Below are 115343 nucleotides of genomic sequence, written 5' to 3'. Positions count from 1 at the left end.
TGCTTGTCCGCGGTGGGGCGGGGGGTCGCCGTCGTTCCCGCGAGGGCGGTGGTGATGTCCAGGCGTTCGCCTGAGGCGATCATGGCCGCCGTCCAGCGGGCGACCTCCCTGCGGGTCATGCCGTTCAGGAGGATGGCCATGGCCAGGGCGGACATCTGTTCGTCGGCGACGGTGCCGGCGGTGTAGGCGGCGATGATCCAGTCGATCTGGGCGTCGGTGAGGGCGCGCTTGTCGCGCTTCGCGCGGATGATCGAGATGGCGTCCATCGCGTCTGCCTCCTGTTTGTCGTGTTTTTTGCGCAGTTCCCCGCGGCCCCTGGTGGGTGCGTCCTGCTCGTCGTCCGGCTGCGGGTTCGTCGTGGACTTCTGCGCAGTTCCCCGCGCCCCTGGGACCGGGTGTCCTGCCGGTGGTCCGGTGCCTGTCCGTCGTGGCTTGCTGCCTACCTCAGGTGGTCCGGGCCGAAGGCATCGGGGAGGAGTTCGCCGAGCGTGCTGAAGCCCTTGGGGGTCTCCAGGACGAGGGTCGGGCCGCCGAACTCGTAGAGGAGCTGGCGGCAGCGGCCGCACGGCATCAGGATCTCGCCGTCGCGGTCGACGCAGGTGAAGTGGGTGAGCGTGCCGCCGCCGGTGCGCAGCAGGTCGGAGACGAGGCCGCACTCGGCGCACAGCCCGAGCCCGTACGAGGCGTTCTCGACGTTGCAGCCGGAGACCGTGCGGCCGTCGTCCACCCGGGCCGCGGCGCCCACCGGGAAGCCCGAGTAGGGGGCGTAGGCCCGGGACATCGCGTCCCGGGCCACCGCGCGCAGGGCGGCCCAGTCGGCGTCGGCCGCGTACGGGGCGGAGCCGCCGGAGTCCGTGCCGTCGTCCGTCCGCCGCCCGCCGCCCTGCGTCACGTGCCCTGTCCCTTCCGGTAGCGCATGCCGTCGGCCCTGGGCATCCGCAGGCGCTGCGCGGAGAGCGACAGCACCAGCAGGGTGACGACGTACGGGGTGGCGCCGACGAAGTCGCCGGGCACCGTGTCCGTCAGCAGGTACCAGACCAGCACGAGTACCGCGACCACCGCGCTGGTCACGCCCTGCCACAGGGCCTTGCGATACAGCTTCCAGCCCGCGAGCAGCGCCAGCAACACGACGAGCAGGAGCAGCAGGGCGTGCACGGTCTCGCCACCGTTGCGCAGTTGGAGCGCGTCGGCGAAGCCGAACAGGCCCGCGCCCATGGCGAGCCCGCCGGGCCGCCAGTTGCCGAAGATCATCGCGGCGAGGCCGATGTAGCCGCGGCCCCCGGTCTGGCCCTCCAGGTAGATGTGCGAGGTGACCAGCGCGAGGAAGGCGCCGCCGAGCCCGGCGAGGCCGCCGGAGATCGCGACGGCGGCGTACTTGTACGAATAGACGTGCACGCCGAGGGACTCCGCGGCGACCGGGTTCTCGCCGCAGGACCGCAGCCGGAGCCCGAACGCGGTGCGCCACAGCAGCAGCCAGCTCCCGACGAACAGCAGCACCGCGATGACGGTGACCACGGAGAGGTCGGTGACCAGGCCGCCGAGGACGCCGGCGAGGTCGGAGACGAGGAACCAGTGGTGGTTCTGCAGCGACATCAGAGCGTCGGACAGGCCCGGCACCGTGATGTCGCCGAGCGATCCGGACGGCGGGGACTGCTTGGGGTTGCCGCCCTTGGCCGCGGCCTCGCCCGTCGCGAAGGAGAGCTTGGCGAGGTACTGGGTGGCGCCGAGCGCGAGGAGGTTGATCGCCACACCGGAGACGATGTGGTCGACGCCGAACGTGATGGTGGCGACGGCGTGCACCAGGCCGCCGAGCACCCCGAAGCCGATGCCGCAGAGCAGGCCGAGCCAGGGGTTGGTCTGCCAGCCGAGCCAGCCGGCGCCGAAGGACCCGAGGATCATCATGCCTTCGAGGCCGATGTTGACGATGCCGGCCCGTTCCGACCAGAGGCCGGCCAGGCCCGCGAGGCCGATCGGCACGGCGAGGCCGAGCGCGGCCCCTATCTGGCCCTCGGAGGTGAGCTGGTCGGAGCCGGTGACGATGCGCACCAGGGAGACCAGCACGAGCGCGGCGCCGACGACGAGGAGGACCCGGGAGAAGGTCCAGCGGGTGCCGCGCCGGCCCCCCGCCGCGGGTGCCGCGGCCGGCGGCGTCTCGGGCGCCGTGGTCTGGGTGGTCATCGCGCCACCTCCTGCTTCTCGGTGGGGACGGCGGTGGCGGCCTGGGCGGCGGCCAGCTCGGCGCCGACGCGCTGCTGCTGGCGGCGGAGCCCGTAGCGCCTGACGAGTTCGTAGGCGATGACCACGCAGAGCACGATGACGCCCTGGATGACGCCGAGGATCTCCTTGTCGTAGCCCTGGAACTCCAGGTGGTTCGTGGTGCGCTCCAGGAAGCCCCAGAGCAGCGCGCCGAGCGCGATGCCGACCGGGTGGTTGCGGCCCAGCAGCGCGATCGCGATGCCGGTGAAGCCGACGCCCGCGGGGAAGTCGGTGCTGAACTGGTGGCTGTCGTTGAGCAGCGTCGGCATGCCGATCAGGCCGGCCACCGCACCGGAGATGATCATGCTGATGGCGACCATCTTCTTCACGCTGACGCCACTCGCCGCGGCGGCCGTCTCGGAGCGGCCGACGGTGCGCAGGTCGAAGCCGAACCGGGTGCGGCCCAGCACGAACCAGTAGACGACGCCGACCAGCGCGGCGATCACGATGAAGCCCCACAGCTCGCCGGCCGGCCCGGTGTCGAAGCTGAAGAAGTACGAGGACGCGGGCAGCGGCTTGGTGGAGACGAGGGTGCCCGCCTGGTCGAGCTGGCCGAGTTGCTCGGGCTGGAGGAGGTAGGCGATGACGGCGGTGGCGATGGAGTTGAGCATGATCGTGGCGATCACCTCGCTGACGCCCCGGGTCACCTTGAGGACGCCGGCGATGGCCGCCCACAGCGCTCCGGTCGCCATCGCGCACAGGATGATCAGCGGCACGGCGACGATGCCCGGCAGGCTGAGCGCGCCGCCGAGCACGGCCGCGAAGAACGCGGCGAGCCGGTACTGCCCGTCCACGCCGATGTTGAACAGGTTCATCCGGAAGCCGACGGCCACCGCGACACCCGCGAGGTAGTACGTCGTTGCCTTGTTGAGGATGTAGACCTGGCTGTCGCTCGCGGTGCCGTAGGTCACCATGTCGTTGAACGCGGCGACCGGGTCCTTGCCGGTGGCGAGGATCACCAGGGTCGTGACGACGAGCGCGGCGACGATCGCCAGCACCGGCGCCGCGACGGCGAGGAACAGCCGCTCCCTGTCGATGCGTGAGGTCAGGTTCTTCATCGGCGGTCGTCCTCGGCGTCCTCGGTGGCGTCGGTGGCGGCGTCCGCGGGGGCCTCGGTGGCGGCGGGGTCCGCAGGGGCGTCGGTGGTCCCGGTGGCCGCCCGCGCCGCGGTCCCGGCGGCCTCGCCGGTCTGCTGGGCGGGCACGTCCGCGGCCGGCGCGGGGGCCTCGGCCGGGTGTTCCAGGTGCCCGGAGGCCGCGCCGGTCATCGCGGAGCCCAGTTCCTCGGGGGTGATGGTGGCCGGGTCGGCGTCGGCGACCAGCCTGCCCCGGTACATCACGCGCAGCGTGTCGGAGAGGCCGATCAGCTCGTCCAGGTCCGCGGAGATCAGCAGTACCGCGAGGCCCTCGCGGCGGGCCCTGCGGATCTGGTCCCAGATCTGCGCCTGGGCGCCGACGTCCACACCGCGGGTGGGGTGGGCGGCGATGAGCAGCTTGGGGCGGTGGCTCATCTCGCGGCCGACGATCAGCTTCTGCTGGTTGCCGCCGGACAGCGACGCGGCCGTCACCTCGATGCCGGGGGTGCGCACATCGTAGTCGGCGATGATCCGCTCGGTGTCGGCGCGGGCCGCCTTGGTGTCGATCAGTCCGCCGCGGGAGTTGGGCCGCTCGGTGACGTGGCCGAGGATCCGGTTCTCCCACAGCGGGGCCTCCAGCAGCAGGCCGTGCCGGTGGCGGTCCTCGGGGATGTAGCCGACGCCGCCCTCGCGGCGGCGCCGGGTCGGGGCGTGGGAGATGTCCCGCCCGTCGAGGGTGATGGTCCCGCTGTCGGGGTCGCGGATGCCCATCACGGCCTCGACCAGCTCGGACTGTCCGTTGCCCTCCACGCCCGCGATGCCGAGCACCTCGCCGTGGTGGATGGTGAACGAGATGTCGTCGAGGATGATCCGCTCGACGCCGTCCAGGTCGGTCTGCGTCAGCCGCAGCGACGCCACGTCGAGCATCGGGGTGTTTGTGACCGTGGACTCCTCGGTCTGCGGCGAGGGCAGCTCGCTGCCCACCATCAGCTCGGCGAGCTGCTTGGACGTGGTGGTCCTGGGATCCGCAGTGCCGACGGTGGTGCCGCGCCTGATGACGGTGATCTCGTCGGCGACGGAGAGCACCTCGCCCAGCTTGTGCGAGATGAAGATGACGGTGAGGCCCTCGGACTTCAGCTCGCGCAGGTTGTCGAAGAGCGCCTCCACCTCCTGCGGGACGAGCACGGCGGTCGGCTCGTCGAGGATCAGGGTGCGCGCGCCGCGGTAGAGGACCTTGAGGATCTCCACCCGCTGGCGGTCGGCGACGCCCAACTCCTCGACCAGCACGCCGGGCCGCACGCCGAGCCCGTAGGCGTCGGATATCTCGGTGATCCGGGCGCGGGCCCGGGCACCGATGCCGTGCAGCTTCTCCGCGCCGAGGACGACGTTCTCCAGGACGGTGAGGTTCTCGGCGAGCATGAAGTGCTGGTGCACCATGCCGATGCCGCGCGCGATGGCGTCAGCGGGGGTGTGGAACGAGGCCTGCTCGCCGTCGACCGTGATGGTGCCCTCGTCCGGCTTCTGCATGCCGTAGAGGATCTTCATCAGGGTGGACTTGCCGGCGCCGTTCTCCCCGCAGAGGGCGTGCACGGTGCCGCGGTGGACGGTGATGTCGATGTCCCGGTTGGCGACGACGCCCGGGAAGCGCTTGGTGATCCCGCGGAGTTCCACGGCGGGAGGGCTTGAGGCGTTGATGGCGCACTCTCCATCACAGGGGGCAGCAGGAGGGACGGCTCGTCCGGGCGGGGGCGGCGGGCTCTCGGCGGGCGGGCGTGCAGGCAGTGGCGTCGGCGACGCTAGCGCGCGGGGCGGGGGCGGATCACGGGGCGTTGGCACATTGTTATGGCCCGGCGCGGGGGCGTCGAGCGTCTCCCCGCGCCGGGCCAGGTGGGTGGGGCTCCCGGGCCCGGGGTCCCGGCCCCGGCGCGGTCGCCGGCGCCGGGCCGCCGCGGGCGGCCGGGAACCTGCCTCACGGGGTGGTCTTGACCTTGATGTCGCCGTCGACGATCTTCTTCTTGGCCGCGTCCAGCTTGGGCTGGATGTCCTTGATGAAGCCGCCGCTGGTGGCGAGCGAGACGCCGTCCTTGGCGAGCGAGTAGGTGCTGGTGCCGGTCTGCGGCTTGCCGTCGTGCACCGACTTGATCAGGTCGTAGACGCCGATGTCGACGTTCTTGACGACCGAGGTGAGGATCGAGCTCTTGTACTGGGCGAGACCCGGGATGTTGTACTGGTCGGAGTCCACGCCGATCGCCCAGGCGCCCTTGACGCCGTGCACGGCCTCGATCGCGCCGTTGCCGGAGCTGCCCGCCGCGGTGTAGATCACGTCGGCGCCCTTGTCGAGCATGCCCTGCGCGGCCTCCTTGCCCTTGTCGGGACTGCTGAAGCCGGAGGTGTCGGAGCCGTGGCTGAGGTACTGCCGCTCGACCTTGATCTTCGGGTCGGTGTCCTTGACACCCTGCACGAAGCCCGCCTCGAACTTCTTGATCAGCGGGACGTCGACACCGCCGATGAAGCCGACGTGGTCCTTCTTGGTCTTCAGCGCCGCGGCGACACCGGCCAGGTAGGAGCCCTGCTCCTCGGTGAAGACGATGCTGTTGACGTTCTTGGCGTCGACCACGGAGTCCACGATGCCGAACGTGGTCTTCGGGTACTCCTTCGCCACCTTGGTCATCGACGAGGCGTAGGCGTAGCCGACGCCGATGATCGGGTTGTAGCCTGCGTCGGCCATGTCCGTGAGGCGCTGCTCGCGGTCGGCCTCGGTGTCGGTGTCCTTGGCGGTCAGCTCCCTTATCTGCCCGCCGAACTCACTCTTCGCCTTCTCGCCGCCACGGGCCGCGGAGTCGTTGAAGGAGCGGTCACCACGGCCACCGACGTCGAAGGCGATGCCTATCTTCAGGCCACCCTTGCCGCCGGAGCCCTTGTCGGAACCGGACTCCTTCTCGGAGGACGTACTGCCACACGCGGTGGCGGAAACTGCGAGGGCTGCGGACGCGAGACACGCAGCGGCGATCTTGGCTACCCGGCGCAAGAAAGGCTCCTTCAACCTGACCTGAAGCGCCACTTCACGGCGCTGGTTTCCCGCCGCATCGTAACGCGCGTAGATGCCAGATAAGGCAGTCTTGCGAAGCCGTTACCGGATCGACGCGAACCCTGTCGGGAACGGTCGGCGAGTGGCCGGGGACCATCGGGTGAACTACCGCCGAGAAACAGCGAATTCCGGCCACCGGGGTGACGGGGACCGGAATCAGGGGATGCGGAGGGATGGCCGACGGGTGGCGGCGCCCTCGCGGCGGCGGGCGTTCGGCCGGCCACCGGGGAATCGTTCAGAGGCGACGACGAGACACGCTCAGGAACGCCGGGAAGCGTTCAGAAGCGGTCGGCGTCGAGCAGGGCGGCGGCCGTGAAGAGCTCCACACCGACGTCGATCGCGGACTCGTCGGCGTCGAAGTCGCCCTGGTGGAGGTCGCGCGAGAGGCGCTCACCGGGGGTGCGCACACCGAGCCTGGCCATGGCGCCCGGCACCTGCTCCAGGTACCAGGAGAAGTCCTCGCCGCCCAGGCTCTGCACGGTGTCCTCGACGGACCGGGTACCGCGCCGGGCGGCCATGGCGTCGTGCAGCAGTTCGGTGACGAGCGGGTCGTTGACGACGGGCGGCACCCCGCGGATGTAGTTGATCTCCGACTTGGCCCGGTAGAGGCCGGCGATCTCGTCGATCGCGGCGTGCACCAGATCGGGCGCCTGCCGCCAGGCGTCCAGGTCCAGGCAGCGGACGGTGCCGGACAGCTCGGCGTGCTGCGGCACCACGTTGCAGGCGTGGCCCGACTCGATGCGGCCCCAGGTGACGGCGAGCCCCGAGCGGGCGTCGACGCGGCGGGCGACCAGCATGGGGACGTCGGTGGCGACCCGGGCGGCGGCGGTGACCAGGTCGGTGGTCAGGTGCGGGCGTGCGGTGTGCCCGCCGGGGCCGTCGAGCGCGATCTCGAGACGGTCGCATGCGGACGTGATCGGCCCGTGCCGCAGCCCGATCCGGCCCGCGTCGACCTTGGGGTCGCAGTGCACGCCGATGATCCGGCCGACGCCCTCCAGCACCCCGGCGTCGATCGCGTCGGGAGCGCCGCCCGGCAGCACCTCCTCGGCCGGCTGGAAGATCAGCCGCACGGGCCGCGGCAGGGCGCCCTGCCGGTGCAGCTCGGCGAGGACGAGGCCGGCGCCCAGCACCACGGTGGTGTGCATGTCGTGGCCGCAGGCGTGCGCGCGGTCGGGCACCGTGGAGCGGTAGACGCAGCCGAGCTTGGTGTCCGGGATGGGCAGCGCGTCGATGTCGGCGCGCAGGGCCAGCATCGGCCGGGCGGGGCCGTCGCCCGGGGCGGCACCGATGTCGCAGACCAGGCCGGTGCCGGTGGCCAGCACACGGGGCTCCAGACCGGCGAGTTCCAGCCGGGCCTTGAGTGCGGCGGTGGTGCGGAACTCCTGGTTGCCCAGCTCGGGATGCATATGCAGATCGCGCCGAAACGCCACGAGCTCGGCGCGGAGTTCCCCGGACAGCGTGCCGGGCAGTGCGGCGCCGGGCAGCGGGCCCGGCGGGTCGGCTTCCCCAGGCAGATCGGCCGGAGACTCGGAGGACGTTAGCTGGTTCACCCTTTGAAGGGTAGGCCCCTTTGGGGATCCGCCACCTCTCGATCACCGTAATTTCGGCCATGCGGCCGCGAAGAATCGTCTCTGCCTTGCATGATCTGTCGAGGGCATGGGTATAAACACGATTTTTATCGCTCGGCGGCGGCCGACGGTCGCTCGGCGGCGGCCGACGGTCGCTCGGCGGCGGCCGACGGTCGCTCGGCGGCGGCCGACGGTCGCTCGGCGGCGGCCGACGGTCGCTCGGCGGTGGCTCGGCGGCTGGCTCGGCGGGCGAGGGTGCCCCGGGAGCGGCGCGGGGCTGTGTCCTAGGGGTGCCTCCCACGCCCTTGAGGCAGTGGGGGAGGCTCCGCCGCATGGCCGCGACCAGCCGCGGACCCGGCAGCGGACGGTGGGCCGGATGATGGTCCGCGGCCACACCGGGACGCGCCCGCCGAGACGTACCCGCCGCGGTCCGAGAACGCCATGGAACTGCGGGCCGGCGCGGCGTGGCTCATCCTGCGGGCCGGCGGCCCGGCTCACGGTGCGCGGCCGGCCCGGCCACCTGCCCGCCTTCGGCACCACCGGCCGGGTCCGGCTCGCCGGGTCCGGCTCGCCTTCCCGTCGCCCTGCCGGGGCACGGCGCGCCGCCCGGGGCGAGCGCGGGGCGGTGGGTGGCCGGTGCGGTGTTCGCCGCGCCCGCCGCGGCGTGGGTGATCATCGCCCAGGGGCGGTGAGGCCGGCGACCGGAGCGGCACGTCCGTTCCGCGGCGGCGGCTCTTCGGGGCGCGGAGCGTACCGTGCGCCGTGCTGATGCGGTGTCACGCCGTCCTACGCCACCTGCGGTTTGCGGCTTCATAACGGCCCGGGGAGGCCGTGGGGCCCGGGCCCCGGGTGCGGGATGATCCTAGGGTCCGCCCGGGGCTCCGCGCCGGGCGGGCACGGCCGGGCCGTACGGTACACAGCGTTCGTGCGGTGCTCGTTACGGTGCCCGGCCCGGGTACGTACGGGGTCAACGGGATCGTGGGGATGGAGAAGTCCGCATGGGGCAGGAAACGCAGGCGGAGCGCGAGGAGCCGGGGGCACGCGGAGCGTGCTCCGGCGGCGGGAAGCCGGATCCGTCGGCGACCCTGCACCTGACGGCACCGCCGCCCGGGCGCGCGCCCGACGGTCCCGACGCGGAGCGGCCCGCGGCCGTGCCGGTGCCGTCGGACGGCGAGGAGGCCGCGCCCGCGGAGGGTCCGGCCGCCGCCACGGACGCGGCGGCGCGGGACACACCGGGCGGTGCCGTGGGCGAGGGGAAGCCGGACGGTTCCGAGGGCGGGGCCTCCGCCGCGGTGCCTCCTCCGGGTGCCGAAGCGGTCCGCCCCGTAAGTGCGTTGAGCAGGCTGGAGGACGACCTCTTCCGGCAGCCCTCCCCCACCTCCGCAGACGAGCCCGGCGACGCGGGCGCGGCGGCACAGGCCCCCGAGCGCACGCCCGAAACGCCCGCCGACCCCGTGGACGCCGAGGGCGGCACTCCCGCCGAACCCGAGGCCGCCGGGCCCACCCGACCCGCACCGGCCACCGGAGAAGGCACGCCCGTCCAGCCCACACGGACCGCCGAGGGCGGCACTCCCGCCGAACCCGGGGACGACGCGCCCGCACCGACCCCGGCCGCGCCCGCGCCCGCGTCCACTCCCACACCCCCACCGGCCCCCGCCGCGCCCGCACCCGCGTCCACACCCACACCCCCACCGGCCCCCGCCGCGCCCGCACCCGCGTCCACACCCACACCCCCACCGGCCCCCGTCGCGCCCGCACCGGCCTCCGCCCCCCTACCGAGCCCGCCGCCCCCCGCGGCCGTACCGGCGGCGACCGGGTACGTCCCGGTCGCGCCCGCGCCGTACCAGGGGGCGCCGGCCCCCGTCGCGCACGGCACCGTGGCCGGTGCCGTGCGGACGCAGCGCGGGGCGACGCATGTCTCGCTGCCGACGCCGAACTCCGTGCCGACCGTCGACCCGCGGCTCGCCATCGCGCTGGGGCGACCGCAGCACGGTGACTCGGTGGCCCGGCGCACAGGGCGTTCGCTGCGCAGACTGGCGCAGACCGACATGGAGCGGACCGAGCAGGCCCGGCTCGCCGTGCAGCTCCAGTCGCCGGTGAGCAGCGGCCGGGTGATCGCTGTGACGTCCATCAGGGGCGGGGTCGGCAAGACCACGGTGGCCGCACTGCTGGGCCGGGCGTACAACCGCTACCGGCACGATCCGGTGCTGACCCTGGAGGCCGACGCGGCGCTCGGCACGCTCCCGGTGCGGATGGGGGCGGAGTCGGTGCGCTGGTCCGCCATGGACCTGGTGCACCTGATGTACCCGGGCATGCAGCTCACCGACCTGACTGGTTACCTGGTGCCGGTCACGGACGGTGGCTGGCTGCTGCCCGCGAGCCAGGGCCGGGTGGGCGCGCCGCTCGACGTGCCGACGTACGTCCGGGTCACCCAGGCCCTGCGGCGCTACTTCGCGGTGACGGTGGTGGACTGCGAGACGCTGCCGGGCGAGGTGGCCCGTACGGCGATGGACATCGCGCACGCCCGGGTGGTGGTCGCCCCGATGACGGCGGAGGGCGTGAACAGCACGCGGGTCGTGCTGGACTGGCTGGCCGCGCTGCCGCGGCCGGCCCTCGGCAGCACGGTCGTCGCGCTGACCGCGCACTCGCCCGACACCACGCTCGACGCGAAGGCCGCGATCGGCCATCTCAGGGAGATCGGCGTGCCCGTGTTCCCGGTCCCCTACGACCGGCACCTGGCCCAGGGCGGGCCCATTCGCGCGCCGATGCTGGCGGAGTCGACGCGGGACGCGGCGGTGCGGATGGGGGCGGAGGTCATGGTCCGGGCGGTGACGGTTCCGTAGGCCCCGGCTTCCCTCCCGGGGGCTCCGCGCCCCCGCTGTACGGGTCACATCGGACGGGATGCATCTGCCGGCCTCGTCGTGGCTGGTCGCGCCCACGCGGCGCCGCCCCGCGCCCCTCCAGGGCGCTGCCCTGAGCTCTCGTACCGGCCACCGGCCGGCGGGGCTGTGCCCCGAGAGGGGCGCGAGGCACGCGACCAGCCCCCACCGACCACTGGCCGGAAACGAGACCGCAAGAGGCAGCCACCTCCAGGGGCGCGAGGAACTGCGCGACCAGCGCCCACCGGCCAGTGGCCGGACACGAGACCGCAAGAGGCACCGCCCCTTCCGGGCGCCCCCGCGGAGGGGAAGGTCAGACGCGTGGTGGGGTCAGGCGGTTCGCGCGCTGGTGGGGGGACTCCTGGCCGGGAATGCCGTCCGCCCCCTGGCCGGGGAGGCCCCCCTGGCCGGGCAGGCCGTCGGAGGGGCCCGCCGGGGCACCTTCTCTGCTCTCCTGACCGGGCACCGTGGGCCGCACCGCGGGCCGCGAGGCCTCGGCGCCGCCCTGGCCCAGCCGCTGGACGCCGCGCGCCGTGTCCGTGACGCCCGCGAGGAACCCCTCGGCACGCGGCGAGGCATGGGCGGTGAGCCAGGCGGGGTCGATGTCGCAGACGGCGACCTGCACGCCGGTGCCGGTCAGGGCCAGCGGCAGCGTGTGCACCACCGTGGACGGGAAGCTCACGATCGTGCGGCCGACGGGGCCGCGGCGGGCGATGAGTTCCAGCGGCAGGTCGGGGCGGACGATCTGCAGGCCGGTCTCGGTGGCCAGCCGGTGCAGCTTGTCGGTGTCCTCACGGCGGTGCGCGAAGTAGCGTGTGGCGCCGTGTTCGCGGGCCAGGGCGCGCACGGCCTCAAGATAGCGTTCGAGGTCGACGACGCCCGTCTCGACCAGGGAGGTGCCGACCAGGTCGGCGCCCTCGCCGACACGGGGCGGCCCGAAGCGCGCACGGGTCCAGCCGAAGTCGTTGGCGGTGACCCGGACCCCGTCCGGAACGTCCTGGATGGGCATCGAGGAGAAGATCTCGACCGTGCGCCGGCGTCCCGGCGTGAGCCGCCGGCGTGCCGAGGCGGAGACCGGAGCGAAGACCAGGTCACGCGCCCCGGGACGGCCACCGCGCCGGTGCCAGCGCACCAGCCGCTCCCCGCGGGCGAGCTGCGCGACGAACTCCATGGTGGCCGTGCCGTCGTCCACGACGACCAGATCACGGGCGCGGGTGATGGTCAGCAGCAGCTGGACGTAGCGGGAGAAGGGGTCGCCGATGACGATCCGGCGCGCGGCGCGCAGCAGCGGCGCGAGCCCGCGCACGGTGGCGAGCGGTGCCGTGGTGGCGCCGCGTGCCTCCTCCCACCGGACGTGATGGCCCTCGTCGCGGGCCAGCTCCGTCATCCGGCGGAGCTGCCCGCGGGTCATCGGGTCGGTGGGAGAGAGGACGACGACGGTGATCCCGGAACCGGGTCCCCGGGCAGCGAGCAGCGCCCCGCCGCCCGGCGAGCTCCCGGACGCGCCCCCTGGCGGACGCGCGGACGCGCTCTCCGACGCCCGCGCGGACGCGTCTCCCGGCGCTCGCCCGGGCGCACGCTCCGACGCGCCCCCCGCCCCCGTCCCCGGACCGTCCCCGTCGCGCAGCGCACCGTCCCGCGCGTCATCCCGCGCGCCGTCCGGTGCGTGCCGGTGGGCCCACTCCAGGACGTTGAGGAGCTGGACGGGGCTCTCGACGAAGGCGAGCGTCGGGAGGGGGGCGGCCGAGGCCGCGGCGGCGCGGGACTGGGCGGGTTCGGGGCCCGCCGGCCCGGTGCGGGGCTCACCGCTGCGGGGCTGCCCGGTGTGGGGGCTCATGTCCGGTGTCCGGGTACCGTCGGCGGCCGGCGTCAGACGGCCGCGGGCTGGGGCTCGGCGGCCTCCCGCTCGGCGACGACGCCCGCGACGCGGCGGAGCTTCTTCATCGGGCCGAGCTCCGACTCGTACACCTTCTTGACGCCGTCGCCGAGCGAGGCCTCGATGGTGCGGATGTCGCGGACGAGGCGCTGGAGCCCCTGCGGTTCCACGGAGGCGGCCTGGTCGGAGCCCCACATGGCGCGGTCCAGGGTGATGTGGCGCTCCACGAAGGTGGCGCCGAGGGCGACCGCGGCGAGCGTGGTCTGCAGGCCGGTCTCGTGGCCCGAGTAGCCGATCGGGACGTTCGGGTACTCGGACTGCAGGGTGTTGATCACGCGCAGGTTCAGCTCCTCGGCCTTGGCCGGGTACGTGGACGTGGCGTGGCAGAGCAGGATGTTGTCGGAGCCCAGCACCTCCACCGCGTGCCGGATCTGGCGGGGCGTCGACATGCCGGTGGACAGGATGATCGTCCGGCCGGTGGCGCGCAGGGTGCGCAGCAGCTCGTCGTCGGTGAGGGAGGCGGAGGCCACCTTGTGGGCGGGCACGTCGAACTTCTCCAGGAAGGCGACGGCCTCGGTGTCCCACGGCGAGGCGAACCAGGCGATGCCCTTCTCCCTGCAGTGCTCGTCGATGGCGCGGTACTCGTCCTCGCCGAACTCGACGCGGTGCCGGTAGTCGATGTACGTCATCCGGCCCCAGGGGGTGTCGCGCTCGATGTCCCACTGGTCGCGGGGGGTGCAGATCTCCGGGGTGCGCTTCTGGAACTTGACGGCGTCGCAGCCGGCCTCCGCGGCGGCGTCGATCAGCTTGAAGGCGTTGTCGAGGTCGCCGTTGTGGTTGATCCCGATCTCGCCGGTGATGTACACGGGGTGGCCGGGGCCGGCGGTCTTCGAACCGAGGGTGCGCAGACGGGAGTTGCTCATGACAGGAGCTGTCCTTACTTGTCGAGGGAGTCGAGAGAAGGGCCGAGGATCCAGCTGGCGATCTCTCGGATCGCGCCGTCGCCACCGGCGTTGGTGGTGACCGCGCGTGCGGCGCCGCGGACGACGTCATGAGCGCTCGCGACCGCCACGGGCCAGCCGACGAGGCCGAAGCACGGGAGGTCGTTGACGTCGTTGCCCGCGTAGAGCACGCGCTCCGGCGCGATGCCCTGCTCCTCGCACCACTGTTTGAGTGCGAGGTCCTTTCGGTCGACGCCGTGCAGCACGGGGATCCTGAGCTTCCGTGCGCGGGCGGCGACGACCGGGTTCTCCTCCGTGGACAGGATCAGCATGTGCAGCCCCGACCTGCGCAGGGCGGCGATGCCGAGTCCGTCGCCGCGGTGCACGGAGACGAACTCCCGTCCTTCGGAGTCGATCAGCACCCTGTCGTCGGTCTGGGTGCCGTCGAAGTCGAGTACGACCGCGTCGATGTCGTCGCGGCTCGGCAGGTGCCGGGCCGGCGGGTCCGCCGGGCCGGGGACCGGGGCCCCGAGCGTGGGGGCGCCACTTGCCGTGGCGTCCGGGCGGGCGGCGTCCGCGGCGGCGGGGCGGCCGGCGTCGAAGAGCGAGGCGAGGGCGCGGGCGCGGGCCAGGTCGTGCGGGTCGTCGACCTCCAGGACCCGCGCCGGATCGGTCCGCACCAGCTCCGTGTGGCCGAAGAACCGGTGCTGGTGCTCGCGGAACGCCGCCGCGGCCATGCCGTAGACGGCGCCGGTCTCCAGCAGGTCCTGGGGACGGTCCTGGCGGCGCGGCCGGAACGACTTGTCGTGGTTGACGCCGTAGCCGCCGCGGGTGGTGGTGGAGTCGGCGACCGCGGCGGCCTTCAGGGCCGCCTTGCCGCTCACCGTCCCGGTGTGCTGGGCGCCGATGACCGGGTCGTCGGCGGCGTCGCGCCAGACGAAGCCGTGGAAGGGCGCGACGGTGAGCGCGGTGTCGGCGCCGTGCTCCGCGATCGCCGTGACCACCTGGTCGATGTCCTCGTGGACCAGGAACGGGCTGGTGCACTGCACGAGCAGCACCAGGTCCACCCGGGCGCCGTGCAGGGCCTCGTGGGCGTCCATGGCGTGCAGCACGGCGGCCTCGCTGGTGGCCGTGTCGCCCGCGATGGCGGCGGGCCGCAGCACGACCTCGGCGCCGGCCTCGCGGGCGGCGTCGGCGATCGCCCGGTCGTCCGTGGAGACGACGACATCGGTGACCAGCCGGGCGGCCCTGCACTCCCGCACGGCCCGCACCACCAGCGGTGCGCCGCCGACCGGGGCGAGGTTCTTGGCGGGCACGCCCTTGGAACCGCCGCGCGCGGGAATCACAGCAAGCACGCGCCGAACCGGCGCCGCGGTGCCCGCTTCCGGGTGGGGCATGAGGAACTCCTAGAGGGAACAGTGGGGGTGGAGAGGGCGACGGTGGGGGGCGCGGCACGACGCGTCGTGGACAGCACCGCCCATGGCGTGGGCGGCTCGGCGGCGGTCGCGGACTCCAAGACCGGTGGGAACGGCGCCGCACGGACGGAGCCCGTCCGGCGCTTGAGGACGAGCCCGCAGGGCGACACCCGGCCCACGGCCCGCCGCCGCACGCGGGGCCTGACGCCACACGAGCAGGGCGCGACAATCAAGCCCGTCCGGCGCTTGAGGACGAGCCCGCAGGGCGACACCCGGCCCACGGCCCGCCGCCGAGCGGACAACCGCATCCCGAAGCGGCACGGCGCCCCTCACAGCTCGCCCATCCGCCGGATGACGGGAGCCACCCGCTGCACCCCGTGCCGGTAGGCACCCCGCGCGGCGCGCCGCACCACCTGCCGCACCGGCCCGGGCGCCCGGTCCACACCGGGCGCCCCCGGCAGCGGACTGCCGTCAGGACCGAGGTGGTGCCGCGCGAGGATCCCGGGCAGGTACCCGGGCGCGGTGGCCCGGGTGTAGTAGGGCCGCAGCGGCGGCAACCCGTCCCCGGCCAGCAGCGAGGCGATCCGCTCACGCGCCGCGTCGAACGACTTCTCATACGCCCCGTCGGCCGCCACCCCCTGCCGCGCCAGCCAGACCGGATCGGGCTCGGGGAGGTCGCCGTCGTCGAGCCGGTCCCAGGAGGTGAGGCAGCCGGACCCGAGGAAGTGGTGGTTGCCGAGCTTCTCGCGGATCCCGAGGTCGGTGAGGACGGCGGTCGGGATCCGGCGGTGCAGGGACTCCAGCGCGGCCGTGGAGGAGACGGTGACGAGCAGGTCGGTGCGGTCGAGCACGTCGCCCATGTGGCCGTAGACGGTCCGGAAGTTGCCGGGCAGCGCCCCCGCGCGCTGGGCGAGCCGCTGGTAGGGCAGCTCCTCGATGTGGGTGGTGTGCTCGCCGGGCTTGCTGCGCAGCTTCAGCAGCACCTCGCGGTCGGGGTGCTGCCGGGCGTGCTGGAGGAGCCGGTCCAGCAGGTAGGTGCGCTCGGCGCGGGTCTCGGGCACCGAGGGCTGCGCGGCGAAGACGACGGTGTACGGGGTGTGCGGTGCCGTGTAGGGCGCGCCGCCGAGGAAGGGCAGCGCGGTCTCGACGACCGAGGAGTCGTCGGCGCCGACGCCCGCGTAGACGCCGCGGAACCGCTCCGCGTCCTGCCGGGAGTTGGCGAGCACCAGGTCGGCGCCGTGCCGCAGCAGCAGGCCGTCGGCCAGCTTCTCGTAGACCACGCCGACGTAGCCGGTGACGACCACCGGGCGGTGGGTGCGGCCCCGCCAGGCGCGCGCGAGGCCGTGCAGGAGGGCCCCCACGCCGCCGCCGACCAGCGCGAGGACGATCACGTCCGGCAGCTCGCCGGCGGCCCCGCCGGTCTCCGCCTCGCCTCCCGCGACCGCCCCGCCCATCGCGCGCAGGAATTCGACCGCGGTCACCTCGCGGAGCGAGTCCGCGGGTATGCCGACCTCCTGAAGCTGACGGGGCGTCGGGGTGGCACGGCCGCGCAGGAGGTAGCCGTCGAGGCGGGCGTCCGACACGATGCGGGAAGCGGTGAGCGCCCCCCACTTCCACCGGGTGTCGGAGTCCGCGAGCACGGCCACCCGGGGGGGCTTCGAGGTACTTGCTGGCACGTGAGCGACGCTAGGAAGGCATTCGTAGCCGCAGCCCAACCTGATGCCAACAAACGGTTAACAGCGCGTCGACGAATGGGTAATCGGCGCCGTGACGATATGGAAAACAGCTCGGTTCACCAGACCGCCACGTGCCGTTCACCTTCCATCTCACCGCGGGTCAAGACGAATGCCGGGGCGACACCTAACGTCACCCGCGTGGTTAAGCTCTCCGTCATTGTGCCGTTCTACAACGTGCAGCAATATGCGCCCGACACATTGAGAAGCCTGCGCGCGAACGCGCGCGACGACTTCGAGTTCATTTTCGTCGACGATTGTTCGAAGGACGGCACTCCGGACATTCTGGAAAGGGCCGCGCGGGACATCCCCGGCGCCAGACTCATCAGGCACGAGCAGAACGGCGGCCTGGCGACCGCGCGGAACACCGGCATCGACGCGGCAGGCGGCGAGTACCTGACCTTCCTGGACGGCGACGACTGGCTGGCGCCCGGCTACTACCCGCGGCTCCTCGCCGCCATCGAGACGCTGGGCTGCGACTTCGTGCGCACGGACCATGTCCAGTGCACGGCGCGGGCGCGCGCGGTGCACCGGGTCCCGCACGGCCGCCGCGGCGAGGTGATGCGCCCGCGCGACGCGATCCTGCCGGCGCACCGCTCCACCTCGGTCGACTACGCCTACGCCTGGGCGGGGATCTACCACCGGCGGCTGCTCGACAAGGGTGTGCTGCACTTCAGGGACGGGCTGCGCACGGCGGAGGACCGGCCGTGGATCTGGAAGCTGCACCGGGAGGCGGAGTCCTTCGCGGCGGTCAGCCTGCTGGGCGTCTTCTACCGGCGCGGCGTGGCGTCCTCCCTGACGCAGATCGGGGACACACGCCAGCTCGACTTCATCCGGGCGTTCGACCAGGTGATCCAGGAGACCGCCGAGGATCCCGACGCGGACAGCCTGCTGCCGAAGGCGGTGCGCACCTACTGCGCGATCATCTCCCACCATCTGGGTTCCATCGAAAGGTTCGAACCACCCGTGGCCCGCAAACTGAAGGCGATGAGCACGGCGGCGCTGAAGCGTATGCCGCAGCCGGTCCTGGAGGAGGCGCTCGACTCCATGGACATCGAGCGCGCCAGCCGGCTGCGGCGGCTGCGCCGGCGCCCGGTGCCGGCCGGGGAGGCCGCCGCGTGAGCACCACGGCCCTCCCGGGTGCGGCGCCGCGGGGCGCCCGCCGCCGTACCACCAGGATCTACTGCGCCTCCACGCTGTACGGCGCGGCGACCCTGGCCGCGGCCATCGACGCGGACTGCTTCACGGCGCCGGACCGCGCGATCCTGCTCGTCCTGAACAACGCGGCGACGCCCGAGACCACGCCCCCGCTCGACGAGATGGCGGGCTTCGAGCGGCTGCGGCACCGCTTCGACGACGTCCTGTCGTGGAACGAGACGATCTTCCCGTTCCACCCCGGCGGCTGGTCCCCGCGCCCGGACGACATCCCGCTGTGGGAGCGGTACCTGCGGCTCGCCTGGGGCCTCGGCGACGACGCGGTGGAGCTGGCCGTGGAGTCCATCCAGGTCAACCCGGCGCTGGCGATCACCCAGATCTTCACGGGCGCTCCCATCGACGTCTACGCCGACGGCCTGATGAGCTACGGGCCCACCCGGAACAAGCTGGACCCGCTGGTGGGCACCCGGGTGCGGCGGCTGCTCCACCTGGACCTGGTGCCGGGCCTCACGCCGCTGCTGCTGACCGAGTTCGACGTGCCGCCGCAGATCGTGCCCACCGAGGTCTTCGTGAAGGTGCTCGGCGAGCTGGGCGACGCGGCCGCCGCCGGCCTGCCCGAGCTGCGCGGGCCCGCGCTGCTGCTCGGCCAGTACCTGTCCGCGCTGGAGATCCTCACCGGCGAGGAGGAGGAGAACCTGCACGTGCGGATGGTGCGGGGCGCGGTCGGGCTGGGCCACAGGAAGATCGTCTTCAAGCCGCACCCGATGGCTCCGGCGCGCTGGTCGCGGCTGCTGGAGGAGGAGGCCGAGAAGCTGGGCGCCGAGCTGACCGTGCTCGACACCCCCGTCCTCGCCGAGGTGCTCTACCAGCGGATGCAGCCCGCGCTGGTCGTCGGCTGCTTCTCCACGGCGCTCTTCACCGCCGCCACCTTCTACGGCCTGCCGGTCGCCCGGCTCGGCACGGAGGTGCTGCTGGAACGCCTCACCCCGTACCAGAACAGCAACCGGGTGCCCGTCACGATCGTGGACGCGCTGCTGCCCGAGCTGACCGACCGGGCGATGGTGGAGGCCCAGCTCATCGACCCGGCCAAGCAGGAGCTGACCGGTCTGGTCACGGCGGTCGGCTTCGCCATGCAGCCGAAGATCTACCCGGACCGCCGCCAGGACGCCGAGGCGTATCTCTCCCGGCATCTGAACGCGCACACCTGGCGCTACTTCAAACGGCGCCGGCTCACCGCGCTGGCCCTGCCGGGCGCCGTACCCGCACAGCTCGCGTTCATCCCGCGCAATGCCCGGCTGCGCCGCGTGGTCCGCCAGGCGCGGGCGCTGCGGCGCTCGGCGCGGCGGTAGGGGCGGCGGCACGCAGGGCGCCAGGGTCGCCGGCCTGTCGCCGGCCTGTCGGCGGTGGGGAGGCGGCCGTGGGGGCGTGGCCGGGGCGTGGGGGCGTGGCCGTACGGCCGTGGGGGGCGGTCGTACGACCGTGGGGGCGGCGGTCGTGCGCCGTGGGCCGGCGGTCGTGCGCAGGTAGGCGTGCCGGGTGCGGCGGTAGCGCCTCCTCCGCGCGGTCGGCCCGGCGTTGGCGCGCCCAGTCCCTCGACGTGGCCGGGCCGGGCGCGGGAGGAGAACGTCGGGTGGGTGGCGCGGAGGAGGCGCGACGACTCCCGGATGGCGTTCGGGCAACGGTTCGGCAAACAGGGCCGGACCCCAGGTGAACTCATGGTGTCGGCCCGGCGAACCGCTTATTTTCGTACCGGTTCTCGGGTTGTGCGGGTTTTACGCTGGCCGCTCCGGGCGCGCGCCTGTGCGCCCCCGTAGTTGAGCGCACGCCCCGAAGGGACACCCGTGACGATCACTCCCGAGGACTCGCGCGGTCCCCTGGCCCCGGACACGCCGGACAGCCCCGGGACGCCCGCGGTACGGCCCCCGGACCGGCCCGGGGCCCGGCGCGTCACCCGCCTCGCCCTCCCTCCGGAGACCCGGGCCGCCATCCCGGGGCCGCGAAGGCCGGCGGAGCGCGGCGGCGGCCGGCTGCGCGCGCTGGACGGGCTGCGCCTGGTCGCCGCGCTGATGGTGGCCCTCTACCACTACGGCGGCCGGGACGGCGAGGTCACCAGCGCCTGGGGCGGCTCGCCGCGGCACCAGTTCCCGACGCTGCACGGCTGGTTCGCGTACGGCTGCCTCGGGGTGCAGATCTTCTTTGTGATCAGCGGCTTCGTGATCTGCATGAGCGGCTGGGGGCGGCCCCTGCGGTCGTTCTTCGCCTCCCGGGTCGCCCGGCTGATGCCCGCGTACTGGGTGGCGGTGGTGCTGGTGACGGCCGTCTTCGCGCTGCCGCCGGTGGTGTACGAGGCGGTGTCGCCGAGCGACGCCCTGGTGAACCTGACGCTGCTCCAGCAGCCGCTGGGCGCCGACCGGGTGCTGGGCGTGTGCTGGACGCTCTGGGTGGAGATCCGGTTCTACGCGCTCTTCGCGCTCTGCCTGGTGCTGCCGGGCGTCACCCGGCGCCGGGTGGTGCTGTTCTGCGCGGTGTGGACGATGGCCGCGGCGATCGCGCAGGCGGCGGACGAGCCCCTGCTCAACCTGGTGCTGATGCCCGAGTACGCCTCGTACTTCATCGGCGGCATGGGCCTGTACCTCCTGCACCGCAACCGCCGGGACGCCATGGCCTGGGGCATCGTGGTGGTGAGCTGGCTGACCGGCCAGCGCTACGCGGTGGCGGGCCTGTGGCACGCGCCCGACCCGCACTTCTTCTCGTACCGCTCGGCCTCGGTGATCATCCTGATCGTCACCCTCGGGTATGTGCTCGTCGGCGCCATCGCGCTGGGCGCCCTGAAGTGGGCCGACTGGCGCTGGCTGACCGTCGCCGGGGCGCTCACCTACCCGTTCTACCTGGTGCACGAGCACCTGGGCTGGGTCGCGATACGGGAACTGCACCGCGGCCTCGGCGTGCCGTCCTGGGCGACGTTCGCCCTCACCATCGCGGGCATGCTGCTGCTCGCCTGGCTCCTCAACCGCTACGTCGAGAAGCGGGCGACGCCGCTGCTGCGCCGGTCCCTCACGGCGCCCTCACCCCGGTAGGCGCTTTCCCGCGCACTGCGCGGCCGGCCACGACGCGCCCGCGGCGGGCCACCGGGCCCAGCCCCTTGCGGTCGTCTCCCCGGCCACCGGCCGGTTGGGGGGCTCGGGCCGTTCCCCGCGCCCCGCCCGCACCCCCCGGAGAACCGCGTTTCCCGCACCCCCCGGAGAACCGCGTTCCCCCCACCCCCGGAGAACCGGGGGAACCCGGCCACGGATTCCCGGCGCGAATTCCCGGAAGTGAATTCCCCGTGGCGCGGCAATGAACGATTTCTTCATCTGCGCGCCCCCGGACCGCCATCCCCCACCCGGCATAGTCGTCCGCGCCCGGGGAAGCCGCTGCCACAGCGGAAAGACCACCCGGCAAACCGGAGTCCATGAGCCACCGCGGTTGTCGTGGCCCCTTCTCCACTCGAACGGTCCACGCGGGACCGCGCATGCCTGATATGCCGACTCCATACTGAAAACTACCCTTGCCGTGGCCGCCCCCACCGGTCCGATCCGCATGGCCCCACCCATCCGCATCGTGAAGGTTCGCCCATGACAACAGCGCACGAGACCGCCCCCCTGCCCCGGGAACTCAGCGACGTCCGCGGCTGGTTCCCCGCCCTTGACCAAGTCCTCTTCGAGTGGCTGCTGACCCGGCAGGAGAGCCGGGGCCAGCGCGGCGACCTGCTGGAGCTGGGCGTGTTCATGGGCAAGAGCGCGATCTTCCTGGGCCGGCACCTGAAGGAGGGCGAGACCTTCACCGTCTGCGACCTCTTCGAGTCCGACGCGCCCGACCAGGCGAACGGCAACGAGATGAAGAAGTCGTACGCGACGCTCACCCGGGAGGCATTCGAGCGGAACTACCTCTCGTTCCACGACGCGCTGCCCACCGTCCTGCAGGGCCCCAGCACGCTGGCCGCCGGGCACGTGGCACCGGCCTCCTGCCGGTTCGTGCACATCGACGCCTCGCACCTGTACGAGCACGTGCACGGCGACATCGCCACCGCCCAGAAGGTGCTGGCGCCAGGCGGGGTGGTGGTCCTGGACGACTTCCGGTCGGAGCACACGCCCGGGGTGGCCGTCGCCACCTGGGAGGCGGTGCTCAACCGCGGGCTGCGGCCGATCTGCCTGAGCACCCAGAAGCTCTACGGGACCTGGGAGGACCCGGGGCCCATCCAGGACGAGCTGATCGCCATGGCCGAGGCCCGCGACGACTGCGGGGTGAGCCTCCAGGAGGCCGCCGGGCACCGCCTCGTCCGGCTCCGCTCACGGGGCATGCGCGCCCCCGACTTCCCGCACTCGCGGCACGGCGCGCCCGCCCCCGCCGCACCGCACACGCCCCCGGCGCCCGCGAGCCCGGGCGGCAGCCGGGGCCCCGGCGGCAAGGGCGCACGCACCTCCGCCGCCCGTATCGCCGCGGACGTCCTGCCGCCGGTCATCACACGCGCGGTGCGGCGCAGCAGGGCGCGCCGGCAGGGCCGCGCCTGACGGCTCACCCGGGGGCCGCGCCCGGCCGGGCCGCCCAGGGCGGACCCCGGCGGATCGCCCGGGTCGGCGCCCGGGTCGGCGCCCGGGATGCCCTCGGAGGGCGTCACAGCCCGGTCACCCGACGCCGTCCGGCGGGTGGCCGGACGCCGTGCCCGACCGGGCGCCTCCGAGGGCCTGACGGCCCACCTGACCCACCACGGCCCGCGGCCGGCTCCTTCGCAGGGTCCGCGCCCCTGAAGGACGGCCGGGGCCGCCCTCCAGGTAAGGGGCCACCCCGACAGGGGGCGCGGGGAACTGCGCGAGCGACCCACCACCCGCCGGCGGTCCGGAAACGGCAGAAACCGCCCCCGGGGACGGAGCCGTCAGAACACGTCCCGAGGGACGTATGCGCCCCACACGTCCCGGAGGGCGTTGCAGACCTCGCCGACGGTGGCCCGGGCGCGCAGCGCCTCCTTCATGGGGTACAGGACGTTGTCGGACTCCCCCTCCGCCGCCTTCCGCAAGGCGGACAGCGCCGCGTCCACCGCGGCGCCGTCCCGCTCCGCGCGCAGCCGGGCCAGCCGCTCCGCCTGCTGCCGCTCGATCGCCGGATCGACCCGCAGCGGCTCGTACGGCTCCTCCTCGTCGATGGTGAAGCGGTTGACCCCGACGACGACCCGCTCCCCCGCATCGGTCTCCTGGGCGATACGGTACGCGCTGCGCTCGATCTCGGCCTTCTGGAAGCCCTGCTCGATCGCGTTCACCGCCCCGCCGAGCTCCTCGACCCGCTCCATCAGGCCGACGATGGCGGCCTCCAGATCGTCCGTCATCCGCTCCATGACGTAGGAGCCCGCGAACGGGTCCACCGTCGCCGTCACATCGGTCTCGTGCGCCAGCACCTGCTGGGTGCGCAGCGCGAGCCGCGCGCTCTTGTCGGTGGGCAGCGCGATGGCCTCGTCGAACGAGTTGGTGTGCAGCGACTGCGTACCGCCCAGCACCGCGGCCAGGCCCTGCACGGCCACCCGCACCAGGTTCACCTCGGGCTGCTGGGCGGTCAGCTGGACCCCGGCGGTCTGGGTGTGGAAGCGCAGCATCTGCGACTTCGGGTTCCGCGCACCGAACTCCTCGCGCATCACCCGCGCCCAGATCCGCCGGGCCGCCCGGAACTTGGCGACCTCCTCGAGGATCGTGGTGCGCGCCACGAAGAAGAACGACAGCCGGGGCGCGAAGTCGTCGACGTCCATCCCGGCCGCGACGGCCGTGCGGACGTACTCGATGCCGTCCGCGAGGGTGAACGCGATCTCCTGCGCGGGCGTGGCCCCCGCCTCCGCCATGTGGTAGCCGGAGATCGAGATCATGTTCCAGCGGGGGATCTCCGCCTTGCAGTACTTGAAGATGTCCGCGACGAGCCGCAGCGACGGCTTCGGCGGGAAGATGTACGTGCCGCGGGCGATGTACTCCTTGAGGACGTCGTTCTGGATGGTGCCGGTCAGCTTCCCGGCCGGCACCCCCTGCTCCTCGGCCACCAGCTGGTACAGCAGCAGCAGGAGCGCCGCGGGCGCGTTGATCGTCATCGACGTGGAGACCTTGTCCAGCGGGATCCCGTCGAACAGCACCCGCATGTCGTCGATGGAGTCGACGGCCACGCCCACCTTGCCGACCTCGCCGTGCGCGAGGGGCGCGTCCGAGTCGTGGCCCATCTGCGTGGGCAGGTCGAACGCGACGGACAGCCCCGCGGTGCCGTGCTCGATGAGCTGGCGGTAGCGGGCGTTGGACTCCACCGCCGTGCCGAAGCCCGCGTACTGCCGCATGGTCCAGGGCCGGCCCGTGTACATGGTCGGGTACACGCCCCGGGTGAACGGGTACGCGCCCGGCTCGCCGAGCCGCTCGGCCGCGTCCCAGCCCCGCAGCGAGTCCGGCCCGTACACCGGCTCGATGGGCAGTCCGGATTCCGACTCGCGCGCCATGGTGGGGCCTCCCGCTGGAGCCGCCGGCGGGCCACCGGCCGGGCTCCACTAGTGGTGAACGATGGGTGGGGTCAGGCAGTGCCGGCGTCCGGCGACGCCGCCACTGGAGGACGGACAGTAAGGACGATGACCAAAGGCGGAATTGCGCCGATCTTGCGACGGACTGTAGCGGCCACCGAGCGGCCGGTGGAGGGCCACACGCTGGGACCTTCCTCACAGCATGCGTCCGGGTGCCCGGAACCGCGCGGTCCATGACGGGATCGTGACGGTCCACCGCCCACGGAACGCGGCCGGATTCGGGTTCACCACGGTGCGGGGCCGGGAAGCATCCTTCTCGGCAGCCGAGCAGAGCCCGGGGGGACTCATGCGCACACCCGTGCAGTCCGTGGCACGTCTCGCCGTCGCGGTCGCCGTGGTCACGGCACTGGCGGTGCTGAGCGGCTGCCGTCCGGTCCAGGTGACCGGCGCCGCGGGCAGCCCCGCGGCCCGGCCGCCGTCGCCGCCGTCCGCGCCCACCCCGGCCGCCCCCCGGGTGAGCCCCGCCCCGCGGCACACCACCGAGGCCCCCGCGCCGCACGCCCCGGCCACGCCCCGGCCGGTGCTGCTGATGGCCGAGGGCAGCGAGAGCGGGCAGGTGCGCGAACTCCAGGCGCGGCTGCGCACGCTGTCCTACTTCGGCCGTAACCCGACCGGCTACTACGGCACCGTCACCGCCGCGGCGGTCAGCGCCTTCCAGGGCGCCCACGGTCTGCCCCGTACCGGCGGCACCGACCGGACCACCTGGCAGCGGCTGGTGGCCCTGACCCACGCGCCGTCCCACGACGAGCTGTACCCGCCGACGACCCTGCCGGTCGGCAGGCCGGATCCGCGGTGTCTGACGGGGCGGGTGCTGTGCATCAGCAAGAAGAGCCGCAGCCTGTCCTGGATGATCGACGGCCGGACGCTCTCGTCGATGGACGTCCGCTTCGGGTCGGAGTACACCCCCACCCGCGAGGGCTCCTTCAAGGTCTTCTTCAAGTCCCGGCACCACGTCTCGACGATCTACCACACGCCCATGCCGTACGCGATGTTCTTCAGCGGCGGCCAGGCCGTCCACTACTCCGCGGACTTCGCCGCGCGGGGCTACAGCGGGGCGAGCCACGGGTGCGTCAATGTGCGCGACAAGAAGAAGATCGCCGCGTTGTTCGACGCGGTCAGAACCGGCGACAAGGTGATCGTCTACTGACGGCGTGCCCGGCACCGGGGTTCGTGCCCACGGCGATCAACCAGGTCCGCGAAAGCGGCGCCGGTTCAGGCGCAAAAGAGAGCGCGGGCGGGACCGGGGGAACGTGTCCCGCCCGCGCCTGGAGCACTGAGCCGCGGGTACGGGGGGAACCCCGGCTCGTGCAGCGCCGATGACCAGTCGGCTCGATTCTTACTGCGTCGCGGGCTTGGAAAACGTCACACCCACGGTCTCGTCAGGGGTGTGCGAGGGGTCGGGGGCGCTTCCGGACGCACTCGGGGAGGCGCTGGCAGCGTCGTCGCCTGGGCTGCCCGCGCCGCTCTTCGGGCCGCCGCCCGATCCGATGTGCTGGTCCCCGGTGTGGTCGCCGTCGTTGCCGACGCCGTTGTTTCCGCTGGTGCCGTGGGTGTCGCCGGTCTCGCCGCCGGAGCCGCCGGAGTGGTCGCCGTCGCCGCCCTGGTCGGCGAGGAGGCCCGCGCAGAAGTGTGCGACGCGCTCGGAGCCGTTGGCGGCCTCCTCCAGATCGTGCTGGCTCTTGTCGTCGAGTGGCTTGCCGCCGCGGTAGTCCTGGCAGGCACTCACCATCTTCGCCCACCAGTTTTCGGCCTTTTCCGGGTCGCTCTTCTTCTTGTCCCCGCCGTGCTGCTGCTTCCCGGTGCCCCGGCCGCCGGACCCGTCCCCCGGTGTGCCGGAGGACGCCTCACCGGTGCCGGGGCCCGAGGTGGCGCCGGGGGTCCGGGACGCGCCGCCTCCGGCGGCGTGCCCGGAAGGGGCCGAACCCTCGGGAGTGCTCTCCCCGGAGACGGAGACGGCGGGACCCGGCCGGGCCGTGCCGCCCACCGGGGACGGCAGGAGACCGGCGACGACGGCGGCACCGCCGAGCATGCAGCCCGCCAGGGTCGCGACGAGCCCGAACCGCAGGGGCCGCCAGCGGAAGCGATCAGCGCGCGTAGCGTCGCCGCGCGGCCCGGCGGCGCCGGCCGCGGCGCCGGCCAGCCGGACGGAGCCGAGCTCCGCCGGCGGGAGACCGCCGACCGCCCGCCGGCCGTCCGTGGCCTGGTGCGGAATCCGGGGGGTGTCCGCGCTCGTGGCCGCGCGCCGTGACGCTGTGTTGCGGGCCTGCCGGAAGGCGGCCAGCGCGGCGGCCTCGCCGGGCAGCCCATCGGCCGGGCCCGCGGCACCGGCGGCCGGCAGCGCACCGGGGGCGGGTCCGGTGGCGGCGCCGTCCGCGGCCAGCGCCCGCAGCGCGCTCAGCACCTGGACAAGCCGGGCCATTTCGGCGGCGCCCAGAGAGTCGGGACCTGCGCCGTCACGGAGGAGAGCATCGAGGGACACGCCGGAGAGAAGGCGCTCCGCGGTGGCCCGGTCAAGCCACTCTCCCGGGGTCCGGAGCTGGTCTCCTGTGTCCTCGGGGAAGACACGGCTCTCGTCGGCCATCACATGTCCTTCTGCGTCCGCGAGCGCGATTGCGTCACACCCGCAGAGGTCACCGTACGCGTTCGCGGCCGCTGGTGCGGAACGGAGTCGAGCTCACCCGGAACGCCCCGCCGGACACCCTCCGGCGCCATGTCCGGGCCGTCCCCCTCCGGTCCGAGCAGCTCGGCGAGGCGCTTCAGGCCGCGGTGCGCGGCGGTACGGACGGCGCCCGGACGCTTGCCGAGCGTCTCCGCGGCGGTCTTCGCGTCCAGGCCGACGACGACGCGCAGCACCACCGCCTCCGCCTGGTCCTGGGGCAGCTGGGCGATCAGCGCGAGGGTGCGGCTGGTGGCGAGGGACTCCATCGCCTCGCCCGCGGTGTCCGACGCGGACGGCTTCGCGGTCAGCTCCGACTCGTCACCGCCGACCGCCGGGCGCCTGCCCCGCATGCGTATGTGGTCCAGGGCGCGATTACGGGCTATCCGCGCCGTCCAGCCGCGGAACCTGTCCGCGTCCCCGCTGAACCTGTCCAGATCCCGCGCGATCTGCAACCACGCCTCCGACGCGACGTCCTCGGCCTCGGCGTCACCGACCAGTGTCCGCACATAGCCCAGCAGCCGCGGGTGCACCGTGCGGTACACGGCGCGGAACGCGTTCTCGTCCCCGCGCTGTGCCGCATCCACCGCGGCAGTCAACTCCGCGTCGTCCCCCAGCACTCCGGGTATGCCCTTCTTTGCGCCTGAGCCGGCGCCGCTCTCGCGCACCGGGTTGCTCGCCGTCTCGGTTACTCAATTGATGGTCGCGGTCGTGGTTGTTCTTCTTCTGCGCGTGAGCCGGCTCCGCTCTCGCGGGCCTGGCTGATCAACGTCGTGGTTACTCAATCGATGGTCGCGGTCGGTGGTCGTGTGCGGGGCGGACGTGTGCCCGTGGGTTGCGGGGCAGGCACCGGCCCGGGGGCCGGGGGCGTCGTCGGGTGGTGGGGGCTGCTGGTCTCGGGGCGGCTTTGGTCCCGGTCGCCGGGATCGTCCGTCCGGGTGGGAGGGAGGCTACGGCCTGAAACGTCCTCCCGTCCATGTTTGTACAACGTGCAACTAGCGGCTGTGAGGGTGGGGTGTGACACAAAGCGCCCTCCCGACGCTGAAGAAGATACGGGCCGCCGCGCGGCCCGTGCCGTGCGGCGGCCGGGGCCTCTCCTGTGGGGGGTGGCGGCCCCGGCCGTTCGCCACCGGCGGGCCCCACGCGATCAGGGGTCGGCGTGCGGGCCCGCCGCCAGGCGGCCACCCAGCACCGGCCGACGTGGCCAACCGCGTGACCAACCGGCCCGCCGCCTCACATGATCCTCCCCAGCCCGATGCGCCGAGCCGTCCCGGACGCCGGCCTGCTGGCCCATCGCGTCGAGGACGCCGCGGTGAGGGTGCCCCCGAATGATCGGCCGCTACAGCAGGGCATCGTCGGCGCAGTGCGGCGTCAAGGTAGGCCCGGGCCGGATACCGCCTGGGCGCCATCGGCCCGATGACCTTCGAGGGCCTCCGTCGCGGCTTGCCCAGCCGCGTGGAGGATCTGCTCCGACAGGGCAGTTCCCGTGGTGGCGCGGGCGAGCAGTATGCCGCCCACGAGGGTGGCCAGGGCCGCCAGGCCGGCGTCCCCGGGTGCGATCCACGCCGCCATCTCCTGGATGCCGTCGGCGTAGGTCTTCCTGTGCGCGGGCTGACGCGCGGTGTCGCCGACGAAGCCGGCCGCGGGGCAGCCGCTGCCGGGGTTGTCGCGGTGCTCGACGGAGAGGTAGGACTCGACCAGCGACCTCCGGGCCGTTTCGTGCCTGCCGGCGTCCTGGTCCAAGGACACCAGGTATCGGATGTTGTCGGCCAGGCCTTTGGCAATCGCCTCGTCGACGAGCGCGGATTTCGAGGCGAACTGCTTGTAGAAGCCGCCCTGGGTGAGACCGATCGACTGCATCACGTCGACGATGCCGACCTCGGCGACACCCTTCTCACGCATCAGGCGGGAGGCCGCCTCCACCACGCGCTCCCGGTTGGCCTTCGCTTCTGCTTGTGAGACACGGCCCATCTCTCACCCTTCGTAGCCTCGGCAATCACCTGACATGTCGCCATCCGCGGTGACGGCACCGGTTCCCCGCCCGGAGGGCGAACGATCGTAACCGGTTCCCCCACCCGGGAACTTCTCCTGACCGGTTCCGTCGGCCATCACGGCCGGGCTGCCGCGGCGGAGCGCGTAGGACGTTTCCGGCACGATCCGCGCCATGTCGCCGGTCCCCGAGTCCCGAGCCCGGGGACCGGGGCCCGGGGCGCTCCGCCCGTGACACCCCTGCACGCCGTCAACCCGCGCGTACGCCCTCGATGAACCGGCCGGCCGTATCGGTGCGCTCTTCCAAGGTGAGGGGGCTCTGCCCGAGGTCGATGAAGAGTTCGTGCACGCCCGCCTCGGCCGCCGCCCGGGCGTAGTCGATGTACTGCTCCAGCGTTCCGGCTTCGGGAATCCGCTCCGGCTCGACCTTCTCCTCGGTCAGCGTGGGGTTGACCCGCAGTGCCATGCGCAGGGTGGAGGGGTTCCGCCCCGCCTCCTCCGCCTCGCGCAGGACGGTCGCCCACAGTCCCGTGAGATACGGCAGCGGCATGGCCACGGGCAACCAGCCGGCGGCGCGCCGGGCGACCCTGCGCAGACCTGCCTCCGTGAAGGCCGCGAGCAGGACGGGCGGGCCGGGGCGCTGGTGGGGCTTCAGCCCGACGACGGTCTCCGGGATGGTGAACAGCGGCCCCTGGTGGGCGTAGACCTCCTGGGTCCAGTACCCGTCGAGGATGTCGAGCGTCTCGTCGAGCCGTTCGCCCCTGCCTTGCCACGGCACGTTCACCGCGGCGTACTCGTCAGGCATCCAGCCCAGCCCCAGACCGACGTCCAGACGCCCGCCGGTGAGCACGTCGAGCGTGGTCAGGGAGCGGGCCAGCATCAGGGGCGGCTGCCACAGGCCGTTCAGCGTGCTGGTTCCCAGGCGGACCCGTTCGGTGTGCGCGGCGGCGAGCGACAGGGACAGCAGCGGGTCGAGGTGCTTCTCGTAGGCCCTGGGCATCACACCGTCACCGGCCGGGTACGGCGCGCTGGGGGAGGCGGGGGCGAGGACGCGGTCTCCCGTCCAGAGGGAGTCGTACCCCAGTTCCTCGGCAGAACGGCTGACGCCGATGACGCCTTCCGCGGTTGCGTCCGGACCGAAGGTCGGCAGGGCCAAGCCTATGCGCATGGGACTCCTTCTCATCGAGTGGTGTGGATGCCCGGCGGCCGCCGGCCTCCCCCGCACCGAGCCAGGCCCCCGGGGCCCGACGCGGGTGCTGCCGCGAAGGCGCTGTCGGCGGTGGCGTGCGGAGCCTGCGCCTCCCGGCGCTCGGCCCCGGGAATCGGATGCCGCCTCGACGGCGGCCATGATCTGCCGTGCGAAACCCTGAAGATTATGACCGTAATCATGCAGCCGGCCGGGCCGGTGACGTCGCCCGGCCAGATAGATCCTTTGTGACATCTATCATGTGGACGTCCGGCGGCACGGGCTGGATCATGGGCGCGGAAGCCGCCCGCGCCGTTCCTGCGCCACCGGATCCCGGAACCCGGCCGCACGAACGCATGTGCTGAGGCCTCGCGGAACCGCCACGGAGTTCTCCGGCGCCGTGCCGTCCGCCGCCCCTCCTTCTCACCGGCAGGCAGGAGACCTGAATCGATGGCATGGTCTGTCACCGGCAGTCCGGAGGTGTTCCGGTCCGAGGCGGGGTGCTTCGTTTCCGCGCGTCCCGACCTGCACACCATGCTGCTGTCCGGGCTCGACTCGATCGAGCGTCCGCAGTCCTGGGGTACGACGCCGCCCACGCGTCTGGGATGGTGGTGTCACGCAGCCGGGGCACCGACGACGGCCGCGTTCGTGTGGACTCCACCGCATCTGCTGACCGCGAGCAGCCTCACCCGGGCCGCGGCGACAGGCCTGGCCCGGTTGCTGTCCACCGACACCCACCCGTGGACCGGTCTGCTGGCCGACGACGCGTCGGTCCGCGCCTTCTCCGAGGCCTGGGAAGCAACGACGGGCAGGGCCCCGGGCGACGGACCGCGTCTTCGCCTGCACCGCCTCGAACAGCTCGTGCCGCCCGGCGTCGCCCCGCCGGGGGCACCGCGGGTGGCAACCGGGGACGACCGGCCTCTTCTCCACGACTGGTGCACCCGCTTCGTCGCGGAAGCCGGCTCGCTCGGAGCCGACCTCGACAGGTTCGTCGACGAGCGGACCGCCCGGGGCGGCTGGCGGTTGTGGATGGTCGCCGGCGAACCGGTGGCCATGGCAGCGATGACCACCGTGGTGGCCGCCACCGCCCGCGTCACCCCGGTGTACGTGCCGCCCCACCACCGCGGACGAGGCTACGGTGCCGCCGTCACCGCAGCCGTTTCCCAGGCCGCGCGGGACGCCGGGGCGGAACACGTCCTGCTCTTCACCGACCTTTCCAACCCGACGAGCAACCGCCTGTATCGGCGCATCGGCTACCGGCCCGTCTCGGACTACCGCATCGTGGCGCCCTGACGGTTCCTGAACGAAGACCTGGCCCGCGACCCGCCGCGGGCCGCGCCGCGGGCCCGGCGGCGGACCGCACGGGTCAGGCGCGGGCCTCGCGCCTCCGGGGCGAGGCAGTACCCGGAAATGAGAGAGGTGACGAGCGTGACGGACGTACCACGTGCGGCTGATGCCCGGCCGACGGCGGGCGCATCCGCCGGGACGGGCACACCGGCAGACGCCTGGGATACCGGGAGCGTGGCGGTGACCGCCAACTTCCGGCAGTACCTGATGGGTTGGGGCGAGGAGGAACGCGGTGAGACAGACGCCGAGCACTTCCGCAGCGGACTGGCCCAGCCGCAGTTCAACGGCGTGGTCCGGTTGCGGTCCCTGGACGCGGTCGGGCAGGCGGTGACCACCGCACGAGAGAGGCTCGCGGGAGTGCCCTGGTGGTGGTGGGTCGGCCCGGACAGCCCCGAGGGCACCGCGGCGGCTCTGGCCGAGCACGGAGGGGTGGAGTTCGGAGCCGTCCCGGTGATGATACGGCCGCTCGACCGGGCCGCGGCCGCCATGGCGGCGTCGGACGGTCCGCGGATCGTCGCGGTGGCCGACCACGACCGGCTGGCGGAGCTGGTCCGCACCTACAGCGCTTCGATGGGCGTCGCGCCCGGTCTCGAAGCCGACATGGTGCGCATCGAGTCGCAGCGTCCGGACAACACGGACATCGTCCGCCTGGCCGCGGTTGTCGACGGCCGCGTGGTCGGGACCACCGTGGTGATCTCGGCGCACGGGGTGGCGGGGATCTTCCTCGTCCACGTCGCGGAGAGCCATCGGCGCCGCGGGATCGGCGCGGCGTTGACGGCGGCTGCGCTCCGCACGGGATACGACCGCGGCATGAGCCTCGCCGCCCTCTCGGCGAGCCCGGCCGGCGAGCCGCTGTACCGGCACCTCGGTTTCGTCTCGGTCGCGGAGTACCGGCTCTTCACCTTCCCCGTCCACGACCGGGCCGTGTAGCCCCGCCATGAGGACGCGGGCCCGACTTGCGCGGGTCGGGCCGGGGATGGCGGCCCCGGCCGTTCGCCGCCGGCGGGCCCCGACGCGCTCAGGGGTAGGCGTGCGGGCCCGCCGCCGGGCCGCTCAGTCGCGGGTCAGCTGCCGCCGCCAGCCGTCGTCCACGGAGACCGACGGAGTGGCACCGGGAAAGCCCGGCGGCAGTCCCCCGCAGGGCTCGACCTCACCGAGGATCAGGCCCGCGAGATAACCGGTGAGATCGCGCTCCACCTCCGCCCAGCCGTTGTCGGCGCCGCACACCACGACCGTCCACGCCTCGGGGCCGTCCGGGTGCGTGCGCCAGTAGAAGGCGTCGCCGTCGATGGAGCCGCCCCACGGGATCAGGCCGCGCGGCCGCGGGTACGGCACGTGGCCGCCCGAGTCCCCGGTCATCCAGCAGCCCTCCAGCTCCAGCAGGCACTCGCGCGTCGCGTCGACGTACCACCGCTCCCAGCCCGGCCACGGCATCCGGATGCCGAGCCGGTTGTCTATGACGAGGCCCTGGTACCGGCGCACCAGCTCCCTGTAGTCCGGGGGCAGCCGGGTGCCCAGTTCGTCCGCGATCAGGGCCCAGTCCACCGCCCGGCCCGCGCCCGTGCCGTGACCTGGTCCGGGCGCCCGTTTGCGCCGGACCGGCCGGACGCCGTCCAGCCGGGGCGCGGTCAGTTCCGTTAAGGCCGGCAGCGCGCGCTCCAGCATCTCCAAAGGCATGGTGATCCGCCCTCCCACCATTTCCGCACCTGAGGCCGCGTCCTGAGCCCGGCCGGGCGCCGGGCCCCCCGCGGGCCCGGTGGTGCGCACGGCCGGACGGCGCCACGCGACCGCCGTCGCGGCCGTCCGGTTCTTTCGATGACTAGCGGATGGACCCGCGGAAGTGTCACGCACCCCCAGCGTGCGCCTGGCGCACACCCGGCCCAGCCGTCACAACGGTGCCATGGCCCCACACCGGGCGACCCTCCGGCCCACCCGGCCTCGCAGGGTCTTCACATGCCCGCGCGGCGGGCCCCAGGGCCTTCGGGCCCCCGGCTCCGGCCGCGGCGTCCTCAGCGCGCCCGCGCCCTGCGGTTCGCCGCGGCGCGCAGGATGCGGCGGCCCTCCGTGGAGAGCGCCAGTGCCTGCCGGAGCGCTCCCGCGCCGTGCTCGGCCAGCAGGTGCAGGATCTCCGTCTGGCGGCGCAGTTCGGCCGCGGCCAGCGGGGTGATGCCGTGGGTGCGGCCCGCCCGGTACGCCGCCACGGCCGCGGGGCCGTCGCCCGCGCCGTCCAGCAGCACGTGGACGCGCAGGGCGGCGAGGGAGCAGGCGTCGGCCCACGCGTGCAGCGCCCGGCGCCCGGCGGCGGGGGCGCTGTGGGTGCCGTCACCGGCCAGGCCGGCGGGGAGCGTGGCGGGGGCGGTGCCGAGCATCCTGAGCACCAGCGCCGTGGCCTCCCCTGCCGGGGCCTGCTCGCCCGGCGGGCAGCCGTCCGCGGGCCCGGGCGGGCCGCCCACCGGCACCGTGCGCGGACCGCCCCCCGTCTTCTCGACCGCGGCGCGGGCCGCCGCCAGCCCCTCCGGCCAGCCGTCGCCCTCGGTGAGGCTGGACCACAGGGGGCGCAGAGCCTCCTCGGCACCGCCCAGCAGCGGCATACACCGGTCGAGGCAGGCAAGACCGGTCGTCGCCAATCCCCGGTCGTCCGCCTGAGCGATCAGCGCCACAAGGCTCATGACGCCTCCCTTTCTGAGATGGGCACGTCCAGAACTGCGTGCGCCACCGCGGGAACGTCACTTTCATGGCCGATTCATGGCCGATGTGTGACTGAGAACCGTTCCTCGGGCCGGGTTCCGGCCCCGGGGGGCTGCGGACGGCCGGGGCTTCGCTCCCCACGGCTTCGGAGTGCGGGGGCCTCGCTCCCCACGGGTTCGGACGACGAGGGCCTCGATCCCCACGGCTTCGGACGTGCGGGAGACCGGACGCCCAGCGGCGGAAGAGGCGCGCCTCGGCCGGTGCCGGGACGTGCCCGGACGGCCTGCCTCAGTCCCCCAGCCGCTGTGCGAGCGCCCTGAACTCGTCCCAGGTCAGCGGCGGTCTCCGGGGATCCCAGAGCTTCTGGACCAGGGCCCGCAGCGGCATCCGGATCCCGGCGGCCACCTGGTCCTGGGTCTGCGCGTCCGCGTGGTCGCACCAGACGGCGAAGGTGCCGCCGAGCACCTGCCGGTCGTAGCGCCGCGGCACCGGCCCGGTGCCGCGCAGCACCAGCGGCGTCCAGTCCTGGTAGATGCGCTGCCCGGTGGGGTAGAGCATGTGGTTGGGCTGGCCCAGGACGTAGTAGAGGAACACGTCGTTGTAGTTGATCACCCGTCGGCCCGCGCGCAGGTAGTCCACCGGCTCCCGCGCGGTGGACTCGCGGCCGGTCCAGTACGCGGCCTGGATCGCCTGGTCCAGCTGTACCCGGCCGTCCGCGAAGAACCCGTCGTTCCAGGCGCGCACGGCGGTACGGTGCGCGCGCCGCAGCGTGGCGAACCGGTCGTTGAGCCAGCCGGTCACCAGGTCCTGGACGCGCGCCCCGCTGCCGTACCTGGCGCGGGCCGCGGCGGCCAGGGACGGGTAGGCGGTCTCCGGGTCGCTCGCCATCAGGGCCACGTACTCGTCGCCGCCGAGGTGCCAGCGGCTGCCGGGGAAGAGCCGCGTGTACTCCTTCAGCAGGTCGTCCACGATCCGGGCGGCGGCCGGATCGGCGATGTTCACGGCGCCGGCCGGTGCCCTGCCGGCGGTGCCGTGCAGTTGGAGGTCCGGGTGGGCGGCGATCACCGCCCCGAGGTGCCCCGGAGAGTCGATCTCCGGCACCACGCTGATGTGCCGTGCCGTGGCCATCGCCACGATCCGGCGCACCTGCGCCTTGGTGAGGTGGTCCCGGGAGACCACCTCGGGGTGTGTGCTGGACTCGACCCGGAAGCCCTGGTCGTCGGAGAGGTGCAGGCCCAGCTCGTTGTACTTGAGGTCGCCGAGTTCGCGGACCAGGTTCTCCAGCCAGCCGGCGGTGAACGGCTTGCGGGCGATGTCGAGCATGAGACCACGCACCGGCTTGGCCGGGCCGTCGCGCACCTCGCCCTCGGGGGCGGTGCCGCCGGCGTGCACCTCCTGCTTGAGGGTGCGGGTGCCGTAGAAGACCCCGGCCTGCCCGGGTCCGGCGATCCGCACCCGGTCGCCGCGCACGCTGAGCCTGTACGACTCGGGGCCGCTGCCGGCGCCGGAGTCGAGGGCCAGCTCGACGTCGCCGGTGCGGGCGTCCGTCCGGCCCGCGTACCGCAGCTTCAACTCGCCCGCGAGCAGCCGGCCCTCGTCCGCGAGCCGGTCGTCGCCGACCACCACGCGGCCGTCCGGTCCCGGCCGCCAGCCGGGGCCGTGCGCGGGCGTGGCGGAGCGCACCGAGGGGATCGTCCGGGGTGGTGGGGACAGCGGGAACGATCGGGTGGCGGACGGCGCGGGCGAGGCGCCCGACTGCCCGCCGCCGGACGACCACAGGGCCAGGGCGAGGGCGGCCGCCCCGGCGAGGAGGACACCCCCGGCCAGGCTGACGGTCCTGCCGTTCATCGGCACTCGCCCTGTCCTTCCGTCACATGCACGCCGACACCGCCCGGTGCACGGCAGCGGCTCCGCCGCCCGACAGCGGTCCCCGGCACCCGGCACCCGGCACCCGGCACCCGGCACCGACCCTGGCACAGGCAGCGATCCGGGCACCAGGCGGCACAGTCCCGCACCGGCAGTGGCACCCCGGACGGCGGCCCAGGAACCGGCGGCAGTCCCGGCACCCGGCGGCGGTGCCGGCACCCGGCACCGGCCCCGGCACCCGCGGCAGTCCCGGCACCCGGCACCGGCCCCGGCACCCGCGGCAGTCCCGGCACCCGGCACCGGCCCCGGCATCCGCGGCAGTCCCGGTGCCCGGCGGCGGTCGTGGCTCGGCAACGATCCCGGCACCGGCGGCGGTCGTCACCAGGCGGCGGCCCCGGCGCCGCCTCCCGCACCGACCCTAGGGGCGGGTGCCGGCGGCCCGTCCACTCCACGCCGGAAAGCTCACGTACGGGTGAAATTCGTGCACCGGTCGTACGGCCATCGCGTGGCGTCGTTAGCGTGACGCCACGCCGTTCCACCTCCACGGGGCCCGCCCGCCTCCCCGGTACCGGCCCCCTGAGCCGCCGCCCCGCGGAGCCCTCGGTACCGTTTCAGCCGTCCTTCCCGGACACGTCCCACCGCCCCGCCTCTCCTCACCGAACCGCCCCACCACCCACCCCCATGCGCCGCACCGCACACCCCCGCCGTGCCGCGCCGCTCCACCCGCGCCCGCCGAGGAGTCACGCTGGCCACCCACACTCCCCGTCACCACCCCGCCCCCGGAGCGATATCCGCGATGTCGCGGCCCGCACCCTGGGCGCCGGGGATCGAGGGGTTCAACACCGCCCCCGCCGACGCGGTCACCCTCGCACTGCTGGGCTGCTGCGCCAGCCCCGACTGGGCCGGGCGCCTTGTCGCCCACCGGCCCTACCCCGACCTGGACGCGCTGCTCGCCGCGGCCGACGAGGCGACGTACGACCTCAGCCCGGACGAGCTGACCGAGGCGCTGTCCCGCGAATCCCTCGCGCTGCCGCCCGGTGCGGGCTACACGGCCGCGCACACCGCGCTGAGCGCCGCCCATGTGGCGTACGAGGGCAGGTTCGGGCACGTCTTCGTGATCTGCCTGGACGGTTACCCGCAGAGTGAGGCGCTGGATCAGGTGCTCACGGGGATCCGGGCGCGGCTCACCAACGATCCGGAGGAGGAGCGGGTGCTGGCCGCGGAGGAGTTGCGCCGGCTGGCGCGCGGGCGGATCGCGCGCCTTGTACGCGACGGGGTGCGCCGACGGTCGACGGCACCCCCGGTACCCCCAAGGAGCGCGGGGAACTGCGCGAGCAACCACCCCCCGGCCGGCGGCCCGAAAACGACAGAAACAGCCCCCTTGGGACGCTGACGACCCGACCGTCTCGTCGGGGCAGGGCGCGCAGTTCCCCGCGCCCCTGCGTGGGCCGGGGCGCAACCCGTGTCACCGCGTGGGCCCGGGCACAGCCCCGTGTCACCGCGTGGGCCCGGGCACAGCCCCGTGTACCGCGGGGGCCGGGGCGCGGCCCCGAGAGAGGCGCAGGCGCGCCGGTGGGTAGTCCGTACGGGCCTCTTTGCGCGGCGGACGGACCACCCCCGCCGCGCCCACCGGGCACAGCAGCCCAGCCGTTCCTACGATGGCGGGGGCCGGTGACCGACCCCGGCCGGGCCCGAGTCGACGAGCAGGCCGACGAGGACTCCGCTCCGCTCCGATCCGCTCCCCTTTCCCGGAGGGAAACCGTGCCGGCTGGAACGCTGTACCGCGGCCGGGAAGGCATGTGGTCCTGGGTGGCCCACCGGGTCACCGGAGTCCTCATCTTCTTCTTCCTCTTCGTGCACGTCCTGGACACCGCCCTGGTCCGGGTGTCCCCAGAGGACTACGACCGCGTCATCGGCACGTACAAGACCCCCGCGGTGGCGCTGCTGGAGTACGGCCTGGTCGCCGCCGTCCTCTTCCACGCGCTGAACGGCCTGCGGGTGATGGCCGTCGACTTCTGGTCGAAGGGCGCCCGCTACCAGCGGCAGATGCTGTGGGCGGCCGTGGGCGTCTGGGCGGTGCTGATGGCCGCCGCGGTGTACCCGGTGCTCGGGCACGCCGCCCGTGTGGTCTTCGGGAGCTGAGACCATGGCGACCGACGTCACCGGCGGCACGGGCGGCGCACCCGCGCCGCCCGGCGTCGGGCCCGTGGAGGGCGGCACCGGCTACGACGCCGAGCACCCGGCCCCCGTCATCGAACCGCCGCGGCAGCGGACCACCACCACGCCCAGCTCCACGCGCGGCAACTTCGAGATGTACGGCTGGCTGTTCATGCGGGTCTCCGGCGTGGTGCTGGTGCTGCTGGTCCTCGGCCACCTGCTGATCCAGCTGGTGCTGGACGGCGGGGTGTCCCGGATCGGCTTCGCGTTCGTCGCCGGGCGCTGGGCCTCGCCGTGGTGGCAGGTGTGGGACCTGCTGATGCTGTGGCTCGCGATGCTGCACGGCGCCAACGGCCTGCGCACCGTCGTCAACGACTACGCCGAGCACACCGCCACCCGGCTCTGGCTCAAGGCCCTGCTCTACACCGCCACGGGGTTCACCGTCTTCCTGGGCACGCTGGTGATCTTCACCTTCGACCCGGACATCACCTAGCCCGCTGTCCGCGCCCCCCACGTCACACAGCCCCGCGGCCCGACGACCGACCGAGGTGACCCATGGAGTACCGGCAGACCCGGCAGGTGCGGCGGATCCACACCTACGACACCGTGATCGTCGGGGCGGGCGGCGCCGGGATGCGGGCCGCGATCGAGGCGGCCCCGCGCTGCCGTACCGCCGTGCTGACCAAGCTCTATCCGACCCGTTCGCACACCGGCGCCGCCCAGGGCGGCATGGCCGCGGCGCTCGCGAACGTGGAGGAGGACAACTGGGAGTGGCACACCTTCGACACCATCAAGGGCGGTGACTACCTGGTCGACCAGGACGCCGCCGAGATCCTGGCGAAGGAGGCCATCGACTCCGTGCTGGAGCTGGAGAGGATGGGCCTGCCCTTCAACCGCACCCCGGACGGCACCATCGACCAGCGCCGCTTCGGCGGGCACAGCCGCAACCACGGCGAGGCGCCGGTGCGCCGCTCCTGCTACGCCGCCGACCGCACCGGCCATATGATCCTCCAGACGCTGTACCAGAACTGCGTCAAGCTGGGAGTGGAGTTCTTCAACGAGTTCTACGTGCTGGACCAGCTGCTCACCGAGCCCGGGGCCGAGCCCGGCGGCGTCCGGCGCTCCGCGGGCGTGGTCGCCTACGAGCTGGCCACCGGCGAGATCCACGTCTTCCGCGCCAAGTCGGTGGTCTACGCCTCCGGCGGCTGCGGCAAGTTCTTCAAGGTGACGTCGAACGCCCACACCCTCACCGGGGACGGCCAGGCCGCCGTCTACCGGCGGGGTCTGCCGCTGGAGGACATGGAGTTCTTCCAGTTCCACCCGACCGGCATCTGGCGGATGGGCATCCTGCTGACGGAGGGCGCCCGCGGCGAGGGCGGCATCCTGCGGAACAAGCACGGCGAGCGGTTCATGGAGAAGTACGCGCCCGTGATGAAGGACCTCGCCTCCCGTGACGTCGTCTCGCGCGCCATCTACACGGAGATCCGCGAGGGCCGCGGCTGCGGCCCGGACGGCGACCACGTCTACCTGGACCTGACGCACCTGCCGCACGGGCAGCTGGACGCCAAGCTGCCCGACATCACCGAGTTCGCCCGCACCTACCTGGGCATCGAGCCGTACACCGACCCGATCCCGATCCAGCCGACCGCGCACTACGCGATGGGCGGCATCCCCACCACCGTGCAGGGTGAGGTGCTCGCCGACAACACCACGGTGGTGCCCGGCCTGTACGCGGCCGGGGAGGTGGCCTGCGTGTCGGTGCACGGCGCCAACCGGCTCGGCACCAACTCGCTGCTGGACATCAACGTCTTCGGCCGCCGGGCCGGCCTCGCCGCCGCCGTGTACGCGGCCGGTGCCGCGCTGCCCGAACTGCCGGAGGACCCGGCCGAGCGGGTCGCCCTCCAGGTGGACCGGCTACGGGCGGGCACGGGCCCCGAGCGGGTCTCGGTGCTCCGCGCCGAACTCCAGGAGACCCTGGACGCCAACGTCATGGTCTTCCGCACCGAGAGCACCATCAGGACCGCCCTGGCGAAGATCGCCGAGTTGCGCGACCGCTATGAGCGGGTGACGGTGCAGGACAAGGGCAAGCGGTTCAACACCGACCTGCTGGAGGCCGTCGAGCTGGGCAACCTGCTGGTGCTCGCGGAGGTGATGGCCGCCTGCGCGCTGGCCCGCCGCGAGTCCCGCGGCGGCCACTACCGCGAGGACTTCCCGAACCGGGACGACGCCGCCTTCATGCGCCACACGATGGCGTACCTGGAGATCGCGGACGACGGCACCGAGTCGGTCCGGATCGACTACAAGCCGGTGGTGCAGACCCGCTACCTGCCGATGGAGAGGACGTACTGATGGCCACCGCCTCGCCGGTCCCCGGCACCGCCCCGCCCACCCCCGCCCCCGCCGAACACCTGCTGACGGTGGTGTTCCGGATCCGCCGCTTCAACCCGGAGGTGGCGGCGGAGGCGTACTGGGAGGACTTCCCCGTGGAGCTCGACCCGAAGGAACGGGTGCTGGACGCCCTGCACCGGATCAAGGGCGAGCAGGACGGCACCCTCACCTTCCGGCGGTCCTGCGCGCACGGCATCTGCGGCTCGGACGCCATGCGGATCAACGGCCGCAACCGACTGGCCTGCAAGGCCCTGATCAAGGACCTCAGCCCGCAGCGCCCGATCGCCGTGGAGCCCCTCAAGGGGCTCACGGTCCTCAAGGACCTGGTGGTCGACATGGAACCGTTCTTCCAGGCCTACCGGGACATGCTCCCGTTCCTGATCACCAGCGGGAACGAACCCACCCGCGAACGCCTCCAGTCCCCCGAGCAGCGGGCCCGCTTCGACGACACCACCAAGTGCATCCTGTGCGCGGCGTGCACCGCGGCCTGCCCGGTCTTCTGGAACGACGGCCAGTACTTCGGCCCCCAGGCCATCGTGGGCGCCCACCGCTTCATCTTCGACTCCCGCGACGAGGGCCGCGAGCGGCGCCTCGACCTCCTCAACGACAACCACGGCGTCTGGCGCTGCCGCACCATCTTCAACTGCACGGACGCCTGCCCCCGGGGCATCCAGGTGACGAAGGCGATCCAGGAGGTCAAGCGCGCGGTGATCGGCCGCCGGCTGTGAGCGGCGCCCCAGAGAGGGGCACTCCGAGCAGCATCAGGCCGACAGGCCTGCCCGCAGCGGCGGAACCGCAGGCACCTCGGGCGCGTTCTCGATGTCCTCCACGGTCAACTTGAAGCTGTCCGGGTACGCATCGCGCCGCGTACGGCGCGCGGGCTCGCTGGTCCGCCAGGTGTAGAAACACCTGGCGCACTGCAGCACCTCCCACACCCCGCGCACCGGCGAGGCGTACAGCCGCTCGATCGTCCCGTGCGCACAGCGCGGACAGGCAGTGGTCCGAGGGTCCATGTCGGTCGTCCTCCTCCGGAGTGGATGGGGTCAGCGGGCCGCAAGGCCCCGCAGCCTGGTGAGCCAGGCGGCCGTCTCGGGCAGGTCGCGCACCTGGTTCCCGTAGTTCCCACGCCGGTCCGGCTCGACGGGCGTGGTCGCGTCGACGATGAGCTTGTGGACGACGCCGGGGCTCTGCGCCTGCGGGGCGAGCTCGACCACGGGAAGGTTCGGGACGACGACCAGATCGCCGTCGGGGTTCATCTTCGTGGACAGCGCCCACATCACCTGCGGCAGATCGAACGGGTCCACGTCCTCGTCGACCACGATGACGGTGGCGGCGTAGCCGAGGCCGTGGGGGGTGGTCAGCGCCCGCATCCCGACGGCCTTGGCGAACCCGCCGTACCGCTTCTTCGTGGAGACGATGACCAGCAGCCCGTGCGTGTACATGGCGTTGACGGCCTGCACCTCGGGGAAGTCACGCTTGAGCTGCTGGTGGAACGGCACGCAGGTGTTGGCGGCCATCAGGTAGTCGATCTCCGTCCACGGCATGCCGAGGTAGAGGTGCTCGAAGACCGGGTCCGTGCGGTAGGAGATCCTGTCGATGCGGATGACGGTCATGCTCCGGCCGCCGGAGTAGTGGCCGGTGAATTCGCCGAACGGACCCTCGATCTCCCGCCTGCGGCCCTCGATGACGCCCTCGATGACGACCTCGGAACCCCACGGCACGGGCAGCCCGGTCAGCGGCGCCCTGGTGATCGGGGCGGGGGCGCCGCGCAGGGCGCCGGCCAGTTCGTACTCGTTCTGGTCGTACTCCATCGGGGTGCCGGCGACGATGGAGATCACCGGGTCGTTGCCGACGGTGATCGCGACGGGCAGGTCCTCGCCGCGTTCCTCCGCCGTGCGCAGGTGCTGGGCGATGTCGTGCATGGGCACCGGCTGGAGGGCCAGCTTGCGCGGGCCCTTGACCTCGATGCGGTAGACGCCGACGTTCTGCTTGCCGGAGTTCTCGGGGTCGTCGGGGTCCTTGGAGACGACCGCGGCCTTGTCGATGTAGAAGCCGCCGTCGCCGTCGTTGAGGCGGAACAGCGGGAGGACGTCGAAGATGTTCGCGTCGTCGCCCTCGACGGAGTTCTCGGCCCACGGCGGGTCCTCGCGCCACTCGGGCGCGACGGGGAAGTCCGCCCAGCGGCGGACGAACTCGTCCACCTGGTCCTTGACGCCGCTGTGCTTGTCCATGCCGAGGGCCAAGGCGTGGTTGGCCCACGAGCCGTGCACGTTCATGGCGATCCGGGCGCTGGTGAAGCCCGTGACGTTGTCGAAGTACAGGGCCGGGGCGGCCTCGCCGAGGCGTGGGGCCGCGTTGGCGGCGGCGGCGATGTCGGGTTCCGGCGCCACCTCTTCGGTGATGCGCAGCAACTGCCCCTCCTTGTCGAGGGTCCGCAGGAAGCTGCGCAGGTCGTCGTAGGCCATGGTGAACTCCTCTCAGGCCACGGTCAGCCCGTGGCCGGGCCGCTCGTCGGGGACGGCGCGGGCGTCCTGCCGGGCGGCGCGAACGTCCTCGCGGACGGAACGGGCGTCCTGCCGGCCGGCGCGCATTCCCGACCAGCGCCGGGCCGCCGGGGCCGGCAGGCCGCACTCCAGTTCGAGCGTGGTGCGCGCCCAGCGGGAGGGCACGAGATGGGTCTCCACCTCCGGCAGCTCACGCAGCGCCCGGAGCAGGCTGACGCCGATGGCCGCGCCCGTCGCTCCCGTCATGCCCACGATCAGTCGCATGGTGTACGACTCCTCCCCTCATGTGCCGCCCGGGCGTCGGCCGGTCGGCCGCTGTGGAGCATTTCGGTCACCGAGACGGCGCCATGCGCTTCACCGAGCCGCCCGGAGATGAGGTCCCGACCGGCCCCACCGCACTCCACGCTAGGCACGGTCACGGGCAGGTCCGGCGTAGGCTGTGGACAGACCATGGACGAAATCGGACACACTCGTATCCGGGGTGGCATCGCGGACGTCCCGTTCCGGCCGTCGCCGGGAGGGCCGCCGGGCGTGGAGGTATGGGACTTCGCGCGCCTCGTCGAACGCGCCGGACGCCACGGCTTCGACCTGCACCGGCCGCTGCGTGCCGAGTTCCACCACCTGTTCACGGTGCGCTCGGGGTCCCTGGGCGTCTGGCTGGACGGCGCCGAGCACGTCGTGGGGCCCGGGGCGTGGCTGTGGATCCGCCCGGGGCAGGTCTACCGCTACCGCGGCCGGGTGGACCGCGCCGAGGGGGCGGTGCTGCTGTTCCCGCGGGGCTTCCTCGACGGCGCCACGTTCACGGCCGCCGGCCTCAGCCCGCCCCACCCCGAGGGCATCTTCGTGCCCCGGGGGCCGGAGGACTCGGCCGCGCTGGAGGCGACGCTCGGCCTGCTGGACGACGCCTACCGGCGCACCTCGGCGCTGGCCGCCGACGCCCACATCCCCCTCGTACGCCACCTGCTGGCCGCGCTGCTGCTGCGCCTCGGCCACCTGGACGATCGCGAACGCGACCGCCGCCGGACGGACAGCGGTACGTTCCAGCGCTTCCAGCGGGCGGTGGAGCGCGATTTCGCCGACGCGCACCGCGTCGAGGACTACGCCGCGGCTCTCGGCTACAGCGCGCGCACCCTCACGCGCGCGTGCCTGGCGGCGACCGGCCGCACGGCCAAGCAGTACGTCGACGACCGCGTCGCCCTGGAGGCGCGGCGCCTGCTGGCGCACACGGGCCTGTCCCCCGCGCAGGTCGCCGCCCGCCTCGGCTTCACCAGCCCCACGGTCTTCACGAAGTTCTTCCGCCGCTGCACAGGGGAGACGCCCACGGCTTTCCGTACCCGCACCCACGTAACGACGCCCCCGTAGGGGCGCTGCTGACGCCGGGGCCGCCCCGGCCCACCCAGGGGGCGCGGGGAACTGCGCGCGCAACCATCCACCGGCCGGCGGCCCGGGACGCGACCGAGACAGCCCCCTTGGGACGGTGACGACCCGACGGTCACGTCGCGGCCGGTCGCTCCCCCACTGCCTGAAGGGCGTGGGAGGTGCCCCCGGTTCCCCGCGCCCCTACGGGGCGCGCCTCACGTCCGGCGGGACGCCAGCTGGATCACCGTGATGTCCGAGGGGGCGCCCACCCGCATGGGCGGGCCCCACGCGCCGGCGCCCCGGGAGACGTACAGCTGCGTGTCCCCGTACCGTTCGAGACCCGCCACCGTCGGGTTGGCGAGCTCCGCGAGGTAGTTGCCGGGCCAGAGCTGGCCGCCGTGGGTGTGGCCGGAGAGCTGGAGGTCGACGCCGTACCGGACGGCGTCGTCGATCACCACGGGCTGATGGGCCAGCAGGACGGCCGTCCGCGCGGTGTCCCGGTCACCGAGTGCCGCGCCGAAGTCGGGCCCCTGCCCCTGGCTCTCGCCCTGCACGTCGTTGACCCCGGCGAGGTCGAAGCCGGGGAGTTCGGTGCGGGCGTTCTCCAGTGGGTGCAGGCCGAGTTCGCGCACGTGCTCGACCCACTGGCGGGCGCCCGAGTAGTACTCGTGATTCCCCGTCACGAAGTACGCGCCGTGCCGGGCGCGCAGCCCGGCGAGGGGTGCCGCGGCGGGCCCCAGGTCGTGCACGCTGCCGTCGACGAGGTCGCCCACCACCGCGATCAGGTCGGGCTGGGTGGCGTTGATGGTGTCGACGACGCGCTGGGTGAAGCCGCGGCCCAGGATCGGCCCGAGGTGGATATCGCTGACGACGGCGATCCGGAACCCGTGCGCACTGCGCGGCAGTTTCGCGAGCGGCACCGTGAGCCGCTTGACGCGCGGGCCGCGCAGCACGCCGTACGTGCCGTCGCCGGCGATCCCGAGGGCGGCGGCGGCCGCGGCGCCGGCGACGACACGGGAGACGAGCAGCCGGCGGGAGGGTGCGGGCGTCCCCGCGCCCGGTGCTTCCGGGGTACCGGCCGTGGGCGGCGCGGCGGGCGGGTCGTCCGACGCCCCGGACGCCTCCGACGCGGACGCCCCGGACGCCTCGGGTCCCGGGGCCCCGGACGCCTCGGGTGCCGTAGCCGCCGAACCCGACGGCGCCGGCGCCCCGGGCCGCCCCGCGACCGGTGCCGTCCGCGCCGGCACCCGCACGCCCGCCGCGCCGGTCCGCCGCTCCAGCCACCGCCGCAGCAGCGGCCGTACGGCCTCCCCGGCGACCACCGCGAACAGCAGGTACAGCGAGAGGCCCATGAACAGGAACCCGGGCCAGCCCAGCACCCGTTGCAGCCAGAAGGGCGCCCCGGCCCGCTCGCTGACGAGGGCCCCGACCATCAGCAGCGGCCCCACGACGAAGACGACGGTCCCCACCCGGCGCGGCACCGAACCGCCCGCCGTGGTGTCCCGCACCAGCCGCCGCCAGACGTACCAGTACAGCGTGGCGACGACGGCGACCGCGACGAGCCCGGCGAGAACCCCGACGATGACCACAGCGCTCGTACCGCCCCTCACACCCGTCCCACCCAGATCGTCTGGGCATCCTACGGTGGCCCGGACAGCCGGCACCCGTCCGGCCCATCGGCCCCGCGGCGACGGCCGGCGTGCCACCGTTCACTCATGCCACTCGGCCGGGCGGACCCGCCTGGGCAAGGACGACATCGTCCGCCTGCGGATCCGGGCGGCCCAGTGGGCGGCCGATCCCGACCAGCGGCTGGGTTCCGTCACGGACGGCTACGGCATCCGACGGCCGGGGCTACGGGGTGCGGCGGGAGGCCGTGGGCCGGTGCGGGTGCTTCGGGTCCGGCTCGGGGCTCTCCGTGCGGGGCGCCGTGTGGTGGGCCCGGACTCCGCGGAGACCCAGGACGCCGATCATCGTGCCGAGGATGAAGGAGACCACCGCCAGCAGCAGGTGGACCCAGAAGTAGGCGGTCGGGTGGCCGGAGTCGTCGAAGGCGAGGCCGCTGCCGTCCTGCCAGAGGTTCTTCACGAAGGTGATCCAGATCACCCAGCTCCAGGCGCCGAAGGCGAGCAGGAACCAGGAGACACGGCGGCTGAGCTTCATGCCGCCAGTGTGCACCACCGGTGCACACGGCAGGGGCGCGGGGAACTGGGGGCACCTCCCACGCCCTTCAGGGAGTGGGGGAGCGACAGGCCACGACGAGGCGTGAGCCCCGCCACCGGCCCGGAGGGGCAGCCGCTGCCGCCCCGGCCACCGGCGAGCGGATGGCCCCACGCAGTTCCCCGCACCGCTCACAGACTCAGCTCAGCGCCTCACGGCGTGTTGTTCGCGAGCGCGAGCAGCCGGTCGTGGCTGCCGTTGAAGCGGTCGCGGTCCACCGCACCGGAGATGCCGCTCACCGACCCGGCGTCGGTGTACTGCCAGACCGTCCAGGCGCCGAAGCCACCGGGCAGGCTGGGGCTGGCCGCGGTCGTCCAGTGGGCCACCCACAGCGGGCTCAGGGCCGCCATGCCGTTCCACGAACCGGTGCAGGAGTTCCACCAGCTGGGGCTCGTGTAGATGACGATGTCCCGGCCGGTGCGGTTCTTGTACGTGTTGTAGAACGACATGATCCAGTTGCGCATCGAGGTCTGGGACAGGCCGTAGCAGCTGCCCTCGATGTCCAGGACCCCCGGCAGCGTCAGGTTGTCCCGGGACCAGGCCCCGCCGCTGCTGGCGAAGTAGTTCGCCTGCGTGGCACCGTCGGAGGCGTCCGGCCGCGCGAAGTGGTACGCCCCCCGGATGACGCCGGCGTTGTACGCGTTCACGTAGTTCGTGTTGAAGTTCGGGTCCTTGTAGCTCGTGCCCTCGGTCGCCTTCATCCAGGCGAACTCGATGCCGGCGCCCTTCACCGAGGACCAGTTGATCGAACCCTGGTAGTGCGAGACGTCGATGCCCGCCGGGTACGCCGCGAGGTCCGCGCCCAGTACGCCGGGGGCGTCGAGCTGGAGCGTCCTCGTGTCCGGCTTGAAGTCCTTGCTGTCCTGGACGTAGCCGACGCCCATGTAACCCTGGCCGACCGGGACGGCGCCGCCGGACGGCAGCGGCTTGGCGGAGGCCGTGCCGGCGGCCAGGGGCACGGTCAGCGCGGCGGTGGCGCAGAGGACGCCGGCCACGGTGAGTCTTCGCTGCACGGCCTTCGTGGTGCGGAATCGGGAGAACAAGGCTTCCTCCTGGCACTTCTGTGGAGAGGACAGGGGTGAGGGGGTTGCTCTGTACGTGTCTGCGCCGGCCTGCGCCCGTCTCGCCGATGTGCGCCGACCGCGCCTGGGTGCACCTGTTGATCTACCCGCGTAGCCCGTCGGGCGGGGCCACGTCGTCGTGACCGCCCGGGGGCGGGGGCTGCCCCGGGGTCCCGGCGTCCCGGGACCCCGGGAGCGTTCAGGGGGTGTTGTTCGCCAGCGCCAGCAGCCGGGCCCGGGTGCCGTTGAACTTGTCACGGTCCACGTTTCCCGAGATGCCGCTGACCCTGCCCGTGCTGGAGTACTGCCATACGGTCCAGAACGGGAATCCGGCGGGGATGGACGGACTCGCCGCGGAGGTCCAGTGGGCGGCCCACAGCGGGCTCCTGGCGGCCATGCCGCCCCACGAGCCCGTGCAGGAGCTCCACCAGTTCCTGCTGGTGTAGATCACGACGTCACGGCCGGTCCTCGCCTTGTAGGTGGTGTAGAAGTCGGTGATCCAGGTGCGCATCGCCGCCTTGGACTTGCCGTAGCAGCTGCCCTCGATGTCCAGGACGCCGGGGAGCGTCAGGTTGTCGCGGGACCAGGCGCCGCCGTGCGTGGCGAAGTACTTCGCCTGCGCGGCGCCGCCGCTGCTGTCGGGACGCGCGAAGTGGTACGCGCCCCGGATCACCTTGTTCTTGTAGGCGTTCACGTAGTTGGCGTCGAACCTGGGGTCCTTGTACGTCGTGCCCTCGGTCGCCTTGATCCAGGCGAACTGGATGCCGGCGGCCCGCACGCTCGCCCACTTGATCGACCCCTGGTAGTGCGACACGTCGATGCCCTGCACACCACCGCTGCCGGCCCTCGGCCCCGTCGAACGGTCACCGGTGTCCGCCTGGTAGCTCATGCCCATGTATCCCGCGCCGAGGGGAAGAGTGCCTCCGGTCGGTTGCGGCGCTGCGGGGGACGGCCCGGCGACGGCCGTTCCGGCTGTGGTCAGCGGGGCGGTGAGGACCGCTCCGACGACGCCTGCCACGGTGCGTCGGCCCGGCCGGAGTCTCGGCATGCGGGGTCTTTCGGTGAGCAAAGCTTCCTCCTGAGCACGTCTGTGATGTGTGGGGGACGTGTGCGTGCCGGGCGGTGCTGTGCTTGCTTCGCAATGCTGTGCGGGGTGCGTGTCTTTGACGTAGACGCGTCATGAGTGACGCATGAATGGTCCCGGATGTAAAGACGTTTCACGAATGCCCTGTGGTCTAGCCCGGCGAAAAAACCACGGAGCTGCTGTGATGGCCCGCAGACGACGGAAACTTTCAGGATGTGAAGACTCCTCGGGGTAGGTGCGGGAGGTGAGGGGCGGCGGGTCGCCGTCCGGTCACGGAGGGGGGCGGAGGCCGTGCGAGGGGGCGCGCGGGCGGCCGGGCGGGGGCGGGCGCGGGCGGCCGGGGAGCGGCGGAGCGGAGTGGCATTGGCCACAGGGCCGGGGCGCCGGCACGGGCCGGCCGACGGCCGGCAGGGCCGTGACGAGCAGCGGGGACCGGGTGTGCGGGGACGGACGGTGGCGCCCGTATGACGGGCGGAGAACGGGAAAGGAGCCCCGCGACGACCACTCAGGTCCGTCGTCCGTGTACGTTCTCGAACGTGCCTGCCTTGAAGAGCCTCGCCGTCACGGCGTCCGCCGTCGCCTTGCTGTCCGTCCCGGCCGTCGCGCCCGCTCTCGCCGCCGACGGTCCCGACTGGAGCAAGGCGAAGCCGCCGGCCTCGATGTCGGCGGTCGGCGGGGCGCAGCTCGGCAGGCCCGGCACCCAGGTCCGGCTCGGCACCGACGCCCCGGTGCTCCCGAAGGACGTCACCGCGCGCTCCTGGATCGTCGCGGACGCCGAGTCCGGAGAGGTCCTCGCCGCGCACGACGCCCACTGGAAGCTGCCGCCGGCGAGCACCCTGAAGATGCTCTTCGCGGACACCCTGCTGCCGCGCTTTCCGAAGACGGAGCAGCACAAGGTCGCGCCGTCCGACCTGGCCGGGATGGGCGCGGGCTCCAGCCTCGTCGGCGTCAAGGAGGGCGAGACCTACAAGGTCGAGGACCTGTGGCGGGGCGTGTTCCTGCGCTCCGGGAACGACGCCGTGCACGTCCTCGCCGCGATGAACGGCGGTGTCCCGAAGACCGTGGCGGACATGCAGCGGCACGCGGACGACCTCCAGGCCGACGACACCACGGTGGTCAGTCCGGACGGCTACGACGAGCCCGGCCAGGTCTCGTCCGCGTACGACCTGACGCTGTTCGCGCGCTCCGGCCTGCAGAAGAAGGACTTCCGCGACTACTGCTCCACGGTGCGGGCGCAGTTCCCCGGCGAGACGAAGAAGACGAAGCACGGCACCACGCGCGGGTCGTTCGAGATCCAGAACACCAACCGGCTGCTCACCGGCGCCTACGGCCTCGACCCCTACAAGGGCCTCGCGGGCGTCAAGAACGGCAACACCACGAACGCCGGCGCGACCTTCACCGGCGTCGCCGAGCGGAACGGCCGGGTGCTGCTCGTCACGGTCATGCACCCGTCGGCCGGTGGCATCCTGCCCGTCTACAAGGAGGCGGGCTCCCTGCTCGACTGGGGCTTCACGGCCGCGGGGAAGGTCACCCCGGTCGGCACGCTGGTGCCCCCGAAGAGCGCCGCGCCCGCGGGCGGCAAGACGGGCACGCACGACGACGGCAAGGGCGGCGGTCACGCCGCGCACGGCGCCGAGGCGGCGGCGCACGTGTCCTCGGGCGGGTCGAGCGGCGCCGGCATCGCGCTCGCGGTGGCCGGCGGTGTACTGGTGGTGCTCGCCGCGGGTGCCTTCCTGGTCCGCAGGCGCTGGCCGCTGCCCGAGCTGGTGCGGCGGCTGCCCCGGCGGTAACGGGCCCCGGCCCGGGCGGTGCGGGAGCGGGGACGGCGGAGGCGGGTCCTGGGCACGGTTGTGGTGCCGGGGGCGGTCCGGGTGCCGGGGGGCGGTCACGCGGCTCGCGTGCCGGTGGGGACGCGGGTGCGGGTGTGCGGGGTGGTCCGGTCCGTGCCGGTTCATGGCGTCCGCTCCATGGGCTCGCCACGGCGGGTGCGCCGGGCCTGCGGGGCGTTCGCCTGTGCGGCGCGGTACCCCTGCGGGTCGTGGGTCTCCGGGGAACGGTGCGCCTGCGGGTCGTCCGCCCGGGGAGAGCGGTACGTCTGCGGGCCGTCCGCCCGGGGCGCGCGGTGCGTCTGCGGGCCGTCGGCCGGTGAGCGGAGTGCCCGCGCCGGGTGGCGCGCCGGGCCGGCGGAGAAGACGAAGGTGCGGGTCCCCCAGAAGCGCAGCGCGGTGCCCAGCACCATCCCGACGCCCGCCCCGGACACCGTGTCCGCCCGTGCGGAGGTGAGCCCGAGGCCGTAGTGCGAGACGGCGATGCAGAGCAGCTGGACGACGGCGCCCGCGAGGTTGACCGCGAAGAAGGCGCAGTACCGGCGGAGCCGGTCCGTGCCCGCCCCCGGCCGCCCCCGGTAGGTGCCGAGCGCGTTGCCCGCATAGGCGACCGAGCAGGCCACGAGGAACGAGGCGGCCTTGGCGGTGAGCGGGTCGAGCCCCACGGGCCCGCGCAGCCAGACGAAGACGGCGAGGTCGGCGGCGTACGCGCACAGGCCCGCCGCCGCGAACCCGAGCACCTCGCGGGAGAGCCCGCGGGCCCGGTGCGCGGGGCGGGACGGGGGCGCGCCGGGCCGCCCCGGGCGCCGTCGCCGGGGTGCCGCGGCGCACGGGCGTGGGGCGCGCCGTCTGAGGGCCGCGGCGCTCACCAGCCGGCGACCGCGAGTCCGTACATGCCCAGCCACAGCACACCGATCACCGCGAGCGCCCGGTCGTGCAGGACCACGTCCTCCGGTTCGCCCGCCGTGCCCCGGTCGGCGAAGACGGCGTACCGCAGGACCGCGAGGGTGAAGGCGATCATGGAGAGCTGGCGCCAGGGCAGCAGCCCGGTGCCCGCGCCGGCACCGCCGCCCTCCAGGGCCCACAGACAGTACGCGAGGACCGCGGCACCGGCCGCGAGCTGCCAGACGAACCGCAGGTAGCCGGTGGTGTACTCGGTCAGCAGCGCCCTGCTGGCGCCGCCCTGCCCGGCCAGCTGCACGGCCTCGGAGTACCGCTTGGCGGAGACCATGAAGAGCGCGCCGAACGCGGTGGTGATCAGGAACCAGCGCGACAGCGGGATGCCGAGCGCGAGCCCGCCGATCATCGTCCGCATCACGAAACCCGTGGTGACGACGGTGAGGTCGACGACGAGCACATGCTTGAGGCTGATGCAGTAGGCGAACTGCATACAGACGTACGCGGTCAGCAGGGCCGCCGCGAACGGGGTGCAGTACACGGCCGCCGCCAGCGGCGCGGCCAGCGCGAGCAGTCCCCCGGCCGCGTAGGCGACCGGCACCGGCACCCGGCCCGCGGCGACGGGGCGGCGGCACTTGACCGGGTGGGCGCGGTCGGCCTCGGCGTCCCGGGCGTCGTTGATCAGGTAGACGGCGGACGCGGCGGCCGTGAAGAGCACGAAGACGACGGCGAGCCGGGTGAGCGCGGACGGCGTGAAGAGCTGGCCCGCGGCCGCGGGGGCGGCCACCACCAGGACGTTCTTCACCCACTGGCGGGGGCGTGCGGTGCGCAGCAGGCCGAGCGCGATCACCACGGGCGCCCGGGTCGCACGGCGGGCCCGGTGGCCGAGCCGCCGGGCGCTCCCGGCGGCGTCCTCCGCGCCCTCGCCGTCCGGCAGGCCGGGTCGGGACGGCCGGGTGCCGCCGAGCAGGGCGGTGCGTTCAGACATGGCGGCGGCCTTTCGGGCGGGCGTGGCGGGCGGCGGACGGGGCGAGCGGCCCGGCGACGGGCCGGCGCCCGGGGACGGGGACGGCCTGGCGTCCGGGGCCAGGGACGGACCGCCGCGCGGGGTCGGGCGCGGGCAGCGGGCGGGTCATCCAGTCGGCACCGAGGCGGGCCAGCAGGCCGCCGAGGACCGCGCCGGCCGCCACGTCGGACGGGTAGTGGACGCCGACGACCAGCCGTGAGACGCACATCGCGGCGGCGAGCGGCGGCACGAGGCGGGCACCGGTGGGCCGCAGCGCGCCGTAGACGACGGCGGCGGCCACCGCTGACGTGGCGTGCGAGCTGGGGAAGGAGTGCGCGCCCGCGGTCCGCACCAGCGGCCGTACCCGGGCCGGGCGCGGCCGGCGCACCAGCCGTTTCACGCCCATGCTGGCCAGGTGCGCGCCGGCGGTGAGGGCGGTGCCGCGCAGCCAGGCGGCGCGGCGCTCGCGGTCCACGGCGGCCGTCGCGAGCCCCGCGGCGAGCCAGAGGGCGGCGTGCTCGCCGGTCCGGGAGAGCGCGCGGGCGGCCGCGGCCACCTGCGGTCGGTCGCCGCACCGGTGCAGGGCGGTCAGCAGCCCCTCGTCCAGCTCGGCCAGCTCGGCCAGCGTGGCCCGGCTGCGCCGGGGTGGTGCCGGGGGCGCACTGCCGCCCGGTGGCCGGGCGGCGACACCGGCTGCCCCTTCGGGGTGGTGGCGATCTGCGGGAGGGTCGTGGCTGGTCGCGCGGTTCCCCGCGCCCCTTCCGGGGCGCCTGGTCGCGCCCACGCGGCAGTCCTGGTGCATGGGGCCGACTCTGCTATGCGGCTCGAAAAAAGTGACGATCCGATGGGCCGACACCCCATGAATCCCCCCAATTCAGTGATGGGGTTCGATGGACAACCACAGAATCGTTCAAAACGACCGATCCTCGACATACCGTCCCATCCATGTCCCTCGTCTCCGCCCACACCGCCGCCGGCGACCGGCTCCGCCGCATGGGCCCGGCCGCCCCCATGCCCGCCCCTGCGGACGGCTCCGCCGCCGCGGCCGGTGCCGGGGCGGGGCCGGGCACCGACCTCGGGAGCGAGACGGTCGCCGTCACCGGCTGGGGCCGCACCGCGCCCACCGCCGCCCGCCTGGTGCGCCCGGGCAGCCGTGCGGAGGCCGTGGCCGCCGTGCGGGCCTGCGCCCGGGCCGGCGCGCGTGGCGCCATCCCGCGCGGGCTCGGCCGCGCCTACGGCGACGCCGCGCAGAACGCGGGCGGCGCGGTCCTCGACATGACCGGGCTCGACCGCATCCACGTCGTGGACTCGGCGAACGGCCTGGTGCTCTGCGACGCGGGTGTCAGCCTGCACCGGCTGATGGAGGTGCTGCTGCCGCTCGGCTGGTTCGTGCCGGTGACCCCAGGCACCCGCTATGTGACGGTCGGCGGGGCGATCGGCGCGGACATCCACGGCAAGAACCACCACGGCGCGGGCTCGTTCTCGCGTCACGTCGTCTCGTTCGAGCTGCTCACCGCCGACGGCGAGGTGCGCACCGTCGAGCCCGGCACCCCGCTCTTCGCCGCCACCGCCGGCGGCATGGGACTGACCGGCGTCATCCTCACCGCGACGGTCCGGCTGCTGCCCGTCGAGACGTCCCTGATGTGCGTGGACACCGAACGCGCCACGGACCTCGACGACCTGATGGCGCGGCTCACCGCCACCGACCACCGCTACCGCTACTCGGTCGCCTGGATCGACCTCCTCGCGCGCGGTGCCTCGCTGGGCCGGGCCGTCCTCACCCGGGGCGACCACGCGCCTCTCGACGCGCTGCCCGCGCGCGCCCGGCGCGCACCGCTCGCCTTCCGCCCCGGCCGACTGCCGAGCGCGCCCGCCGTGGTGCCGGAGGGGCTGCTGAGCCGGCGTTCGGTGGGCCTCTTCAACGCGTTCTGGTACCGCAGGGCGCCCAAGGCGATGACCGGCGAGCTGCAACGGCTCTCCGCGTTCTTCCACCCGCTGGACGGCCTGCCGCACTGGAACCGCATCTACGGGCGGAGCGGCTTCGTGCAGTACCAGTTCGTCGTCGGCCATGGGCAGGAGGACGCGCTGCGGCGGATGGTGCGGCGCATCTCCGCGCGCCGCTGCCCCTCGTTCCTCGCGGTCCTCAAGCGCTTCGGGGACGCCGGGGACGGCTGGCTCTCCTTCCCGGCCCCCGGGTGGACGCTGGCGCTGGACATCCCGGCGAACCTGCCGGGCCTCGGCGCGTTCCTCGACGAGCTCGACGAGGAGGTCGCCGGCGCGGGCGGCCGGGTCTACCTCGCGAAGGACTCCCGGCTGCGGCCCGAACTGCTCCCCGCCATGTACCCGCGCCTGGACGAGTTCCGCGCGCTCCGCGCCGAGCTGGACCCGCGCGCCGTCTTCACCTCGGACCTCTCCCGCCGGCTCGGCCTGTAGTCCCCGGTGAAACCCCGTCAGCCCCTGTCGTCACCGGTGTGCACCGGTGAGTTCGGTACGTCCCGGCCTCCAAGGCCCTGTGAGGAGCACCATGAAGGACGCCTTCGGCATCCCCCAGTCCCTGCTGGTCCTGGGCGGCACCTCCGAGATCGCGCTGGCCACGGCCCGCCGCCTGATCGCCCGCCGCACCCGCACGGTCTGGCTGGCGGGCCGCCCCTCGCCCGCGCTGGAGGCCGCCGCCGAGGAGCTGCGCGGGCTCGGCGCCGACGCCGGGACGGTCCCGTTCGACGCGCTCGACCACGGCTCCCACGAGGAGGTGCTCGGCAAGGTGTTCACGGCGGGCGGCCCCGGCGGGGACGTCGACATGGTGCTGCTCGCCTTCGGCGTCCTCGGCGACCAGGCGCACGACGAGAGCGATCCGGTCGCGGCGGCCCGGGTGGCGCAGACGAACTACACGGGCGCCGTCTCCGCGGGCCTGGTGTGCGCCAAGGCCCTCCAGGCGCAGGGCCACGGCTCGCTGGTGGTGCTCTCGTCGGTGGCCGGCGAGCGGGCCCGCCGCGCCAACTTCATCTACGGCTCCAGCAAGGCGGGCCTGGACGCCTTCGCCCAGGGCCTCGGGGACGCCCTGCACGGCACGGGGGTGCATGTGATGGTGGTGCGCCCCGGGTTCGTGCACACCAGGATGACGGCGGGCCTGGCGGCGGCACCGCTGGCGACCACGCCCGCGGCGGTCGCCGCGGCGATCGAGACCGGCCTGCTGCGCCGCACCGAGACGGTGTGGGTGCCCGGCGCCCTCCGGTTCCTGATGTCGGCACTGCGGCACCTGCCGCGGCCGCTGTTCCGGCGGCTGCCGCTGTAGGGCGCGGCGCCCCGGAAGGGCCTCAGCGGGTGGGCTGCCTGCCGCACGCCGGCTGTGTGCCGTGGGCCGTCCGCGGTGACGCCTGCGGGGGGACCGTCGGCCCGCCGAAGGCGAACTCGCGCAGCTTGCGCCAGGCGCCGTCGGCGCCCTGCTCGTAGAGCCCGAAGCCGGTGCAGGACCACTCGGCCTCGTACCGGGCGAGCTCCTCGAAGGCCCGGTCCATGGCGGCCTCGTCGATCCCGTGCGCCACCGTCACATGCGGGTGGTAGGGGAACTGCAGTTCCCGGGAGACGGGGCCCGACGGGTCGCGGACCTGGCCCTGCAACCACGCGCAGGCGTCGGCCCCCTCGACGACCCGCACGAACACCACGGGCGACAGCGGCCGGAACGTCCCCGTCCCCGACAGCCGCATGGGGAAGGGCCGCCCGGCGTCCGCGACGCCCTCCAGGTGCGCCTCGATCGCGGGCAGCGCCGCCGCGTCGACCTCGGTGGGCGGGAGCAGGGTGACATGGGTGGGGATGCCGTGGGCCGCGGCGTCACCGAAGCCCGCACGCCGCTCCTGGAGCAGGCTGCCGTGTGGCTCCGGGACCGCGATCGACACACCGATCGTTACGGTCCCCACGTGGTACTCCCGTCATGTCGTCGCACTGGAACCGGCCGCCCGTCCTGGCCCGGCCCGCCGCCGGGCTTCCCCGGCCCCCTTCGACTGTACGGCCGACCGGGCGGTGGCACCCGGCGGGCGCCCGGCGGCGGACCGGAGCGCCGCACCCGGTCAGTGCTTGGCGGGCAGGAAGCCCACCTTCTCGTACGCCTGCGCAAGCGTCTCCGCGGCGACCGCGCGCGCCTTCTCCGCGCCCTTCGCCAGGACGGAGTCCAGCGTCTCCGGGTCCTGAAGGTACTGCTGGGTGCGCTCCCTGAAGGGCGTCACGAAATCGACCACGACCTCGGCGAGGTCCGTCTTGAGCGCGCCGTACCCCTTGCCCTCGTACGCCGCCTCCAGCTCCTGGACGGTGCTGCCGGTGAGGGTCGAGTAGATGCCCAGGAGATTGCTGACGCCGGGCTTGGCCTCCGGGTCGTACCGGATCACCGTGTCGGTGTCGGTGACCGCGCTCCTGATCTTCTTGGCGGTGCTCTTCGGCTCGTCCAGGAGGTTGATCAGGCCCTTCGGGGTGGACGCCGACTTGCTCATCTTGATCGTCGGGTCCTGGAGGTCGTAGATCCGGGCGGTCTCCTTGAGGATGTACGCGGCCGGCACGGTGAACGTCCTGCCGAAGCGGCTGTTGAACCGCTCCGCGAGGTCGCGGGTCAGCTCGACGTGCTGGCGCTGGTCCTCGCCGACCGGCACCTGGTCGGCCTGGTAGAGGAGGATGTCCGCGACCTGGAGGATCGGGTAGGTGAACAGGCCGACGGAGGTGCGGTCGCTGCCCTGCTTGGCCGACTTGTCCTTGAACTGCGTCATGCGCCCGGCCTCGCCGAAGCCCGTCAGGCAGTTCATCACCCAGGCGAGCTGCGCGTGCTCCGGGACGTGGCTCTGCACGAAGAGGGTGCAGCGGTCCGGGTCGAGGCCGGCCGCGAGGAGCTGGGCGGCGGCCAGCCGGGTGTTGGCGCGCAGCCCCGCCGGGTCCTGGGGGATCGTGATCGCGTGCAGGTCCACGACCATGTAGAACGCGTCGTGGGTCTCCTGCAGGGCCACCCACTGGCGCACGGCGCCGAGGTAGTTGCCGAGGTGGAAGGAGCCGGCGGTGGGCTGGATCCCGGACAGCACACGGGGCCGCGTCCCCGGTGCGGAGCCGTTCGGCTGCGGGTGGTCGTGAGAGGCGAGTGGGCGGTCAGTGGCCATGCCCATCATTCTCTCAGGTGCGTACCACCATCGGGGAACCCGATCTTCCCAGCACCCCGGCGCCGCCCGCGCCGACTCCGTACGGTCACCATCCGGGGACGGGTCCCGCACGCCCAGCCCCACGCAGGGGCCTCGTCACCGTCCCCGAGGGAGCGGACCCCGCCGGAGCCGGGCCGCCGGCCGGAGGGGGATCAGGCCGGCGGCCCGGCCGGCGGGGGATCAGGCCGGGGCGAGGCCGGGCGCGGGGAACGCCCGCATCAGCTCCCCGACCTCAGCCCTGATCTTCGCCAACGTGTCCTCGTCCCCCGCCCCCGCAGCCGTGACCCCCCGGTCGATCCACTCGGCGACCGTCGGCATGTGCTCGACCCCCAGCCCCCGCGACGTCAGCGACGGCGTCCCGATCCGCACCCCGGACGGGTCGAACGGCTTCCGCGGGTCATAGGGCACGGTGTTGTAGTTGACGACGATCCCCGCCCGGTCGAGGGCCTTCGCGGCCACCTTCCCCGGCACGTCCTTGGGCGTGAGGTCCATCAGGATCAGATGGTTGTCCGTGCCGCCCGAGACCAGCTCGAAGCCACGGGCCAGCAGCTCCTCGCCGAGCACCCGCGCGTTGTCCACCACGGCGTGCGCGTACGCGCGGAAGTCCGGCTGGGCAGCCTCGTGGAGGGCGACGGCGATGGCGGCGGTGGTGTGGTTGTGCGGGCCGCCCTGCAGCCCGGGGAAGACCGCCTTGTCGAGGGCCTTCGCGTGCTCCTCGCGGGACATCAGCATCGCGCCGCGCGGACCCCGCAGCGTCTTGTGGGTGGTCGTGGAGATCACATCGGCGTGCGGCACCGGCGACGGGTGCGCGCCGCCCGCGACGAGCCCGGCGATATGGGCGATGTCGGCGACCAGCACCGCACCGCACTCGCGGGCGATCTCGCCGAAGGCGGCGAAGTCGATGGTGCGGGGCAGGGCGGTGCCGCCGCAGAAGATCAGCTTGGGCCGCTCGGCGAGCGCCAGCTCACGGACCTGGTCGAAGTCGATACGGCCGGTGTCGCGCCGCACCCCGTACTGCACGCCGCGGAACCACTTCCCGGTGGCCGAGACGCCCCAGCCGTGGGTGAGGTGGCCGCCCATCGGCAGGGCCATGCCCATCACGGTGTCGCCGGGCTCGGCGAAGGCGAGGTAGACGGCGAGGTTGGCCGGTGATCCGGAGTAGGGCTGCACGTTCGCGTGGTCGACCCCGAAGACGGCCCTCGCCCGTTCCACGGCGAGCCGCTCCAGGGGGTCGATGTTCTGCTGCCCCTCGTAGTAGCGGCGGCCCGGGTAGCCCTCGCTGTACTTGTTCGTGAGGACGGTGCCGGTGGCCTCCAGCACGGCGGCGGAGACGTAGTTCTCGCTGGGGATCATCCGCAGGGTGTCGGTCTGGAGCTGTTCCTCCGCGGTCACCAGCGCGGCGACGGCGGGGTCGGCCGCGGCGAGGGCGGGGTGGGGAAGAGACATGCTGTCCTCCGGGGGCGAGCGGTCGTGGTCCGGTCGTGGTCCCGGCGTGCCCAGGCGGGCGGCACACCGGGGTCGTGGTTCCGGGGTCCCGCGGGCCTCCCGCGCGTCCGCTCGGGCGGCGGACCGGCACCGGGAGGGCGGCACCTCGAAGCTTCAGCCCCTGCACGGCTTCCCCAGGGTTGCTTCCCTGTGCGCCAGTCGCCGTGCGTGGGAGACAGCCTAGCCAGCGGGCCGGGGGTTGTCCCGCATCTCCCCGCCAGGGGTGCTGATCGTTCGGGTTGCTGTCGCCTCCAGGGGCTGACCGTTCGGGTCCCGTCCTCCCCCGGGGTGCTCGTGCCGACCGGCCGGGTGCCGTCCCCCACCCCCCGGGGGTGCTGACCGCTCGGGTGCCGCACATTCACGCGAAAGGTTTCTTTTCGGGCCGGACGAGCGACGATAGAAATTGGGCCACGAACCCGCATTCCGCCGTAAGAACGGAGATCCCGTGACTGGTACCGATGCGTTCATCGCCTCCGCCGCGGAACACAGCGCACGCAACTACAACCCGCTGCCCGTCGTCGTGGCATCAGCCGAAGGTGCGTGGATGACGGACGTGGAGGGCCGTCGCTACCTGGACATGCTGGCCGGCTACTCGGCGCTCAACTTCGGCCACGGCAACCCGCGCCTGATCAACGCGGCCAAGGCACAGCTCGACCGGGTGACGCTGACGTCGCGGGCGTTCCACCACGACCGGTACGCGGACTTCTGCGCGCAGCTCGCGGAGCTGTGCGGCATGGAGATGGTGCTGCCGATGAACACCGGCGCGGAGGCCGTCGAGACCGCCGTCAAGACGGCCCGCAAGTGGGGCTACCGGGTCAAGGGCGTGCCCGCCGACACGGCGCGGATCGTGGTCGCCGCCGAGAACTTCCACGGCCGCACCACCACGATCATCAGCTTCTCCACCGACCCGGAGGCGCGGGAGGACTACGGTCCGTACACGCCCGGTTTCGACATCGTGCCGTACGGCGACCTGGCCGCGCTGCGCGCCGCGATCACCGACAGCACGGTCGCGGTCCTTATCGAGCCCATTCAGGGCGAGGCGGGCGTGATCGTCCCGCCGGCCGGTTACCTCGCGGGGGTGCGGGAGGTGACCCGGTCGCGGAACGTGCTCTTCATCGCCGACGAGATCCAGTCGGGCCTGGGGCGGACGGGACGGACGTTCGCGTGCGAGCACGAGGACGTCGTGCCGGACGTGTACATCCTCGGCAAGGCGCTGGGCGGGGGCGTGGTGCCGGTGTCCGCGGTGGTCTCGTCGCGGGATGTGCTCGGGGTCTTCCGGCCGGGTGAGCACGGGTCGACGTTCGGGGGGAACGCGCTGGCGTGTGCGGTGGCGTTGGAGGTGCTGGCGATGCTGCGCACCGGGGAGTACCAGGAGCGTGCCGCGGAGCTGGGGGAGCACCTGCATCGGGAGCTGGCGGTGCTGGCGGGGGCGCCCGGGGGGTCGGTGCGGGCGGTGCGGGGGCGGGGGCTGTGGGCCGGGATCGATATCGATCCGGCGCTGGGGACGGGGCGGGAGATCTGTGAGAGCTTGGCCGGGAAGGGGGTGCTGGCCAAGGACACGCATGGGTCGACGATTCGGCTGGCGCCGCCGTTGGTGATCGCCAAGGAAGATCTCGACTGGGGCCTCGAACGACTCCGCGAACTCCTCTCCCACTAGCCGTTGCCGGCCGACAGGCTGTCGACGCCGTCGCGGCCGGCCGTCAACGCAGGCCATCTTGATCGTCGATGACCTCGACGAAGCGCAGAAGCCCCTGGCGACCGCCGGCGTGGGGTTTCTCCAGGAGCACATCAGGCACGATCGGCAAGGCGCTTCCGAGATGCGATCCTTCCCATGCCGCGGCGGCGGTCTCATCCGCGTTCGATGATCCGAACCTGATCGCGTACGGCGGGCTGGAGCCGGTGGTGCGGCCGGCCGAACGGTGCGGTCTGCCCGCGCTGGTGTCGGGGAGCAGGCTGCCCGCCTCGAAGGACGGCACCGGCGCCTTCCCTGCGGCGAAACTGGTGTCAGGCCAATGCCGCGTGGCTCGCCCCGGCGGCCCTGACCCGCGCCGCCGGCGCCCCGGCCTCCGCGTTCCATGCCAGGGCGGCCACCGCCACCATCCGTGACCGCCTGATCAACGTGCCCGCCCGCCTGGCCCGCCCCTGGATCCGGGCTCAGTCCTTCGCGTTGGAGGTGATCGCATCCAGCAGGCCAGGGAATGCGGCCTCGATCTCAGCTTCGCGGAGCACGTTGAGTGCCTGGCCCCCTTCACGGTGGGTGGCGATGACGCCTGCCTCGCGGAGAGTCCTGAAGTGGTGGCTCAATGTGTTCTTGGCAACGGAGGTCCGGAACCTGCCGCACGCAATCGGTGCGTCGGACTGTCGCAGCTGACGGACGAGGTCCAGGCGCACCGGATCTGCGAGTGCGCGCAAGACGGCGATCACCTCGAGGCGGTCGGGAGCCTGGGTTGGCGATGGCATGAGCGGGCACCTCCTTGCGTCTCAGTCTACGCCCCTGTTCGACAACCATCGAACTCAGCCTATGCTTGTTCCATGACTATCGAACAACGTCGGGGCGTGGTCACGCTCGCGCTGATCGCGGCCTTCATGGTCTTCGTCGACGGCACGATCGTGAACCTCGCCCTCGCGCAGCTGGGCGGACACCTGGACGCCTCGCGAGCAGATCTCGAATGGACCGTCAACGCCTACACGCTCTCGTTCGCTGCGGTCATGCTCGGAGCCGGCGCGATCACCGATGCTCTGGGCGCCAAGCGCGCCTTCGTGACCGGCTTGATCGTGTTCACTCTCTCCTCGGCCATCTGCGCCGCGGCGGGGTCGATGCCGGTGCTCAACCTCGCGCGGCTGGTTCAAGGGGTAGGCGCGGCGCTGTTGCTGCCGAGCGCACTGGTGCTGGCCACCGCGACCGCAACCGACGACCACGCACGGCACCGCCTGGTGGGCCGATGGGCCGCCGCCGGAGGGTTGGGGATGGCCGCCGGCCCGTTACTCGGAGGTGTTCTGGTCTCTCTTCTGGGGTGGCGCAGCGTGTTCGCGGTCAATGTCGTGATCGGCATTCCCGCGATCATCTGGAGTCTGCGCGCGATGCCCACCGTTCCCCGCCAGGACCGGCGGCTGGACCTGGCTGGCATGAGTACTGGGACCGTCCTGATCGGGGGCGTGGTGTTCGGGCTCGTCGAAGGCCCGGCACAGGGCTGGAGCAGCGCCGCTGTGCTCACCGCGATCGGCTTCGCCGTCCTCGGGGCAGTCGGGTTCACGGTCGCCGAGCGCTCCACCCGGACTCCGCTCCTACCGGTGGAGATCTACACGGACCGGGTTTTCGTGAGCACCGCCGCCCAGGGTGCGCTGTTCAACTTCGCCTTCTACGGGTTGTTGTTCGCGATGAGCCTGATGCTGCAGCAAGGTCGCGGGCTGAGCGCGATCGCCAGTGGGATGCTGTTTCTGCCCCTGACCGGGTTGATCTCGGTCGGAACACTGTTCGCTGCTCCGCTGGCCCTGCGACTGGGTCGTCGCGCGGTCCTCGGCATCGCCCAGGCGGCCCTTGTCCTCACCCTGTTGGGCGTGGCGTGGGCCAGCACCGCCGCGGCCTTGTGGCCCCTGATCGCCGCGCTGGTCCCCGCGGGATTCTTCTCAGGGGTTCTGGTCTCGACGATGACCGCGCAGTCGATCGCCATCGTGGAACCCAGCCTGCACGGCGCGGCCTCGTCGGTGTTCAACACCTCTCGCCAGGTTGGCTCCGCGATTGGCGTCGCGGTGGTGGGCCCTCTGCTCGGGACCGCGCACGCGATCGGCAATGGGTTCATCATCTGCCTGGTCCTTGGCGCGGCCGCAACCGCGGCCACGTTGGCGCTCACGGGCCTCGCACACCCGGCGCGGGTGAGAGTGCAGGCAGCCTGATGCCCGCGACCCAACCGAACAACGAGGTCGCGGGGTCGCGGCAGGTTGGCTCCGTGCACAAGAACGCGCCACTGACTGCTGAGGGCAGGCGGTGGGCACAGCCCACGGCGTACGGCGCACAGACGCACCGCCCGCACCGCGAGGCGTAGACGGGGAAGGGGGAAGAGCCACCTCCGCCCCCGCCCAGCGGCCCACGGCGTACCGCGCCTGAACGTACCGGCCCGCACCGCCAGGGGCGGGGGGAACCTCCGCCCCGCTCACCGGGGACGGGGGAAGCGGGGGGCCGGGGCCGTTCGGGGAGGGTGTCGTGGGTGGGTCAGGGGAGTGTCGCGCAGAGGGCGTCCAGCGCGCCGTGCCACGCGTGGTCCGGCGGGGTGCCGTAGCCGACCACCAGGGCGTCACGGGCAGCCGTGGTGTCCCGGGCGGCGGGGTGCCGGAAGCGGCCCAGGCTCTCCACGGCCAGCCCCCGCCACGCGGCCGCCCGCAACACCGCCCCCGCACTGCCGTCAGGCAGTTCGAGCACGGCGTGCAACCCCGCCGCGATCCCACTCACCCGCACCCCCGGCGCGCGCTCCGCGAGCGCGGCGACCAGGTGGTCGCGGCGCCGCCGGTAGTGCAGCCGCATGGCCCGGACATGACGGTCGTACGCCCCCGATGTCAGGAACTCCGCGAGCGTGAGCTGGTCGAGCACCCCGCACGACCAGTCCGAGTAGCCCTTGGCCGTGGCGACCTCCGCGGCCAGCGAGCCGGGGAGCACCATCCAGCCCAGCCGCAGACCGGGCGCCAGGGACTTGCTCGCGGTGCCGAAGTAGACCACCCGGTCGGGGTCGAGCCCCTGTAGCGCACCGACGGGCTGGCGGTCGTAGCGGAACTCGCCGTCGTAGTCGTCCTCCAGGATCACGCCACCGGTGCGCCGCGCCCAGTCGACCACCGCGGCCCGCCGCTCGGGATGCAGCGGCATACCGGTGGGGAACTGGTGGGCCGCGGTCAGCAGGACGGCCCCCGGGGCGGGGCCGGCGCCGTCGGCGGCCAGTGGGGCCACCACCGTCCCCCGCTCGTCCAGCGGCAGGGGGCGGGTGCGCAGGCCCGCCGCCGCCAGGTGGCTCCAGTGGAAGTCCAGACCGTAGGACTCGACGGCCACCTCCCGGACGCCGCGGGCGTGCAGGACGGTCGCGAGCAGGGCGAGGCCGTGGGTGAAGCCGGAGCAGATGAGGATGCGGTCGGGGTCGGTGCGCACGCCGCGGACGCGGGCCAGGTAGGCGGCGAGGGCGGTGCGCAGTTCGGCGCGGCCGCGCGGGTCGCCGTAGCCGAGCGCGCTGCTCGGGGCGGCGAGCAGGGCGCGGCGGGCCGCCTTCAGCCAGGCCGCCCGCGGGAAGGAGCTCAGGTCGGGGGTGCCGGGCATGAGGTCGTACGCGGGGCTGCCCGGTGTCCGGCGGCGGGGCGCCGGGGCCGGCGCGCGCGGGACGGCCCGGGGCGCGACCCGGGTGCCCGAGCCCTGGCGTGCGGTCAGCCAGCCCTCGGCGACCAGGTCCCCGTAGGCCTCCGCGACGGTGTTCCGGGCGATGCCCAGGTCCGCGGCGAGACCCCGGGACGAGGGCAGGCGGGTGCCGGGGGCGAGGCGGCCGCTCGCCACCGCGTCCCGCAGGGCGTCCATCAGGCCCTTGCGCACCCCGGAACCGGTGGGTTCGAGATGCAGGTCCACTCCCAGATTGGCCCATGATTCCGGCATGGAAATGGACCATACTCCTGGGCTACTCGGCTCGTAGGGTCGCATGCATGACGACCACGGACGAAACGACCACGGACGCGACGGGCGCGGCAGGCGCCACGAGCACCGCGTACTCCCCCGAGCACGCGCCCCGGATGCAGTGGGCCAAGCTGGCGCCCGACGTCTACAAGGCCATGGCCCGGCTGGACGCCGCCGCCCGCAAGGGCCTCGACCCGGTGCTGCTGGAGCTGGTGAAGATCCGCGCCTCGCAGCTCAACCACTGCGCATTCTGCCTGGACATGCACACCAAGGACGCGCTGGCCGCGGGCGAGTCGGTGGAGCGCATCGTCCAGCTCGGCGCCTGGGACGAGTCGCGGCACTTCTACACGCCACGGGAGGTCGCCGCGCTGGAGCTGACCGAGGCGGTCACCGTGCTGACGGAGGGCTTCGTGCCGGACGACGTGTACGAGAAGGCCGCCGAGCACTTCGAGGAGCAGGAGCTGGCGCAGCTGATCGCCGCGATCACCGTGATCAACGCCTGGAACCGGATGGGCGTGACGACCCGCGCCGTCCCGGGCCACTACCGGCCGGGGCAGCACGCGTGACAGCACGCACCACGCACCTCGACGCCCGGGTGCGCACCGCCATGACCGCGCTGAGCGCCGCCGCGAAGCAGGGCCTCGGCGATCCCGTGCTGGCGGAGCTGGTCCAGGTGCGCGCCTCGCAGCTCAACCACTGCGCGTTCTGCCTCGACATGCACCTCGCCATCGCCCGGCGGAACGGGGTGGACGAGCGGCAGCTCGACCTGCTGTCCGCGTGGGAGGAGGCCGAGGGCGTCTACACCGAACGGGAGCGGGCCGCCCTCGCCCTCACCGAGGCGGTCACGCTGCTGGCGGCCGCCTCCCGGCCGAAGGCCCGGGGAGGCTGCGTGCCGGAGGAGGTGTACACGGCTGCCGCCAAGCACTTCGACGACACGGCCCTGACGCATCTGATCGGGCTGATCACGGCCATCAACAGCTGGAACCGGCTGATGGTCAGCCGGCGCGTCCCGGCCGGGAGCAGCGAGTGGTGAGCGCGGTGGAGGTGTTCCGGGCGCTCCACCACGAGCGCCCGGCGGGCGACCCGCTGGTGCTGCCGGGGCCGTGGGACGCGGCGAGCGCCCGGGTGTTCGCGGACGCCGGGTTCCCGGCGCTGGCGACGCCCAGTGCGGGGATCGCCGCCTCGCTCGGCTATCGGGACGGGGCGACGCCCGTGGACGAGATGTTCGCGGCGGTCGCCCGGATCGTGCGGGCGGTGGACGTTCCCGTCTCGGCGGACCTGGAGGACGGGTACGGGCTCGCGCCGAGGGAGCTGGTGGAGCGGCTGCTGGAGACGGGGGCCGTCGGCTGCAATCTCGAGGACTCCCGCGGGGGCGTCCTCAAGGATCCGGCTGAGCACGCCGACTGGCTCGCCGGGGTGCGGGACGCCGCGGGTGGGCGGGTGTTCGTCAACGCGCGCGTCGACACGTTCCTGCACGACGAGGACGATCCCGCGCGGGCGGTGGAGCGGGCCGCGCTGTACGTGGCGGCGGGTGCGGACTGTGTCTTTCCGATCCGGGCGCCGCACACGGTGCTTCCCGCCCTGCGGGCGGGCATCGAGGGTCCCCTCAACGCGCTCGCCCGGCTCGGCGAGGACTCCCCCGCCGACCTGGGCCGGCTCGGCGCCACCCGCATCACCTTCGGCCCCGGCTGGCAGCGCCGAGCCACGGCCCTCCTCACCGCGGAGGCCACCAGGAGGACTCCTGACGGCATCCCCGGTACCCCTTAGGGGCGCGGGGAACTGCGCGATCAGCCCGCCACCGGCCGGTGGTCCGGAGGCGACCGGAACCGTCCCCTTCGGACGGTGGCGAGCTGACAGCTCTCGTCGTGGCCGAGTGCGCGGTTCCCCGCGCCCCCGAGGTGGGCCGGGGCGCAGCCCCGAAGGTCAGGAGAGCCACCGTTTCCAGACGGACGGGTGTGTGTTCACCCACTTCTCCGCCGCCGCCTCGGGCGACATCTTCTGATCGGCGATCATCAGGGAGACCTCGTTCTGGTCCTCCAGCGACCAGTGGAACCGCTTCAGCAGCCGCGCCGCCTTCCCGCCCCCGTGGGCGAAGCCCGCGTTCAGATATTTCTGGAGCGGCGTCTTCGGATACGCGCACGCCACCTTCGCGGCGTCCGCGTCGCAGCCCTCCTTGTACGGCGGCAGCTTCACCTCTGTCATCGGCACCTTCTTGAAGAGCCACTGCGGCTGGTACCAGTACGTCAGATACGGCTTGTGCTGCTTGGCGAACTGCTTCATCTGGGTGATCTGGGCCGCCTCGGAGCCGGCGAACACCACCTGGTAGTCCAGGTGCAGGTTCTTCACCAGCGCCTTGTCGTTGGTGACATAGGACGGGGAGCCGTCCATGAGCTGGCCCTTGCCGCCGCTCTCGGGCGTGCGCAGCAGCTTCGCGTAGCGGTTGAGGTTCTTCCAGTTCGTGACGTCGGGGTGCCGCTCGGCGAAGTACGTGGGGACGAACCAGCCGATGTGTCCGGTGACCCCGAGGTCGCCGCCCCTGACGATGGTCTTCTTGTCGTCGACGTACCGCCTCTCCTGCTCGGGGTGGCCCCAGTCCTCCAGGATGGCGTCGACACGGCCCTGGCTGAGCGCGTCCCAGGCGGGCACCTCGTCGACCTGGACGGTGTCCACGCGGTAGTGCAGCTCGTGCTCCAGCAGATAGCTCGCCACGGCCACGTTGGCCTGCGCGCCCACCCAGGACTGCACGGACAGCGTCACCGTCCTGGCGCCCTGGGCGTTGGCGAACGGCGAGGTCTGCTTGGTCATGTCGGCGGCGCCGCAGCCCGCCAGGGCGACCAGGGCGCCCGCGGCGAGCCCGGCGGTCCACGCCCTGGACGTGCGCCGGAACCGTGCCGGGCGCCCGAGCCCGGTCATGCGCCTGGACGAGGTACGCATCTCAGGCCTCCTCTCCCGCGCGCCGCCGGGTGGGCTGGGTGACCCGGTCCAGCATCAGTCCCAGGCAGACGATGGCCGCGCCCGCCACCAGGCCGGTCGCCAGGTCGCCCTGGGCGAGGCCGAAGACGACGTCGTAGCCGAGCGCGCCGCCGCCGACCAGGCCGCCGATGATGACGACGGCGAGGACGAGCACCACGCCCTGGTTGACGGCGAGCAGCAGCGCGGGCCTGGCCAGCGGCAACTGCACCTGCCGCAGCTGCTGCCCGCCCGTGGCGCCGAGGGAGCGCGCCGCCTCCAGCGCGGCGGAGTCCACGGTCCTGACGCCCTGCGTGGTGATCCGGACGACGGCGGGCAGCGCGTAGACGACGGCGGCGGCGACGGCGGGCGCGCGGCCGACGCCGAAGAGCGCCACCACCGGGATCAGGTAGACGAACTGCGGCATGGTCTGCAGGACGTCCAGGACGGGCCTGAGCCAGCGTTCGAGACGGCGGCCGCGGGCGGCCCCGATGCCGACGGCGAAGCCGAGCACCAGGGTGACCGCCACGGCCGCGAGCACCTGCGAGAGGGTGTCCAGGGAGGAGTCCCAGACGCCGAGCACCCCGATCGCGGCCATCGCGAGGACCGCGGTGAGCGCGGTCCGCCAGGTGCCGATCAGCCAGGCCAGCGCGGCCACCACCAGCAGCACGGACCACCACGGCAGCCACTGGAGGCCGGAGCGGAGCGGGTCCAGCACCCAGGTGGTGAAGTGGCCCGCCCAGTCGGCGGTGCCGCCGACGTAGGGCACGCCGGTGTAGAGGTGGTCGGTCATCCAGTCGACGGCGCGGTTGACGGGCTCGGCGATGTCCACCTCCCACGAGCCGGGCCACTCCTGCCGGCCCGCGGTGCGCGCCCCGGCCGCCACGGCGACCGTGAGCACGGCGGCAAGCAGCCAGCCGGGCCACCGGCGGAGCAGCGCCAGCGCCCGGAGCCCGCCCAGGCCGCCCGCCCCCACGGCGTCCTGTGCGCCCCGCGCGCGCAGAGCACCCCACGCGCCGTTCCCGTCTCCCGCGGCCCCACCGGACCCGAGCCGCTCCCCGGCCGCCGCCGTCGTCCGGTCCAGCACCACGGCCAGCAGCACGATCGGAACACCGGCGGCGAGCGCGGCGCCGACGTCGACCGAGGCCAGCGCCTGGTAGACGCGGTCACCGAGGCCGCCGGCGCCGATCACGGAGGCGATCACGGCCATCGACAGCGCCATCATGATCGTCTGGTTGACGCCCAGCATCAGCTCGCCGCGGGCCAGCGGCAGCCGCGCCGTCAGCAGCCGCTGCCGGGCGGTGGCGCCGAGCGACGTCACCGCCTCCATCACCTCCCTGTCGGCGCCGCGCAGCCCGAGCGCGGTGAGCCGGGTCATCGGCGGCGCGGCGTAGACGACGGTGGCGAGCACCGCGGCCGGCACCCCGATGCCGAACACCAGTACCACGGGCAGCAGGTACGCGAACGCGGGCAGCACCTGCATGGTGTCGAGCACCGGCCGCAGCGCGCGGTGCATCCGGTCCGACAGCCCCGCGGCCAGCCCAAGCAGCCCGCCGACCAGCACCGACGCCAGCACGGCGACCACCATCAGGGCCAGCGTCTGCATGGTGGGCACCCACATGCCCAGCAGCCCGCACACCAGGAACGCGGCGGCCGTGGTCAGCGCGAGCCGGAAGCGGGCGAGCTTCCAGGCGACCAGCGCCGCGCCCGCGGTGACCCCGGCCCAGCCCGCGGCGAGCAGCACCAGGTAGACGGCGCGCACGCAGACCACGACGGCGTTCGAGATGTAGCCGAAGAAGTACAGGAACAGCGGGTGGCTGTCGCGGTTGTCGATGATCCAGTCACTGGCCCTGCCGAGCGGCCCCGAGACGTCCACGGTCAGCGCGTGGGGCCAGGCGGCGCCGGGCCAGTGCGCCTCGGCGAGCGGCACCAGCACCGCGGCGAGCACCGCGAGCGCCAGCAGCTTGGCCGCGGCGCGCCGGCGCCCGGTGGTGCGCAGCGGCGCGACGGCCCCGCCGGCCGCCGGGGCAGGGGCGGTGGCAGCGGTCATCTCAGGCCACCTCCCGCCCACCCGGCGCGGCGTGTCCGGCGCCGGGGGCCACCGGGCGACCCGCGCCGCCCGCCCCGCCGGGTCCCGGCCGGCCGGGACCGCCCGGGCCACTGCCGTCGCCGCCCGCGGCCCCGGCGATGACCTCCAGCAGCCGTTCGTGGTCGACCACGCCGAGGCACCGCCCGTCCTGCATGACCCGGACCGGGAAGCCGGTGCGGGCCACCGCCTCGATGGCCTCGGAGACGGTCGCGCCGGGCCCGATGGCCGGGCCCCGGCCGGTCTCGTCGGGGTCCGGGGGGCGCATCGCGGTGCGCACGGTCAGCACCTGCTCGCGCGGCACGTCGCGGACGAAGTCCCGTACGTAGTCGTCCGCGGGCGAGCCGACGATCTCCTCGGGCGTGCCGAGCTGGACGATGCGGCCGTCGCGCATCAGCGCGATCCGGTCGCCGAGCCGCAGCGCCTCGCCGAGGTCGTGGGTGATGAAGACCATCGTGCGGCCCTCCTCGCGGTGCAGGCGGATGACCTCCTCCTGCATGTCCCGCCGGATCAGCGGGTCGAGCGCGCTGAACGGCTCGTCGAAGAGCAGCACCTCCGGGTCGACGGCGAGCGCCCGGGCCAGCCCCACGCGCTGCCGCTGGCCGCCGGAGAGCTCACCGGGCCGCCGCTGCTCCAGGCCGTCCAGGCCCACCTTGGCGACCACCTCGGCGGCCCGTTCGCGCCGCCGGGCGCGCGGCACGCCCTGGATCTGCAGGCCGTAGGCGACGTTGTCGAGCACGGTGCGGTGCGGCAGCAGCCCGAAGTGCTGGAAGACCATGGCGGTGCGGTACCTGCGCAGCTCGCGCAGCCGGCTGCGGTCCATGGCGCGGACGTTCTCACCGTCGATCGTGATCTTCCCCGCGGTCGGCTCGACGAGGCGGGTCAGGCAGCGTACGAGGGTGGACTTGCCGGACCCGGACAGGCCCATGACGACGAAGACCTCGCCCTCGCGGACGCTGAACGACACATCGCGCACGGCGGCCGTGCAGCCGGTGCGGGCGCGCAGCCCGGCCGGGTCGAGCCCGGCCAGCTCCGGATCCGCGGGCACCCGGCCCGGCTTGGGCCCGAAGACCTTCCACAGGCCGTCCACGGCGAAGACGGGCGAGCCGTCCAGCCGGCCGCCGCCGGACGCGGCGGTCTGCTCGCCGCCGGGCGCCGGGTGGCCCGGTGACGCGGGCCGCGCCCCCGGGGCCGGTGGGCGCCGGGCGGGCCTGGGGTCGAAGGGCTGCTGGGCGGACGGCATGCTCATCGGGCCTCCTCACGCAGCAGTTCGGCACAGCGTTCTCCGGTCATGAGCACCCCGATCATCGGGTTGACGGCGGGCAGGGTGGGGAAGACGGACGCGTCCGCGATCCGGATGCCGGCAAGGCCCCGGATCCGCAGCTGGGGGTCGACGACCGCGAGCTCGTCGTCGGCGGCGCCCATCCGGCAGGTGCCCGCCGGGTGGTAGACGGTGTGCGCGACCCGGCGCGCGTACTCGCTCAGCTCCTCGTCCCCGGTGATCCCGGGCCCCGGGCACACCTCGCGCTTCAGCCATCCGGCGAGCGGCTCGGTCCGGGCGATCTGCCGGGCGATGCGGATGCCGTCGACGAGGGTGCGGGCGTCGTAGTCCTCCTCGTCGGTGAAGTAGCGGAAGTCCAGGGCGGGTTTGACGGCGGGGTCCGCGCTGGTCAGGTAGAGCCGGCCGCGGCTCCTCGGCTTGGGGATGTTGGGGGTCATCGACACGCCGTACGGGGGGCGCCGGTAGCCGAGCCGCTCGGGGTTGTCGGTGAACGGGATCTGGTAGAAGTGGAACATCAGGTCGGGGCCCGGGCTCGCCGGGTCGCGCCGCACGAACAGGCCCGCGTCGCTGTCCATCGCCGAGTTCTCCGGGATGGGGCCCTCCGTCTCCCAGACGATCACCGACTCGGGGTGGTCGAGCAGGTTCTCGCCGACGCCCGGCAGGTCGTGCAGCACCGGGATGCCCAGGTCCTGGAGGTCCTTCGCGGGGCCGATGCCGGAGTGCAGCAGCAGCCGCGGCGAGTCCACGGCGCCCGCGCACACCAGCACCTCGCGGCGCGCCCTGACCAACTCCTCCGTGCCGTCCGCGGTGCGCACCCACACGCCGGTCGCCCGGGTGCCGTCCAGCTCGATCCGGTACGCCCAGGTCTGAAGCATCAGGTGGAGGCCCGGCCGGTCCAGGAACGGGTGCAGATACGCGACGGAGGCACTGGAGCGCTTGTTGTCCTCCGGGTGGTAGGCCAGGTCGAAGAAGCCGGCGCCCTCGGTGAACGGCTTGGCGTTGAACCCCTCCACGAGCGGCACCCCGACCGCGGCCTGCGCCGCGGTCACGAAGTCCCGGGCGATGGCGTTGCGGTCCTTCTCGTGCACCGGTACCACGTTGTTCAGCAGCCGCGCGAAGTACGCCTCCATCTGCACGGCGCCCCAGCCGGCCGCGCCGGCCGCCTCCCACTCGTCCCAGTCGGACGGCAGCGGCTTGAAGGCGATCAGGGTGTTGTGCGAGGAGCAGCCGCCGAGCACCCGGGCGCGGCTGTGCCGGATGTGCGAGTTGCCGCGCGGCTGCTCGGTGGTCGGGTAGTCGTAGTCGAGCTCGCCACCGAGCAGGCCCATCCAGCGGCGCAGGGTCAGCACCTCGGGCCGGTCGACGTCACTGGGGCCGCCCTCGATCACGGCGACCTGCGTGTCGGGGTGCTCGGTGAGCCGGGAGGCGATCACGGATCCGGCCGTGCCGCCGCCGATCACGACGTAGTCGTACTCAGGCATGGTCAGTTGCTCCTCTGGCGTGCGGGCACACGGTGCTGCTGCGGCGCCCGGGCACGGGCCCGCCGGGCATCCGCGGTGCGCCGCGGGGGCTCGGCACGGGGACGGCCCCGTGCCCGGGACGGACGGCTCCGTACGCGGTGCGCACGAGGCCTTCAACGCACGGCTCCGTACGCGGGCGCACGAGGCCGGGGGTCAGCCGGTGAACCACCGGACCGGTCGGGGTGCCAGGTTCTGGTACACGTGCTTCGTCTCGCGGTACTCGGCGAGCCCGGCGGGGCCCAGTTCGCGGCCGGTGCCCGACTTGCCGAACCCACCCCACTCCGCCTGCGGCAGATAGGGGTGGAAGTCGTTGATCCAGACGGTGCCGTGCCGCATCCGGCGGGCCACCCGCCGGGCGCGGCCCGCGTCCTGTGTCCACACCGCGCCCGCGAGGCCGTACTCGGTGTCGTTGGCGAGCGCCACCGCCTCGTCCTCTGCTGTGAACGTCTCCACCGTCAGCACCGGCCCGAAGACCTCCTCGCGGACCACCCGCATCCCGCGGTGGCAGCGGTCCAGCACCGTGGGCTCGTAGAAGTAGCCGGTGGCGGGGCGGACCGCGGACGGCTCGGGACGCTTGCCGCCGGTGCGCAGCACGGCGCCCTCCGCGAGCGCCGACGCCACGAAGCCCTCCGTCCGCTCGCGCTGCTGCCGGGAGACGAGGGGCCCGCACTCGACGCCGTCCTCCGTGCCGCGGCCGAGCCTGATCAGGGCGGCCCTGCGGGCCAGTTCCGCGACGAACCGCTCCGCGACCGACTCCTCGACGATCAGCCGGCCGCCCGCCGAGCAGACCTGGCCGCTGTGCATGAACGCGGCGTTCAGCGCCTGGTCGACGGCGGTGTCCAGGCCCGCGTCGGTGGCGCAGGCGTCCGCGAAGACGACGTTCGGGTTCTTGCCGCCCAGCTCCAGGGCCACCTTCTTGACGCCCGCCGCCGCCAGCCCGGCCACCTTGGTGCCGCTGACCAGGCCGCCCGTGAAGGAGACCAGGTCGACGTCCGGGTGGCCCGCGAGCCGCGCCCCGACCGGGTCGCCGGGCCCCGTGACGATGTTGGCGACCCCGGTGGGCAGCCCCGCCTCCGCGAGCAGCCGGACCAGCGCCACCGTCGTCAGCGGGGTCAGCTCGGAGGGCTTGACCACGAAGGTGTTGCCCGCCGCCAGCGCCGGGGCGATCTTCCAACTGGCCTGGAGCAGCGGGTAGTTCCACGGCGCGATCAGCGCGCAGACGCCGACGGGCTCGTGGACGACGACGCTGTGGACGTCGGCGGAGCCCGCGTCGACCACCCGGCCGTGGTCCTCCGCGCCCACCAGGTCCGCGTAGTAGCGGAACGTGTCGGCGACGCAGTCCACGTCCGCACGGCCCTCCGCGAGGGTCTTGCCGGTGTCGCGGCTCTCCAGCAGCGCCAGTTCCGCACGGTCCCGAGCGAGCAGGGCGGCCACGGCGCGCAGCACGGCGGCGCGCTCCGCGACGGGGGTGTCCGGCCAGGGACCCTCGTCGAAGGCGGCGCGGGCGGCCGCCACGGCGTCGTCCGCGTCCTCCGCGCCGCCCTCGGCGACCTCCGTGAACGGCTTGCCGTCCGCCGGGTCGATGATCTCGCGCGTGGCCCCGGAGAGGGCCCCGCGCCACTCCCCGCCCACGTGGATGCTCTGCTGTGCGGACACCTTCCGTATGCCTTCCGTCGCGCTCTGCTGCCGACCGGGCCCTGCCGGCGGCCGAGCGCCTTCCCTCGGCGGCCGAAAGCATGCGAGATCCACACGGGATCCCCCCGTGAACGCGCCGACCCCCACAGCAAGTGCGGCGCCAGGTGGCGGAACTTACGCTGATGGGTGCCGAAGGGGGATATGTCCCAGGAGGTGTGTGATGGCATCGACGTCGCCCAGGAAACGGCGGGCCGAGCGAGAGGGCCGACGGGTACCGCCGGCGCGCCGGCGGCTGCCCCGCCCTGCCGGGTACGGGCTCCTCACCACGGTGAGCTGTGCCGCCGTCGCGCTGGCCGCGCTGCCCGCCGCGCCCAGCTCCGCGGGTGCCCCGCAGCGGACGCCGGCGGCCGCCCTCGCCACCGACGGCGGCAACAACGGCATCGAACGGCTCAGCGCCCAGCAGATCGCCGACCGGAGCACCAGGGCGTTGCAGGGCGCCTCCTCGCTGCACGCCCACCTGAACGACCGCACGGCACGCTCCGACCCGCACCGTCCCAGCTCGACCGACCTGCGCCTGGACCGGCGCGGCGACTGCACGGCCGGCCTCGGCTACGGCAACGGCGGCCGGGTGTCGCTGGTGAAACGCGGCAACCAGGTGTGGCTGCGGCCCAACGACACGTTCTGGAAGACGCAGCTGCCGGGCAGGACCGGCCGCACCGCCGCGTCGTTCCTGCACGGCCGCTGGGTGCACGGCACCACCGGCAGCACCTTCCTGAAGGAGGCCGCGCGGCTGTGCGACCTGGGCGGCTTCCGCAGGGAGGTGCGCACCGCGGCGATCGCCGCGAGCGGGCTGCGCAAGGGGCGCGCCACCACGGTCGCGGGCACGCGCGCGGTGCCGATCAGCGGCACCCGCAGCGGCAGGTCCAGCACGCTCTTCGTCTCGGCGGAGGGCACGCCGTTCCCGCTCAAGGCGACCGTCCGCGGCAGGCAGGCGAACGTGGACGTCACTCTGTCGGACTACAACAAGCCGGTACCGACGAAGACGCCTCCGGCGTCGGACTCGGTGGACGTGTCCAAGCTGGAGGCACGGCTGTCGTCGGGGTAGCCGCGCCTACGGTGCCCCCGTCGTGGGCTGTGCCCCGCCCCTACGGGGCTGACGCCTCCGTCGGGGCGGGGCACTCCGTGAGCGGGGGACAGAACCACGCGAGGGCCGTGGCCAGGACCTCGCGCTCGTCGGACCTGCCGTCCGCCTCCCGGCCGTACGAGGTCAGCGCGTACAGCTTGCCGTCGGCCGCCTCGAAGCGGTGGTCGACGACGTGCCAGCCGCCGACGTCGGGCTCGGCGGTGAGCTTGTCGGTGAGGTATTCGAGCCGGGCGGCCGGACGGCCGTCGGCGTCGGTTGTCTCCTTGAGGGACAGCTTCTTGAAGCCCTTGGACTTGGGGACCTGGTCGAGGAACGTCTGCAAGGAGGCGCCCGGCGAGGGGTCCTCCACCTCGAAGACCTGGAGCCTGCGGGAGCCGTCCGGGCTTCGGTAGTTGACCACCGGGAAGCCGTAGCTGGAGCCGGCGGTGGAGCGCTGCCAGTCCTCGGGCACGGCGATCCGGAACCCCTCGGGGTCGTCCACCTCCCCGTACCCGGCCGGCAGGCCGCCCGGTGCGGCCGAGGCCGACGGGGCGCCGGGGCCGCCGGGGCCGCCCGGCGAGTGGCTCGGCGCCTGGCTCGGCGGGATGACCCAGTACCCCTGCGGCTTCGGCGGCTCGGGCTCGTCCTTCCAGCCCAGGGCGTAGGTGCCGAACCCGAGGCCGCACACGGCGAGGACCGTGACCGACGCCAGCAGGGCCCGGTACTGGCGCAGCGCGTCACCGCGCTGGAGCTCGCCGAGCCGCTTCTCCCGCTCGCCGCCGGCCCACTCCTGGCGGTCGGCGTCGAAGCGTCTGACCATCTCGTCCCCCTCGGATGAACGGTGCGCGGAACGGGCCGCGGTGCCGCGGACGCGGGCGGGCGGCCGGTGCTCAGGCCAGCAGGGGTGCCAGGGCCTGGATGACGGTGGTGACGGCCGCGGCCGTGCCCGCGGCCGGGCCGTACGCCGCGAGGCTGCCCAGCAGGCGGGCGAGCAGCGGGCGCGGGGCCTGACCGTGTCGGGTGATCTCGCCCTCCACCTCGGCGAGTTCGGCGTCGAGCCCGGCGCCCGTGCCGGCCGCGGCCTCCTCCGGCAGCCGCCGGCGCAAGTCGCGGACGGCGGCGAGCAGCTCCTGCTGGGCCGGGTCGAGGCCCTGGACGGTGAGGTTGACGGACTCGGCCCTGCCGTGCTCGCCGGTGGCGAGGGAGCCGCCGCTCATCGAGCCGATGCGGATGGTGGTGCCGCCGCCGGGGCGCTCCGCGGGCGCCGGTGCGCCGGAGGCCGCCGGGTCGTCGTCGGTGGTCATGCGATGCTCCCCTCCGTGTGGGTGGCCCTGCCGTGGGTGCCGGTGGCCACCGCGCCGCCGGACATCTCGCCGATGTAGAGGCTGCTGTTGATGGTGGTGATGTTCTGCTCCAGGCGGTCGGTGCGGTAGCCGCCGGCCTGCAGGGCGTCGCGGACGCCCTCGCCGATCCGGTCCTGGAGGGTCCGGATGTAACGGGTCACGTCCATTTCCTGGAACAGCGACAGCTCGTCGGTGCTGCCCAGCTCGCGCAGCGAGACCCCGGGCGCGTCCGGGGCGGCCAGCCGGGGCGGGGCCAGCCTCAGCCGGAGCTCCGAGCGGAGGGTGCGCAGCGCGCCGACACCGATCGCGACCCCGTCCGCGGGGGCCGCCACGGCCGCCCGCAGGGCGTCCCGCAGCGGCCCCGCGGGCTCGGCCGCGACGAGGGCGTCCACGGCGCGGAACTCCGGGACGATCGGGCCGAGTACGTGCGGCACCACCTCCAGGACCAGCATGCCGCCCTGGGTGTGGACCCTGACCAGCAGTGAGACCACGACCTGCTCGTCCCAGGCGCCGACCCGGACCCGCAGGAAGTGGCGCCGCGCCTCGCCGCCCTCGCCCACGGCCTCGGAGAGGTGCCGGACGACCTGGGTCTCGTCGTACACGGGTGCGGGCTGCTCGCCGTCCTCCGTGTGCAGCGGCTCGTCGCGCCCGACACCGGACGGCAGGTAGACGAACTCCTCGATCTCCAGCGCCCGCAGCCGGTCCTTGCCGCCGGCCGCGGCCGACTTGCGCAGGGCGCGCAGCTTGGGGCCGATCATCTCGATGACGTCCCGCGCCGTGAGCGGACCGGACGGCGCGTCAGGTGCCGTGCGGGGTCCGGGCAGGGGGGACGCGGCCGGGGCCGGCTCGCCCTCCGCGCGCGTGCCGTCCTCACCGCCGCCCCCTTCGCCGTCCTCCCGCTTCCTGCGCTGGAGCTCCAGCACGACCAGCCAGGGCCCCCGCGGGGTGCCGGCGCCGACGAAGGGGCGGTGCGGGTCGTAGAGGGTGAGGCGGGCGCGCTGCTCGCGCTCGATGAGGCCGGCCGTGTGCGCGTACCGGGCGGGCAGGGGCGGGGGCTGGGCCGTGGCGAAGGTGCGCCGGGCGAGCGAGGTGCGCAGGGTCTGCCGCCGGGCCGACTCGTGCCGCCAGATCACCGCGGCGACCAGCAGCGGGAAGACCACCGGGTACGGGGTGTCGGCGATCGTGCCGCACGCGGCGTACCAGTACAGGACGGCGACGACCCGGGCCACCAGCCGCAGCGCCCCGGCGGCGTTCCTCCGCAGCCACTTCAGGCCGCCCGGCAGGGGCACCTTGCGGAGCACCTCCGACAGGTCCACGCCGCCCGCGGAGACCAGCCGGGAGAACCACAGCAGGAGGACGACCACCGCGTACGACAGCGCCCAGCTCAGCTGGGAGAAGACGAGGCCGGGCCCCTGGACCTCCGGCCGGAACCCCGCCACGGCCTCCGGCCGCACGAAGAGCAGCGGGATGTCGCCCGCGGACAGGCCGGAGTCGCCGCCGTGGGCGTCCGCCAGCGCGTCCCAGGTCATGACGGCGTCGCTGACCAGGAAGCCGGCCCAGACGGCGAGCAGCAGCAGGGCCGTGCGCGCCTCCTCGCGGCGGGCGTGCAGGGCGTGGGCGAGCACCGGGAGCACGTCGGCGCCGAAGGCGGGGGCCACCGGGCGCTGGGCCTGGCCCACCAGCTCGTCGATGACGCGGGTGCGGAAGCGGGTGCTGAGACGGGCGCCCGCGCACAGCAGGCGAGTGGCCTCGGTGTGGCTGTGGTCCCGCACGGCCTGCCCGGCCGGCTCGCTCTCCATGTCCGGTCCCCCGATGTCCCGGCCGACTCCGGCCGGGCGGGCCGGAGTCGGCGGAGCTGACGCGTCGAGTCCAGACGGTAGCGGAGAGTGCACGGTATGGCCACGGCGATACCGCAAGCGTCGCCTTGATGAGTGAATCTGCTGCCCCCGCCGGGGAGTTGGCGGCCTCGGCGGCCCCGGCCCGCCACCGCGCGGGCGGGGCGGGCGGGGCGAGCCGGGCGGGCCGGGGGCGTCGCGGGGGCGGAGGGTTCCCCCTCGCCGGAGGGACGGCACCCCCGGGTGACCCGGAGGGGTCAGATCAGGCCGAGGGCGCGGACCGCGTCGCGCTCGTCGCTCAGCTCCTTGACCGTCGCGTCGATGCGGGTGCGGGAGAACTCGTTGACGTCCAGGCCCTGGACGATGCTGTACGCGCCGTCCTCGGTGGTGACCGGGAACGAGGACATCAGGCCCTCGGGGATGCCGTAGGAGCCGTCCGACGGGACGGCCATGGAGGTCCAGTCGCCGTCCGGGGTGCCGTTGACCCAGGTGTACACGTGGTCGATGGCGGCGGACGCGGCGGACGCGGCCGAGGAGGCGCCGCGGGCCTCGATGATGGCGGCGCCGCGCTTGGCGACCGTCGGGATGAAGTCCTCCGCGAGCCACTTCTCGTCGTTCACGACCTCGGCGGCGTTCTTCCCGCCGATCCGGGCGTGGAAGATGTCCGGGTACTGGGTGGCGGAGTGGTTGCCCCAGATGGTGAGGCGGGTGATGTCGGAGACCGCCGCGCCGGTCTTCTTGGCGAGCTGCCCGAGGGCGCGGTTGTGGTCGAGCCGGGTCATGGCGGTGAACCGCTCGGCCGGTACGTCGGGCGCCGCGGAGCGGGCGATCAGGGCGTTGGTGTTGGCCGGGTTGCCGACGACGAGGACCTTGACGTCGTCCGCCGCGTGGTCGTTGATCGCCTTGCCCTGCGGCTTGAAGATGCCGCCGTTGGCCTCCAGCAGGTCACCGCGCTCCATGCCCTTGGTGCGCGGCCGGGCGCCGACGAGGAGGGCGACGTTGGTGCCGTCGAAGGCGACGTTCGGGTCGTCGCTGATGTCGATGCCCGCCAGCAGCGGGAACGCGCTGTCGTCCAGCTCCATGGCCGTGCCCTCGGCGGCCTTCAGCGCCGGGGTGATCTCCAGCAGCCGCAGCCTGACCGGCACATCCGCGCCGAGCAGCTGACCGGAGGCGATGCGGAAGAGCAGTGCGTAACCGATCTGGCCGGCCGCGCCGGTGACGGTGACGTTCACGGGAGTGCGGGTCATGGCGTTCTCCGTTGGCATCTGGCGGTGGGGGTCCCTGCCCCTGGTGTGGTCTCTCGGCATCAAGAGATCGCCGTCAGGCTATCGCGCCGGGCACGCCCCGGCCGCGCAGGGCCCTGTGGCCCGGCCCACAGCGGCCCGGACGTGCGGGCCGCGCCCCCGCGGGCGGCGCGGAGGACACCCCTCGGGGGCGTCCGACGGCCGGGAGAACGGCGGCCGTTGCGCAGCCGGCACGGACACGGCGGCCGCTCACCGCCCGGGCGGGGGAGGGCGTGAGCGGCCGCCGTCGGGGGTGTGGCCACTCCCGTGGGGGTATGGGTCCGGTTCCCCGGCTCGGCGGAAGCATGCGCCCTTCTCACGAAATCCTCGCCGCGGGCCGGCCGTCGGGAGCTGTTCGCACATCGCCCCGAGACGGGCACACGGTGCCGGAACGGATACCTCCATGCCACGGCGCCCCGCCGGGTCTTGAACGGTTTCGGCAGGTCGAAGAACCTGTGGGGCAACGGCCGACGGCCCCAGGGGGAACGCCCGGGAGCACGACGGGGCGGGGCCGGAGCGCCGGCCACGGCCGGTGCGGCACGAGCGGCGGCGCCCGTCCTCCACCGAGGGAGAGGACGGGCGCCGTCTTCCGCGTACGGCCGGGCTTCGGCGGTCGCAGGCTCAGCTGGTCAGCTGATCGTGAAGTGCAGCATGTCGTCCAGGAACGGGATCTCCAGCCAGGGGTGCGGCTGGGTCATCATCGCCAGGAGCGCTATCGCCGTCCCGAGCACCCCGTACGTGACCATGTCGGTGAAGCGGGAGCGGACCGCCAGCATGCCGACCGACGGCAGCGCCCAGCGGAGCAGCGCGCCGGCGATCAGCCCCAGGCCGACCAGCAGGGTGCCGCCGCGGAAGACGTCGAACGCGGTCATCAGCAGTCCGACGCCGACCAGGCCCAGCACGGCGAGCACCGGCCACTGGCGGGCCGGCGCCGGGGCGTCCCGGGGCGCCGCCCGGCCGCCGCCCTCGGGCCGCGCGGTGTCCCGGGTGAAGAGCGGGAAACGGCGCGAACGCCGCGCCGGCACGCCACCGCCCTGCCCAGCGCCACCGGCGCCCGCGCCCGCGCCAGCACCCGTGCCCGGACCGCCACCCACGCCCGCACCCGCGCCGGAGCCCACGCCCGCGCCGGAGCCGGAGCCCACGCCGGAGCCGGAGCCCACGCCCACGTCGGGACCGGAGCCGCCACCCGCGGCCGTACCCGGGCCGCCACCCGCGGCCGCACCGGCGCCGCCGCCCACGCCCCCGCCGGAGCTCCCGGCGGCACCGCCCACAGCGGCGGCCGGCGTGCCCGGCTCGCCCGTCACGACGTCTCACCCCCCGCCCCGCGCTCCGCGGCCTCGACGACGTTGACCAGGAGCTGGGCGCGGGTCATCGGGCCGACACCGCCGGGGTTCGGGGAGAGCCAGCCGGCGACCTCGGCGACACCGGGGTGCACATCTCCGACGATCTTGCCGTGCTCGTCGCGGGAGACGCCGACGTCGAGCACCGCCGCGCCCGGCTTGACGTCCTCGGGCTTGATCAGGTGCGGCACGCCCGCGGCGGCCACGATGATGTCGGCGCGCCGCAGGTGGGCGGCGAGGTCGCGGGTGGCGGTGTGGCACTGGGTCACCGTCGCGTTCTCGGAGCGGCGGGTGAGCAGCAGCGGCATCGGGCGGCCGATGGTGACGCCCCGGCCGACCACCACCACGTCCGCGCCCTTGATCTCCACGCCGTGCTGCCGCAGCAGCCGGATGATCCCGTACGGGGTGCAGGGCAGCGGGGCGGGCTCGCCGAGGACCAGGCGGCCGAGGTTCATCGGGTGCAGCCCGTCGGCGTCCTTGGCGGGGTCCATCAGCTCCAGCACGCGGTTCTCGTCGATGCCCTTCGGCAGCGGCAGCTGGACGATGTAGCCGGTGCAGGCCGGGTCGGCGTTGAGCTCGCGGACCACCGCCTCGATCTCCTCCTGGGAGGCGGTGGCGGGCAGCTCGCGCTGGATGGAGGCGATGCCGACCTGGGCGCAGTCGCGGTGCTTGCCAGCGACGTACTTCTGGCTGCCCGGGTCGTCGCCGACCAGCAGCGTGCCGAGGCCGGGCAGTACGCCCTTCTCCTTGAGCGCCGCCACGCGGGCGGTCAGGTCGGACTTGATCGCGGCTGCGGTGGCCTTGCCATCGAGAATCTGGGCGGTCATGCCCCCCATCCTCGCTGATCGGCGGGGCGCGGTTCCAATCCGGGCCCCCGCACCGGGACCGGCGGCCCGGGCACCAAGATCGGCGAGGTTGCGCTTGCACAACACATACGGAATGCGGCTGGACAATACGATGGCGCTTTATAACGATTGACGTCGCAGCACCGCGGACTGTGCCGGGGGGACGGGGCCGCTTCCATACCGCCTTCCTCCTTCGTGCGAACCGCGTCGTCCCCGCACTTCCCACGGAGGAACCGCCAGATGAGCTTCGGCGACCCGAACAACCCCTACGGCCCACCGCCCCAGCAACCCCCGGGCCAGGCCGCCTATCCCCCGCCGCCCCAGGGCCAGCCCGGCTACGGCTACCCGCAGGCACCGCAGGACCCCGCCGGCTACGGCTACCCCCCGCAGCCGCCGATGTACCCGGGGTACCCGGGCGGGCCCATGGTGCCGCCCACCATGCCGGGGCTGATGGTGACGGCGCGGGTCTTCCTCTACATCGTCGCGGCGGTGCAGGTCCTCATCGGCATCGGCCTGATGTACGCGGCGGCGACGGTCAACGACATCTCGAACTCCGGCGCGGACGTCTTCGGCGACAACGTCGCCTCCGACCTCGGCCAGGACGCGGCCGGCATCATCGCGGTCGTCGCCGCCGTGTTCCTCGCGCTGTCCGCGCTCTCCATCACGCTCGGCGTGAAGTTCGCGCGCGGCGGCCAGGGCGTGCGCATCACCACCATGGTGTACGGCATCCTGGGCGCCCTGGTCGGCGTCCTCTCGCTGGTCAGCGCCGCGAGCAACGGCTCCGGGGTGGCACTGCTCTCCGCGCTGCTGTGGATCGTCTTCGGCGGCATCATCGCGGCGGCGATGATGGTGGCCCCCAGCACGGCGTGGTTCAACCGGCCCAGGTACTGACACAGCCGGCAGGCGCCGCATACCGGAGCCTCCACACCGCCTCGCGAGGGACGAGCGGGCTCCCCACGGCCCGCTCCGAACCCGAGCCGCTCCGTGCGCACCGGCGTCCGGGCCCGGTGTCCGGGCCGGCCCGCTCCGTGCGCACCAGCCCGCACCCGGCGGCCGGACCCGGCCCGCCCCACGCCCCCGCCTCCGTCCCAGGCCCCTGATCCACACCCCCGCACCCCCGTCCGCGCCCCGTACCCCCGTCCGGTTCGACGCACCGCTCCACCACCGCGCGCCCGGTACGTTTCGGCCACGTCCCGTATGTGTTCCGGCGTGGGGCGGCAGCGGATCTCTCCCCGCCCCTGGGGGCGCCGTGTCCGTGCGGACCCGTCGCGGCCTGCGCGAACGTACGGACCGCCGGCCCCGCCCCGGATGCCGGGCGGTGATCGCCGCGCCACCAGGGTGGCAATCCGCTGACCGACACGCCGCAGGTCCGCCGGCAGATCACCTTGGGCGTGCGCAAAGCGGCTGGCATCTTGGCAGTACGACGGAGCGCATATCGAGCACGCGCTCCGTGTGGCACGTCCTGCGGGGCCCCGGCCTGGCTGCTGCACAGGGCGGGGCCCCTGCCGGGGGGGGTGCCTCTATGTCTTTCGTCAAGCGAGGCGTGGGGTTCTGGGTTCGTAGAAGGTGCCGTCGCGGAGCATGGCGAACAGGACGCTGATGCGGTGGCGAGCGAGGCGGAGAAGGGCTTGTGTGTGGGTTTTTCCGCGGGCTCGGCAGCGGTCGTAGTAGGTGCGGGAGGCGGGATCGTGCAGGGCGGCGAATGCGGAGAGGAACATCGCGCGTTTGAGTTGCCGGTTGCCGCCTCTGGGTGCGTGTTCGCCGTGGATCGAGGTTCCCGACGACTTCGTTGTCGGGGCGAGGCCGGCGTAGGAGGCCAGGTGGGCGGCGGTGGGGAAGCTGGTGCCGTCGCCGACGGTGACCAGCAAGGTGGCTGCGGTCCTGACCGCGACCCCCGGAATCGAGGTCAGGACCTTCGAAAGAGGGTGGTCCTCCAGCAGTGTCCCGATCTGGGTTTCCAAGGCCCGGCGCTGGTCGTGAACGGCGGCGAGGGAGCGGGCCAGGGACGGGATCACGACGTCGAGGGTGCCGGTGCCTGGGACCACGACGCTCTGTTCGTCGAGCGCGGTGAAGACGTCGTCGATCAGTCGCTGGGCCATGCGTGGGGCTTTGGGCCGGATCACCTCCACGAGCCTGCGACGACCTGCCCTTCGCAGGGCGGCTGGGGAGCCGTAGCGTTCCAGCAGCCAGGTGATGGCCTGGTGGTCCAGACGTGGCCCGAGCACGCGTTCCAAGCTTGGGTGGAACTGGGTGAGCAGGCCGCGTATCCGGTTGGAGGTGCGGGTGGCCTCGGCCGCGAGGTCCTGGTCGAAGCCGACCAGGACGGTCAGCTCGGCGGTGATCTCGTCGGTCATGTGAAGCGAGCGCAGGGTGTGCGGCATGGTGCGGGCGGCATCCGCGATCACCGCGGCGTCCTTCGCGTCGGTCTTGGCCTCGCCCGGGTAGAGGTCGGCGATCCGGCGCATGGCCAGGCCTGGCAGGTAGGCGACCTTGCAGCCGGCGTTGCGGGCGACGGTGAGTGGGAGGGCTCCGATCGAGGCAGGCTGGTCCACGATCACCAGGACGGTGCCGAACTTCGCGGCGAGCTTGTCGAACACCGCTCGCAGCTTCGTCTCGCTGTTGGGCAGCGGCTTGTCGAAGATCTTCTTGCCGGCAGGAGTCAGGCCGTGTCCGTGATGGGCGCTCTTGCCGACGTCCAGGCCGAGGAAGACGCCTACGTCGTCGATGTCGTACAACCTGTCCTCCCGAACAGGGCTCGTGCGGTGCTGGCCAGGGCGATGGAGCCGTACGCGCGCATCCACGTTATGCAGACCTGCCGCCCGCAGGATGCCGGGCGTTGCGCCCGGCCAGGCGGTAGTCGGACCTCTCATCAGCGTCTCCCACGGCACCCCACGGGCCCGGTGACACCACCCCCCAGGTCATCCCATCGACAGGGGGACACAGTCATACCGGACCCGGAGGCCAGCGGCCCTCTTGCAGGACCGCGAAGAAGATAACGGGGAGGAAGACGCGGTGTACAGCATCATCGTGGTACCGGACGGCTGTAGTACCCCTCGGGAACAGATCCGCCTCGCGCCCGGTGAGACCCTCCGCTTCGGGCGCTCGGCGGCACCGGCGTCGGCGCGCGGCCCGCATCTGACCATCGCGCACGAGGGTGTCTCGCGTACGGCCGGGGAGATCACGGCGACCAGCGCCTACTGGACCCTGAGCAACCACAGCCGCGTGCAGACCTACGTCGTGGAGAACCCCGAGGGCGCGGGCGAGCACATCAAGGTGTCCCCGGGCCGGGTGGACGCCCCCATACCGTTCGAGTTCTCCCGCATGGTGCTGCCCGCCGCAGGCGAGCTGCTGACCCTGGACGTCTGGGCCCCGCGCCACGACTACCTGACCGACGGGGCCGACGGGGCCGACGGGGCCGGCGAGGCCGACGGGACCGGCCACGACGGCATGCCCACCACGGCCGCCTTCCCGCTGGACCGCGCCAAGCGGTACTTCCTCGTGCTGGTGGCGCTGTGCGCGCCGCGGCTGGGGGGCGACCCGCTCGCCCCGCTGCCCACCGCGGACGAGGTGGTCGCCCGGCTGCGCCCGGCCTGGCCGTCGGTGTCCCGCACGGCGGTGCAGTGGAACATCGACTACCTCGCTGTCAAGCTGCGGCTGAGACCGGACCCGAAGGAGACGGCGACCGACGGCCGGCGCTTCAACGGCAAGAAGGAGACGCTGGTCTCGCTGGCACTCCGCTTCGACCTGGTGCGCGAGGCCGACCTGGCGCTGCTGGACGGAACGCGTTGAGCACCCCGGCCGCGGAGCCGCTCACCGTGCCGGTCCCCCGCGGGTACCGCGTGGGCGCGTGGGAGGTGCGCGAGGCGCTCGGCTCCGGCGCCTTCAGCAGCGTGTACGCGGGCCGCCGCACGACGGAGCCGGACGAGGCCGGCCGTCCCCCGGCGGTCGCGCTGAAGTTCCTGGCCACCGGCACCCGCACGCCCCGCCAGGTGCGCCACCTCCAGGAGCTGGCGGCCCGGGAGACGGCCCTGCTCACCAGGGTGCGGCGGCCACGCCTGGTCCGGATGTACGAGGCCGTGACGGTGGACGACCCGGCGCAGCCCGCGCTGGACGGCGCCACGGTGCTGGTGCTGGAGCGCGCGGAGGGCTCGCTGGCGCGGTTGCTCGACCGGGCGTACGGGGACGCGCCGGGGCGGGGCGGCACCGTGCCCGGCGGGCCCCTGCTGCTCGCCCAGGTCTGCGAGGGCCTGGCCCATCTGCACCAGGCGGGCTGGGTGCACGGCGACCTCAAGCCCGCGAACGTGCTGCTGATGGCGGACGGCTCCGTCCGGCTCGCCGACTTCGGTCTCGCCGCGGAGCTGGAGGGCACCCACGCCTATGCCCCCGCCTTCAGCACCACCGACTTCACGCCGCCGGAACTGCACTGGACCGAGATCGGCGAGCGGGGCATGCAGATCCGTCCGACCGCGGACGTCTGGGCCTTCGGCGTCCTCGCCCACCTGGTCCTGACCGGAACGTACCCGCTGCCCGGCGGCACCCCGGCGGCCCGCAGGGACGCCGCCGTGCGCTACGCCAGAGGGGAGGACGAACTGCGGCTGTCCCCCGAACTCCCCGACGGCTGGCGGGACATCGTCCGCGACTGCCTGACCCGCACCCATGACGGCCGTGCCGCCCACGACGCGGGCACGCTGCTGCGGCGCGTCGAGACCGCCGCGGGCGCGGAGCGCTCCGCCGGGATCCCCCGGCTCGGACCCCGCCGCATCCGCCGCCGCGGCGTGGTCGGGGCCGCGGTCGCCACCGCGCTCCTCGCGGCGGCCGGCACCGCCTTCGGCCTGTACCGCTCCCACACCGACGCCGGCGCCGACCGGGCGGAGTACGGCGCCGCGGAACTCCGCACGGACCGCGGCGTCCCCGTCGCGTACCGCCGCCTCATCGTCGACGCCGCGCACGGTTGCAGCGAGAAGGACGTCACGCCCGCCCTGATCGCCGCCCTGCTCAAGGTGGAGAGCGACTTCGACCCGGACCTCTCCGACCCCGCCGCCGATGAGTACGGCATCGCCCGCTGGACGCCGAGCGTCCTGTGGTACTGGATCGACTTCGACAAGCGCACCAAGAAGACCGAGGATCTCAGGCCCCCCTTCGCACCGGACGTGTCGATCCGCGCCGTGGGCCGCTACACCTGCGAGATCGGGCGCCGGCTGTCCGCCGCGCACGGCCTGGCGGGCAACCGGCCGACGCTGGTCGCGGTCGGCTACGTCACCTCGGCCTCCAGGGTCGTGGGCGCCCACGGAGTGCCCGACAAGTACAAGATCTTCGCCTCGCGGATCGAGCACTACCTCAAGGAGTACACACCCGCGCACCCCCGCTGAGCACCCTCAGAGATCCGAGGTACCGGCGGGCGCCGCCCGCTGGCACGGTGATGACACTCCACCGCCACGGTGGAGCGGAGGCATCACAAGGGGGAACGCATGAAGATCAACAAGATGGCGGTGACGCTGGCCGCGGTGGCCGCCCTGACGGGGGGCACGACGACCGCCGCGACGGCCGCGACGGCCGGGCCGGACTTCCACGCGCAGACGGTCGCCGGCGGCCTCACCGACGCACAGGCGACCAGCCTGCAGCACCGGGTCGACGCCGTCCTCGACTGGAACGGCGGCGGCCGTCAGGTCTCCGCCAACCAGGTCATGTACGACGGCCTGACCGTCACCGTCAGCCCCACCGGCACCGACCAGGCGGACCTGAGCTGCGCGTACGGCCACCTGTGCATGACCGTCAGGGGCACGAACTTCGACTTCTACAAGTGCCAGCCGTGGACCGTGTCCAACTGGACGGGCGACGGCCCGTTCATCAACAACCAGACACCGGGCACGGTCGCCCGGTTCTACAACCAGGACGGCAGCGAGCGCTGGCACTCGGTCGCCTACCAGCAGGGCACCGCGACGTGGGACCCGATCTACTCCCTGCGTCCCTGCTGATCGCCGCACCACGGCGGCCGGGCTGACAGGCGCCGTCAGCCCGGGCGCCCCCGGACACCGTCGGCCGCGCTCCGGCCACGGCTTCGCCGCCCCGACGGGGGAGGGCGGCGAAGCCCGGGAGCGCGGCCGACGGCACGCGCGCGGGGACGACGCGACGCGTCACGGACTCGACGCGTGACCGGCCACCGCGCTCGGGGCTCGGCGCTCGGCACGCACCCGGCACGCCCACGGACCCGGCACGCTCATCGATCCGGCACCTCATGGACCCGGCACACTCATCGACCCGGCACGCCCACGGTCCCGGCACACTCATCGACCCGGCACGCTCACGGGGCCACCGGGACTCAGTGGAAGAAGTGCCGCGTCCCGGTGAAGTACATCGTCACGCCCGCCTTCCGCGCGGCCTCCACGGCCTGCTCGTCGCGGATCGACCCACCCGGCTGCACGATCGCCCGCACTCCGGCGCCGATCAGGATCTCCGGGCCGTCGGGGAACGGGAAGAACGCGTCCGACGCGGCGTACGAGCCCCGGGCTCGCTCGGCACCCGCGCGCTCCACGGCGAGCCGGCAGGAGTCCACGCGGTTGACCTGCCCCATGCCGACGCCCACGCTCGCGCCGTCCTTGGCGAGCAGGATCGCATTGGACTTGACGGCCCGGCAGGCCCGCCAGGCGAACGCCAGCTCGCGCAGCTCCGCCTCGGACAGCGCCTCGCCGGCCGCGAGCGTCCAGCCGGCCGGGTCGTCGCCCTCGGCCTGGAACCGGTCGGCGGCCTGCAGCAGCGCGCCCCCGTCGATGCCCCGCACCTCGACCTCGTTGACCGGGCCCCGGGCGGTGCGCAGCACCCGGATGTTCTTCTTCTTGGTGAGCGCCTCCAGAGCGCCGTCCTCGTAGCCCGGGGCCACGATGACCTCGGTGAAGATGTCGGCGACCTGCTCGGCGAGCTCCTTGGAGACCGGGCGGTTGACGGCGATGACGCCGCCGTAGGCGGACACCGGGTCACAGGCGTGCGCCTTGCGGTGCGCCTCGGCGACGTCCGCGCCGATGGCGATCCCGCACGGGTTGGCGTGCTTGATGATCGCGACGCACGGCTCCGCGTGGTCGTACGCGGCACGCAGGGCGGCGTCCGTGTCCGTGTAGTTGTTGTACGACATCTCCTTGCCGTGCAGCTGCTCCGCCTCGGCGAGGCCGCCGGTGCCGTCGACGTACAGCGCTGCGCCCTGGTGCGGGTTCTCGCCGTACCGGAGCACGTTCTTGCGCCGGTAGGCGGCGCCCAGGAAGTCGGGGTGGCCGGTGTCGTCGGCCGGGGCGTACTCGCCGGCGAACCAGGAGGCGACGGCGACGTCGTACGCGGCGGTGTGCTGGAACGCCTCCGCCGCGAGCCGCTTGCGGGCCGCCAGGTCGAAGCCGCCCGCACGGACCGCGGCGAGCACGTCCCCGTACCGCCCGGGACTGGTGACGACGGCGACGGAGGGGTGGTTCTTGGCGGCGGCGCGCACCATGGAGGGGCCGCCGATGTCGATCTGCTCCACACACTCGTCGGGCGAGGCGCCGGAGGCGACGGTCTCGCGGAACGGGTACAGGTTGCTGACGAGGAGCTGGAAGGGCTCGACGCCGAGCTCACCGAGCTGCCGGCGGTGGTCCTCCAGGCGGAGGTCGGCGAGGAGCCCGGCGTGCACGCGCGGGTGCAGCGTCTTGACCCGGCCGTCCAGGCACTCGGGGAAGCCGGTCAGGTCCTCCACCTTGGTCACCGGCACGCCCGCGGCGGCGATCCGGGCGGCGGTGGAGCCGGTCGACACCAGCTCGACGCCTGCCTCGTGCAGGTGGCGCGCCAGGTCTTCCAGGCCGGTCTTGTCGTAGACGCTGATCAGCGCCCGGCGGATGGGCACCCGCGAGCCGTCTGCGCCTGCTGCACCCGCTGTACCGGCGGTCTCGGTGGTCACGCCCTCATTGCTCATCGGGCAGCATTACCTTTCGTCCCTCGATGCGGTAGCCGTGCCGGGCCAGTCGCCCCACGACATCGACGAGCAGCCGTCGCTCGACGTCCTTGATGCGCTCATGGAGAGCGGCCTCGCCCTCCTCGGTGTCCTCCTCGACCACCTCGACCGCGCGCTGCGCGATGATCGGGCCGGTGTCGACGCCGTCGTCGACCAAGTGGACGGTGCAGCCGGTGACCTTCGCGCCGTAGGCCAGCGCGTCCCGCACCCCGTGCGCCCCGGGGAAGCTGGGCAGCAGCGCGGGGTGGGTGTTGACGGTCCGCCCGCCGAACCGGGCGAGGAACTCCTTGCCCAGGATCTTCATGAAGCCCGCGGAGACCACCAGGTCGGGCCGGTGCGCGGCGGTGGCCTCGGTGAGCGCCGCGTCCCACGCGGCACGGTTCGGGTAGTCGGCCACGCGGCACACGAACGTGGGCAGCCCGGCGGCGCGGGCGCGCTCCAGACCGGTCGCGGAGTGCCGGTCGGCGCCCACGGCGACGACCCGGGCGCCGTACGCCTCGGGGCCGCGGGCCGCGATGGCGTCGAGCAGGGCCTGCAGATTGGTGCCGGAGCCGGAGACCAGCACGACGAGGCGCTTGGCGGCCTCAGTGGGAGCCACGGTGGGGCCCTTTCTCACAGGATCCGATGCGGTGCCGAACGGTGCCGAAGGGTTGCCGGGGCGGGCGGCGGCCGACAGGCCCGGCAGGGGGCTTCAGGCGGGTCGTACGGCGTTGTACGTCCGCCCGGCCGTACGGCTTTGTAGGGTCATACGAAGGCTTCGCGTTCCGGAATACGGGGGACTCTACGAAGCAGCCGACGCCACAAACGATACCGGCACCCGGAAGCGGCCCCCTCGGGACGGGGGCGTGAGCGGGAGGTAGCGTCTGGGGTGGCTCCGTACGGGAACAGCGCGGCTCCGTACGGGAACGCTGTGGGTGCTCCGGTCGTTGGCAGGGGGCAGGGCCGTGTACCCGCGCCCCGGCACGATCCGCACGACGGTCCGCACGGTTGTCTCCCGGCGGACCGGCGGTACGGGACACGCCGCGATCCCGCACCCGCCCGGCACACCGGGCAACCGCCACGCGGACGCACGGCCGACACCGACGACACCACCCACACCGACGACACCACCCACACCGAGAACGCACCGAGAACGCACCGAGAACGCCGAGTACACCGAGTACGACGAGAACGCCGAGAACGCCGACCGACCACCCGAACCACCCCGACGACATCGACCTCCATCGACACAGCACCACCGTCCATCGCCCAGTACACCGAGGGAAGACGCACTCCTGATGCCGGACCCAAGCCTCCGTCTCCTGCCGCTGCCCTCGCAGCCCTGCGCGCCCGGGGCGCCGTGGGGCGGGAAGGCCGGGGCTCTCCTCCTCCGCGAGCAGCACCCCGCGCCGCCACGGGGCCGCTCGTACGAGGGTTCGCAGGGGGACGGTTCGCCGGGCGCGGAAGCGCCGGGTACGGCGGGAGCCCCGGGTACGGGAGACGGGTCCGATGGCGCCGCGGACGGCGGTGCCGGGTCCCGCGGCGGGGCGCCGGGGACGGGCGGTGCGGACGGTCCGGGTGCGGGCGGCTCCGGGCCGGCCGGCGACTCGGGGGCGCACGGGCAGGGTGGTGCGGCATCGCACGGGCAGGGTGACTCGGGCGCGGGGAGCGGCGCGCGGGGGCGCGGCAGGGCGCGCGGACAGGAGGACAACCCCTTCGCGCCGCCGCCGGAGGGCGCCCCGGACCGGCCCTGGCAGCCACGGCGGCCCGCGGAGGGTTCCGGCTCGCGCTCCGGTTCCGGCCAGGGCCGGGGCAGCGGGCGGTCCCCGTGGGGCAGTCAGTGGAGTGATCAGCAGCCCGGCCGGTCGCCCGGCCGGTTCGGGGAGCGGCCCGGCGGCCAGGGCGGCCCCGAGGAGCCCTCGGGGCAGGGCGGCGGGCTGCGCTGGGACCCGACGGATCCTGCGCAGCGGCGCGCCCGGTATGCCCTGCTCAGCGGCATGTGGTCGTTCTTCTTCGCGCTCTTCGGCTGGCGGGAGCTGGCCCTGCTGCTCGGGGCGCTGGGGCTCTACTGGGGCATCAGCTCGCTGCGGGCCAAGCCGCGGAGGCCGGATCCGACGGCGCCTGCGGCCGCGGCGGGCCGGCCGTCGTCCGGGGCGTTGGGCCCGGCCCCCTCAGCCCGTTCCGGTTCCGGTTCCGGCCCGGCTTCCGGTTCTCCGGTCGTGGGTTCCGCCTCCGCATCCGGTTCCGCCTCCGGTGCGCGGCCGCAGGCCACGGCGGCGGTCAGCGGGCTGGTGACGGCGTCACTCGCCCTGGCGATGGTGGCCGCCACGTTCACGGCGCAGCTCGTGTACCACGACTACTACACGTGCGTGAACGATGCGCTGACCACGTCGGCGAGGCAGTCCTGCGACCACCTCCTTCCGCAGAACCTGCGGACGGTTCTCGGCACAGAGGGCTAGCGACTTCCCGCGCGGCGCGCCGCGGTGCGGGCGCTCCGGTGATGCGGCGCGTGGCACTTGCACGGTAGGGGTGAGGTCGTTCGGTCGGCGGGGACGTGCGGGCGTCGCCGTGGCCGGTCGCGCGGTTCCCCGCGCCCCTGGGTGGATGCCGTCGGCCGTCAGCGCGCGGGGAATCATCCCGGTACGGACTCGGGACGGGCTGACGGCTCGTTGCGCACGCGGTGTCGGTAGCGCAGCGGTGACTCGCCCACCTCGCGTTTGAACGCGGTGCTGAACGCGCTCTCCGACCCGTAACCCAGTTCCGCTGCCAGCGACCCGACGCGGACATCGCCGTTCCGGAGGGCGCGCTGCGCCAGCAGCATCCGCCAGCGGTTCAGATAGGTCAGTGGCGGTACACCCGCCAGGGCCCGGAAACGTTCGGCGAACGAGGTCCGCGACATCGCCGCCGCGCGCGCCAGCTCCTCCAACCGCCAAGGTCTTCCGGGTTCGCCGTGCATGAGGCCGAGCGCCGGACGCAGGCGTTCGTCGGTCAGCACCCGCAGCCACCCCGGAGGGAGTTCGGCCTGGTCGACGTAGGCACGCAGCACCTCCAGCAACAGGAGCTGGGCGTACTGCCGGATCGCGAAGGCCGAGCCGATCCGGTTGCCGGTCGCCTCGTCGAACAACCGGTTGAGACTGCCGCGCAGGTTGGTCGCCGCGGCGGCCGACGCCCGGACGTGCCCCACCGGCGGGAGCGCCTGCCCCAGCAGTGCCCGACCGGCCGGGTTGAGGTCGATGCGTCCGCCGAGGACGACGTCGTCGGTACCGCGGTCGGCACCGACGCGGCCGATGGCGGGAAAACCCGTCTCAGGGACGATCTCGCGGCGCGGTCCGTCGCCGGCGCCGCCCTCGACCTCCAGCCACGTCCGGTCGTTCAGCACGGCGACGTCGCCCGACTCGAGCCCGACCGGACGGTCGATGCCGTCGGTGGTCAGGCGGGCCCGACCGCGCACCATCGCGATGAACTTCATCGGGGCATCGATCGGGGCCCGCGACAGCCAAGGGCCCCGCACCGCGAACCCGCCCGTCACGTGTCCGCGGACCTCGACCAGGTCGAACACCTCGGACAGTTGATCACCGACCATCTCCGTACTATCGCGCAAGAAATATGGACGGTCAATGATTCAAAGTACGACGGGGCCCCGTGCACAGTGATGTCATGACGCACAGACAACACCCCATCGGATCAGGTTTCACCGCGGCCTCGACGGCCGACGACGTCCTCAAGGGCATCGACCTGTCGGGCAAGAACGTCATCGTCACCGGCGGCCACCGCGGGATCGGCCTGGAGACCACCCGTGCGCTCGGCAAGGCCGGCGCGTCCGTCACCGTGGCCGCACGGAACCCGGACCGCGCCGCCTCCGCGCTCGCCGGGACCGAGCGGGTCGAGACCAGTCGGCTGGACCTCCTCGACCCGGCGTCGATCGACGCCTTCACCGCCCGGTACCTCGACTCCGGCCGCCCGCTCCACGTCCTGGTCAACAACGCCGGCATCATGGGCGGCGAACTGGTCAGGGACGCGCGCGGCTACGAATCGCACTTCGCGCTCAACCATCTCGGCCACTTCCAGCTGACCTTGGGCCTGCTGCCCGCGCTGCGCGCCGCGCACGGCGCCCGAGTCGTCAACGTGTCCTCCGGCGCCCAGCGCATCACGGGCATCCGCTGGGACGACCCGCACTTCACCACCGGCTACCAGCCCATGCTCGCCTACGGGCAGTCCAAGGCCGCAGGCGTCCTGTTCGCCGTGGAGCTGGACCGTCGATGGGCCGACGACGGAGTCCGCGGCTACGCCGTCCACCCGGGCATCGTCTTCGGCACGGAACTGGGGCCCCTCCTGGCCGAGGGCGAAGAGCGGACACCCTGGATAAGCGACGGCGAACTGCGTGCCATGGGGATCATCGACGATTCCGGGCGGCCGATCATCGCCCCCGACCGGGAGAAGAAGACGCCGCAACAAGGGGCCGGCACCATCGTGTTCGCGGCGACCAGCCCCCTGCTCGCCGGCATCGGCGGCGTCTACCTCAAGGACAACGACGTCTCTCCGCTGGACGCCGATCCGAAGCCCATCAACTTCGGCACCGAGGAGGACATCCCCTCCACCGTCGTGCCGCACTCCATCGATCCGGAATCGGCGCGGCGCCTCTGGGAACTGAGCGAGCGGCTGCTCAAGGCATAACGCCCGCCGCGGGACGGGGCGAAGGGGCGCGGGGCCGTGTCGATGTGCAGCTCCGCAGCGTGGCCGCGGGCGACCAGCCACCGGCAGATGGTTCCCGAGGCGACCCGCACACCCGCCGACCCGCACAACTCCCGGGCGGCGGGAAAGCGGAAGAGGGGCGCAGGGGAGGTGCGCAGAGATCCGGCTGTCGGCGGAGGCACCGGAGACGGCCGGCCCCGTCAGGGGCGGTAGCGGCGCAGCGCCCGCCCCCGGGCGCGCGGGCGGGTGCGCCAGCCTCGCAGGACCAGAACGGCCGGCACCCCCACAAGCAGCGTCCACGCCGTGGCCGCGACCCCCGCCTCCCACCACACGGGCCCGAAGCGAGCCAGCTCGTCCACCCCCATGGGCCCGCCCGCCAGGGTGCACAGCACGGCCGTCAGCACACCGCACGACACCGCCGCCCCCATCGCAACCAGCACCGTGCGCCCCCAGCCCCACGCCTCCTCCCGCTCTCCGTACGCCGGTGCCGCCGCATCCGCCGTGCGCCACGCCAGCACCAGCCCCGCCGCAAGCGGCACCACTCCCACCGCCCACGTCAGCGGCGCGCCATACCCCTCCGCAGGCAGCACGGGCAGCCGCGGCGCCCCGGGCAGCAGCCGGACCGGAGCGGTGCCCAGCGGGGCGATCACATGGCTGCCGCCGAGCAGGAAACCGGGGCCCAGGGCGAAGGACGCGCCCCAGACGGCCGCGTTGGGCAGCAGCACGAGCGCCAGCACCACGACGGCGGCACGGCCCGCGTTGTCCTGCGCCAGGTGCGGGAAGGCGGCGCGGGCCTCGCTCTGCCGGAGCAGCAGCGGCACCAGGGCGAGCAGGGCGCCGCCGGCGAGCAGCACGGACGTGGCGGTGGTCGCCGCCCGGACGGTGGCGCGGAGCCGGCGGCGCGCCATCGCCCGTTCCGAGGGCTCGGCCACGGCCGCGGCGTCGCGATGCACCCGCATACCGGCCGCCGCCGCGGCACGGGCGGTCTCGCGGCCCCCGGCCCGGCCACCGGCCCGGCCCCCGGGCGGGGTGGAGCCGTCACCGGTCGCGGGTCGTCCGGCGTCTTCGGACTCCGCGGCGGCGGCACTCGCCGCCCGGCCCGGGGCCGGGGCGGCCAGGCGCCCGTCCGCGGCTCCCGCGGGAGCGGCCCCCGCGGGAGCGGCCTCCCGGTCCGCCGGCCCGGCACCGTCGTCCGCCGTGGCTCCCCCGGCGCCGCCGGAACCCGGCGCCGGGGCACCCGCCCCCGCGGCGGAAGCGACCTCCGGCGGGCACCCGCCTGCGTCCCCGTCCCGGGACCCGGCATCCCCGGGCCCGGACCCGCCCCCGGAACCGAACCCGTCACAGGACCCGTTCTCGAACCCGTCTCCGACCCCGAACCCGTCGCAGGATCCGTCCCCGAACCCATCCCCGGACCCGGACACGCCCCCGTACTGCTCCGCGGCCCGGGGAATATCCAGAGCCGCCGCCGACCCGGGCACGTCCCCGTTCCCGGCCGTGGGCTCCCGGGCCCCGTCCGAACCGGCCGTGGACGCCCCCACCGTCCGGACCGCGCTCACGGCACCCACCGTGCGCACAGCACCCACCACCCCCGGCATCCCCGCCGTCCCCGCCGTCCCCGCCGTCCCCGCCGAGGAGGCGGCCGGCGGTCCCTCAGTCCGGTGCTCCCCCGGCGTCCCGGCCACCGCATCCGTGGCGTCTCCCGTCGTCCGGGCCCGGCGGCCGGGTGAGGTACGGCGCAGGACGATGGCGCCACGGCCCACCGCCAGGGGGGACGGGGGCGCCGGGGGCGCGGCGGTGCGCCTGCCGCGGAGGACGCGGAGGACGCGGAGGAGGGAGAGCCGGCCCCGGCGGGCCGACGCGTCCCCCGCGGCACGGTCACGTACGGCGCGATTCCGGGCGGCACGCTTCCGGGCGGCGCCGTCCGGTACGGTGCGGTGCGCGCGGGCGGGCCGTGTGGCGCGGAGGCGGGCGCGGGCCCGCCAGACGCCCGCCGTGACCGCCGCCCCCAGCAGCAGCGGCAGCCGCACCGCTGCACTCGCCCAGACGGGCCGGAGCGCGCCGCCGTTCGCGTAGGCCGCGGTGGCCCCGGCGACCAGCAGGTACCCCGCCATCACGCCCCACCACGCGGCGTGCGGCGAGGGCCACACGGGCCGGTACGCCGGACCCGGGCCGGGCCCCGGCGTGCCTCCCGCACCGGCGGCCGTCCCGTCCGCGCCCGGGCGTGCGGGGTCGCCAGCCGCCCCTACAGCGCGCCCCGCACCGCCGTCGCGCCCCGCACCACCCTTGCGCCGTCGCCCGCGCCTCGTCGCCCGCACCGTACCTGCAGTGCGCGAGCCCCCGCCGCGGTGGGCCGGCTCCGGGCTCGCCGCCCGATGGGCCGCCCGGTACGCGAGCCACAGCGGGAGGACGGCCAGCAGCAGCGGGGTGACCGCCACGGGGGCCGGGGTGCCCGAGAGGGTGCCGGTCCTGAGCAGCTCCACGCCGTGGGCGAGCAGCCAGAGGGACGCGGCGACATGGAGCGCACCGCCGAGCCCGCTGTCCGGATAGGGCGAGCCGATCCACAGGATCATCGCGAGGGTGACCAGCAGACCGAGGCCGAGGCCCGCCGCGAGCGCGCCCCCGGCCAGCGCCGCGAGGGGGCCGGGCGAGCGCTCGGGAGCCTGGGAGAGCTCGGCGAGCAGGGGCGGCAGCGACACTCGGCGGTTGATCATCTGAGTCACGTCCGCCATGCTCCCAATGACTCCGGCATTTCCGGCGCAACAGGCATATATCGGAAGTGTCGATCAAGATAGTGTCATGCATATCTTCGTACGAACGGTGACGTCGGCCCCGTCGGCTGCCCGTACCGGATCCGGCGCCCCCGGTACGCCCGGCGTGGCCCACGGGCCCGGTACGTCCGGCGCGCTCCGCGGGCCCGGCACGCCCCGTCTGCCCCGCGTGCCCGGCTCCGTCCGCCTCCGGGGAGCGGGTGCCGCCTGTCCCGGGCCCCGGGTCCCGGACGCCGCCGCGTCCGGCGGGCCGCCACGCACCCCCGCCGCGGCGTTCGACGCGCTGTACGCGCACAGCGCTCCCGGGCTGGCGCGGCAGGCGTATCTGCTCACCGGACGGCCCGCGCTGGCGGAGGAATCGGTGCGGCGGGCGTTCCAGACGGCCTGGCACCGGTGGCCCGAGGTCGCCGTCGACACGGATCCGGCGGGGTGGGTGCGTGCGGCCGTCCACGAGTACGCGGTGTCGCCGTGGCACCGGCTGCGACCCGGCCGGCACAGGGGGCGGGCGGTGCCGGCGGCGGAGGAGGACCGCGCCCTGCTCGGCGCGCTGCTCGGCCTGCCCGGGACGCACCGCAGGACGCTGCTCCTCCACGACGGCCTCGGGATCGCCCTGGCCGGCGTCGCGCTGGAGACGGAGGCCACCGCGCTGGGAGCTGCGCACCGGCTGGCGCGTGCGCGGTCGGCCGTGGGCGAACGGGTGCCGGGGCTCGGCCGCCCCAAGGCGCTGCGGGAGGCCCTGGAACGGCTCGCGGCCGGCGCGGACGTCCCGGTGCCGGAGGTCTCCGGGGTACGGCGGGCTGCGGAGCGGCGGGCGCGGGCGGTGACCCGGGGCTCGGTCGGGCTGACGGTGCTGATCGCGGCCGCCACGGCGTTCACGGTGTGTACGGCGCCGACGCACTACGAGGCGCCGATCGCGCCGGGCAGGCCGCTCCCAGGCGTCCGGGCCCACCTGGGCCCCGGCCCCCTGGTGGGCCCCCGGGGCGCCCCCCGCGACCTCCCGGCGCCCCCGTTCCGCCTCCACCCGCACCCCGGCTGACCGGAAGCACTCGCGCCGGGCGCCCTGCGGGGGCGCGGGGGTTACGCGAGCAGCCCACCACCGGCCGACGGCCCGGCCACGACAGCAACCACCCAGCCGGGCCGGTGACGACCCGACGCACCCCGTCGCGGCCTGCCGCACGGTTCCTCGCACCCCCGGGGGCGGGGCTCAGCCCCGCATACGGCGCACCGTCAGCTGAGGAGCTCGCGGGCCAGTCGCGCCGTCTCCGTCGGGGTCTTGCCGACCTTCACACCCGCGGCCTCAAGCGCCTCCTTCTTCGCCTGGGCGGTGCCCGACGAACCGGAGACGATGGCGCCCGCGTGGCCCATCGTCTTGCCCTCGGGGGCCGTGAAGCCCGCGACGTAGCCGACGACCGGCTTGGTCACGTGGGCCTTGATGAAGTCGGCCGCCCGCTCCTCCGCGTCGCCGCCGATCTCGCCGATCATCACGATCAGGTCGGTGTCGGGGTCGGCCTGGAACGCCTTGAGCGCGTCGATGTGGGTGGTGCCGATCACCGGGTCGCCGCCGATGCCGATGGCGGTCGAGAAGCCGATGTCACGCAGCTCGTACATCATCTGGTACGTCAGCGTGCCGGACTTGGAGACCAGGCCGATCCGGCCGGGCTTGGTGATGTCGCCGGGGATGATGCCGACGTTGGACTGTCCGGGGGTGATGATGCCGGGGCAGTTGGGGCCGATGATCCGGGTCTTGTTGCCCTTCTTGCCGGCGTACGCCCAGAAGGACGCGGAGTCGTGCACCGCGATGCCCTCGGTGATCACGACGGCCAGCGGGATCTCCGCGTCGATCGCCTCGACGACGGCGTCCTTGGTGAACTTCTCGGGAACGAAGATCACCGTGACGTCGGCGCCGGTCTTCTCGACGGCCTCCTTGACGGAGCCGAAGACGGGCACCTCGGTGGGGGCACCGCCCTGGCCCTTAAGGCCTTGGGGGACGTCGAAGTCGACGGTCTGGCCGGCCTTGCGGGGGTTCACGCCGCCGACCACGTTCGTGCCGTCGCCGAGCATCAGGCGGGTGTGCTTCATGCCGGTCGAGCCGGTCATGCCCTGGACGATGACCTTGCTGTCCTTGGTGAGGAAGATAGCCATGGCTTGCTGATCGTTTCCTTGATGTCGAGTGGAGGGACGGGGACGCGCGGCGTCAGCGCGCGGCGGCTGCGAGCTCGGCAGCCTTGTCGGCCGCGCCGTCCATGGTGTCCACCCGCTGGACGAGGGGGTGGTTGGCGTCCGAGAGGATCTTGCGGCCCAGCTCGGCGTTGTTCCCGTCGAGGCGTACGACGAGCGGCTTGGTGACGTCCTCACCCTTGTTCTTCAGCAGCTCCAGGGCCTGCACGATGCCGTTGGCGACCTCGTCGCACGCGGTGATGCCGCCGAAGACGTTGACGAAGACGGACTTGACGTCCGGGTCGCCCAGGATGATCTCCAGGCCGTTGGCCATCACCTGGGCGGAGGCGCCGCCGCCGATGTCGAGGAAGTTCGCGGGCTTCACGCCGCCGTGCTGCTCGCCGGCGTAGGCGACCACGTCGAGGGTGGACATGACCAGGCCCGCGCCGTTGCCGATGATGCCGACCTCGCCGTCCAGCTTGACGTAGTTGAGGTTCTTGGCCTTGGCGGCGGCCTCCAGCGGATCGGCCGCGGCCTTGTCCTCCAGGGCCTCGTGGTCGGGCTGGCGGAAGGCGGCGTTGTCGTCGAGGGAGACCTTGCCGTCCAGCGCGATGACCTTGCCGTCGGCGGTCTTGACCAGCGGGTTCACCTCGACCAGCAGGGCGTCCTCGGTGACGAAGACCGTCCAGAGGGACTTCAGGACCTCGACCACCTGGTCGGTGAGCTCGGCCGGGAACTCGGCGGCCGCGACGATCTCGCGGGCCTTCTCGTCGGTGATGCCGTCGATGGCGTCCACCGGGATCTTGGCGAGCGCCTCGGGCTTGGTGGCCGCGACCTCCTCGATCTCCATGCCGCCCTCGATGGAGGCCATGGCGAGGAAGGTGCGGTTGGTGCGGTCCAGCAGGAAGGAGACGTAGTACTCCTCCGCGATGTCCGCCGTCTGGGCCAGCATGACCTTGTGGACCGTGTGGCCCTTGATGTCCATGCCGAGGATCTGGCCGGCCTTGGCGACCGCGTCCTCGGGGTCCGCGGCCAGCTTCACGCCGCCCGCCTTGCCGCGGCCACCGGTCTTGACCTGCGCCTTGACGACGGCCCGGCCACCCAGTCGCTCGGCCACCCCGCGCGCCGCCTCAGGCGTGTCGATGACTTCACCGGCCAGCACCGGTACACCGTGCTTGGCGAAGAGGTCCCTCGCCTGGTATTCGAAGAGGTCCACGCGCGTCCGTCCCTATCGTGATCGTGATCCAGCCGCTTGGGTTCGGCTGTCTGCTCCCCCACTGCCCTGGAGGGCGGGGGGTGTCCCCATCTCGTGGGCGTGCCGCGAGGGGCAACGTGACTGCGCTGTCACCGCTGTCTCTGCCGTCACTTGTCACTGCTCGGGATCCCCCGGCGCCCCGAGGGTGCCGGGAGGTGCCCCCGCCCAGGATCCGAGGACCGGGGAGGTGACCCTCCCCGCACCCTCGGTGCCCCGGAGGAGGCGCCGGGTGCGTACACCGTGACCGGGCACGCGGCATGTCCGGATGGCAGGTTATCGCCGTACGCATGCGCTCCCTAAATCACGGATCACACCGCGGCGGTGATACCGGTCACAGCGAGCCGATAGCCGCCACTCCACCAATTGTGGACGACTCGCGCAGGAAGCATCACACAACCTCCCCACGGGGTGTCCGGAAAGCCGCCTTGTCACTCAACACCGCAGCTTGAAAACTGACTTGAGCAGCACGCATCAGGAGAAACAGGCACATTGCCCGGCCCCGGAGGGGGACCGGCCGGGCGTGTACGGGGGAAGACCTGAATGCGTCGAGCGTGACCGTGCGTGGGCACGGAGACGCACGCCGTGCAGGGGCAAGGCCCTCCGCCACCTCTTGGTGCCCGTCACCCGGTACCGGAAGTGATAGGAGGGGGAATGCCGACGATCCCGTCGTACCCCGGCGTCTACGTCGAAGAACTTCCCAGCAGCGTCCGCACCATCCAGACCGTCACCACCTCGGTCACCGCCTTCGTGGGTCACACCCGCCGGGGCCCGCTGAACGAACCGGTCCGCGTCACGAGCTTCGCCGACTTCGAGCGCCGCTTCGGCGGCCTGAGCGCCCGCAGCGCCGTCGGCTACGCGGTCCACCAGTTCTTCGGCAACGGCGGCACGGTCGCCGTCGTCGTCCGGGTCGCGAAGGCCGGCAGCGGCAAGGCCGCCTGCGTCACGCTGGAGTCCACCGAGGGCCGCAGCGCCACGGCCGCGCTCGCCGTGCACGCGCGGGAGCCGGGCGCCTGGGGCAACGGCCTGCGGGTCCTCGTCGACTACGACACGGCCCAGTGTGATGAAACCTTCAACCTCCGGGTGTACGACGCCAAGGGCGAAGCCCGCGAGGTCTTCACCAACCTCTCCGCCTCCGCCGGCGACGACCGCTTCGCGGAGACCGTCGTGAACGCCGGCTCCCGGCTGATCCGCGTCGAAGCCCTCGACGACAGCAGGCCGGACCCGTCGGGCACCGTCTCCAAGCCCTTCGGCCACCGCCTGCCGAACCTGGCCGTGGACCTCACCGTCAAGATCGGCGACGTCGAGCGCGAGTTCACCCTGTACGACCCGGACACCGACGGCGAGGCCCCGCGCGGCGTCGCGGAGCTGGCCCACCTGCTGGAGCGGAAGCTGCGCGCGCAGCCGGACGCGCCCGGCAGGCACGCCTTCGCGGGCGCGGAGGTGACGGCCTTCGGGCAGCGTGTGCAGGTCGTGGCCGGGTCCACGGATCCGCGGGACGTGGTGCGGTTCGTCGGCGAGTGCGCCAACGACCTGGGCCTCGAGGCGTCCGTCAACCCTCCGGTGTTCCCGCTGGAGGGCGGCGAGGACGGCGAGGCGCCCGGGCCGCGCGACCTGATCGGCAGCGAGGCCGCCAAGACCGGCATCCAGGCGCTGCGGGACGTCGACGACGTCAATCTGCTGGTGCTGCCCGAGCTGGCCGGGTACGAGTCGGCGGACGACATCGTCACCGTCGTCTCCGCGGCCCAGCGGCTCTGCGCGGAGCGCCGCGTCTTCCTGCTGGTGGACGCGCCGGCCACCTGGGTCAGCGTGGACGCCGCCCGCGCCGGCGCCGCCGCGTTCGACGCGGTCAGGGACGGCCACGCGGGCCTGTACTTCCCGCACATCCAGCTCACCGACCCGCTCACCGGCCGGCTGCGGGCCTTCCCGCCGTCCGGCGCGGTGGCCGGCGTCTTCGCGCGCACGGACAGCGAGCGCGGGGTGTGGAAGGCACCGGCCGGCACCGAGGCCCGCCTCGCCGGCGTGCACTCGCTCACGGTCCGGCTCACCGACCGGGAGAACGGCCTGCTGAACCCGCTCGGCATCAACTGCCTGCGCACCTTCCCGGTGGTGGGCCCGCTGGTGTGGGGCGCGCGCACCCTCGCGGGCGCGGACGCGGTGGACAGCGAGTGGGGTTACGTGCCGGTGCGGCGCCTCGCGCTGTACGTGGAGGAGTCCCTGCTGCGCGGCCTGCAGTGGGTGGTCTTCGAGCCGAACGGCGAACAGCTCTGGCAGCAGATCCGCCTGAGCGCCTCCGCCTACCTCCACAACCTCTTCCGGCAGGGCGCGTTCAAGGGCACCACCCCCCGCGAGGCGTACTTCGTGAAGTGCGACAAGGACACGACGACCGACGAGGACATCGCGAACGGCGTCGTGAACGTGCTGGTCGGCATCGCTCCGGTGAAACCGGCCGAGTTCGTGGTCGTGAGGATCCAGCAGCTCGCCGGGCAGTTCGAGCTCTGACGTGGGCGGCATACGCGGCGCGCGGGCGCCAGGGGGGCGGCGGGCGGCTACCCGCCGGCGGGCGACCGGACCGGCGGGAGCAGAGGCGCCATGGGCGCGGAGAGACCGGCAGGAGCAGAGGAACGTGAGGGACGCAGAGGAATCCGATGGCTGAATTCATCGTCAACGCCCATCGCTTCGACCCGTACAAGAACTTCAAGTTCCTGGTGCTCTGGGACGGGCGGACGGTCGCGGGCATCAGCAAGATCAGCCCGCTGAAGCGGACCACCGAGGTGGTCAAGCACCGGCACGGCGGCGACCCCAGCTCGCCGCGGAAGTCTCCGGGGCGCTCGGAGTTCGACGGCATCACGCTGGAGCGCGGGGTCACCCACGACCCGGAGTTCGACCGCTGGGCCAACAAGGTCTGGCAGGTCGGCGCCGGCCTCGGCTCGGAGGTGTCGCTGGCCGACTTCCGCAAGGACATCGTCATCCAGGTCCTGAACGAGGCGGGCCAGGTCGCCGTGTCGCACAAGCTCTACCGGACCTGGCCGAGCGAGTACCAGGTGCTGGGCGAGATGGACGCCAACGCCAACGCGGTGGCCATCCAGAGCCTGAAGCTGGAGTGCGAGGGCTGGGAGCGCGACTACGAGGTGCCCGAGCCCGAGGAACCCTCGTTCACCAATCCGGCCTGAGCACGGGCCCGGGGCTGGGTCCGGGGGACCCCTGGGGGCACGGTTCCGGAAAGGCCGGACAGGGCCCTGGGCACGGTCCGGGAGCGGGACGGGACGCGGCACGGGGCGCGGGTCCGAGCCCGGCCCCGGACGAGGCTCCGGGCACGGTCGGGGGCGCGGGAGAGGGCATGGCCCCGGACCGGGCCCCGGGACGGTGTGGGGTCCGCGCCGGCCGGACATGGTCCGGGCGCGCGGGCCGGGCACAGTTCCGGTCGGGCCGGGGCGTGGTCCGGGCACCGCCCAGGTCGCGGTCCTGGTCACCGGCCTCCGGGCCGCGGCGTGATCCGGACCTGCGGCCCGAGCACAACCCTGAGCACGAGCTGCACAACCCGGGCCCCTGCACAACCCGGGCCCGAGCCTGCACAACCCTGAGCACAGGCCTGCACAACCCTGAGCACGAAGTCTGAGCACGAGGACGGACATGACGGTCACGGGGCCCGCGGAGTTGCTGGCCACCTGGGAGGCGGGGCTCGCCCGGCGCGGGCCGGCCCGGGCGCGCCTGCTGCACCGGGCCGCCCGCCCCGACGCGGGCGACGAGGCGCTGGCCGCGCTGCCGCTCGGCGCGCGGGAGGCGGACCTCCTCGCGCTGCGCCGGGCGCTGTTCGGCGAGCGGATGCAGGTGCGCCTGGAGTGTGCGGCCTGCTCCGCGGCGATGGAGTTCGAGCTGGACGCGGCGTCCTTCGCCGGCCGGTTCGCCGCCGCGGCGCCCGGCGAGGAGCCGCTGCGGGTGACGGCGGACGGCTGGGAGGTCGCCTTCCGACCACCCACCGTGGCGGACGCCGCGGCGGCGGCAGCGGCGGGCTCCGCGGCACGCGGGGCGGACTCCGCGGTCGGCGGGGCTGGGCACGGCGGCATGGGCGACGGGGGGCGGGGCGGCAGCGGCGACTACCGCAGCGCCGGGGACGCCCTCAGCAGCGGGGAGGCCGGCAGCGGTGGAGACGCCGACAGCGGTGGAGACGCCCGCAGCAGCGGGGACGCGTCTCCCGCCGCGGTGGCGCGGCGGGTCCTGCTGGAGCGCTGCCTCGTGTCGGCCGTGCGGGACGGCGTGCCACTCGACGCGCGGCAGGCCGCCGGGCTGCTGCCGGAGCCGGTGCAGCGCGCGCTCGCCGAGGCGGCGGAGCGGGCCGACCCGGGCGCCGACATGACGTTCGGCATCGGCTGCCCGGAGTGCGGCGAGGTCACCCGCGCGGAGTTGGACATCGCCTCGTACCTCTGGGCCGAGCTGGACGCCTGGGCCCGTGACCTGCTGCTCGACGTCCATCTGCTCGCCTCCGCCTACGGGTGGAGCGAGCCGGAGATCCTGGCGCTCAGCCCGCTGCGGCGCCGCTACTACCTGGAGCTGTGTGCCGATGCCTGAGCAGACCACGGGGGCCGGTGGGCCCGGGCCGGGAGGTGCCGTGCCCGGCGGTTTTGGGCCGGGCGGTTTTGGGCCGGGCGGTTCCGGGCCGGGCCGCGGGTCCGGTGCGAGTGCGGCCGGGGGCGTTCCCGGCGGCGGTGCCGGCGGCGCCGGGGCGGCCGGGGGCGGGCCGGGGGCCGGGGGCCCTTCCGGCGGCGCGCCGGACTTCTTCGACCGGCTGCTGGCCCGCCATGTGCCGGCCGTGGGTGCGACGGCCGGTGCGGTGCGGGTGCGGCCGCGGCTGCCCGGCCCGTTCGAGCGGGTCGAGGCGGTGCGGGGCGACGCGGACGAGCTGTGGGCAGAGGAGGAGACGGCCGCGCTGTGGCCCGCCGCGAGCGAGCCCGCACCCGGGCCCGGCGAGACCGGCCGGGGCCCGCGTGAGGTCCGCATGGAGCACGAGCGGACCGTGCTGCGCACCGAGCGTGCCACGGAGCACCGGGCCACTGAGCACCACGTCCCGTGGCCGGAGTCCGCCGAGCCCGGCCCACTGCGGCCCACCGCCGCGCCGGCACCGCGTGCGCCACGGCCCGCCGAGCCGGGCCGCCGCGGCGCCGGGCGTGCGGACCCGGACCCGGCGGCCGCGGGACCCGCCGCCGCGGCACTGCTGCCCGGTGCGCCCGTCGCTCCCCCGGCCGCGGCCACCGGCCCCCGCCCCGCTGCGGCCGACGCCACGTCAGCGGCGCGCGGGGCGGCCCGCACGGCAGCCGCCCGGCGCGGCGCGCGGGGCGGTGAGCGGGTGGTGCACGTGCAGATCGGACGGCTTGAGGTGAGCGCGGGCGGCGCACAGCCCGGCGCGGCACGCCCGGCCCCGGCGCCGGCACGGCCGGGGCCGGCCCTGAGCCTTGCGGACTACCTCGCCGGACGCGAGCGGGACGGGGAGGCGAGGCGGTGAGGGCGACGACGGGGTGTCCGGCCCCGGTGCCGTACCGGGCGGCGCGCGGAACGGAACAAGAAGCGGAAAGGAACGGGGAAGTGACGGGGAGCAGGGAAGTGACGGTGCACAGCGCCGTCACGGGGACCGGGGGAAGTCGGCCATGAGCAACGCACTCGCCATCGCACATGTCACCCAGGCCCTGGCCCTGCTGATCGAGAACAACCTCCGGCCGGAGATCGACATCGCCGTGAACGTGGAGACCCGCAAGCCGCCGGCCGAGCCGCCCCCCGAGCCGACCATCAACGTCTTCCTCTACCAGGTCACCCCGAACCCGAACATGCGCAACACCGACCTGGTCACCCGCGCCTCCGACGGCACCCTCGTCAAGCGTGCCGCGGCGGCACTCGACCTGCACTACGTCATCAGCGCCTACGGCGAGGAGAACGAGCTGGTCGGACAGCGTCTCATCGGCTCGGTCGTACGCACCCTGCACGAGATCCCCGCACTCCCCCAGGACGTCGTCGAGACCGCCGGGGAAGCCCCGTACCTGCACGGCAGCGACCTGGCCGACTCGCCGCAGCGGGTGCGCTTCACACCGCAGGTCATGGACGTCGACGAGACCTCCAAGCTCTGGGGAATGCTCTACCAGACGCCGTACGCGCTGTCGGTGGTCTACCAGGCGACGCTGGTGATGATCGACGGCCGCGAGCAGCCGGTGCCGGCGAAGCCGGTGGAGCGCAGCAGCGTACGGGTACTGCCGTTCGGGGCGCCCGGGGCACCGGTGCCCCCGCGGATCGGGGACGGCCCGGCGGGCCCCGGGGGCGGGACCGGCCAGGGCGGGACGGACGGCACCGGGCCGGGTCCGGGCGGCGGGGCGGCCGGGGACGAGGCCGGCTCGGGCGGCGCGCGGGCGCGCGGGGCGGCGGACGGCGCCGAGCGGGCGCCGGCCGGCAAGGCGGTGGCGAAGCGGACGGCCGCGAAGAAGGCCGCCGCGAAGAAGACCACGTCACAGCGGACCAGACGCGCCCCGGGGCCGAAGAGCCCCGACGGCGGGGAGAGCTGAGGCGCCGTGCGGCGACCGGGGGGTGGTGAGGACATGGACGGCGACGGGTACGGCACGGCCCCCGGCCCGGGTGCGTCCGGTGCCGGGGCGGGTGCGTCCGGTGCCGGTGCGGGCGCCGGTGTCGGGGCCGGCGCCCTGACGCTCGCCGCGGAACTCCACCGCGTCCTCGCCCGCGTCGACGCCCATGCGGGACGCGTACGGCGGGGCTCGGACGGCGTCGCGGGACCGACTGCCGGGGCCGGCGGGGCGACGGGGGCTGCGGGCGAGCCGGGAACTACCGGCCCGGCGAGGGCCGCCACCGGGCCCGGAACGGCCACCGAAGCCGAGGCGACCACGGAAGCCGGAGCGACCACGGAAGCCGGAGCGACCACCGAATGGGGAACGTCCACCGAAGCCGGAACGGCCCCCGGATCCGGACCAGCCGCCCAACCCGGAACAGCCCCCGAATCCGGACCAGCCGCCCAAGCCGAACCAGCGACCCAAGCCGGAAAAGCCGCCCAATCCGGAACCATCGCCCAAGCCGGAAGAGCCACTGCATCCGGAACGGCCACCGGGGCCGGGGCGCGACCGGCCGGCAACGGTGCTCTCGAACGCGCCGCCGGCCCCGGCACCGTCGCGCCCGGCGCGCCCCCCGCCTCCGTCGCGGCGCTGGACGCGCTGGTCGGATGCTTCGGGCTGAGCCCGTTCGAGCGGGACATCGTCCTGCTGACCGCGGCGGCCGAGCTGGACCCGACGACGGGCGCGCGGTGCGCCGCGGCGAGCGGGGACCCGGAGCGTGCGTACCCCACGTTCTCGTTGGCGCTGGCCGCGCTCGACGCGCCGCACTGGAGCGCCCTGACGCCGGTGGCGCCGCTGCGCCGCTGGCGCCTGGTGGAGCCGGACGAGAACGACCCGGCGGGCCGGCTCACCACCGCCCGGCTCCGCCTCGACGAACGGATCCTGCACTTCCTGCTGGGCTCGCCCTACCTGGACACCCGGCTGCACGGGCTGCTGCGCCGCTGCCCGGCGCCGGACACCCTGCCGTCGTCGTACGACCTGGCCGCCGGCCGGGTCGCCTCGGGCTGGGCGGCCGGCTCCCGGCCCGACGCGCCGCTCCTCGTCGAGCTGGTCGGCGGGGACCTGCGCACCCGCGCGGACATCGCGGCGGCCGCGGCGGCGCGCTCGGGCCTCGGGCTGTACGCGATGGCCGCGGACGACGTGCCCACCGACCCGGCGGCCCGCGACCGGCTCGCCCGGCTGTGGCAGCGCGAGGCCGTGCTGCTGCCCGCGGCGCTGCTCCTGGAGACCGGCGGCGAGCTCGACCGCGACCAGCGGGCCGCGACGGAGGCGTTCGTGGCGGGCGCCGCGGTGCCGCTGGTGGTCTCCGGCGACGAGCCGCGCCCCACCGACCGGCCGCGCGGCGAGCGGGTCACCGTGCCCCGGCTCGACGACGAGGAGCAGCTTCAGCTGTGGGCGGGCGCGTTCGAGGACGTACCGGAGCTGGCGGAGCACGACCTGCGCGCGCTGATCGCGCAGTTCCAGCTGCCCCCGCACGTCGTGCGGTCCGCCGCCGCGGCCGTCCGCCGCGACCTGGGCGAGGCACGGGCGGCCGGGTTCGCGACGGGTGAGGACCACGGGACGGGTGAGGGCACGGCGCCGGCGGACCCGTACCCGGCGGGGGCGGGCGCGTACCCGGCGGGGGCGTACCCGGCGGGGGCGGGCGAGCCGGACGTGGCGCGTCTTGCCTGGTCGGCCGGGCTCACCGAGGCCCGGCTCGGCATGGACGAGCTGGGCCGGCGGATCGAGCCCACGGCGGGCTGGGACGACCTGGTGCTGGCGGAGCGTCAGGTGCGGGTGCTGCGGGAGATCGTGGCGCACGTCCGCCGGCGCGCCACGGTGCACCAGGAGTGGGGCTTCGCGCAGACGCTGCGCCGGGGCCTCGGGGTCACCGCGCTGTTCGCGGGCGGCTCGGGCACCGGCAAGACCCTCGCCGCGGAGGTGATGGCGCGGGAGCTGGGCCTGGACCTCTTCGTCATCGACCTCTCCCAGGTGGTGTCGAAGTACATCGGCGAGACGGAGAAGAACCTCCGCAGGGTCTTCGACGCGGCTGAGCGCGGCGGCGCCCTGCTCCTCTTCGACGAGGCCGACGCGCTGTTCGGCAAGCGCAGCGAGGTCAAGGACAGCCACGACCGGTACGCCAACCTGGAGGTCAGCTACCTGCTGATGCGCATGGAGGCGTACCGGGGCCTGGCCGTGCTGACCACGAACATGAAGAAGGCCCTGGACCCGGCGTTCATGCGCCGGATCCGCTTCGTGGTCGACTTCCCGTTCCCGGCGCAGAGCGAACGCGCCGAGATCTGGCGCCGGGTGGTGCCGCCGCAGGCCCCCGTGAAGGACCTCGACCACGACCTGCTCGCGCAGCTCACCGTGGCCGGCGGCTCGATCCGCAACATAGCGCTGTCCGGCGCGTTCCTCGCCGCGGAGGAGGGCGAACGGCTCTGCATGCGGCACATGCTGGCGGCGGCCCGCACGGAGTACCTGAAGCTGGAGCGGTCCCTGACGCCTTCGGAGGTGCGGGGGTGGGTGTGAACGGGTGGTGGGGTGACGGCGATCCGGGGCGTCCGCGGCCGGCGGCGGCCGGGGCGTCGGGGCCGGCGGCGGCCGGGGCGTCGGGGCCGGCGCGGCCGGGAGCGGTACGGCCGGGAGCCGGGTGGCCGGAGAGGCCCGGAGTCCGCGGACCTGGGGCGCCCGGGGCCGGGTGGCCCGCGGCGGCCGAGCCGTCGTCCGGCGCACCGGAGACGTTCCGTGTCGACATAGGCGAGCTCGTGCTCACCGGCTTCGCCCGCACCCTCGACCCGGACCGCGTCACGGAGTCGTTCGAGGCGGAGCTGGGCCGCCTGGTGCGGGAGCGGGGCGTGCCGCTCGCCGCGGACGGCGCCGACCGGGCGGTGGACGCGCTGGCCGGCCTGCCGCCGCTGCCGGCGAACCTGACGTCCCGCCGCCTCGGCCAGGAGCTCGCCCGCGCCGTGCACGAGGGCCTCACAGGGCGGGGGGAGGCGCGATGAGCACGTCGGAGCTGCCGGCACGCGACGCGCATGCGGCACGGGACCGCCGCCGCAAGCGCAAGGAGCGCGCGGCCGCGCACGCCCTGGCACCGAAGAACGTCGTCAGCGGGGCGGGCCAGCCGCTGGACCTCTCCGTCCGCCGCGACCTGGAGGAGCAGCTCGGCCACGACCTGAGCCGGATCCGCCTGCACACCGACCGCGCCGCGGGCGCGCTGACCGAGATGCTCGGCGCCGACGCGGTCGCCGTCGGCCAGGACGTCTTCTTCCGTGAGGGCGCCTTCCGCCCCGGCACCACCGACGGCCGCCGCCTGCTCGCCCACGAACTCCTGCACACCGTGCAGAACCCCGACGGCCTCGGCACGCTCCGCGCGGGCCGCGACCTGGGCGCCGTCTCGCTGCCCCAGCAGGCGATCGAACGCGAGGCGGAGTCGGCGGCCCGGGAACTGGCGGACCCGGCACACTCCGCCGACCCGTCGGCGGCCACCGCGGAGCCCGCGGCCACGGAGGTCGAGCCCGGGCAGGCGACGCCGGGGTGGCTGCGGTACGCGACGGTGGACGCGGACACACGCCGCCGGGAAGCGCTCGACCCGGCGACGCTGACCGACCGGCTGGCGAACGGTGTGCTGCGCTCCCTGCGGGGCGACCCTCAGGACGCCTCGGGACGCGTCAGGCTGCAACTGGCCCGGATGTCGCCCGACTTGCAGAACGCCGTGCTCGACCGCCTCGAACTGCTCATGCTGAGCAGCGAGTTCGACCGTGTGCTGGAGCTGACGGCAGAGGCCGAGACCCCGCCCCTGGCGTTCGTGCCGTCCGAGACCCCCGGCGAGCTGCCCGACCTCGCCGAGCAGCGGGAGGGCGACCGGGCCGCGGCCGCCGAGCAGGCCGAGGGGGAGCGCCGGTTCGAGATCAGGCGTGCCGAGGACACCCGCACCGAGCAGCGGGACGCCGGCGACCGCGGCGAGCAGCAGGACCGGGAGCAGAGCAGGGCTGCGAGCGACGCCGCCGAGGAGCGCCGGGAGGGGGCGGCCCGCGATGCGCAGGAGGCCCAGCGGGCCCAGTCGGGCGAGCACACCGAGCAGGAGCAGCAGGAGACCGAGGACGAGCAGGCCGAGCAGCGCCAGGCCGCCGACGAGCAGGGCCGGCGGGACGCCGCCGACCAGCAGGATGACACCGAGCAGCAGGAGCAGAAGCGCAAGGAGCAGCGCGAACGCGAGGAGAAGGACCCGGAACAGGCCAACGAGCCGGGGTCGCCGAAGCGGCAGCGCGAGGACGCCGAGCAGCAGCCGGCGGTCGGCTCGAAGCAGCGGAGCGTGGACCCCAAGGCGGCCGCGCAGCCGGGTCCCGTCCGGCCCGAGAAGGTCGACGAGCGCGCCGAGCAGGCCGACAGCCCGCTCTCCCAGCATGGGTTGCACGAGGAGGACGGCGACTACGCGACGCAGGGCGACCCGCGCGAAGAGGAGCTGCCCCTTGGGGTGGAGGCGGGTGCCGATCGGGACGTCTCTCCCCAGGACGACGCGGCCGGGGCGCCCTCGTCGGCTGCCGAGCCGGCCCTTCAGCCCGAGGACTACCTGCCCGAGAGCGACCTCGACGTGTCCGCGGTGCCCACCGCCGACCAGCTCCAGCCCGGAGCGCCCGAGCCGGGGCCTCCGACGTTCCCCACCCCGCCTCCCACCAAGGCGGAGCAGGTGGAGAAGGAGCGGGAGAACGACGAGTCCGACGCGGAGACGGAGGATGGTCCGGACGGCGAGACCAAGGCGCCGGGCGAGGAGCGCGGCCCCGTCGAGGGCGAGGCACGGCAGCCCGAGAACGGTCCCGTCACGGAGGCCGGGGACCGTACCGCGAAGGACCTCCAGACGGAGAAGCCCGTCGAGCAGGAGGTCGGGCCGGATCCGGCGGCCACCGATCACGAGGACAAGGCGGCGGAGGACGAGACCAAGTCCGCCGACGACCAGAAGGCGGAGGGGCGGGAGACCGGCGAGGACACCGGCACCCAGGCCGAGAGCGACAAGGACGGTGCCACCGGCGACGGCGCCGAGGACGCCGACGCCAAGGACGCGCAGGCCGAACAGGACGACAGGAAGGACCGTGACGACGCCGAGGCCAAGGCCCGTCCCGGTGCTTTGCAGGACGTGGCACCGGCGCCGCTCGCAGCCGGGGGCTCCGGCTCGCCGGGGCACTCGGCCGCGCCTCCAGCCGGCTCGCACACGGAGCAGACACCGGCCGAGGACCGCCACCCCTCTCCCGCCACGCGGCGTACCGCGGAACCCGTCGGCAGCGAGCGGGATGCGGCGGGACCGAAGAGCACCGTTCTCAAGGACAGCGGCCCGGGGGCCGCGCCCAGTGGCGTAGTCGGCGGTACGGATCCGGCCGGGCCGACGACGGCGGCGGGGCCCGGTGCCGCACCCTCCGCCGCGCAGGCCGCGGTCAGTCCCGCCGAGGAGCAGTCGGGCAACACCGCGGGCAAGCTGGGCGCCCCGGCACCGGAGGGCGCCAAGCCAGGTGCGGACGCCTCGCTGGAGAAGGACGGCGGCGGCTGTGCTCCGCCCGCGCCGGCGCCCGAGCCGGACGGCGGGGGCACCGGCTGTGGAGGCGGCGGTGGCGGCCAGGCGAAGCAGGAGACGAAGCAGCCGCCGCCCGACGTGTCGGCGCAGGATCCCAAGACCGCACTGAGCACCGTCAGCAAACTCCCGCCCGACCAGGCCCAGGCAGCGTTGCCGGGGGTGGACGGCGCCGCCGCGAACAAGGTCAAGCAGGAGCAGCAGCGACTCGACGCGAACCCGCCCACCCGCGAACGGCCTTCGGGTGCGCCGCGGACTCAGTCGGCGCCGCCCGCCCCCGCGCCGCCCGAGGCCGCGGTGACCGGCCGGGTGGAACGGGTACAGCCACCGGACCAGGGCGACAAGCAGCAGGCCAAGGGCAGCGAGAAGGCCCAGGGCGCGCAGCCCACGGACAACGCCCCGCAGCCCGCCATGGCCGCGGTCGGCAACAAGGAGCTGAGCCCCGAGGACGCCCAGAGCGTGGAGGCCGCGGCCGACCAGATCCCGACCTCCGACCCGGCGCTGCGGAACAAGACCGTCGGCCCCGCGCCCAAGATCCGCCTGGAGGGCGCGAGCGATCCGAAGCGCACCGACGACCAGGCCCAGAAGCTCAAGGACAAGCAGACCAAGCTCCAGGAGACCGGTCGCGCGGACTCCATGAAGCCGATGGGCGAGGACAAGATCTACCCGGACGCGCCACCGGAGCAGTTGCGCGGCAAGGTGCAGGCGAAGGCGCGGACCGCCCAGCGTTCCGCACCGGGCAAGCCACCCAGGGACGGCATCGGCACCGTCGCACAGCAGGAGCGCGGCGCCGAGATCCAGGGGGCGGCAGGCCAGGCCCAGGCCGGAGTCGCGGCCAGCGAGAAGCAGCAGCAACAGGGGGAGCAGCAGGCCAAACAGCAGAAACAGGCCGAGATCGACCGCTCCGTCGCCGACAACGCCGCCAAGCAGACCACCGAACGGGGCAAGGCCGCCCAGGACGCGGAGCGCCAGCGCGAGCAGTGGCGCACCGAGCAGGACAAGCAGATCGAGGACGCCGACAAGAAGACCAAGACGGAGCACGACGGCAAGAACAAGGAGATCACCAAGGCCCGCGACGACAAGGACAAGGAGGTCGAGCGGCGCAAGGACACCGACAACAAGTCGATCGACGACGAGCGGAAGAAGTCCGAGGAGGAGGCGAAGAAGAAAAAGGAGGAGAAGAAACCCTCCGGCGGCTTCCTCGGCTGGATCGCCGACAAGGTCAAGAGCTTCTTCAGCGCGCTGCTGGACGCAGTCACCAAGATCTTCGATGCCGCGCGCAAGGCGATCAACGGCATCATCGACAAGTTCAAGGAGTTCGCGAACAAGGCGATCGACGCCGTGCGCGACTTCGCCATCAAGGCCATCAACGTCCTGGCCGACGCCCTGATCGCCATCGGCGATGTGCTGCTGGCGGCCTTCCCGGGGCTGCGCGACAAGTTCCGCAACGCGATCAACAACCTGCGGGACAAGGCGATCAATGCGGTCAACCAGCTCGCCGACGGTCTGAAGAAGGCCGTCAACGCCCTGCTCGACGCGCTCGCAGCGGGCCTGAACGCCCTGCTGGACGTGCTTGAGGCGGGGATCAAGGCCGCCATCAAGATCTACGAGACGGTGATCGTCGGTGCCCTGAAGTTCGTGGAGGCCGCGGTCTCCGCCTTCGGGCAGTTCGCCGAACTCATCGCGGACATCGCGCCGGACCCGGGCGGCTGGCTGAGCAAGCTGGGCAGCGCGGCGAAGACCGGGGTGACGGACTACCTGTGGGGCGCCATCAAGACGGCCGTCAAGCAGTGGTTCGACGACAAGGTGCAGAGCGTCATCGGGCTCGGCAAGACGATCATCGACGTGCTCGTCAAGGGCTGCATGTCGCTGAAGCAGATCGGCAAGATGGCATGGGACGCGATCATCGCCGCCCTGCCCATGATGATCATCACGCTGGTCATCGAGAAACTGGTCTCGCTGGTGGTGCCGGCGGCGGGCGCCATCCTCACCATCATCCAGGGCCTGATGGCGGCCTGGGGCACCATCAGCCGCATCCTGGCGGCCTTCA

At 73.8% G+C, this 115343-nt stretch carries 88 protein-coding genes and 4 pseudogenes (2 of these 92 running past the window's edge); 38 read left to right on the top strand and 54 right to left on the bottom strand.

The features are described from left to right. From ACSMXW_RS22810 to ACSMXW_RS22780, 7 genes are all read right to left on the bottom strand, one after another. On the bottom strand, positions 1–266 hold the 5' end (the start) of the coding sequence (locus tag ACSMXW_RS22810) for a thymidine phosphorylase (RefSeq protein ID WP_485798898.1). The gene continues 1033 nt to the left of window position 1, outside the view; the window shows 266 of its 1299 coding nt (coding positions 1–266); it begins with the start codon at positions 264–266; the stop codon falls past the left edge of the window. Positions 267–439: 173 nt separating this feature from the next. After that, on the bottom strand, positions 440–892 hold the full coding sequence (locus ACSMXW_RS22805; RefSeq protein WP_485798896.1) for a cytidine deaminase: 453 nt from the start codon (positions 890–892) through the stop codon (positions 440–442). Beyond that, complete coding sequence (locus tag ACSMXW_RS22800; protein WP_485798894.1) at positions 889–2178, bottom strand: ABC transporter permease; 1290 nt, start codon at positions 2176–2178, stop codon at positions 889–891. Before ACSMXW_RS22800 ends, ACSMXW_RS22805 begins: the two co-directional genes overlap by 4 nt. Next, entirely contained in the window at positions 2175–3314 is a 1140-nt protein-coding gene (locus ACSMXW_RS22795) for an ABC transporter permease (protein WP_485798893.1), read from the bottom strand. Before ACSMXW_RS22795 ends, ACSMXW_RS22800 begins: the two co-directional genes overlap by 4 nt. Further along, entirely contained in the window at positions 3311–5002 is a 1692-nt protein-coding gene (locus tag ACSMXW_RS22790) for an ABC transporter ATP-binding protein (RefSeq protein ID WP_485798891.1), read from the bottom strand. The genes ACSMXW_RS22795 and ACSMXW_RS22790 overlap by 4 nt, the downstream gene beginning before the upstream one ends. A gap of 298 nt (positions 5003–5300) precedes the next feature. Further along, the gene (locus ACSMXW_RS22785; protein WP_485798889.1) at positions 5301–6359 is read right to left on the bottom strand and encodes a BMP family lipoprotein; all 1059 of its coding nucleotides are present in this window, start codon (positions 6357–6359) and stop codon (positions 5301–5303) included. 338 nt (positions 6360–6697) lie between these two features. Next, on the bottom strand, positions 6698–7969 hold the full coding sequence (locus ACSMXW_RS22780; protein WP_485798887.1) for an amidohydrolase: 1272 nt from the start codon (positions 7967–7969) through the stop codon (positions 6698–6700). A 1016-nt stretch (positions 7970–8985) separates the two neighbouring features. On the opposite strand from ACSMXW_RS22780, the gene ACSMXW_RS22775 reads away from it, so the two are divergent. Beyond that, entirely contained in the window at positions 8986–10830 is a 1845-nt protein-coding gene (locus ACSMXW_RS22775) for a CpaE/TadZ family protein (RefSeq protein ID WP_485798885.1), read from the top strand. Between the two features lie 349 nt (positions 10831–11179). Here ACSMXW_RS22775 and ACSMXW_RS22770 read toward each other — a convergent pair whose 3' ends face one another. The 4 genes from ACSMXW_RS22770 to ACSMXW_RS22755 all read right to left on the bottom strand — a co-directional run bounded on the left by ACSMXW_RS22770 (position 11180) and on the right by ACSMXW_RS22755 (position 16774). After that, positions 11180–12703: a hypothetical protein gene (locus ACSMXW_RS22770; RefSeq protein ID WP_485798883.1), complete on the bottom strand. Its 1524-nt coding sequence runs from the start codon at positions 12701–12703 to the stop codon at positions 11180–11182. A gap of 32 nt (positions 12704–12735) precedes the next feature. Continuing rightward, positions 12736–13665, bottom strand: coding sequence for an N-acetylneuraminate synthase family protein (locus ACSMXW_RS22765; RefSeq protein ID WP_485798881.1), 930 nt, complete (start codon positions 13663–13665; stop codon positions 12736–12738). Positions 13666–13679: 14 nt separating this feature from the next. Beyond that, on the bottom strand, positions 13680–15080 hold the full coding sequence (locus ACSMXW_RS22760) for a cytidylyltransferase domain-containing protein (RefSeq protein WP_485798879.1): 1401 nt from the start codon (positions 15078–15080) through the stop codon (positions 13680–13682). 347 nt (positions 15081–15427) lie between these two features. Further along, positions 15428–16774, bottom strand: coding sequence for a DUF6716 putative glycosyltransferase (locus ACSMXW_RS22755; protein ID WP_485798877.1), 1347 nt, complete (start codon positions 16772–16774; stop codon positions 15428–15430). A 198-nt stretch (positions 16775–16972) separates the two neighbouring features. On the opposite strand from ACSMXW_RS22755, the gene ACSMXW_RS22750 reads away from it, so the two are divergent. From ACSMXW_RS22750 to ACSMXW_RS22735, 4 genes are all read left to right on the top strand, one after another. Continuing rightward, positions 16973–17953, top strand: a complete 981-nt coding sequence (locus tag ACSMXW_RS22750) for a glycosyltransferase family 2 protein (RefSeq protein WP_485798875.1) — start codon at positions 16973–16975, stop codon at positions 17951–17953. Further along, positions 17950–19335 carry a polysialyltransferase family glycosyltransferase gene (locus ACSMXW_RS22745; RefSeq protein WP_485798873.1) on the top strand — a complete coding sequence of 462 codons (1386 nt, stop codon included), beginning with the start codon at positions 17950–17952 and terminating at the stop codon, positions 19333–19335. Before ACSMXW_RS22750 ends, ACSMXW_RS22745 begins: the two co-directional genes overlap by 4 nt. Positions 19336–19833: 498 nt before the next feature. Beyond that, positions 19834–21063 (top strand): acyltransferase family protein, encoded by a 1230-nt coding sequence (locus ACSMXW_RS22740; RefSeq protein WP_485808227.1) that lies wholly within the window; start codon positions 19834–19836, stop codon positions 21061–21063. 537 nt (positions 21064–21600) lie between these two features. Next, positions 21601–22536, top strand: a complete 936-nt coding sequence (locus ACSMXW_RS22735; protein WP_485798871.1) for a class I SAM-dependent methyltransferase — start codon at positions 21601–21603, stop codon at positions 22534–22536. A 362-nt stretch (positions 22537–22898) separates the two neighbouring features. Here the strand turns inward: ACSMXW_RS22735 and ACSMXW_RS22730 are convergent, their stop codons facing one another. Beyond that, positions 22899–24482, bottom strand: coding sequence for an acyl-CoA mutase large subunit family protein (locus tag ACSMXW_RS22730; RefSeq protein WP_485798869.1), 1584 nt, complete (start codon positions 24480–24482; stop codon positions 22899–22901). A 364-nt stretch (positions 24483–24846) separates the two neighbouring features. Here ACSMXW_RS22730 and ACSMXW_RS22725 point away from each other — a divergent pair, with 364 nt between their 5' ends. Beyond that, the gene (locus ACSMXW_RS22725) at positions 24847–25707 is read left to right on the top strand and encodes a L,D-transpeptidase family protein (protein WP_485798867.1); all 861 of its coding nucleotides are present in this window, start codon (positions 24847–24849) and stop codon (positions 25705–25707) included. Between the two features lie 189 nt (positions 25708–25896). Here ACSMXW_RS22725 and ACSMXW_RS22720 read toward each other — a convergent pair whose 3' ends face one another. The 4 genes from ACSMXW_RS22720 to ACSMXW_RS22705 form a co-directional block, all read right to left on the bottom strand. Then, a complete protein-coding gene (locus ACSMXW_RS22720) occupies positions 25897–27141 on the bottom strand; it encodes a hypothetical protein (RefSeq protein ID WP_485798865.1) in 1245 nt (414 codons plus the stop codon). Further along, on the bottom strand, positions 27141–27836 hold the full coding sequence (locus tag ACSMXW_RS22715) for an RNA polymerase sigma factor (protein ID WP_485798863.1): 696 nt from the start codon (positions 27834–27836) through the stop codon (positions 27141–27143). The genes ACSMXW_RS22720 and ACSMXW_RS22715 overlap by 1 nt, the downstream gene beginning before the upstream one ends. 751 nt (positions 27837–28587) lie before the next feature. Continuing rightward, a complete protein-coding gene (locus ACSMXW_RS22710) occupies positions 28588–29187 on the bottom strand; it encodes a TetR/AcrR family transcriptional regulator (RefSeq protein ID WP_485798861.1) in 600 nt (199 codons plus the stop codon). A gap of 268 nt (positions 29188–29455) precedes the next feature. Further along, complete coding sequence (locus tag ACSMXW_RS22705) at positions 29456–30373, bottom strand: TIGR03619 family F420-dependent LLM class oxidoreductase (RefSeq protein ID WP_485798860.1); 918 nt, start codon at positions 30371–30373, stop codon at positions 29456–29458. Positions 30374–30841: 468 nt separating this feature from the next. On the opposite strand from ACSMXW_RS22705, the gene ACSMXW_RS22700 reads away from it, so the two are divergent. Beyond that, complete coding sequence (locus tag ACSMXW_RS22700; RefSeq protein ID WP_485798858.1) at positions 30842–31684, top strand: GNAT family N-acetyltransferase; 843 nt, start codon at positions 30842–30844, stop codon at positions 31682–31684. 234 nt (positions 31685–31918) lie between these two features. Continuing rightward, positions 31919–32668 (top strand): GNAT family N-acetyltransferase, encoded by a 750-nt coding sequence (locus tag ACSMXW_RS22695; RefSeq protein ID WP_485798857.1) that lies wholly within the window; start codon positions 31919–31921, stop codon positions 32666–32668. Between the two features lie 123 nt (positions 32669–32791). On the opposite strand, the gene ACSMXW_RS22690 is transcribed toward ACSMXW_RS22695, so the two are convergent. From ACSMXW_RS22690 to ACSMXW_RS22680, 3 genes are all read right to left on the bottom strand, one after another. Beyond that, a complete protein-coding gene (locus ACSMXW_RS22690; RefSeq protein ID WP_485798855.1) occupies positions 32792–33415 on the bottom strand; it encodes an SMI1/KNR4 family protein in 624 nt (207 codons plus the stop codon). Positions 33416–33747: 332 nt separating this feature from the next. After that, complete coding sequence (locus ACSMXW_RS22685; RefSeq protein WP_485798853.1) at positions 33748–34407, bottom strand: hypothetical protein; 660 nt, start codon at positions 34405–34407, stop codon at positions 33748–33750. Positions 34408–34714: 307 nt separating this feature from the next. Then, a complete protein-coding gene (locus ACSMXW_RS22680; RefSeq protein WP_485798852.1) occupies positions 34715–36274 on the bottom strand; it encodes a family 20 glycosylhydrolase in 1560 nt (519 codons plus the stop codon). A gap of 814 nt (positions 36275–37088) precedes the next feature. On the opposite strand from ACSMXW_RS22680, the gene ACSMXW_RS22675 reads away from it, so the two are divergent. The 5 genes from ACSMXW_RS22675 to ACSMXW_RS22655 all read left to right on the top strand — a co-directional run bounded on the left by ACSMXW_RS22675 (position 37089) and on the right by ACSMXW_RS22655 (position 41565). Beyond that, a complete protein-coding gene (locus tag ACSMXW_RS22675; RefSeq protein WP_485798850.1) occupies positions 37089–37685 on the top strand; it encodes a 2-oxo-4-hydroxy-4-carboxy-5-ureidoimidazoline decarboxylase in 597 nt (198 codons plus the stop codon). Positions 37686–37735: 50 nt separating this feature from the next. Further along, complete coding sequence (sdhC, locus tag ACSMXW_RS22670; protein ID WP_485798848.1) at positions 37736–38434, top strand: succinate dehydrogenase, cytochrome b556 subunit; 699 nt, start codon at positions 37736–37738, stop codon at positions 38432–38434. Positions 38435–38438: 4 nt separating this feature from the next. Further along, positions 38439–38942 carry a succinate dehydrogenase hydrophobic membrane anchor subunit gene (locus tag ACSMXW_RS22665; RefSeq protein WP_485798846.1) on the top strand — a complete coding sequence of 168 codons (504 nt, stop codon included), beginning with the start codon at positions 38439–38441 and terminating at the stop codon, positions 38940–38942. Between the two features lie 62 nt (positions 38943–39004). Then, positions 39005–40798, top strand: a complete 1794-nt coding sequence (gene sdhA / locus ACSMXW_RS22660) for a succinate dehydrogenase flavoprotein subunit (RefSeq protein WP_485798844.1) — start codon at positions 39005–39007, stop codon at positions 40796–40798. Then, on the top strand, positions 40798–41565 hold the full coding sequence (locus tag ACSMXW_RS22655; protein WP_485798842.1) for a succinate dehydrogenase iron-sulfur subunit: 768 nt from the start codon (positions 40798–40800) through the stop codon (positions 41563–41565). Before sdhA ends, ACSMXW_RS22655 begins: the two co-directional genes overlap by 1 nt. Before the next feature lie 33 nt (positions 41566–41598). Here ACSMXW_RS22655 and ACSMXW_RS22650 read toward each other — a convergent pair whose 3' ends face one another. The 3 genes and pseudogenes from ACSMXW_RS22650 to ACSMXW_RS22640 form a co-directional block, all read right to left on the bottom strand. Next, positions 41599–41850 (bottom strand): non-oxidative hydroxyarylic acid decarboxylases subunit D, encoded by a 252-nt coding sequence (locus ACSMXW_RS22650; RefSeq protein ID WP_485798841.1) that lies wholly within the window; start codon positions 41848–41850, stop codon positions 41599–41601. 30 nt (positions 41851–41880) lie between these two features. Further along, on the bottom strand, positions 41881–43302 hold the full coding sequence (locus ACSMXW_RS22645) for a non-oxidative hydroxyarylic acid decarboxylases subunit C (RefSeq protein ID WP_485798839.1): 1422 nt from the start codon (positions 43300–43302) through the stop codon (positions 41881–41883). Positions 43303–43452: 150 nt separating this feature from the next. After that, positions 43453–43605 (bottom strand): annotated as a pseudogene (locus tag ACSMXW_RS22640) (flavoprotein); the annotation flags it as partial. 186 nt (positions 43606–43791) lie between these two features. Between ACSMXW_RS22640 and ACSMXW_RS22635 the strand changes: the two are divergent. After that, entirely contained in the window at positions 43792–44703 is a 912-nt protein-coding gene (locus ACSMXW_RS22635; protein WP_485798837.1) for a helix-turn-helix transcriptional regulator, read from the top strand. 212 nt (positions 44704–44915) lie between these two features. Here the strand turns inward: ACSMXW_RS22635 and ACSMXW_RS22630 are convergent, their stop codons facing one another. The 4 genes from ACSMXW_RS22630 to ACSMXW_RS22615 form a co-directional block, all read right to left on the bottom strand. Further along, positions 44916–46289 carry a metallophosphoesterase gene (locus tag ACSMXW_RS22630; protein WP_485798836.1) on the bottom strand — a complete coding sequence of 458 codons (1374 nt, stop codon included), beginning with the start codon at positions 46287–46289 and terminating at the stop codon, positions 44916–44918. A gap of 262 nt (positions 46290–46551) precedes the next feature. Next, positions 46552–46860 (bottom strand): SCO4848 family membrane protein, encoded by a 309-nt coding sequence (locus ACSMXW_RS22625; protein WP_485798835.1) that lies wholly within the window; start codon positions 46858–46860, stop codon positions 46552–46554. 209 nt (positions 46861–47069) lie between these two features. Beyond that, on the bottom strand, positions 47070–47960 hold the full coding sequence (locus tag ACSMXW_RS22620) for a GH25 family lysozyme (protein ID WP_485798833.1): 891 nt from the start codon (positions 47958–47960) through the stop codon (positions 47070–47072). A 217-nt stretch (positions 47961–48177) separates the two neighbouring features. Further along, entirely contained in the window at positions 48178–49026 is an 849-nt protein-coding gene (locus ACSMXW_RS22615) for a GH25 family lysozyme (RefSeq protein ID WP_485798832.1), read from the bottom strand. A 500-nt stretch (positions 49027–49526) separates the two neighbouring features. On the opposite strand from ACSMXW_RS22615, the gene ACSMXW_RS22610 reads away from it, so the two are divergent. Continuing rightward, entirely contained in the window at positions 49527–50852 is a 1326-nt protein-coding gene (locus tag ACSMXW_RS22610; protein WP_485798830.1) for a D-alanyl-D-alanine carboxypeptidase family protein, read from the top strand. 383 nt (positions 50853–51235) lie between these two features. Here ACSMXW_RS22610 and ACSMXW_RS22605 read toward each other — a convergent pair. The 3 genes and pseudogenes from ACSMXW_RS22605 to ACSMXW_RS22595 all read right to left on the bottom strand — a co-directional run. After that, positions 51236–51628, bottom strand: a pseudogene (locus ACSMXW_RS22605) (GtrA family protein); the annotation flags it as partial. A 125-nt stretch (positions 51629–51753) separates the two neighbouring features. Further along, positions 51754–52773 carry a decaprenyl-phosphate phosphoribosyltransferase gene (locus ACSMXW_RS22600; protein ID WP_485798828.1) on the bottom strand — a complete coding sequence of 340 codons (1020 nt, stop codon included), beginning with the start codon at positions 52771–52773 and terminating at the stop codon, positions 51754–51756. A gap of 145 nt (positions 52774–52918) precedes the next feature. Next, positions 52919–53416: pseudogene (locus ACSMXW_RS22595) on the bottom strand (phosphatase PAP2 family protein); the annotation flags it as partial. A gap of 368 nt (positions 53417–53784) precedes the next feature. Between ACSMXW_RS22595 and dprE1 the strand changes: the two are divergent. Both dprE1 and dprE2 read left to right on the top strand, forming a co-directional pair. After that, entirely contained in the window at positions 53785–55224 is a 1440-nt protein-coding gene (gene dprE1, locus ACSMXW_RS22590) for a decaprenylphosphoryl-beta-D-ribose oxidase (RefSeq protein ID WP_485808225.1), read from the top strand. A gap of 91 nt (positions 55225–55315) precedes the next feature. Further along, positions 55316–56083: a decaprenylphospho-beta-D-erythro-pentofuranosid-2-ulose 2-reductase gene (gene dprE2 / locus ACSMXW_RS22585; RefSeq protein WP_485798827.1), complete on the top strand. Its 768-nt coding sequence runs from the start codon at positions 55316–55318 to the stop codon at positions 56081–56083. A gap of 22 nt (positions 56084–56105) precedes the next feature. On the opposite strand, the gene ACSMXW_RS22580 is transcribed toward dprE2, so the two are convergent. The 3 genes from ACSMXW_RS22580 to ACSMXW_RS22570 form a co-directional block, all read right to left on the bottom strand. Further along, on the bottom strand, positions 56106–56705 hold the full coding sequence (locus ACSMXW_RS22580; RefSeq protein WP_485798826.1) for a 2'-5' RNA ligase family protein: 600 nt from the start codon (positions 56703–56705) through the stop codon (positions 56106–56108). Between the two features lie 150 nt (positions 56706–56855). Next, a complete protein-coding gene (gene trpS, locus ACSMXW_RS22575; RefSeq protein WP_485798825.1) occupies positions 56856–57932 on the bottom strand; it encodes a tryptophan--tRNA ligase in 1077 nt (358 codons plus the stop codon). A gap of 210 nt (positions 57933–58142) precedes the next feature. Next, positions 58143–59408 (bottom strand): serine hydroxymethyltransferase, encoded by a 1266-nt coding sequence (locus ACSMXW_RS22570; RefSeq protein ID WP_485798824.1) that lies wholly within the window; start codon positions 59406–59408, stop codon positions 58143–58145. Positions 59409–59892: 484 nt separating this feature from the next. Here ACSMXW_RS22570 and rocD point away from each other — a divergent pair, with 484 nt between their 5' ends. Continuing rightward, entirely contained in the window at positions 59893–61104 is a 1212-nt protein-coding gene (gene rocD, locus ACSMXW_RS22565) for an ornithine--oxo-acid transaminase (protein ID WP_485798823.1), read from the top strand. Between the two features lie 43 nt (positions 61105–61147). Here the strand turns inward: rocD and ACSMXW_RS22560 are convergent, their stop codons facing one another. Both ACSMXW_RS22560 and ACSMXW_RS22555 read right to left on the bottom strand, forming a co-directional pair. Further along, positions 61148–61423 (bottom strand): hypothetical protein, encoded by a 276-nt coding sequence (locus ACSMXW_RS22560; protein WP_485798822.1) that lies wholly within the window; start codon positions 61421–61423, stop codon positions 61148–61150. A 178-nt stretch (positions 61424–61601) separates the two neighbouring features. Beyond that, positions 61602–61907: an ArsR/SmtB family transcription factor gene (locus ACSMXW_RS22555; RefSeq protein ID WP_485798821.1), complete on the bottom strand. Its 306-nt coding sequence runs from the start codon at positions 61905–61907 to the stop codon at positions 61602–61604. A gap of 72 nt (positions 61908–61979) precedes the next feature. On the opposite strand from ACSMXW_RS22555, the gene ACSMXW_RS22550 reads away from it, so the two are divergent. Further along, complete coding sequence (locus ACSMXW_RS22550) at positions 61980–63341, top strand: MFS transporter (protein ID WP_485798819.1); 1362 nt, start codon at positions 61980–61982, stop codon at positions 63339–63341. 316 nt (positions 63342–63657) lie between these two features. On the opposite strand, the gene pdxR is transcribed toward ACSMXW_RS22550, so the two are convergent. Continuing rightward, entirely contained in the window at positions 63658–65070 is a 1413-nt protein-coding gene (gene pdxR, locus ACSMXW_RS22545) for a MocR-like pyridoxine biosynthesis transcription factor PdxR (protein ID WP_485798817.1), read from the bottom strand. 47 nt (positions 65071–65117) lie between these two features. On the opposite strand from pdxR, the gene ACSMXW_RS22540 reads away from it, so the two are divergent. Genes ACSMXW_RS22540 through ACSMXW_RS22530 form a run of 3 tightly spaced genes read left to right on the top strand, consistent with a single transcriptional unit; the run spans position 65118 to position 66855 of the window. After that, positions 65118–65654 carry a carboxymuconolactone decarboxylase family protein gene (locus tag ACSMXW_RS22540; protein ID WP_485798815.1) on the top strand — a complete coding sequence of 179 codons (537 nt, stop codon included), beginning with the start codon at positions 65118–65120 and terminating at the stop codon, positions 65652–65654. After that, entirely contained in the window at positions 65651–66121 is a 471-nt protein-coding gene (locus tag ACSMXW_RS22535; protein ID WP_485798813.1) for a carboxymuconolactone decarboxylase family protein, read from the top strand. Before ACSMXW_RS22540 ends, ACSMXW_RS22535 begins: the two co-directional genes overlap by 4 nt. Next, complete coding sequence (locus tag ACSMXW_RS22530; RefSeq protein ID WP_485798812.1) at positions 66118–66855, top strand: isocitrate lyase/PEP mutase family protein; 738 nt, start codon at positions 66118–66120, stop codon at positions 66853–66855. The genes ACSMXW_RS22535 and ACSMXW_RS22530 overlap by 4 nt, the downstream gene beginning before the upstream one ends. Positions 66856–67011: 156 nt before the next feature. On the opposite strand, the gene ACSMXW_RS22525 is transcribed toward ACSMXW_RS22530, so the two are convergent. The 5 genes from ACSMXW_RS22525 to ACSMXW_RS22505 all read right to left on the bottom strand — a co-directional run bounded on the left by ACSMXW_RS22525 (position 67012) and on the right by ACSMXW_RS22505 (position 74581). Further along, on the bottom strand, positions 67012–67893 hold the full coding sequence (locus ACSMXW_RS22525; RefSeq protein ID WP_485808224.1) for an ABC transporter substrate-binding protein: 882 nt from the start codon (positions 67891–67893) through the stop codon (positions 67012–67014). A gap of 130 nt (positions 67894–68023) precedes the next feature. Continuing rightward, complete coding sequence (locus ACSMXW_RS22520) at positions 68024–70087, bottom strand: ABC transporter permease (protein ID WP_485798810.1); 2064 nt, start codon at positions 70085–70087, stop codon at positions 68024–68026. Position 70088: 1 nt separating this feature from the next. Then, entirely contained in the window at positions 70089–71366 is a 1278-nt protein-coding gene (locus ACSMXW_RS22515; protein WP_485808222.1) for a quaternary amine ABC transporter ATP-binding protein, read from the bottom strand. A gap of 2 nt (positions 71367–71368) precedes the next feature. Next, positions 71369–72886 (bottom strand): GMC family oxidoreductase, encoded by a 1518-nt coding sequence (locus tag ACSMXW_RS22510; RefSeq protein ID WP_485798809.1) that lies wholly within the window; start codon positions 72884–72886, stop codon positions 71369–71371. A 192-nt stretch (positions 72887–73078) separates the two neighbouring features. Further along, a complete protein-coding gene (locus ACSMXW_RS22505; RefSeq protein WP_485798807.1) occupies positions 73079–74581 on the bottom strand; it encodes an aldehyde dehydrogenase family protein in 1503 nt (500 codons plus the stop codon). Between the two features lie 199 nt (positions 74582–74780). Here ACSMXW_RS22505 and ACSMXW_RS22500 point away from each other — a divergent pair, with 199 nt between their 5' ends. Then, positions 74781–75665 carry a hypothetical protein gene (locus tag ACSMXW_RS22500; RefSeq protein WP_485798805.1) on the top strand — a complete coding sequence of 295 codons (885 nt, stop codon included), beginning with the start codon at positions 74781–74783 and terminating at the stop codon, positions 75663–75665. A gap of 40 nt (positions 75666–75705) precedes the next feature. On the opposite strand, the gene ACSMXW_RS22495 is transcribed toward ACSMXW_RS22500, so the two are convergent. The 6 genes from ACSMXW_RS22495 to ACSMXW_RS22470 all read right to left on the bottom strand — a co-directional run bounded on the left by ACSMXW_RS22495 (position 75706) and on the right by ACSMXW_RS22470 (position 82311). Further along, positions 75706–76503: a hypothetical protein gene (locus tag ACSMXW_RS22495; RefSeq protein ID WP_485798803.1), complete on the bottom strand. Its 798-nt coding sequence runs from the start codon at positions 76501–76503 to the stop codon at positions 75706–75708. A 70-nt stretch (positions 76504–76573) separates the two neighbouring features. Continuing rightward, positions 76574–76987, bottom strand: coding sequence for a hypothetical protein (locus tag ACSMXW_RS22490; RefSeq protein WP_485798801.1), 414 nt, complete (start codon positions 76985–76987; stop codon positions 76574–76576). Then, positions 76984–78825 carry a hypothetical protein gene (locus ACSMXW_RS22485; protein WP_485798800.1) on the bottom strand — a complete coding sequence of 614 codons (1842 nt, stop codon included), beginning with the start codon at positions 78823–78825 and terminating at the stop codon, positions 76984–76986. Before ACSMXW_RS22485 ends, ACSMXW_RS22490 begins: the two co-directional genes overlap by 4 nt. Positions 78826–79118: 293 nt before the next feature. After that, positions 79119–80108: a malate dehydrogenase gene (locus ACSMXW_RS22480; RefSeq protein WP_485798799.1), complete on the bottom strand. Its 990-nt coding sequence runs from the start codon at positions 80106–80108 to the stop codon at positions 79119–79121. A 665-nt stretch (positions 80109–80773) separates the two neighbouring features. After that, positions 80774–81448 (bottom strand): DUF3017 domain-containing protein, encoded by a 675-nt coding sequence (locus ACSMXW_RS22475; protein ID WP_485798797.1) that lies wholly within the window; start codon positions 81446–81448, stop codon positions 80774–80776. Continuing rightward, positions 81445–82311 (bottom strand): bifunctional methylenetetrahydrofolate dehydrogenase/methenyltetrahydrofolate cyclohydrolase, encoded by an 867-nt coding sequence (locus ACSMXW_RS22470; RefSeq protein ID WP_485798795.1) that lies wholly within the window; start codon positions 82309–82311, stop codon positions 81445–81447. The genes ACSMXW_RS22475 and ACSMXW_RS22470 overlap by 4 nt, the downstream gene beginning before the upstream one ends. Before the next feature lie 258 nt (positions 82312–82569). On the opposite strand from ACSMXW_RS22470, the gene ACSMXW_RS22465 reads away from it, so the two are divergent. Further along, a complete protein-coding gene (locus ACSMXW_RS22465; protein ID WP_485798793.1) occupies positions 82570–83220 on the top strand; it encodes a hypothetical protein in 651 nt (216 codons plus the stop codon). Positions 83221–83861: 641 nt separating this feature from the next. Here ACSMXW_RS22465 and ACSMXW_RS22460 read toward each other — a convergent pair. After that, positions 83862–85064 carry an IS110 family RNA-guided transposase gene (locus ACSMXW_RS22460; protein ID WP_485798791.1) on the bottom strand — a complete coding sequence of 401 codons (1203 nt, stop codon included), beginning with the start codon at positions 85062–85064 and terminating at the stop codon, positions 83862–83864. Positions 85065–85341: 277 nt separating this feature from the next. Here ACSMXW_RS22460 and ACSMXW_RS22455 point away from each other — a divergent pair, with 277 nt between their 5' ends. The 3 genes from ACSMXW_RS22455 to ACSMXW_RS22445 all read left to right on the top strand — a co-directional run bounded on the left by ACSMXW_RS22455 (position 85342) and on the right by ACSMXW_RS22445 (position 88304). After that, entirely contained in the window at positions 85342–86118 is a 777-nt protein-coding gene (locus ACSMXW_RS22455) for an FHA domain-containing protein (protein WP_485798789.1), read from the top strand. Further along, positions 86115–87698 carry a protein kinase domain-containing protein gene (locus ACSMXW_RS22450; RefSeq protein ID WP_485798787.1) on the top strand — a complete coding sequence of 528 codons (1584 nt, stop codon included), beginning with the start codon at positions 86115–86117 and terminating at the stop codon, positions 87696–87698. The genes ACSMXW_RS22455 and ACSMXW_RS22450 overlap by 4 nt, the downstream gene beginning before the upstream one ends. A 99-nt stretch (positions 87699–87797) precedes the next feature. Then, a complete protein-coding gene (locus ACSMXW_RS22445) occupies positions 87798–88304 on the top strand; it encodes a hypothetical protein (protein ID WP_485798785.1) in 507 nt (168 codons plus the stop codon). 344 nt (positions 88305–88648) lie between these two features. On the opposite strand, the gene purH is transcribed toward ACSMXW_RS22445, so the two are convergent. Beyond that, positions 88649–90259, bottom strand: a complete 1611-nt coding sequence (gene purH, locus ACSMXW_RS22440; RefSeq protein WP_485798783.1) for a bifunctional phosphoribosylaminoimidazolecarboxamide formyltransferase/IMP cyclohydrolase — start codon at positions 90257–90259, stop codon at positions 88649–88651. Continuing rightward, positions 90249–90896, bottom strand: coding sequence for a phosphoribosylglycinamide formyltransferase (gene purN / locus ACSMXW_RS22435; RefSeq protein WP_485798781.1), 648 nt, complete (start codon positions 90894–90896; stop codon positions 90249–90251). Before purN ends, purH begins: the two co-directional genes overlap by 11 nt. 709 nt (positions 90897–91605) lie before the next feature. Here purN and ACSMXW_RS22430 point away from each other — a divergent pair. Then, the gene (locus ACSMXW_RS22430; protein ID WP_485808220.1) at positions 91606–92736 is read left to right on the top strand and encodes a hypothetical protein; all 1131 of its coding nucleotides are present in this window, start codon (positions 91606–91608) and stop codon (positions 92734–92736) included. Between the two features lie 173 nt (positions 92737–92909). Here the strand turns inward: ACSMXW_RS22430 and ACSMXW_RS22425 are convergent, their stop codons facing one another. Beyond that, positions 92910–93860, bottom strand: a complete 951-nt coding sequence (locus ACSMXW_RS22425) for an AraC family transcriptional regulator (RefSeq protein ID WP_485798779.1) — start codon at positions 93858–93860, stop codon at positions 92910–92912. 74 nt (positions 93861–93934) lie between these two features. Between ACSMXW_RS22425 and ACSMXW_RS22420 the strand changes: the two genes are divergently transcribed. Next, complete coding sequence (locus tag ACSMXW_RS22420; protein ID WP_485798778.1) at positions 93935–94951, top strand: SDR family NAD(P)-dependent oxidoreductase; 1017 nt, start codon at positions 93935–93937, stop codon at positions 94949–94951. 218 nt (positions 94952–95169) lie between these two features. Here the strand turns inward: ACSMXW_RS22420 and ACSMXW_RS22415 are convergent, their stop codons facing one another. Both ACSMXW_RS22415 and ACSMXW_RS22410 read right to left on the bottom strand, forming a co-directional pair. Further along, complete coding sequence (locus tag ACSMXW_RS22415) at positions 95170–95928, bottom strand: cell division protein PerM (RefSeq protein ID WP_485808218.1); 759 nt, start codon at positions 95926–95928, stop codon at positions 95170–95172. 1401 nt (positions 95929–97329) lie between these two features. Then, a pseudogene (locus ACSMXW_RS22410) lies at positions 97330–97698 on the bottom strand (cell division protein PerM); the annotation flags it as partial. 67 nt (positions 97699–97765) lie between these two features. Here ACSMXW_RS22410 and ACSMXW_RS22405 point away from each other — a divergent pair. Continuing rightward, complete coding sequence (locus tag ACSMXW_RS22405) at positions 97766–98773, top strand: SigE family RNA polymerase sigma factor (RefSeq protein ID WP_485798776.1); 1008 nt, start codon at positions 97766–97768, stop codon at positions 98771–98773. Positions 98774–98964: 191 nt separating this feature from the next. On the opposite strand, the gene sucD is transcribed toward ACSMXW_RS22405, so the two are convergent. After that, positions 98965–99879, bottom strand: coding sequence for a succinate--CoA ligase subunit alpha (gene sucD / locus ACSMXW_RS22400; RefSeq protein ID WP_485798774.1), 915 nt, complete (start codon positions 99877–99879; stop codon positions 98965–98967). 52 nt (positions 99880–99931) lie between these two features. After that, entirely contained in the window at positions 99932–101110 is a 1179-nt protein-coding gene (sucC, locus tag ACSMXW_RS22395) for an ADP-forming succinate--CoA ligase subunit beta (RefSeq protein ID WP_485798772.1), read from the bottom strand. A 690-nt stretch (positions 101111–101800) separates the two neighbouring features. Here sucC and ACSMXW_RS22390 point away from each other — a divergent pair. The 8 genes from ACSMXW_RS22390 to ACSMXW_RS22355 all read left to right on the top strand — a co-directional run. Then, positions 101801–103648, top strand: a complete 1848-nt coding sequence (locus tag ACSMXW_RS22390; RefSeq protein WP_485798770.1) for a phage tail sheath C-terminal domain-containing protein — start codon at positions 101801–101803, stop codon at positions 103646–103648. A 146-nt stretch (positions 103649–103794) separates the two neighbouring features. Next, positions 103795–104319: a phage tail protein gene (locus ACSMXW_RS22385; RefSeq protein ID WP_485798768.1), complete on the top strand. Its 525-nt coding sequence runs from the start codon at positions 103795–103797 to the stop codon at positions 104317–104319. A gap of 460 nt (positions 104320–104779) precedes the next feature. Continuing rightward, positions 104780–105715 carry a hypothetical protein gene (locus ACSMXW_RS22380; RefSeq protein WP_485798766.1) on the top strand — a complete coding sequence of 312 codons (936 nt, stop codon included), beginning with the start codon at positions 104780–104782 and terminating at the stop codon, positions 105713–105715. A gap of 241 nt (positions 105716–105956) precedes the next feature. Continuing rightward, on the top strand, positions 105957–106646 hold the full coding sequence (locus ACSMXW_RS22375) for a hypothetical protein (RefSeq protein WP_485798764.1): 690 nt from the start codon (positions 105957–105959) through the stop codon (positions 106644–106646). A 142-nt stretch (positions 106647–106788) separates the two neighbouring features. Next, positions 106789–107691 (top strand): Pvc16 family protein, encoded by a 903-nt coding sequence (locus ACSMXW_RS22370; RefSeq protein WP_485798762.1) that lies wholly within the window; start codon positions 106789–106791, stop codon positions 107689–107691. A 33-nt stretch (positions 107692–107724) separates the two neighbouring features. After that, on the top strand, positions 107725–110259 hold the full coding sequence (locus ACSMXW_RS22365; RefSeq protein ID WP_485798760.1) for an ATP-binding protein: 2535 nt from the start codon (positions 107725–107727) through the stop codon (positions 110257–110259). A gap of 236 nt (positions 110260–110495) precedes the next feature. Next, positions 110496–110735, top strand: coding sequence for a hypothetical protein (locus ACSMXW_RS22360; RefSeq protein ID WP_485798758.1), 240 nt, complete (start codon positions 110496–110498; stop codon positions 110733–110735). Then, a protein-coding gene (locus tag ACSMXW_RS22355) for an eCIS core domain-containing protein (RefSeq protein ID WP_485798756.1) crosses the window boundary here: on the top strand, positions 110732–115343 show its 5' portion. The gene runs 2183 nt beyond the window's last position; the window shows 4612 of its 6795 coding nt (coding positions 1–4612); it begins with the start codon at positions 110732–110734; the stop codon falls past the right edge of the window. The genes ACSMXW_RS22360 and ACSMXW_RS22355 overlap by 4 nt, the downstream gene beginning before the upstream one ends.

Source organism: Streptomyces sp. DSM 116793 (genome assembly GCF_057320905.1).
This window is presented reverse-complemented; position numbering and strand designations above follow the sequence as displayed.

Excerpts from the sequence above, each read along its gene's own strand:
- ACSMXW_RS22800 (WP_485798894.1), bottom strand. The coding sequence starts at position 2,178 with ATGACCACCCAGACCACGGCGCCCGAGACGCCGCCGGCCGCGGCACCC.
- ACSMXW_RS22795 (WP_485798893.1), bottom strand. The coding sequence starts at position 3,314 with ATGAAGAACCTGACCTCACGCATCGACAGGGAGCGGCTGTTCCTCGCC.
- ACSMXW_RS22775 (WP_485798885.1), top strand. The coding sequence starts at position 8,986 with ATGGGGCAGGAAACGCAGGCGGAGCGCGAGGAGCCGGGGGCACGCGGA.
- ACSMXW_RS22770 (WP_485798883.1), bottom strand. The coding sequence starts at position 12,703 with ATGAGCCCCCACACCGGGCAGCCCCGCAGCGGTGAGCCCCGCACCGGG.
- ACSMXW_RS22765 (WP_485798881.1), bottom strand. The coding sequence starts at position 13,665 with ATGAGCAACTCCCGTCTGCGCACCCTCGGTTCGAAGACCGCCGGCCCC.
- ACSMXW_RS22760 (WP_485798879.1), bottom strand. The coding sequence starts at position 15,080 with ATGCCCCACCCGGAAGCGGGCACCGCGGCGCCGGTTCGGCGCGTGCTT.
- ACSMXW_RS22735 (WP_485798871.1), top strand. The coding sequence starts at position 21,601 with ATGACAACAGCGCACGAGACCGCCCCCCTGCCCCGGGAACTCAGCGAC.
- ACSMXW_RS22730 (WP_485798869.1), bottom strand. The coding sequence starts at position 24,482 with ATGGCGCGCGAGTCGGAATCCGGACTGCCCATCGAGCCGGTGTACGGG.
- ACSMXW_RS22725 (WP_485798867.1), top strand. The coding sequence starts at position 24,847 with ATGCGCACACCCGTGCAGTCCGTGGCACGTCTCGCCGTCGCGGTCGCC.
- ACSMXW_RS22720 (WP_485798865.1), bottom strand. The coding sequence starts at position 27,141 with ATGGCCGACGAGAGCCGTGTCTTCCCCGAGGACACAGGAGACCAGCTC.
- ACSMXW_RS22710 (WP_485798861.1), bottom strand. The coding sequence starts at position 29,187 with ATGGGCCGTGTCTCACAAGCAGAAGCGAAGGCCAACCGGGAGCGCGTG.
- ACSMXW_RS22705 (WP_485798860.1), bottom strand. The coding sequence starts at position 30,373 with ATGCGCATAGGCTTGGCCCTGCCGACCTTCGGTCCGGACGCAACCGCG.
- ACSMXW_RS22700 (WP_485798858.1), top strand. The coding sequence starts at position 30,842 with ATGGCATGGTCTGTCACCGGCAGTCCGGAGGTGTTCCGGTCCGAGGCG.
- ACSMXW_RS22690 (WP_485798855.1), bottom strand. The coding sequence starts at position 33,415 with ATGCCTTTGGAGATGCTGGAGCGCGCGCTGCCGGCCTTAACGGAACTG.
- ACSMXW_RS22685 (WP_485798853.1), bottom strand. The coding sequence starts at position 34,407 with ATGAGCCTTGTGGCGCTGATCGCTCAGGCGGACGACCGGGGATTGGCG.
- ACSMXW_RS22680 (WP_485798852.1), bottom strand. The coding sequence starts at position 36,274 with ATGAACGGCAGGACCGTCAGCCTGGCCGGGGGTGTCCTCCTCGCCGGG.
- ACSMXW_RS22675 (WP_485798850.1), top strand. The coding sequence starts at position 37,089 with ATGTCGCGGCCCGCACCCTGGGCGCCGGGGATCGAGGGGTTCAACACC.
- ACSMXW_RS22665 (WP_485798846.1), top strand. The coding sequence starts at position 38,439 with ATGGCGACCGACGTCACCGGCGGCACGGGCGGCGCACCCGCGCCGCCC.
- sdhA (WP_485798844.1), top strand. The coding sequence starts at position 39,005 with ATGGAGTACCGGCAGACCCGGCAGGTGCGGCGGATCCACACCTACGAC.
- ACSMXW_RS22655 (WP_485798842.1), top strand. The coding sequence starts at position 40,798 with ATGGCCACCGCCTCGCCGGTCCCCGGCACCGCCCCGCCCACCCCCGCC.
- ACSMXW_RS22650 (WP_485798841.1), bottom strand. The coding sequence starts at position 41,850 with ATGGACCCTCGGACCACTGCCTGTCCGCGCTGTGCGCACGGGACGATC.
- ACSMXW_RS22645 (WP_485798839.1), bottom strand. The coding sequence starts at position 43,302 with ATGGCCTACGACGACCTGCGCAGCTTCCTGCGGACCCTCGACAAGGAG.
- ACSMXW_RS22635 (WP_485798837.1), top strand. The coding sequence starts at position 43,792 with ATGGACGAAATCGGACACACTCGTATCCGGGGTGGCATCGCGGACGTC.
- ACSMXW_RS22625 (WP_485798835.1), bottom strand. The coding sequence starts at position 46,860 with ATGAAGCTCAGCCGCCGTGTCTCCTGGTTCCTGCTCGCCTTCGGCGCC.
- ACSMXW_RS22615 (WP_485798832.1), bottom strand. The coding sequence starts at position 49,026 with ATGCCGAGACTCCGGCCGGGCCGACGCACCGTGGCAGGCGTCGTCGGA.
- ACSMXW_RS22610 (WP_485798830.1), top strand. The coding sequence starts at position 49,527 with ATGACGGGCGGAGAACGGGAAAGGAGCCCCGCGACGACCACTCAGGTC.
- ACSMXW_RS22600 (WP_485798828.1), bottom strand. The coding sequence starts at position 52,773 with ATGTCTGAACGCACCGCCCTGCTCGGCGGCACCCGGCCGTCCCGACCC.
- dprE1 (WP_485808225.1), top strand. The coding sequence starts at position 53,785 with ATGGGCCCGGCCGCCCCCATGCCCGCCCCTGCGGACGGCTCCGCCGCC.
- dprE2 (WP_485798827.1), top strand. The coding sequence starts at position 55,316 with ATGAAGGACGCCTTCGGCATCCCCCAGTCCCTGCTGGTCCTGGGCGGC.
- trpS (WP_485798825.1), bottom strand. The coding sequence starts at position 57,932 with ATGATGGGCATGGCCACTGACCGCCCACTCGCCTCTCACGACCACCCG.
- ACSMXW_RS22570 (WP_485798824.1), bottom strand. The coding sequence starts at position 59,408 with ATGTCTCTTCCCCACCCCGCCCTCGCCGCGGCCGACCCCGCCGTCGCC.
- ACSMXW_RS22555 (WP_485798821.1), bottom strand. The coding sequence starts at position 61,907 with ATGCCATCGCCAACCCAGGCTCCCGACCGCCTCGAGGTGATCGCCGTC.
- ACSMXW_RS22550 (WP_485798819.1), top strand. The coding sequence starts at position 61,980 with ATGACTATCGAACAACGTCGGGGCGTGGTCACGCTCGCGCTGATCGCG.
- pdxR (WP_485798817.1), bottom strand. The coding sequence starts at position 65,070 with ATGCCGGAATCATGGGCCAATCTGGGAGTGGACCTGCATCTCGAACCC.
- ACSMXW_RS22540 (WP_485798815.1), top strand. The coding sequence starts at position 65,118 with ATGACGACCACGGACGAAACGACCACGGACGCGACGGGCGCGGCAGGC.
- ACSMXW_RS22525 (WP_485808224.1), bottom strand. The coding sequence starts at position 67,893 with ATGACCAAGCAGACCTCGCCGTTCGCCAACGCCCAGGGCGCCAGGACG.
- ACSMXW_RS22520 (WP_485798810.1), bottom strand. The coding sequence starts at position 70,087 with ATGACCGCTGCCACCGCCCCTGCCCCGGCGGCCGGCGGGGCCGTCGCG.
- ACSMXW_RS22515 (WP_485808222.1), bottom strand. The coding sequence starts at position 71,366 with ATGCCGTCCGCCCAGCAGCCCTTCGACCCCAGGCCCGCCCGGCGCCCA.
- ACSMXW_RS22510 (WP_485798809.1), bottom strand. The coding sequence starts at position 72,886 with ATGCCTGAGTACGACTACGTCGTGATCGGCGGCGGCACGGCCGGATCC.
- ACSMXW_RS22500 (WP_485798805.1), top strand. The coding sequence starts at position 74,781 with ATGGCATCGACGTCGCCCAGGAAACGGCGGGCCGAGCGAGAGGGCCGA.
- ACSMXW_RS22495 (WP_485798803.1), bottom strand. The coding sequence starts at position 76,503 with ATGGTCAGACGCTTCGACGCCGACCGCCAGGAGTGGGCCGGCGGCGAG.
- ACSMXW_RS22490 (WP_485798801.1), bottom strand. The coding sequence starts at position 76,987 with ATGACCACCGACGACGACCCGGCGGCCTCCGGCGCACCGGCGCCCGCG.
- ACSMXW_RS22485 (WP_485798800.1), bottom strand. The coding sequence starts at position 78,825 with ATGGAGAGCGAGCCGGCCGGGCAGGCCGTGCGGGACCACAGCCACACC.
- ACSMXW_RS22480 (WP_485798799.1), bottom strand. The coding sequence starts at position 80,108 with ATGACCCGCACTCCCGTGAACGTCACCGTCACCGGCGCGGCCGGCCAG.
- ACSMXW_RS22470 (WP_485798795.1), bottom strand. The coding sequence starts at position 82,311 with ATGACCGCCCAGATTCTCGATGGCAAGGCCACCGCAGCCGCGATCAAG.
- ACSMXW_RS22465 (WP_485798793.1), top strand. The coding sequence starts at position 82,570 with ATGAGCTTCGGCGACCCGAACAACCCCTACGGCCCACCGCCCCAGCAA.
- ACSMXW_RS22445 (WP_485798785.1), top strand. The coding sequence starts at position 87,798 with ATGAAGATCAACAAGATGGCGGTGACGCTGGCCGCGGTGGCCGCCCTG.
- purH (WP_485798783.1), bottom strand. The coding sequence starts at position 90,259 with ATGAGCAATGAGGGCGTGACCACCGAGACCGCCGGTACAGCGGGTGCA.
- ACSMXW_RS22425 (WP_485798779.1), bottom strand. The coding sequence starts at position 93,860 with ATGGTCGGTGATCAACTGTCCGAGGTGTTCGACCTGGTCGAGGTCCGC.
- ACSMXW_RS22420 (WP_485798778.1), top strand. The coding sequence starts at position 93,935 with ATGACGCACAGACAACACCCCATCGGATCAGGTTTCACCGCGGCCTCG.
- ACSMXW_RS22415 (WP_485808218.1), bottom strand. The coding sequence starts at position 95,928 with ATGCGGGTGCATCGCGACGCCGCGGCCGTGGCCGAGCCCTCGGAACGG.
- ACSMXW_RS22405 (WP_485798776.1), top strand. The coding sequence starts at position 97,766 with ATGCATATCTTCGTACGAACGGTGACGTCGGCCCCGTCGGCTGCCCGT.
- sucD (WP_485798774.1), bottom strand. The coding sequence starts at position 99,879 with ATGGCTATCTTCCTCACCAAGGACAGCAAGGTCATCGTCCAGGGCATG.
- ACSMXW_RS22390 (WP_485798770.1), top strand. The coding sequence starts at position 101,801 with ATGCCGACGATCCCGTCGTACCCCGGCGTCTACGTCGAAGAACTTCCC.
- ACSMXW_RS22385 (WP_485798768.1), top strand. The coding sequence starts at position 103,795 with ATGGCTGAATTCATCGTCAACGCCCATCGCTTCGACCCGTACAAGAAC.
- ACSMXW_RS22380 (WP_485798766.1), top strand. The coding sequence starts at position 104,780 with ATGACGGTCACGGGGCCCGCGGAGTTGCTGGCCACCTGGGAGGCGGGG.
- ACSMXW_RS22370 (WP_485798762.1), top strand. The coding sequence starts at position 106,789 with ATGAGCAACGCACTCGCCATCGCACATGTCACCCAGGCCCTGGCCCTG.
- ACSMXW_RS22365 (WP_485798760.1), top strand. The coding sequence starts at position 107,725 with ATGGACGGCGACGGGTACGGCACGGCCCCCGGCCCGGGTGCGTCCGGT.